At 70.2% G+C, this 112782-nt stretch carries 104 protein-coding genes, 3 tRNA genes and 1 pseudogene (2 of these 108 running past the window's edge); 48 read left to right on the forward strand and 60 right to left on the reverse strand.

Features of this window, described 5'->3' with window-relative positions:
* Both ACZ7OU_RS05970 and ACZ7OU_RS05975 read right to left on the reverse strand, forming a co-directional pair.
* A protein-coding gene (locus tag ACZ7OU_RS05970) for an ABC transporter permease (protein ID WP_470254380.1) crosses the window boundary here: on the reverse strand, nt 1–530 show its 5' portion. 415 nt of this gene lie to the left of the window's left edge; only the first 530 of its 945 coding nucleotides appear in the window; the start codon lies at nt 528–530; the stop codon falls past the left edge of the window.
* Nucleotides 527–2017 (reverse strand): ABC transporter substrate-binding protein, encoded by a 1491-nt coding sequence (locus tag ACZ7OU_RS05975; protein ID WP_470254381.1) that lies wholly within the window; start codon nt 2015–2017, stop codon nt 527–529. The genes ACZ7OU_RS05970 and ACZ7OU_RS05975 overlap by 4 nt, the downstream gene beginning before the upstream one ends.
* A gap of 65 nt (nt 2018–2082) precedes the next feature.
* Here ACZ7OU_RS05975 and ACZ7OU_RS05980 point away from each other — a divergent pair, with 65 nt between their 5' ends.
* Nucleotides 2083–2829, forward strand: coding sequence for a FadR/GntR family transcriptional regulator (locus tag ACZ7OU_RS05980; protein ID WP_470254382.1), 747 nt, complete (start codon nt 2083–2085; stop codon nt 2827–2829).
* A gap of 10 nt (nt 2830–2839) precedes the next feature.
* Complete coding sequence (locus tag ACZ7OU_RS05985; protein ID WP_470254383.1) at nt 2840–3880, forward strand: patatin-like phospholipase family protein; 1041 nt, start codon at nt 2840–2842, stop codon at nt 3878–3880.
* Here ACZ7OU_RS05985 and ACZ7OU_RS05990 read toward each other — a convergent pair.
* From ACZ7OU_RS05990 to ACZ7OU_RS06005, 4 genes are all read right to left on the reverse strand, one after another.
* On the reverse strand, nt 3866–4462 hold the full coding sequence (locus tag ACZ7OU_RS05990; RefSeq protein ID WP_470240058.1) for a class F sortase: 597 nt from the start codon (nt 4460–4462) through the stop codon (nt 3866–3868). The genes ACZ7OU_RS05985 and ACZ7OU_RS05990 overlap by 15 nt on opposite strands.
* Nucleotides 4459–5238, reverse strand: coding sequence for a hypothetical protein (locus ACZ7OU_RS05995; protein ID WP_470254384.1), 780 nt, complete (start codon nt 5236–5238; stop codon nt 4459–4461). The genes ACZ7OU_RS05990 and ACZ7OU_RS05995 overlap by 4 nt, the downstream gene beginning before the upstream one ends.
* 61 nt (nt 5239–5299) lie before the next feature.
* Nucleotides 5300–6340, reverse strand: coding sequence for a trans-sulfuration enzyme family protein (locus ACZ7OU_RS06000; protein WP_470254385.1), 1041 nt, complete (start codon nt 6338–6340; stop codon nt 5300–5302).
* 57 nt (nt 6341–6397) lie between these two features.
* A complete protein-coding gene (locus tag ACZ7OU_RS06005; RefSeq protein WP_470254386.1) occupies nt 6398–7327 on the reverse strand; it encodes a DNA-processing protein DprA in 930 nt (309 codons plus the stop codon).
* A 384-nt stretch (nt 7328–7711) separates the two neighbouring features.
* Between ACZ7OU_RS06005 and ACZ7OU_RS06010 the strand changes: the two genes are divergently transcribed.
* Nucleotides 7712–8269 (forward strand): ComF family protein, encoded by a 558-nt coding sequence (locus tag ACZ7OU_RS06010; RefSeq protein WP_470254387.1) that lies wholly within the window; start codon nt 7712–7714, stop codon nt 8267–8269.
* A 4-nt stretch (nt 8270–8273) separates the two neighbouring features.
* On the opposite strand, the gene ACZ7OU_RS06015 is transcribed toward ACZ7OU_RS06010, so the two are convergent.
* Nucleotides 8274–8624, reverse strand: coding sequence for a hypothetical protein (locus ACZ7OU_RS06015; protein WP_470254388.1), 351 nt, complete (start codon nt 8622–8624; stop codon nt 8274–8276).
* Between the two features lie 105 nt (nt 8625–8729).
* Here ACZ7OU_RS06015 and ACZ7OU_RS06020 point away from each other — a divergent pair, with 105 nt between their 5' ends.
* Nucleotides 8730–9722 carry a hypothetical protein gene (locus tag ACZ7OU_RS06020; RefSeq protein WP_470254389.1) on the forward strand — a complete coding sequence of 331 codons (993 nt, stop codon included), beginning with the start codon at nt 8730–8732 and terminating at the stop codon, nt 9720–9722.
* Between the two features lie 81 nt (nt 9723–9803).
* Here the strand turns inward: ACZ7OU_RS06020 and ACZ7OU_RS06025 are convergent, their stop codons facing one another.
* Nucleotides 9804–13022, reverse strand: a complete 3219-nt coding sequence (locus tag ACZ7OU_RS06025) for a penicillin acylase family protein (RefSeq protein ID WP_470254390.1) — start codon at nt 13020–13022, stop codon at nt 9804–9806.
* 138 nt (nt 13023–13160) lie between these two features.
* On the opposite strand from ACZ7OU_RS06025, the gene ACZ7OU_RS06030 reads away from it, so the two are divergent.
* The 3 genes from ACZ7OU_RS06030 to ACZ7OU_RS06040 all read left to right on the forward strand — a co-directional run bounded on the left by ACZ7OU_RS06030 (nt 13161) and on the right by ACZ7OU_RS06040 (nt 15254).
* Nucleotides 13161–13535 carry an FKBP-type peptidyl-prolyl cis-trans isomerase gene (locus tag ACZ7OU_RS06030; protein WP_155548343.1) on the forward strand — a complete coding sequence of 125 codons (375 nt, stop codon included), beginning with the start codon at nt 13161–13163 and terminating at the stop codon, nt 13533–13535.
* A gap of 100 nt (nt 13536–13635) precedes the next feature.
* Entirely contained in the window at nt 13636–14391 is a 756-nt protein-coding gene (locus ACZ7OU_RS06035) for a S1 family peptidase (protein WP_470254391.1), read from the forward strand.
* A gap of 116 nt (nt 14392–14507) precedes the next feature.
* The gene (locus tag ACZ7OU_RS06040) at nt 14508–15254 is read left to right on the forward strand and encodes a trypsin-like serine protease (protein ID WP_470254392.1); all 747 of its coding nucleotides are present in this window, start codon (nt 14508–14510) and stop codon (nt 15252–15254) included.
* Between the two features lie 134 nt (nt 15255–15388).
* Here ACZ7OU_RS06040 and ACZ7OU_RS06045 read toward each other — a convergent pair.
* Nucleotides 15389–15471 (reverse strand) — tRNA-Leu (locus ACZ7OU_RS06045).
* Nucleotides 15472–15602: 131 nt separating this feature from the next.
* Here ACZ7OU_RS06045 and ACZ7OU_RS06050 point away from each other — a divergent pair.
* The 7 genes from ACZ7OU_RS06050 to pknB all read left to right on the forward strand — a co-directional run bounded on the left by ACZ7OU_RS06050 (nt 15603) and on the right by pknB (nt 25058).
* A complete protein-coding gene (locus ACZ7OU_RS06050; RefSeq protein ID WP_470240064.1) occupies nt 15603–16841 on the forward strand; it encodes a DUF3662 and FHA domain-containing protein in 1239 nt (412 codons plus the stop codon).
* 100 nt (nt 16842–16941) lie between these two features.
* Nucleotides 16942–17403: an FHA domain-containing protein FhaB/FipA gene (locus tag ACZ7OU_RS06055; RefSeq protein ID WP_003079002.1), complete on the forward strand. Its 462-nt coding sequence runs from the start codon at nt 16942–16944 to the stop codon at nt 17401–17403.
* Nucleotides 17400–18797, forward strand: coding sequence for a PP2C family protein-serine/threonine phosphatase (locus ACZ7OU_RS06060; RefSeq protein ID WP_470240065.1), 1398 nt, complete (start codon nt 17400–17402; stop codon nt 18795–18797). The genes ACZ7OU_RS06055 and ACZ7OU_RS06060 overlap by 4 nt, the downstream gene beginning before the upstream one ends.
* Entirely contained in the window at nt 18797–20284 is a 1488-nt protein-coding gene (locus tag ACZ7OU_RS06065) for an FtsW/RodA/SpoVE family cell cycle protein (RefSeq protein WP_470240066.1), read from the forward strand. The genes ACZ7OU_RS06060 and ACZ7OU_RS06065 overlap by 1 nt, the downstream gene beginning before the upstream one ends.
* Nucleotides 20281–21750, forward strand: coding sequence for a peptidoglycan D,D-transpeptidase FtsI family protein (locus ACZ7OU_RS06070; protein WP_470240067.1), 1470 nt, complete (start codon nt 20281–20283; stop codon nt 21748–21750). Before ACZ7OU_RS06065 ends, ACZ7OU_RS06070 begins: the two co-directional genes overlap by 4 nt.
* A gap of 3 nt (nt 21751–21753) precedes the next feature.
* A complete protein-coding gene (locus ACZ7OU_RS06075) occupies nt 21754–23106 on the forward strand; it encodes a serine/threonine-protein kinase (RefSeq protein ID WP_470240068.1) in 1353 nt (450 codons plus the stop codon).
* On the forward strand, nt 23103–25058 hold the full coding sequence (gene pknB / locus ACZ7OU_RS06080; protein WP_470254393.1) for a Stk1 family PASTA domain-containing Ser/Thr kinase: 1956 nt from the start codon (nt 23103–23105) through the stop codon (nt 25056–25058). Before ACZ7OU_RS06075 ends, pknB begins: the two co-directional genes overlap by 4 nt.
* 53 nt (nt 25059–25111) lie before the next feature.
* Here the strand turns inward: pknB and ACZ7OU_RS06085 are convergent, their stop codons facing one another.
* From ACZ7OU_RS06085 to ACZ7OU_RS06100, 4 genes are all read right to left on the reverse strand, one after another.
* A complete protein-coding gene (locus tag ACZ7OU_RS06085; protein ID WP_470254394.1) occupies nt 25112–25429 on the reverse strand; it encodes an effector-associated constant component EACC1 in 318 nt (105 codons plus the stop codon).
* A 100-nt stretch (nt 25430–25529) separates the two neighbouring features.
* A complete protein-coding gene (locus tag ACZ7OU_RS06090; protein ID WP_470254395.1) occupies nt 25530–26171 on the reverse strand; it encodes a hypothetical protein in 642 nt (213 codons plus the stop codon).
* On the reverse strand, nt 26159–26950 hold the full coding sequence (locus ACZ7OU_RS06095) for an ABC transporter ATP-binding protein (protein ID WP_470254396.1): 792 nt from the start codon (nt 26948–26950) through the stop codon (nt 26159–26161). The genes ACZ7OU_RS06090 and ACZ7OU_RS06095 overlap by 13 nt, the downstream gene beginning before the upstream one ends.
* Nucleotides 26947–27591, reverse strand: a complete 645-nt coding sequence (locus tag ACZ7OU_RS06100) for an aminodeoxychorismate/anthranilate synthase component II (RefSeq protein WP_470254397.1) — start codon at nt 27589–27591, stop codon at nt 26947–26949. The genes ACZ7OU_RS06095 and ACZ7OU_RS06100 overlap by 4 nt, the downstream gene beginning before the upstream one ends.
* A gap of 112 nt (nt 27592–27703) precedes the next feature.
* Here ACZ7OU_RS06100 and ACZ7OU_RS06105 point away from each other — a divergent pair, with 112 nt between their 5' ends.
* Complete coding sequence (locus ACZ7OU_RS06105) at nt 27704–29023, forward strand: FAD-dependent oxidoreductase (RefSeq protein WP_470254398.1); 1320 nt, start codon at nt 27704–27706, stop codon at nt 29021–29023.
* Here ACZ7OU_RS06105 and ACZ7OU_RS06110 read toward each other — a convergent pair.
* On the reverse strand, nt 29020–29676 hold the full coding sequence (locus ACZ7OU_RS06110) for a response regulator (RefSeq protein WP_470254399.1): 657 nt from the start codon (nt 29674–29676) through the stop codon (nt 29020–29022). The genes ACZ7OU_RS06105 and ACZ7OU_RS06110 overlap by 4 nt on opposite strands.
* A complete protein-coding gene (locus ACZ7OU_RS06115) occupies nt 29616–31439 on the reverse strand; it encodes a sensor histidine kinase (protein WP_470254400.1) in 1824 nt (607 codons plus the stop codon). The genes ACZ7OU_RS06110 and ACZ7OU_RS06115 overlap by 61 nt, the downstream gene beginning before the upstream one ends.
* Nucleotides 31440–31608: 169 nt before the next feature.
* Between ACZ7OU_RS06115 and ACZ7OU_RS06120 the strand changes: the two genes are divergently transcribed.
* The 3 genes from ACZ7OU_RS06120 to ACZ7OU_RS06130 all read left to right on the forward strand — a co-directional run bounded on the left by ACZ7OU_RS06120 (nt 31609) and on the right by ACZ7OU_RS06130 (nt 33546).
* Nucleotides 31609–32322: an ABC transporter ATP-binding protein gene (locus ACZ7OU_RS06120; protein WP_470254401.1), complete on the forward strand. Its 714-nt coding sequence runs from the start codon at nt 31609–31611 to the stop codon at nt 32320–32322.
* Complete coding sequence (locus ACZ7OU_RS06125; RefSeq protein ID WP_470254402.1) at nt 32319–33053, forward strand: ABC transporter permease; 735 nt, start codon at nt 32319–32321, stop codon at nt 33051–33053. The genes ACZ7OU_RS06120 and ACZ7OU_RS06125 overlap by 4 nt, the downstream gene beginning before the upstream one ends.
* Before the next feature lie 100 nt (nt 33054–33153).
* The gene (locus tag ACZ7OU_RS06130; RefSeq protein WP_470240079.1) at nt 33154–33546 is read left to right on the forward strand and encodes an SCO5389 family protein; all 393 of its coding nucleotides are present in this window, start codon (nt 33154–33156) and stop codon (nt 33544–33546) included.
* A gap of 37 nt (nt 33547–33583) precedes the next feature.
* On the opposite strand, the gene ACZ7OU_RS06135 is transcribed toward ACZ7OU_RS06130, so the two are convergent.
* The 3 genes from ACZ7OU_RS06135 to ACZ7OU_RS06145 are packed head-to-tail and all read right to left on the reverse strand — an operon-like array spanning nt 33584 to nt 35363.
* On the reverse strand, nt 33584–34078 hold the full coding sequence (locus tag ACZ7OU_RS06135) for a protein-tyrosine phosphatase family protein (protein ID WP_470254403.1): 495 nt from the start codon (nt 34076–34078) through the stop codon (nt 33584–33586).
* A 53-nt stretch (nt 34079–34131) separates the two neighbouring features.
* Entirely contained in the window at nt 34132–34287 is a 156-nt protein-coding gene (locus ACZ7OU_RS06140) for a hypothetical protein (protein ID WP_284743404.1), read from the reverse strand.
* Nucleotides 34287–35363, reverse strand: a complete 1077-nt coding sequence (locus tag ACZ7OU_RS06145) for a class E sortase (protein ID WP_470240081.1) — start codon at nt 35361–35363, stop codon at nt 34287–34289. Before ACZ7OU_RS06145 ends, ACZ7OU_RS06140 begins: the two co-directional genes overlap by 1 nt.
* Before the next feature lie 182 nt (nt 35364–35545).
* Here ACZ7OU_RS06145 and crgA point away from each other — a divergent pair, with 182 nt between their 5' ends.
* Together crgA and ACZ7OU_RS06155 are read left to right on the forward strand one after the other, a co-directional pair.
* A complete protein-coding gene (gene crgA / locus ACZ7OU_RS06150) occupies nt 35546–35812 on the forward strand; it encodes a cell division protein CrgA (protein WP_155548322.1) in 267 nt (88 codons plus the stop codon).
* Nucleotides 35813–35924: 112 nt separating this feature from the next.
* Nucleotides 35925–36302, forward strand: a complete 378-nt coding sequence (locus ACZ7OU_RS06155) for a PH domain-containing protein (RefSeq protein ID WP_470240784.1) — start codon at nt 35925–35927, stop codon at nt 36300–36302.
* On the opposite strand, the gene ACZ7OU_RS06160 is transcribed toward ACZ7OU_RS06155, so the two are convergent.
* Nucleotides 36299–37264 carry a rhomboid family intramembrane serine protease gene (locus ACZ7OU_RS06160; protein ID WP_470240082.1) on the reverse strand — a complete coding sequence of 322 codons (966 nt, stop codon included), beginning with the start codon at nt 37262–37264 and terminating at the stop codon, nt 36299–36301. The genes ACZ7OU_RS06155 and ACZ7OU_RS06160 overlap by 4 nt on opposite strands.
* Before the next feature lie 32 nt (nt 37265–37296).
* Complete coding sequence (locus ACZ7OU_RS06165; RefSeq protein ID WP_470240083.1) at nt 37297–37821, reverse strand: peptidylprolyl isomerase; 525 nt, start codon at nt 37819–37821, stop codon at nt 37297–37299.
* A gap of 89 nt (nt 37822–37910) precedes the next feature.
* Here ACZ7OU_RS06165 and ACZ7OU_RS06170 point away from each other — a divergent pair, with 89 nt between their 5' ends.
* Entirely contained in the window at nt 37911–38447 is a 537-nt protein-coding gene (locus tag ACZ7OU_RS06170) for a hypothetical protein (protein ID WP_470240084.1), read from the forward strand.
* A gap of 62 nt (nt 38448–38509) precedes the next feature.
* On the opposite strand, the gene ACZ7OU_RS06175 is transcribed toward ACZ7OU_RS06170, so the two are convergent.
* Both ACZ7OU_RS06175 and ACZ7OU_RS06180 read right to left on the reverse strand, forming a co-directional pair.
* A complete protein-coding gene (locus ACZ7OU_RS06175) occupies nt 38510–38962 on the reverse strand; it encodes a DUF6918 family protein (RefSeq protein WP_470254404.1) in 453 nt (150 codons plus the stop codon).
* 148 nt (nt 38963–39110) lie between these two features.
* Nucleotides 39111–39644: a DUF2020 domain-containing protein gene (locus ACZ7OU_RS06180; RefSeq protein WP_470254405.1), complete on the reverse strand. Its 534-nt coding sequence runs from the start codon at nt 39642–39644 to the stop codon at nt 39111–39113.
* A 103-nt stretch (nt 39645–39747) separates the two neighbouring features.
* Between ACZ7OU_RS06180 and ACZ7OU_RS06185 the strand changes: the two genes are divergently transcribed.
* The 3 genes from ACZ7OU_RS06185 to ACZ7OU_RS06195 are packed head-to-tail and all read left to right on the forward strand — an operon-like array spanning nt 39748 to nt 42238.
* Complete coding sequence (locus tag ACZ7OU_RS06185) at nt 39748–40419, forward strand: hypothetical protein (protein ID WP_470240087.1); 672 nt, start codon at nt 39748–39750, stop codon at nt 40417–40419.
* Between the two features lies 1 nt (nt 40420).
* On the forward strand, nt 40421–41059 hold the full coding sequence (locus ACZ7OU_RS06190; protein ID WP_470254406.1) for a pyridoxine/pyridoxamine 5'-phosphate oxidase: 639 nt from the start codon (nt 40421–40423) through the stop codon (nt 41057–41059).
* A 51-nt stretch (nt 41060–41110) separates the two neighbouring features.
* Nucleotides 41111–42238 (forward strand): SMP-30/gluconolactonase/LRE family protein, encoded by a 1128-nt coding sequence (locus ACZ7OU_RS06195; RefSeq protein WP_470254407.1) that lies wholly within the window; start codon nt 41111–41113, stop codon nt 42236–42238.
* A gap of 201 nt (nt 42239–42439) precedes the next feature.
* Here the strand turns inward: ACZ7OU_RS06195 and ACZ7OU_RS06200 are convergent, their stop codons facing one another.
* Complete coding sequence (locus ACZ7OU_RS06200) at nt 42440–43285, reverse strand: DNA glycosylase AlkZ-like family protein (protein WP_470254408.1); 846 nt, start codon at nt 43283–43285, stop codon at nt 42440–42442.
* Between the two features lie 61 nt (nt 43286–43346).
* Here ACZ7OU_RS06200 and ACZ7OU_RS06205 point away from each other — a divergent pair, with 61 nt between their 5' ends.
* Nucleotides 43347–44735 carry an alpha/beta fold hydrolase gene (locus ACZ7OU_RS06205; protein ID WP_470254409.1) on the forward strand — a complete coding sequence of 463 codons (1389 nt, stop codon included), beginning with the start codon at nt 43347–43349 and terminating at the stop codon, nt 44733–44735.
* On the opposite strand, the gene lipB is transcribed toward ACZ7OU_RS06205, so the two are convergent.
* From lipB to ACZ7OU_RS06220, 3 genes are all read right to left on the reverse strand, one after another.
* The gene (lipB, locus tag ACZ7OU_RS06210) at nt 44719–45354 is read right to left on the reverse strand and encodes a lipoyl(octanoyl) transferase LipB (protein ID WP_470254410.1); all 636 of its coding nucleotides are present in this window, start codon (nt 45352–45354) and stop codon (nt 44719–44721) included. The two genes, ACZ7OU_RS06205 and lipB, sit on opposite strands and share 17 nt — an antisense overlap.
* A 28-nt stretch (nt 45355–45382) precedes the next feature.
* Nucleotides 45383–45455 (reverse strand) — tRNA-Ala (locus tag ACZ7OU_RS06215).
* 26 nt (nt 45456–45481) lie between these two features.
* Nucleotides 45482–45649: a DLW-39 family protein gene (locus tag ACZ7OU_RS06220; RefSeq protein ID WP_086679331.1), complete on the reverse strand. Its 168-nt coding sequence runs from the start codon at nt 45647–45649 to the stop codon at nt 45482–45484.
* 414 nt (nt 45650–46063) lie between these two features.
* Between ACZ7OU_RS06220 and ACZ7OU_RS06225 the strand changes: the two genes are divergently transcribed.
* The 3 genes from ACZ7OU_RS06225 to ACZ7OU_RS06235 are packed head-to-tail and all read left to right on the forward strand — an operon-like array spanning nt 46064 to nt 47650.
* Nucleotides 46064–46504 (forward strand): VOC family protein, encoded by a 441-nt coding sequence (locus tag ACZ7OU_RS06225; protein ID WP_470254411.1) that lies wholly within the window; start codon nt 46064–46066, stop codon nt 46502–46504.
* Nucleotides 46505–46532: 28 nt separating this feature from the next.
* Nucleotides 46533–46979 (forward strand): nitroreductase family deazaflavin-dependent oxidoreductase, encoded by a 447-nt coding sequence (locus ACZ7OU_RS06230; RefSeq protein WP_470254412.1) that lies wholly within the window; start codon nt 46533–46535, stop codon nt 46977–46979.
* A 29-nt stretch (nt 46980–47008) separates the two neighbouring features.
* Nucleotides 47009–47650 carry an alpha/beta hydrolase gene (locus ACZ7OU_RS06235; RefSeq protein WP_470254413.1) on the forward strand — a complete coding sequence of 214 codons (642 nt, stop codon included), beginning with the start codon at nt 47009–47011 and terminating at the stop codon, nt 47648–47650.
* Between the two features lie 91 nt (nt 47651–47741).
* Here ACZ7OU_RS06235 and ACZ7OU_RS06240 read toward each other — a convergent pair.
* The 9 genes from ACZ7OU_RS06240 to dnaA all read right to left on the reverse strand — a co-directional run bounded on the left by ACZ7OU_RS06240 (nt 47742) and on the right by dnaA (nt 59761).
* A tRNA-Ile gene (locus ACZ7OU_RS06240) sits at nt 47742–47815 on the reverse strand.
* Nucleotides 47816–47864: 49 nt separating this feature from the next.
* A complete protein-coding gene (locus ACZ7OU_RS06245; RefSeq protein ID WP_470254414.1) occupies nt 47865–48545 on the reverse strand; it encodes a DUF3566 domain-containing protein in 681 nt (226 codons plus the stop codon).
* 50 nt (nt 48546–48595) lie between these two features.
* Entirely contained in the window at nt 48596–51151 is a 2556-nt protein-coding gene (gene gyrA / locus ACZ7OU_RS06250) for a DNA gyrase subunit A (RefSeq protein WP_470254415.1), read from the reverse strand.
* 51 nt (nt 51152–51202) lie between these two features.
* Nucleotides 51203–53170 carry a DNA topoisomerase (ATP-hydrolyzing) subunit B gene (gyrB, locus tag ACZ7OU_RS06255; protein ID WP_470240126.1) on the reverse strand — a complete coding sequence of 656 codons (1968 nt, stop codon included), beginning with the start codon at nt 53168–53170 and terminating at the stop codon, nt 51203–51205.
* Between the two features lie 197 nt (nt 53171–53367).
* On the reverse strand, nt 53368–53976 hold the full coding sequence (locus ACZ7OU_RS06260; protein ID WP_470240786.1) for a DciA family protein: 609 nt from the start codon (nt 53974–53976) through the stop codon (nt 53368–53370).
* 106 nt (nt 53977–54082) lie between these two features.
* The gene (gene recF / locus ACZ7OU_RS06265; protein ID WP_470254416.1) at nt 54083–55237 is read right to left on the reverse strand and encodes a DNA replication/repair protein RecF; all 1155 of its coding nucleotides are present in this window, start codon (nt 55235–55237) and stop codon (nt 54083–54085) included.
* A 10-nt stretch (nt 55238–55247) separates the two neighbouring features.
* Nucleotides 55248–56138, reverse strand: coding sequence for a phosphogluconate dehydrogenase (NAD(+)-dependent, decarboxylating) (gene gnd, locus ACZ7OU_RS06270; protein ID WP_470240128.1), 891 nt, complete (start codon nt 56136–56138; stop codon nt 55248–55250).
* Between the two features lie 33 nt (nt 56139–56171).
* Nucleotides 56172–57305, reverse strand: coding sequence for a DNA polymerase III subunit beta (gene dnaN / locus ACZ7OU_RS06275; protein WP_155548303.1), 1134 nt, complete (start codon nt 57303–57305; stop codon nt 56172–56174).
* Between the two features lie 845 nt (nt 57306–58150).
* Nucleotides 58151–59761, reverse strand: coding sequence for a chromosomal replication initiator protein DnaA (gene dnaA / locus ACZ7OU_RS06280; RefSeq protein ID WP_470240129.1), 1611 nt, complete (start codon nt 59759–59761; stop codon nt 58151–58153).
* A gap of 572 nt (nt 59762–60333) precedes the next feature.
* On the opposite strand from dnaA, the gene rpmH reads away from it, so the two are divergent.
* The 9 genes from rpmH (at nt 60334) to ACZ7OU_RS06325 (ending at nt 66305) form a co-directional block, all read left to right on the forward strand.
* Complete coding sequence (gene rpmH, locus ACZ7OU_RS06285; RefSeq protein ID WP_003082934.1) at nt 60334–60477, forward strand: 50S ribosomal protein L34; 144 nt, start codon at nt 60334–60336, stop codon at nt 60475–60477.
* Nucleotides 60478–60498: 21 nt separating this feature from the next.
* Nucleotides 60499–60930, forward strand: coding sequence for a ribonuclease P protein component (rnpA, locus tag ACZ7OU_RS06290; protein WP_470240130.1), 432 nt, complete (start codon nt 60499–60501; stop codon nt 60928–60930).
* A 5-nt stretch (nt 60931–60935) separates the two neighbouring features.
* A complete protein-coding gene (gene yidD, locus ACZ7OU_RS06295) occupies nt 60936–61259 on the forward strand; it encodes a membrane protein insertion efficiency factor YidD (protein WP_470240131.1) in 324 nt (107 codons plus the stop codon).
* A gap of 5 nt (nt 61260–61264) precedes the next feature.
* A complete protein-coding gene (yidC, locus tag ACZ7OU_RS06300; RefSeq protein WP_470254417.1) occupies nt 61265–62392 on the forward strand; it encodes a membrane protein insertase YidC in 1128 nt (375 codons plus the stop codon).
* A gap of 30 nt (nt 62393–62422) precedes the next feature.
* Complete coding sequence (locus ACZ7OU_RS06305) at nt 62423–62986, forward strand: Jag family protein (protein ID WP_470240133.1); 564 nt, start codon at nt 62423–62425, stop codon at nt 62984–62986.
* Nucleotides 62987–63047: 61 nt separating this feature from the next.
* Nucleotides 63048–63374 (forward strand): DUF6886 family protein, encoded by a 327-nt coding sequence (locus ACZ7OU_RS06310; protein ID WP_470254418.1) that lies wholly within the window; start codon nt 63048–63050, stop codon nt 63372–63374.
* A 245-nt stretch (nt 63375–63619) separates the two neighbouring features.
* Nucleotides 63620–64303 (forward strand): 16S rRNA (guanine(527)-N(7))-methyltransferase RsmG, encoded by a 684-nt coding sequence (rsmG, locus tag ACZ7OU_RS06315; protein ID WP_470240135.1) that lies wholly within the window; start codon nt 63620–63622, stop codon nt 64301–64303.
* Between the two features lie 77 nt (nt 64304–64380).
* On the forward strand, nt 64381–65304 hold the full coding sequence (locus ACZ7OU_RS06320) for a ParA family protein (RefSeq protein WP_470240136.1): 924 nt from the start codon (nt 64381–64383) through the stop codon (nt 65302–65304).
* Nucleotides 65301–66305 carry a ParB/RepB/Spo0J family partition protein gene (locus ACZ7OU_RS06325; protein WP_470240137.1) on the forward strand — a complete coding sequence of 335 codons (1005 nt, stop codon included), beginning with the start codon at nt 65301–65303 and terminating at the stop codon, nt 66303–66305. The genes ACZ7OU_RS06320 and ACZ7OU_RS06325 overlap by 4 nt, the downstream gene beginning before the upstream one ends.
* A 133-nt stretch (nt 66306–66438) precedes the next feature.
* On the opposite strand, the gene ACZ7OU_RS06330 is transcribed toward ACZ7OU_RS06325, so the two are convergent.
* On the reverse strand, nt 66439–67383 hold the full coding sequence (locus ACZ7OU_RS06330; RefSeq protein ID WP_470254419.1) for a D-alanine--D-alanine ligase family protein: 945 nt from the start codon (nt 67381–67383) through the stop codon (nt 66439–66441).
* 26 nt (nt 67384–67409) lie between these two features.
* A complete protein-coding gene (locus ACZ7OU_RS06335) occupies nt 67410–68729 on the reverse strand; it encodes an aminotransferase-like domain-containing protein (RefSeq protein WP_470254420.1) in 1320 nt (439 codons plus the stop codon).
* A gap of 214 nt (nt 68730–68943) precedes the next feature.
* On the opposite strand from ACZ7OU_RS06335, the gene ACZ7OU_RS06340 reads away from it, so the two are divergent.
* Nucleotides 68944–69588 (forward strand): GNAT family N-acetyltransferase, encoded by a 645-nt coding sequence (locus ACZ7OU_RS06340; RefSeq protein WP_470240140.1) that lies wholly within the window; start codon nt 68944–68946, stop codon nt 69586–69588.
* 232 nt (nt 69589–69820) lie between these two features.
* On the opposite strand, the gene ACZ7OU_RS06345 is transcribed toward ACZ7OU_RS06340, so the two are convergent.
* The 10 genes from ACZ7OU_RS06345 to ACZ7OU_RS06390 form a co-directional block, all read right to left on the reverse strand.
* Nucleotides 69821–70969, reverse strand: coding sequence for an N-acetylmuramoyl-L-alanine amidase (locus tag ACZ7OU_RS06345; protein ID WP_470240141.1), 1149 nt, complete (start codon nt 70967–70969; stop codon nt 69821–69823).
* A gap of 269 nt (nt 70970–71238) precedes the next feature.
* On the reverse strand, nt 71239–71562 hold the full coding sequence (gene trxA / locus ACZ7OU_RS06350; protein WP_020642536.1) for a thioredoxin: 324 nt from the start codon (nt 71560–71562) through the stop codon (nt 71239–71241).
* 34 nt (nt 71563–71596) lie between these two features.
* Nucleotides 71597–72589 carry a thioredoxin-disulfide reductase gene (gene trxB / locus ACZ7OU_RS06355; protein ID WP_470254421.1) on the reverse strand — a complete coding sequence of 331 codons (993 nt, stop codon included), beginning with the start codon at nt 72587–72589 and terminating at the stop codon, nt 71597–71599.
* 79 nt (nt 72590–72668) lie between these two features.
* A complete protein-coding gene (locus ACZ7OU_RS06360) occupies nt 72669–73460 on the reverse strand; it encodes a hypothetical protein (RefSeq protein WP_470240143.1) in 792 nt (263 codons plus the stop codon).
* Nucleotides 73457–74080, reverse strand: coding sequence for an RNA polymerase sigma factor SigM (gene sigM, locus ACZ7OU_RS06365; RefSeq protein ID WP_155548287.1), 624 nt, complete (start codon nt 74078–74080; stop codon nt 73457–73459). Before sigM ends, ACZ7OU_RS06360 begins: the two co-directional genes overlap by 4 nt.
* A 31-nt stretch (nt 74081–74111) precedes the next feature.
* Nucleotides 74112–75701, reverse strand: a complete 1590-nt coding sequence (locus ACZ7OU_RS06370; protein ID WP_470240144.1) for a protein kinase family protein — start codon at nt 75699–75701, stop codon at nt 74112–74114.
* Nucleotides 75702–75780: 79 nt separating this feature from the next.
* Nucleotides 75781–77502 (reverse strand): murein biosynthesis integral membrane protein MurJ, encoded by a 1722-nt coding sequence (gene murJ / locus ACZ7OU_RS06375; protein ID WP_470240787.1) that lies wholly within the window; start codon nt 77500–77502, stop codon nt 75781–75783.
* 485 nt (nt 77503–77987) lie between these two features.
* The gene (locus ACZ7OU_RS06380; RefSeq protein ID WP_470254422.1) at nt 77988–78161 is read right to left on the reverse strand and encodes a hypothetical protein; all 174 of its coding nucleotides are present in this window, start codon (nt 78159–78161) and stop codon (nt 77988–77990) included.
* Nucleotides 78162–78817: 656 nt separating this feature from the next.
* The gene (locus ACZ7OU_RS06385; protein ID WP_470254423.1) at nt 78818–80974 is read right to left on the reverse strand and encodes a DUF6049 family protein; all 2157 of its coding nucleotides are present in this window, start codon (nt 80972–80974) and stop codon (nt 78818–78820) included.
* Nucleotides 80971–81525 (reverse strand): NUDIX hydrolase, encoded by a 555-nt coding sequence (locus ACZ7OU_RS06390; RefSeq protein WP_284743449.1) that lies wholly within the window; start codon nt 81523–81525, stop codon nt 80971–80973. The genes ACZ7OU_RS06385 and ACZ7OU_RS06390 overlap by 4 nt, the downstream gene beginning before the upstream one ends.
* 99 nt (nt 81526–81624) lie before the next feature.
* Between ACZ7OU_RS06390 and ACZ7OU_RS06395 the strand changes: the two genes are divergently transcribed.
* The 3 genes from ACZ7OU_RS06395 to ACZ7OU_RS06405 all read left to right on the forward strand — a co-directional run bounded on the left by ACZ7OU_RS06395 (nt 81625) and on the right by ACZ7OU_RS06405 (nt 85371).
* Nucleotides 81625–83067 carry a CCA tRNA nucleotidyltransferase gene (locus ACZ7OU_RS06395; protein WP_470240146.1) on the forward strand — a complete coding sequence of 481 codons (1443 nt, stop codon included), beginning with the start codon at nt 81625–81627 and terminating at the stop codon, nt 83065–83067.
* A gap of 102 nt (nt 83068–83169) precedes the next feature.
* Nucleotides 83170–84507, forward strand: a complete 1338-nt coding sequence (locus ACZ7OU_RS06400) for a sensor histidine kinase (protein ID WP_470240147.1) — start codon at nt 83170–83172, stop codon at nt 84505–84507.
* 12 nt (nt 84508–84519) lie between these two features.
* Nucleotides 84520–85371, forward strand: coding sequence for a class I SAM-dependent methyltransferase (locus tag ACZ7OU_RS06405; protein ID WP_470240148.1), 852 nt, complete (start codon nt 84520–84522; stop codon nt 85369–85371).
* Here the strand turns inward: ACZ7OU_RS06405 and ACZ7OU_RS06410 are convergent, their stop codons facing one another.
* From ACZ7OU_RS06410 to ACZ7OU_RS06455, 10 genes and pseudogenes are all read right to left on the reverse strand, one after another.
* Nucleotides 85372–87279 (reverse strand): TNT domain-containing protein, encoded by a 1908-nt coding sequence (locus ACZ7OU_RS06410; RefSeq protein WP_470240149.1) that lies wholly within the window; start codon nt 87277–87279, stop codon nt 85372–85374. It abuts the gene before it with no gap.
* 34 nt (nt 87280–87313) lie between these two features.
* Nucleotides 87314–90145, reverse strand: coding sequence for an ADP-ribosylglycohydrolase family protein (locus tag ACZ7OU_RS06415; RefSeq protein ID WP_470254424.1), 2832 nt, complete (start codon nt 90143–90145; stop codon nt 87314–87316).
* A gap of 16 nt (nt 90146–90161) precedes the next feature.
* Nucleotides 90162–92405: an ADP-ribosylglycohydrolase family protein gene (locus tag ACZ7OU_RS06420; protein WP_470240151.1), complete on the reverse strand. Its 2244-nt coding sequence runs from the start codon at nt 92403–92405 to the stop codon at nt 90162–90164.
* On the reverse strand, nt 92406–93821 hold the full coding sequence (locus ACZ7OU_RS06425) for a TNT domain-containing protein (protein ID WP_470254425.1): 1416 nt from the start codon (nt 93819–93821) through the stop codon (nt 92406–92408).
* Nucleotides 93818–94252: a hypothetical protein gene (locus ACZ7OU_RS06430; RefSeq protein ID WP_470240153.1), complete on the reverse strand. Its 435-nt coding sequence runs from the start codon at nt 94250–94252 to the stop codon at nt 93818–93820. Before ACZ7OU_RS06430 ends, ACZ7OU_RS06425 begins: the two co-directional genes overlap by 4 nt.
* The gene (locus tag ACZ7OU_RS06435) at nt 94252–98769 is read right to left on the reverse strand and encodes a toxin glutamine deamidase domain-containing protein (protein ID WP_470255888.1); all 4518 of its coding nucleotides are present in this window, start codon (nt 98767–98769) and stop codon (nt 94252–94254) included. Before ACZ7OU_RS06435 ends, ACZ7OU_RS06430 begins: the two co-directional genes overlap by 1 nt.
* A gap of 2499 nt (nt 98770–101268) precedes the next feature.
* Nucleotides 101269–101700: pseudogene (locus ACZ7OU_RS06440) on the reverse strand (WXG100 family type VII secretion target); the annotation flags it as partial.
* A gap of 9 nt (nt 101701–101709) precedes the next feature.
* Complete coding sequence (locus tag ACZ7OU_RS06445) at nt 101710–102033, reverse strand: WXG100 family type VII secretion target (protein ID WP_470254426.1); 324 nt, start codon at nt 102031–102033, stop codon at nt 101710–101712.
* Complete coding sequence (locus tag ACZ7OU_RS06450) at nt 102033–102569, reverse strand: YbaB/EbfC family nucleoid-associated protein (protein WP_470254427.1); 537 nt, start codon at nt 102567–102569, stop codon at nt 102033–102035. The genes ACZ7OU_RS06445 and ACZ7OU_RS06450 overlap by 1 nt, the downstream gene beginning before the upstream one ends.
* 142 nt (nt 102570–102711) lie before the next feature.
* Nucleotides 102712–104004, reverse strand: a complete 1293-nt coding sequence (locus ACZ7OU_RS06455; RefSeq protein ID WP_470240156.1) for an MFS transporter — start codon at nt 104002–104004, stop codon at nt 102712–102714.
* 203 nt (nt 104005–104207) lie between these two features.
* Here ACZ7OU_RS06455 and ACZ7OU_RS06460 point away from each other — a divergent pair, with 203 nt between their 5' ends.
* Nucleotides 104208–104789: a YqgE/AlgH family protein gene (locus tag ACZ7OU_RS06460; RefSeq protein ID WP_470240157.1), complete on the forward strand. Its 582-nt coding sequence runs from the start codon at nt 104208–104210 to the stop codon at nt 104787–104789.
* On the opposite strand, the gene ACZ7OU_RS06465 is transcribed toward ACZ7OU_RS06460, so the two are convergent.
* Nucleotides 104786–105205 (reverse strand): SdpI family protein, encoded by a 420-nt coding sequence (locus ACZ7OU_RS06465; protein WP_470240158.1) that lies wholly within the window; start codon nt 105203–105205, stop codon nt 104786–104788. The genes ACZ7OU_RS06460 and ACZ7OU_RS06465 overlap by 4 nt on opposite strands.
* Before the next feature lie 66 nt (nt 105206–105271).
* Here ACZ7OU_RS06465 and ACZ7OU_RS06470 point away from each other — a divergent pair, with 66 nt between their 5' ends.
* From ACZ7OU_RS06470 to ACZ7OU_RS06480, 3 genes are all read left to right on the forward strand, one after another.
* Nucleotides 105272–106432 carry an esterase-like activity of phytase family protein gene (locus ACZ7OU_RS06470; protein ID WP_470254428.1) on the forward strand — a complete coding sequence of 387 codons (1161 nt, stop codon included), beginning with the start codon at nt 105272–105274 and terminating at the stop codon, nt 106430–106432.
* A 154-nt stretch (nt 106433–106586) separates the two neighbouring features.
* Nucleotides 106587–109442, forward strand: a complete 2856-nt coding sequence (leuS, locus tag ACZ7OU_RS06475; RefSeq protein ID WP_470254429.1) for a leucine--tRNA ligase — start codon at nt 106587–106589, stop codon at nt 109440–109442.
* Between the two features lie 90 nt (nt 109443–109532).
* Nucleotides 109533–110270: an SDR family oxidoreductase gene (locus tag ACZ7OU_RS06480; protein ID WP_470254430.1), complete on the forward strand. Its 738-nt coding sequence runs from the start codon at nt 109533–109535 to the stop codon at nt 110268–110270.
* A 5-nt stretch (nt 110271–110275) separates the two neighbouring features.
* Here ACZ7OU_RS06480 and ACZ7OU_RS06485 read toward each other — a convergent pair whose 3' ends face one another.
* A complete protein-coding gene (locus ACZ7OU_RS06485) occupies nt 110276–111013 on the reverse strand; it encodes a TetR/AcrR family transcriptional regulator (RefSeq protein WP_470240162.1) in 738 nt (245 codons plus the stop codon).
* A 72-nt stretch (nt 111014–111085) separates the two neighbouring features.
* Nucleotides 111086–111406 (reverse strand): hypothetical protein, encoded by a 321-nt coding sequence (locus ACZ7OU_RS06490; RefSeq protein ID WP_470254431.1) that lies wholly within the window; start codon nt 111404–111406, stop codon nt 111086–111088.
* Nucleotides 111407–111690: 284 nt separating this feature from the next.
* Here ACZ7OU_RS06490 and ACZ7OU_RS06495 point away from each other — a divergent pair, with 284 nt between their 5' ends.
* The 3 genes in view from ACZ7OU_RS06495 to ACZ7OU_RS06505 are tightly spaced (at most 27 nt apart) and all read left to right on the forward strand, a layout consistent with a single transcriptional unit that may run on beyond the window.
* Nucleotides 111691–112212: a YbaB/EbfC family nucleoid-associated protein gene (locus ACZ7OU_RS06495; RefSeq protein WP_470254432.1), complete on the forward strand. Its 522-nt coding sequence runs from the start codon at nt 111691–111693 to the stop codon at nt 112210–112212.
* 27 nt (nt 112213–112239) lie between these two features.
* Nucleotides 112240–112563 carry a hypothetical protein gene (locus ACZ7OU_RS06500; protein WP_470254433.1) on the forward strand — a complete coding sequence of 108 codons (324 nt, stop codon included), beginning with the start codon at nt 112240–112242 and terminating at the stop codon, nt 112561–112563.
* Nucleotides 112556–112782, forward strand: partial view of a WXG100 family type VII secretion target gene (locus ACZ7OU_RS06505; RefSeq protein ID WP_470254434.1) — the 5' end (the start) only. It continues 757 nt past the right edge of the window; the window shows 227 of its 984 coding nt (coding positions 1–227); it begins with the start codon at nt 112556–112558; the stop codon falls past the right edge of the window. The genes ACZ7OU_RS06500 and ACZ7OU_RS06505 overlap by 8 nt, the downstream gene beginning before the upstream one ends.

Here is a 112782-nt window from a genome sequence, read left to right on the forward strand (position 1 = left end):
AACTCGCCAGCGTTTTGGTTGGGCGGAGTCCACCCGCCCGACGGCAGCCAGCGCAGCTGGACCGCGAAGATCTGCACCAGGATGATCCCGGCGAGGAACGCGGGGATCGCGACCCCGATCTGCGACAGCCCGGAAACGCCCGCGCCGGAAGCTTTCCGGTGCTTCACCGCGGCGAACGTGCCCGCGGGGATCGCGATCACCAGCGCCACCAGCATCCCGGCGCCGACCAGCCAGAGCGTGACGCCGAGGCGGTCGAGCAGCTGCGGGCCGATCGCGTCGCGGGTGACGTACGAGCGGCCGAAGTCGCCGTGCAGCACGCCGCCGATCCAGTCGAAGTACTGCGTCACCAGCGGCCGGTCGATGCCGAACTCGGCGCGGGTCTTGGCCAGCAGCTCCGGCGTCGCGTTGACGCCGAGCGCGACCTGCGCGGGGTCGCCCGGCAGCACGGCCATGAACAGGAACACCACGATCGACGCGACCAGCAAGCTGACCACGAAGATCGCCACCCGGCGCAGCACCCTGGCCGTCATCGCGGCGCCAGCCCGGTGAGGTCGAACGACTCGCTGACCTGGTTCTGCACGAACCCGCCGACCTTGGCCTTCGCGACGATGACGTTGGGGAAGAGGAACAGCCAGTCGGCGGCGGCATCGGTGTTCAGCTGCCGCGCCACCTGCTTCATGTCCGCGACCTGCTGCTCCGGCGTCCCGCTGTCGGCTTCCGCGAGCAACTGCTGGACGCGCTTGCTGTCGTAACCCCAGTAGTACTTCGGCTTCCCGAACGTCGTGATGTCCCGGGCCTCGACGTGCTGGATGATCGACAGGTCGTAGTCGTGGTCGGTGAACACCTGCTTCAGCCACACCGCCGGGAAGTCGAGCGGCTCGATCGTCGTCCGCACGCCGACGTCGGCCAGCTGCGACTGCACGACCTGCGCGGCCGACACCGCGTACGGCAGGTTCGGGATCCGCAGCCGCAGGTTCAGGTTCGTCGCGCCCGCCTCGGTCAACAGCGCCTTCGCCTTCGCGGGATCGAACGGGTAGACGTTCGCCAGGTCCTCGTACCACGGGTCGGTCGGCGGGACCATGCTGCCGATCAGCGTGCCGCGGCCCGCCCACGCCGTGTCCAGCAACGCCTTCCGGTCGATCGCGTACGTCAGCGCCTGGCGCACGCGGACGTCGTTCAACGGCGCCCGCGCGTTGTTCATGGCCAGCGTGACCTCGCTGTTCGACGTGCCCTGGACGACCTGGAACCGGTCGTCGGCCTGGAACTGCGGGATCGAGTCCGGCGCGGTGATCGCAGAGATGACATCGATGCCGTTGCTGTACAGGGCGTTGTTCAACGCGGTCGGATCCTTGATGTACTTGAGGACGACCGTCTTGTACGCCGGTTCGCGGCCCCAGTACCCGGGGTTCGCCTTCAGCACGACGGAGTCGCCGCGCTTCCGGGCCGCCACGACGTATGGCCCGGTGCCGATCGGCTTGTTCGCCAGATCGGCGACGCCCGTCGGGCTGAACATCGCGCCGAGCCGGCTGGTGAGGCTGAACAGCCAGCCGTTCGACGGCTTCGACAGCACGACCCGCGCGTGGTCCGGCGCGACGACGTCGACGTGGTCGACGACGTCCATCGTGGACTTGATCGAGATCGTCCAGGCGGTCTTCACGCGCAGCAGTGAGAACTTGACGTCCTCGGCGGTGAACGGCGCGCCGTTGCTGAACTTGACGCCTTGCTGCAGCTGGAAGTCGTAGGTCTTCCGGTCCGGGCTGATCGTCCACGACTTCGCGAGCAGCGGCACGACCTTGCCCTGCGAGTCGAGCTTCACCAGGCCTTCGTAGACGTTGTAGAGGAGCGCCTGCGGGATCGCGGCGCCGTCGGTCTTGGTGAAGTCGAAGTTCGCCGGCTCGGCCGTGAAGCCGACGGAAAGGGTGTCCGGACCAGCGGAAACGCTGGCCGACGAGCCGGCCGAGCAGCCGGACACCACGAGCAGCAGCGCCGCTGCCAGCACGTGAAGTCGAGCTTTCATTCGGCCTCCAGGTCAGTACACTGGTCTGACCAGTAGCCTGCACGCGACGGACGTCGAGGTCAAGGATGCGGTTCGAACCGGTGGCTCCGGTCCGCGCGTACGAGCGGGTCGTCGAGCAGATCGAGCAGGCCGTGGTGAGCGGTGCGCTCAAGCCGGGGGAACGGCTGCCGAGCGAACGCGAGCTGATGACGCAGTTCGGGGTCGGCCGCTCGACGATCCGGGAAGCCCTGCGGGTTCTCCAGGCCGCGGAAATGATCCGGTCCCGGCCCGGCGACCCGCGGGGGCCGGAGGTGCTGGCCGCGTCGCCCGCCGCGTTGCACCGGTCCATGCACCGGCTCGCGCGCGCCGACCACGTCGGGCTCGCCGAGCTGCTGCAGTTCCGGATGATCCTCGACGGCTCGGCCCACCTGCTCGCCGCCGAGCTGCGCACCGACGACGACCTGACCGGCCTCGACACGGCGTTGGAAGCGATGCGCGAAGGCGTCTCGCTCGGCTATGCGGAGTTCAGCCGCGCCGACGTCGCGTTCCACGAGGTCATCGCGCGCATCTCGCGCAATCCCCTGCTGGTGGTCAGCGAAGAAGTCGTGCGCGGGGTCGTGCTGGAGCTGATCGAGGACAAGCTGGAGCACGCCAGCAACCGGACGTCGCTGATGCGCGCGTGGCTCTCGCACCACGCCGAAGTGCTGGACGCGATCCGCTCGGCCGACGGTGCCGGCGCGGCACAGCTGGCCAAGCAGGCGTTGTACGACAACTACGCCGAATACGTGCCCGCCGGGCAACGGCCGCTGCTCGCGCCATTGCTGCGGTCCTAGACTCGGCTGAATGGCCGGTACGAAACGAGACGGGGTCGGGCTCGCGCTGTCCGGCGGCGGTTATCGCGCGATGCTCTTCCACGCCGGCGCGCTCTGGCGGCTCAACGAGCTCGGCTGGCTGCCGAAGCTGACCACCGTCTCCAGCGTCTCCGGCGGTTCGATCGCGGCCGGCGTCCTGGCGCACGCGTGGCACAAGCTGTACTTCGGCGACGACGGCATCGCGGAGAACTTCGGCAAGGAAGTCGTGCAGCCACTGCGGAAGCTGGCCCGCACCAACCTCGACGTCCCGGTGACGCTGAAGGCCATGGTGATGCCGTGGCGCAGTGCCGGCGAGGAACTGGCCCGCCGCTACGCGAAGCACCTCTTCGGCGACTGCCGCCTCGCGGACCTCGACCCGGCCGGGCCGAACTTCGTCTTCACCGCGACCAGCCTGCAGGACGGCTCGCTGTGGTGGTTCTTCCGGCAGCCCGGCCCGCACGGGCAGGTGCCGCTGGCGACCGCCGTGGCCGCGTCGTCGGCTTTCCCGCCGCTGCTTTCCCCGGTCGTGATCCCGGACCCGCACCAGCCGGACCGCAAGATCGTGCTCAGCGACGCGGGTGTATACGACAACCTCGGCCTCGACCCGATCGAGAACCAGCGCGCGACCGTCCTGGTCAGCGACGCCGGGAAGAAGATGAAGCACGAGGAGCGGCCGAAGCACAACTGGCCGATGCAGCTGTTCCGCGTGCTGACCGTGATGGACAACCAGGTCCGCGAGCTGCGCACCGGCTCGCTGCTGAAGTCCTACGAGGACAAGGTCTACGCCGGAACCTATTGGGCGACCTACAGCAACATCGAGCACTTCGAGCTGCCCGACGCCCTGCCCGCGCCGATCGAGCGGACGCGCGCGCTGGCCGAGACGAAGACCCGGCTGACCAGGATGTCCGAGAAGACGCAGGACAACCTGATCAACTGGGGCTACGCCGTCTGCGACGCCGGCATGCGGCGGTGGGTGTGCCCGGGCTCGACGTCGAAGCCGGAGTTCCCGTACCCCGGTTCAGGCGTCGGCTAGGTTCGCGTAGACGACGATGTTGTCCTGGTAGCTGTGCTCGGCGTGGTCGAAGGCGCCACCACAGGTGATCAGGCGCAGCTCGGGCTTGTCGCTGTTGCCGTACACGGCGTCCTTCGGGAACGTGTCCTTCGGGACCTGCGTGACGCGGTCGACGACGAACTTCAGCTTCTTCCCGTCACTGCGGTCGATGTCGACCTCGTCACCGGGCGCGAGGTCCTTGAGCTTGTAGAAGATGCCGGGCTTCTTGTCGCCGTCGACGTGCCCGAGCACGATCGCCGGGCCGACGTCCCCGGGCACCGGCGAGAGCTTGTACCAGGCTGCCTGCATCGGCTGGTGCACCGACGGGACGGAGATCGAGCCGTCGGTCTTGACGGCGACGGCGAGCAGGCTGGACTCCGCGCCGATCTTGGGAATCTTGACCGACGTCGGCCGGAGTCCCTTGAACGGCTTGGTGACCGGAATCGACGAGGTGACCGGCGCGGCCGCGGCGACGGGCTTCGGCTCCTCGGCCGAGCCACAGCCGACCAGCGTGAACGCGAGGGCGAGTGCGGCGACAGCCGCGCTCGCCCGGCGGGCGGTCACCTGGCCGTGCCGCCGAAGCCGGTCTCGATCTTGCCCTTGGGCGTGACCTTGACCTGGGCCTTCGGAGCGGCGTTGCCGGAAGCGGTGGTGGTCGTGGCCGGCGCCGAGGTCGCCGTGGTGATCGGCGCGGTGCTCGACGGCGATGAGCTGGTCGGGGAGGCCGAGCTGCTGCTGGTCGGCGGCTGCTCTTGCTCGAACTCCACGATGCCCGAGCCTTCCTGCTTGCCGCAGGTCCAGCTGAACTTGCCCGTGGTCGTGCCGGCGGGCAGGTCGACAACGCGCACGGTGTAGTTCCACAGCAGGCCGTCCGCGCCATCCTGGTCGGGGCCGCTGGTGACATCGAGGTACTGGGTCGCCACGCTGCCGGGCGCGCCTGCCGCACAGGCGATGACCAGGATCCCCTCGCCACCGAGACCGACGAAGCCGTGCCCGGTGTTGTCCTGCTGGGGCTCGTCGTCCGCCGAGGATTCCTGGGTGTCGCCCTTGATCTCGGGCTCGGCCTCGCTCGCGGCCCGCCGCTTCTCGGTGGTCTTGACCTCGGGCTGGGTCGCCTCGCTCGGCGCGGTGCTCGAAGTGGACGAAGGCTCCGAGGAGGGGGCCTCCGAACTGCTGCTCGCCGGGCTGCTGCTCGAGGTTGTCGTCTCCGAAGTGGGTGTGGTCGTTTCCGTGGTCGACGTGGGCGTTTCGTCCTGCGCCAGCGCGGCGGGCGTGGCGGCGAAAGTGGCCAGCGCCGCCGCCGAAACGACGCCCGCGACCCGGTTCAGCGTTCTACCCACGATGACTCCCAACGGCGGTTGACCTGCGATGCCGCGACTATCGACGATTTGTCGACCGGTGTTACTCCGCTAACGCGGTGTCCAGGTCCCGCCACAGGTCGTCAGGGTCTTCGAGGCCGACGCTGAACCGGATCAACCCCGGCGGCACCCGCTCCTCGCCCGGGAGCCACGCGCGCCGCTCGACCAGGCTTTCGACGCCGCCGAGGCTCGTCGCCGGGACGATCAGCCGGGTCGACGCGCAGAACCGGTCGGCCGCCGCCGCGTCGGCCAGCTCGAAGGCGACCATCATCCCGAAGCCCGGGTACCGCACCCGCGTCACCGCGGGGTGCTCGCCGAGCCGCCCGGCCAGCAGCGCGGCGGTGCGGGACTGTTCGGCCAGCCGGACCGGCATGGTCCGCAGGCCGCGCAGGGCGAGCCACGCTTCGAGCGCACCCGGCGTGGAGCCGACGCGGGTCCGCGCGCCCTTCAGCTCGGCGGCGACGGCCGGGTCCTTGGCCACCGTGATGCCCAGCAGCAGGTCGCTGTGCCCGCCGATCAGCTTGGTCGCGCTGTGCACGACGACGTCGGCGCCCAGCTCCAGGGGCCGCTGCTGCAACGGCGTCGCGAAGGTGTTGTCGACGACGACCCGGCCGCGCGCGGCGGCGGCGATCGTCTCGATGTCCATGACGTCGAGGGTCGGGTTGGTCGGCGACTCGAGCCAGACCAGGTCGGACGTCGCGGCTTCGGCGACCCACGCCGCGGTGTCGGTCGGCTCGAGCTCGGTGACGGCGAGCTTCCCGAGCTTCTGCGCGTGGGCGAGCACCCCGCGCGTCACGGCGTAGCTGAACGTCGGCACGGCGACCCGCGACCCGACCGGCAGCAGGTCCAGCACCGCGGACAGGGTCGCGACGCCGGACGCGAACGCCGTCGCGTGCCCGCCTTCGAGCGCCCCGATGGTCTCCTCGAGCGCGTGCCAGGTCGGCGTCCCGTCGCCCCGCGCGTACACGAAGTCGCCACCGGCCCGGTACGTGCTGGTGGCGACGAGCGGGGTGTTCAGCGGTTCGCCGGGGCCGTGCGGCCGGCCGGCGGCGATGGCCTTGGTGCGGGGCGTCCAGTCGTCCATGCGATCACGGTAACCGCAGGTCAATCCCCGGTCACTGTGACGAAGATGGCTGGCCGATCAGTCGAACAGGCCTTGGGTGCGGGGCTCAATGATGAGCTTGCGCATGCCGTCCGACAATTCCTCGCGATTCGCGATGCGGCGGCCGCCCGCCGTCAGCAGAGCCCGGTTTCCGGGTGGGTCCTCATCAGGGAAGCCGAGAACCCAGAGTTGTTTACCCGTCTGCAGAGCCGTCTCTCCCGCACGCAGCGTGCCGCCACTCGCTCCAGCTTCGACCACGACGACCGCGTCTCCCAACCCCACGATCACCTGGTTACGTGTCATCGCAGCACCCGCCGTCCAACGCTGTCGCGGGGGGAACTGCGAGATCACCAGCAACCGGCTGAGTGCTCCATCCGGCAAGGTGCGGTAGGCCTGTTTGAGCCGAAAATCGGAGATACCTTCGGCAAGCACGGCAACAGTGGTCCCCCCTGCCTCGAGAGCACTCAGATGCGCCTCGGTATCAACACCTTTTGCATAGCCCGAGACTACGACCACTCCGAGACCCGCTGCAGCGTGGCCGCAGGCCTGTGCCGCCCGCAACCCGCTGGAACTGGCGTTCCGAGAGCCGCAGACACCGACCGATGTCTGCTGGAGCAACTCGATCGGACCTCGATGGAAGAGGGCCAACGGCGCACCCGGCGCCCGGCGCAATCGGTCGGGGTACCTGGGATCGTCACAGAGGACTACACCGACGCCCTGTTCGCGAAGTTGGATCCCTGCCTCACTCGCTGAGTGGTGCTCATCGGCCGGCAGTTCATCGACAAGCTGCTGGAGTCCACGCCGCCCTGACTGCAGCAGGATCTTCGCCGCCCGCCTCGGTCCACCTGCCGCCCGCGGCGCCAGGAGCGCGAGCACGAGATCACGATCCGTAGTCGTTCTCTCAACCGTCATGACTCGACTGCTCTCGATCGGCGGACCGGCGGACGTCATTCCACCAAACCGACACATTAGAACATATGTTCGATTATCGCAGGTCGTGCGATACCGGTCAAGCCGGCTACCGACACGCCGACTCGGATTGCACACACAACGCGAAACCTACGCAACACTGAGTAGCCCAAAGGAGGCTGTTCGGCGTTGACAAACCTAGCCAAAGCCTTCAAGCCCGACCGTCGAGGTGACCGCCTCGACGATTGGACCTGGGAGCACGTGGGACAGGAGAGACTCCTGTTGCTGCGAGGCTCCGACGAGACAGCTCACCACGTGTGTTCGGGGTTTCCCGGCGCAGTGAGTGTCGATCTCTACCCGAAGCACCGGCCACGCTGGACACATCGATTACGGTTCCGGACGAACGTCGACGCCGCCCAATTCCTTTCGCTTCTGCAGCGAGTCTTGGTCCTGCCGGTACCGGATGAGCTGGACGCCGCCATCGCGCTGGACCTCTACAGCCGTCCGTGCTCAACAGAGGTCAATGGGTTCGCCTACACGTCGGTGGGCGAACTCATCCGCATGATCAAGTACGAAAACCGCAACCCCGACAAGGTTGTTTCGGCTGGCCAGGCCTTGTCTGGCTTACTCACGGAAGTCGTAATCACGCACCCGTGGTTTCGGTCCAGCGACCTCATCCTGCCGGTCCCCGGACACGACCGGACGCGGCTGACGGCGAGCGTTCGTATCGGCGCAACGATCGCGCAGAGCTCAGGAAAGGAACGAAGCTCGGTCATCAGCCGCCGCGAGTTCCGACGGCCGGCCAAGGACATGAGCCGCAGTGAACGATCGCAGCTCATGGACGAGTACTCGATCGACCAAGATCTCACCGGCCGTACGGTCCTCGTGGTCGACGACGTCTACCACACCGGAAGCACGATGAGTGGCGTCGCACGGGCAGCACGACGTGCCGGCGCCTCCACGGTTCTGGGCTTGGCCGGAGCCCGCAACCTGCGCTTGTGACTGCTCAGAAGCCGACGTACTCGGCCGTGATCAACGCTGAACCCTCAGGCGGGACCGCCTGCACGAGCTGACGCAAAGCGGACCGTACATCCGCAAGACTCTTGCTATCCGGCAGCGATCGAGCCTCGGCGATGTGGATCAGTTGACCGATCAACGTCGGATGTGACCGCAGGAAGTCCTGGCCGTCCGCCGCGATCCGCAGATGCTCAGCGGCCTGCATCAAATTGCCGGCAGCTTCTTCGGCGACCGCCCCGTCCAGAACTGCGGATTCAACGACCTCCCGGGCTACCAGTAAGGCGACACCCGGTAGGCGGTCGGCCGGGGTGAGCTGCTCGGTCAGCAGACGTACATCCACCTGGAACACCCTCTCGACCGCTGAGCACTGGATCAAGGACCTTCTGACGTTTAAACTACCGCCAACCGTAGTTTAAACGCTGCAGGCTCGCTCGAGGAGCCGATCATGACTCCTTCTCGAATAGGTCGCCCGCCTAGTGGCGGACCGCCGACTCGCTTCACCGAGAACGAAACTTTCACCGGCGAGCCCCGCTGGCTGGTTCACGAGAACGACCAAGCCGGCGAGGTTGCCGCTGCCTTCGCACAGCAGCAACTGATCGCGAACATCCGCAGGCACCGCGGCCTCGGCATGTCCGCGGCGGACGCCGCCGAACAACTCGGACGGGCCAGAAACGATCGCACCGTTCTGAACGTGTGGTCGGGACGCAGTGCGATAAGCCTGCAGATGCTGCTCGCACTCGCGCTGGCGTTCGACGTCGCACCACTCGCCCATTGCGATCAAGCGGACATGACGACGCTGCTGCCCGATGCCCATCGAAGCTGGTTGGGCTCTTGGCGTCCAGGTAGTGGTTGTCCCAGGTTCCAGAACCCGGCCGGACCTGGTGGTGAACCCGCCTGGCGGCGCGCGGCACAGCAAATGGCCGGCTGGATCTTCGAAGAGGCCGAGGCCGGGTCGCTCCACCTCGCCACAGATGCGGTGGCGACACACGCGGCTTCGGCTGCCCTACTGGTTGCGGGCCTGCCTGTGGAGTTGGCCTCGCTCATCCCAGGGCCGCACGGAGCCGCGCACCTGCACTACGAGGCGGCATCTGAAATCGATGTCCGAGTAGCCCTGCTGCACGAGAGTGATGAGCCCTCCCGACCTCGGCTGCTCCGCACTATCAGACAGCTGTGGGACTTCCGGCGCGCAGCAGTCCACCGAGCAATCGTCATCTTGGTCGCGGCGCCAAGGGAGGCGAGACGGCTCGAGACCCTGCTACCCGGGTATCTCGACGCAGCGGACGGCGAGCCCGTTCGAGTACCCCCTGCGACCCTTCAGGCGGCCGGGATTCCGGACTCGGATGCCGCGCTCAATGAATTCGAGATGATCCAGGTGGCCGAGGAAACGGCGTTGAACAGCTACGTCGTGAAGGTCTACCAACTCACCAAGTCCTTCTGACTCAGCTCGTAGCGGCGACGTCACTGTGACGAAGACGGCCGGCTCGCCCCCGCGTCCGGGGGCGAGCCGGCCTGGCTCTTCCTAGTGGGCGTAGACCTCGAACTCGTAGAGCGAGTACCCGTACTTCGTGGCGCGCTGGACGCCCTGCAGCTTCACGAACCTCGCCTGCGTCGGGGTGAAGGTCAGGTTGTCCTGCCCGCCGTCGCCGTTGGTGACGACCGCCGCATCCGTCCAGGTCACCGCGTCCGACGAGGTCTGGATCTTGTAGCTCTTGCCGTACGCGGACTCCCAGCTCAGCAGCACCCGCGAGACCGGCTGCACCGAACCGAGGTCGATGGTGATCGCCTGGTCGTCGCTCCAGTCGCTGGCCCAGCGGGTCGAGGCGTTGCCGTCGATCGCGTTCGACGCCGGCGAGTTGTAGAAGCCGGTCTCGGCGCTCGTGGCGCTGACCGTCTTCCCCGGCGCGAGGTTCGCGATGTTGTCCCCGCGGTGGGCGGTGTACTCGACGACCTGCTGGAACGTCGGGCGGTTCTGCCAGCTGATCTTGTCCTGCGTGATGCCGCCGAGCGGGTTGTGCACGATCGTGTCGGCGCACCACTGGTCACCGGCGGAGCAGCTCGCGTCACCGGGGTAGACGGTGTTCGCGGCCTGGCCGGCGGCGGTGGTCAGCGAGTCGACGAGCGCCTGGCGGCACGTGGTGACGTTGCCGCCGCCGCAGAACGTCTGGCCGAGCGGACCGGCCACCGGCTGGCCGAGCACCTGCCGGATGTCCTTGCTGACGTAACCCCACCAGCCGAACTGGAACGACGAGCCCTTGTGCGGCTGGCCGGTGTGCTGGCCGTTGCCGTTCTGGAAGCCGGACGGGCTTTCGTTGATGCCCAGCACGCCCGTCATCGCGTTGTAGGCGTTGTCGCCCATGCCCGGCTTGAACTCCGCCGAGACCAGGAGCGGCCACCACGCGTCGAAGATCCGGATCGCGTCGGCGTCGGCGTACGCCTTGCTGCCCGCCGACGTCTCCGTGCGCTTGTGGCCGTTGGCCATCCACGTCTTCAGCTTCGCCTCGGCGTCGGCCGCCGCACCGGTGGTCGGCGTCTTGTCGAGCACCTGCAGCAGCAGCGGCAGGACGCGCTCGGCGCGCAGGTCGGCCAGCGCGGCGTCCTCCATCGCCTGGGTCAGGTTGACCCGGGTGATCTTGGTGCCGGTGAGGATCAATGTCTTGACGCGCGTGTCGAGCAGGTCGACGCGGTGCACGGCGGACTTGTCCGCGCCCGCCGCCGCGTAGCCGTTGGACTGCGCGTTGTTCCAGCTGACGTAGTAGTCCTGGTTGACCGACTGCGGGTGCTGCGACGCCGGGGTGTAGGTCGCGACGTTGCCGGCCGGGTTCCAGCCGGTCCAGTCGTGTCCCTGGTCGCCCCACACCGGCATGTTCGGGTCCACATTGGACTGACGGGCCGGGTTGGCGCCGGAGTTGAAGTACGCGATGTCCTTCGAGTCGGCGTAGAACCAGTTGAACGTGAAGTTGATGTCGGCCGCGGCCTTCTGGAAGTCGGCCGCGGACTTGACGAAGCCCGGGTCGTTCAGCTCCTGGAAGCCGATCAGCGAGTCGGCCTCGTGGAAGAGCGAGGACCGCAGCTGCGCGTACGCCACCGGCTTGCCGCCGACCGTCGCCCGGCTGAGCACCGGACCGTACTTCGTGCGGTAGCTGCGCAGCGTGTACGAGCCGGCCGCGGTGCCGTCGGCCACCGTCGGGCTCCAGGAGTTCTTGACCTCCACGGTGTCCATCGGCAGGCACTGGCCCTTGTACGTGTAGTAGTTCGAGTCCTTCGTCGGCGCCTTGCCGCTCGGGTCGCACAGGTTCAGCGCGTAGGTGTCGATGATGTCCTGCGCCGACGTCGTCGCGCTCCACGAGTAGTCCTGGCCGCGGCCGAGGAGCACGTACATGCTCAGCCCGGCGAAGGCCGCGCCGCGGGCGCTGATGCCCGGGCCCTGCAGTTCCTGCAGCATGAGCAGCTGCGGCGCGAAGTACCCGGTCTGCGGGCCGAAGACGGCGACCGGGTGGCCGCTGGCGGTCTTCGAGCCGGACACGACCAGCGCGTTCGACATACCGTGCTTGTCGGTCAGCATGTCGCCCGGCAGCACGCCGTTGTCGAACATCCCGCGGGCGGGCTCCTGCGCGGCGGGGGCCGGGACGTCCACAGTGGACGGCGTCGCGGAGGCCGCCGAGCCGGTCTTGTCGAACACCAGCTGCTGCGGCGTCACGGAGTTCTTGTCCGGCAGCGCCTGCCCGACCGCGTTGGCCGGCGTCTTGCCGTACGGGAAGTTCTGGCCGTCGTGCAGGGTCTTGACGGCCTCGGGGTCGTCCTCGGACCGCAGGCTCTGCCAGACCTTCTCGCCCTGCACGGCACCGTACTGCTCCTGCAGCGCCAGCTTCGCGACGGCGTTCTGCACCTCGCCGCCACCGCCGGCGCCGAACTCCGCGCCGACGAGCGAAGCGAGCGCGACCAGGTCGGTCAGCTTGAACGGGTCGATGGTGCCGTTGTTGGTGATCGCGTCGACGTGCCCGGTGAGCACGTACTCGCCCGGGAAGTAGCGGCCGCTGTGGGAGTCGGTGATGTACTTGTTGATCCCGTCGACGTAGGCCTGCGCGTCGGCGAGACCCTGCGCGCCACGCGGGCCGCTCGCGGCGACGTTGTCGATCTGCTGCTGCAGCTCGGCTTCGGTGTACGGCGCGTTCGCGAAGAAGCTCTGCTCCAGCTCCCGGTTGGCCTCCGCGCCGCCGGCGAACGACGTCACCTGGCCGCGGGCGGCGTGGCGCAGGACGTCCATCAGCCACAGCCGGTCCTGCCCGGCCGCGTACCCGGCGCCGAACTCGGTGCCGGCGCGCGTGGTGCCGGTGATGTGCGGGACGCCGAGTGCCTTGTCGCGCACGATCGTCACGTCCGAGCGCGGCTGGGTCGTGCTGGCGACCTGGTCGGCCGCGACGCCGAACGACGAGTCGTTGAAGTACTGGTTGATCGTCGAGGTGGTCAGCGCCTGGTAGCCGCCGGCGAGCGAGGAGTACTTGCCGATCTGGTCGGCCGCGTGCGCCGGCCGGGTGCCGAGCACCTTGTGCGCCAGGATGTCCGCGAGGGTGCCGTTGCCGTTTTCACCGGGCGGCAGGATGTCGCTGCACTGCCCGCCGCAGTAGTCGTTGGGCGCCGCGGCCGCCTCGGCGGCCGGTGCGGAGACAGCGACCTGGGTCAGCCCGGCGACCAAGCCCGCCAGTGCTGTCAAGGTCAAGGTGCGGATGCCACGTCGCATCGGGGCTCCCTCGCTCAAGGAGAGTGACGAAGCGCACGCTACCCATCAGTAGGACAATTGTGAAGACTTTTCGCGTTCTTCAGTCGTTGGGTGTAGTCCATTCGGCACAGCCTCGCGCGCGTGGGTACGGTGAGTGCCATGACCTTGGAAAAGCCCCAGATCGACCGCCCCGAGGGCAACCCTCCGGCCGACCTCGAGATCACCGACATCACGGTCGGTGACGGCGCGGAGGCCACGCCCGGCAAGGCCGTCACAGTGCACTACGTCGGCGTCTCGCACTCGACCGGCGAGGAGTTCGACGCTTCCTGGAACCGCGGCGAGCCGCTGCGCTTCGGCCTCGGCGCCGGCCAGGTCATCTCCGGCTGGGACCAGGGCGTCGCGGGCATGAAGATCGGCGGGCGCCGCAAGCTCGTCATCCCGCCGCACCTGGGCTACGGCGACCGCGGCGCGGGCGGCGTCATCAAGCCCGGCGAGACCCTGATCTTCGTCGTCGACCTGGTCGGCGTGAACTGACTTTCCGGCGGTGGCGGGGATTCCCGCCACCGCCGCCCGGGTTTCGCTACCCTCGCCCCCATCGCCGGCCCGCAGCCGGCCCGCACAGGGGGTCAGTGAAATGCGCACTCGCGCACTGCTTTCCGCGACACTGTTCGCGCTCGCCGCGGCCGTGGTCACCGCGGCACCGGCTTCGGCCGTGGCCAACGGCTCCGACGTCCCGCAGGGGACGTTCAAGTTCGCCGCGAAGCTGACCATGACCGACATCCCGAAGCCCGACGGCACCAAGTACAACAGCGCCTGCTCGGGTTCCCTGATCGCCGGCAAGTGGATCATCACGGCAGGCCACTGCTTCCACGACGCGGCCCGCAACCCGGTGTCCGGCCCGGTGCCGTACCCGACGTCCGTGCTGCTGGGCACGACCACTGTGGACAAGCCGGGCGTGACTCGCAACGTCGTGACGGTGTACCAGTCGCCGAGCAACGACATCGCGATCGCAGAGCTCGACAAGGCGGTCTACGGCATCGAGCCGCTGTCGATCAACCACCGCGCGCCGTCGATCGACCAGAAGGTCACGCTCGCCGGCTGGGGCAGCCTCACGTCGGTCGACCCGACGCCGGGCACGAAGCTCCAGCAGGGCATCGTGAAGGTCGCGACGGTCGACCCGCAGTACGTCGGCGTGAAGGGCTTCGCCCCGACGTCGACGACGAGCGCGTGCACGTACGACTCGGGCGCGCCGTACTTCGTCCCGTCGGGCAAGAACGGCGGCCGCCTGGTGTCCATCGAGAGCGACGGCCCGGACTGCCCCCACGACCAGGCGGAGACGACGGCCCGCGTGGACGTCGTCGCGGACTGGATCGCTTCGCACCTCGGCTGACCTCCGTTCGGGCGTCACCCGGCTGCGCTGTCGGGTGACGCCCGGCCAGGGAATTCCCCGGGCCCGGCCGCGGCCCTAACGTCGAACGTCGACCACCGACTCGACGAAGGGGAAGAATGCGCCTGCGCGCCCTGCTCGCCGCTGCTGTCTTGACCACCACCATCGCCACCGCCCCGGCCGCTTCGGCCGCCCCGGGGGTCGCCCACGGCTCCGACGTACCGGCGGGGCAGTCCGGGTTCGTCGCGAAGCTCGCGATGACGAAGATCCCGCGCCCGGACGGCTCGACCTACAGCAGCTACTGCACGGGCGCCCTGATCGCCCCGGCCTGGATCCTGACGACCGGCCACTGCTTCCACGACGCGAACCGCAACCGCGTCTCCGGCAAGACCCCGTACCCCACGACGGCGACGCTGGGGCTGGTCGACGAAGCCACCGAATCCGGGGTCGCCCGCAAGGTGACCGCGGTGGTCCAGGCCAAAGAGAGCGACGTGGCCCTGATCGAGCTCGACACCCCGGTGACCACGGTCCAGCCGCTGAAGGTGAACCGCACGGTGCCGAAGGTCGGCCAGCAGCTGACCCTGGCGGGCTGGGGCAGCCTGACGGGCACGGACCCCAAGCCGGCGACCCGCATGCAGCAGGGCACGGTCGCGGTGGCGAAGGTGGAGCCGACCACCCTGGGCGTCCGCGGCGCGGCCCCGGAGATCACGACGAGCGCCTGCACGTACGACTCGGGCGCCCCCTACTTCACCGGAACCGAACTCGTGGCGGTGGAGGCGACCGGCCCCGGCTGCCCCCACGCGGGCATCGAGACGACGAGCCGGGCGGACATCCTGGCGGCGTGGATCACCAAAACGACGGCTTGATACACCTCGAAGTGCGCCGTGAGCGAACACCACGCAGAGCCAAACGGGTGATATTCCCCACCTGAGCGGAAGAACTTCGTCCGCCCCGCACACACGAAAAAGGGCCCCGGCAACCAGCCGGGGCCCTTTCGGTGTGGGCGAGGAGGGAGTTGAACCCTCACGTCCTTTCGGACACACGGACCTGAACCGTGCGCGTCTGCCATTCCGCCACTCGCCCGAGTGCTTCTCTTCGACAGCGAGGAGAAGACTAGCAGGTCGTTTGAACGGGTTTCACCGGGGGCCGTGTCGAGGCGGGCTCACCCGGATAGGATCGATAGCGGAAGCACACGTGTGAGGAGGTTTTCCCCGGTGAGCCGCGTCGAGCGTTTTGACAGACGCCTCGAGAACCTGGTGGGGAACACTTTCGCGCGCATGTTCGGTGGCAACGTCGTCACGCAGGAAGTGGCGATCGCCCTGGAACGGGAGAGTGAGGAGAACGTTCGTGAGCTGGCAGGCGGTCGGCAGCTCGCCCCCAATCACTACATCGTGTCCCTGGGGGCAGCTGACCACGAGCGCATGGCCGGTGACGAGCAACGGGTCACCCAGGTCCTCGCCAAGGCGGTGGCGGAACACCTCGCCGCCGAAGGCCTGGACACCTATGGTGACGTCGTCGTATCACTCGAGCGCAACGAGGCGCTGCATACTGGACAGTTCAAGACCCGTTCGTCCGTCGATCCCGACGCCCGCCCCTCAGGCGCCGGTTCACCGCGGTCGGCACGACCCAGCAACGCAGGAGACCCAGCAATGAGCCAGCCCCCCGGCTACGGCCAATACGACCAGGGTGACCCGTACGGCCAGCAGGGCCAATACGGCTACGGACAGCAGGGTGGCCAGCAGCCCGGGTACGACCAGGGTTATGGCCAGCAGCAGCAGGGCGGCTACGACCAGTACGGCCAGCCGCAGCAGGGTGGCGCTTACGACCAGGGTTACGCCCAGCAGCAGGGCGGTTACGACCAGGGTGGTTACGCCCAGCCGCAGCAGGGTGGCTACGAACAAGGCGGCTACGCCCAGCCCCAGGGCGGTGGCTACGACCAGGGTGGTTACGCCCAGCCCCAGCAGGGTGGCTACGACCAGGGCGGCTACCAGCAGGGTGGCTACGACCAGTACGCCGGCCAGCAGCAGCCCGGGTACGACCAGTACGGCGGCCAGCAGCAGGGCGGCTACGACCAGTACGGCCAGCAGCAGGCGTACGGCCAGCCCGCCGCCGACCCGTACGGCCAGCAGCAGGGTGGCTACGCCCCGCCCGCGGCCGGCCGGCAGCTCGCGGCGAGCCTGCAGCTGGACGACGGCTCGAACCGGACGTACTCGCTGAAGCAGGGCGGGAACGTCGTCGGCCGCGGCCAGGACGCGGACTTCCGCCTCCCGGACACCGGCGTCTCGCGCCGGCACCTGGAGATCACCTGGGACGGCCAGAGCGCGACGCTCGCCGACATCGGCTCGACCAACGGAACGACCGTGAACGGCACTCCGGTCCAGACCTGGCAGCTCGCGGACGGCGACGTCATCCGGGTGGGGCACTCCTCGCTCGTGTTCCGTACGCAGGGCTGACTGGGGGCACGGAATACTGTTCCCGCAGAATTGACGTGCGGGGGGACCGCGGCGTACCCGCGCCGCGGCTGCACGGACGAGTCGGGAGCGGACACACCAAGTGCCAGAGCTGGTCGTACAACTCACCAGGGTGGGCTTCCTCGTGCTGCTCTGGCTCTTCGTGTTCGCCGCGCTCAGAGTCGTCCGCTCGGACCTCTATGCGGCGTCGGGAATGCGCGTCCAGGTACCGACCTTCGGACGCAAAAAAGAGAAGAAGCCGCGTAACAGCAAGTCGCCCCAGCAGCTGCTGGTGACCCATGGCGCGCTGGCCGGCACCCGCATCGCGCTCGACGGGCGGCCGATCCTCATCGGCCGTGCCGACGACTCCACATTGGTGCTCGACGACGACTACGCGTCGACCCGGCACGCACGGATCGCCCAGCGCGGTGAGGACTGGTACGTGGAAGATCTGGGCTCGACCAACGGGACTTATCTGGACCGGGCTAAGGTCACTGCACCCCTCCGGGTCCCGCTCGGAGTCCCCATCCGGATCGGCAAGACGGTGATCGAGCTTCGCCCATGACTCTCGTCCTCCGCTATGCAGCCCGCAGCGACCGGGGCCTGGTGCGTTCGAGCAACCAGGACTCCGTGTACGCCGGCCCTCGCCTGCTCGCGCTCGCCGACGGTATGGGTGGCCACGCGGCAGGTGAGGTGGCCAGCAAGGTCGTCATCGCCTCGCTCGCGCCGCTCGACGACGACGAACCCCGCGACGACCTGCTCGCCCAGCTGCGAGAGGCGGTGGCGAACGGCAACGCCGCCATCGCCGAGCTCGTCTCGCAGGACCCGGACCTGGACGGCATGGGCACCACGCTCACAGCCGTGCTGTTCGCCGGCACCCGGCTGGGGCTCGTGCACGTCGGCGACTCGCGCGCGTACCTCCTCCGAGGCGGCCAGTTCGCGCAGATCACGCGCGACGACAGCTTCGTCAACGAACTGCTCGAACAAGGCCGGATCACGCCCGAAGAGGCGGCGGTGCACCCCCAGCGGTCACTGCTGCTGAAGGCGCTCACCGGGCACGAGGTCGAGCCGAGCCTGACCGTCCGCGAGGCCCGGTCCGGCGACCGGTACCTGATCTGCTCGGACGGCCTGTCCGGCATGGTCAGCGACGAGACGCTGACCGAGGCCGTGCAGATCCCGGACCCGCAGCAGTGCGCGGACCGGATGATCGAGCTGGCGCTCAAGGGCGGCGGCACCGACAACGTCACGGTGATCATCGCCGACGTCGTCGACGTCGACTTCGGCGAGGACGCGCCCATCGTGGGCGGCGCCGCCGGGGACGGCAGCGACGAGCTGCACCAGGGCGACTCGCCCGCGGCCAGGGCCAGGGCGCTGACCCAGCCCGCGCCGCAGCCGCGGCCCGAGCTGCCGCAGCCGAGCGTGGACCCGAAGGCCAGGCGCCGGAAGCGGTTCCGCTGGCTCGCCGGCGCGCTGGTCGTGCTGATCGTCCTCGCCGCGGCCGCCATCGCCACCCGGTACTTCGTGCTGAGTCAGTACTATGTCGGCGAAGGTGCGGACCAGGAGGTCGTGATCTACCGCGGCGTCCCCGGCAGCATCCTCGGCATCGACCTGCACACCTACGAGCAGGGCTCGTGCCCGCCCAACCAGGTGTGCACGGACAAGCTGCGCGTCAACCAGCTCCAGGAAGACGCGCGGCTGGCGGTGCAGAACGGCGTCAAGAAGGACAGCCTGGACGACGCGCGGAAGTACATCGACGACTTCCTGCAGCTGCACAAGCGCCTGAACAACTGCGCGCCGGCGGGCGGCCAGCCGTCCCCGACGCCGACCCCCACGGTCACGCCGACGTCCACCCCGTCGGCTCCGGCCGGCTCCACTGCTCCGTCGTCGGCGAACCAGCCAGCGGGGAGGGACTGCTCGACGCCGAGTTCGACGGCACCGACGACGGGAGGCGGTAACTGATGAGCCAGCCCGCCGCGCGCACCGCCGAGCCGCTCGCCGCGCAGTTCCAGACGAACCCGCCGCGCGACGTCCCGACCCGCCGCAACACCGAGCTGGTGCTGCTGGGGTTCGCCGCGTTCATCGTCACCGTCGCACTGGTGCTGGTGGAGGCGAACCAGGAGCAGCAGCTCACCTGGTCGATCGTCTGGCTCGGCCTCGCCTACCTCGCCATCTTCGCCGCGGCGCACCTCGCCGTCCGCAAGTGGGCGCCGTACGCGGACCCGGTGATCCTCCCCTGCGTCGCGCTGCTGAACGGCATCGGCCTGGTGATGATCCACCGGATCGACCTGGCGCTGGCGGAGCGGGCCGCGCAGAACAGCAAGGACTACTCCCCCGCCGTCACCTCGCAGGTGCTGTTCACGGTCATCTCGCTGGCGTTCTTCGTCGCGGTGCTGGTCTTCGTGAGCGACCACCGCACGCTGACCCGCTACGGCTACACCGCGGGCCTGGTCGGGATCGTCGCGCTGGCGCTGCCCGCGCTGCTGCCGTCGAGCCTGTCCGAGGTCAACGGCGCCAAGGTGTGGCTGAAGCTGCCGGGGTTCTCAATCCAGCCGGGCGAGTTCGCGAAGATCCTGCTGATGATCTTCTTCGCCTCGTTCCTGGTGTCGAAGCGCGACCTGTTCATGGTGGCGGGCAAGAAGTTCCTCGGCGTCGAGCTGCCGCGCGCCCGTGACCTGGGCCCGATCCTCATCGCCGCGGTCGCCTGCATCGGCATCCTGGTGTTCGAGAAGGACCTCGGCACGTCGCTGCTGTTCTTCAGCGTCATCCTGATGATGCTGTACGTCGCGACCGAGCGGGTCATCTGGGTCGTCCTCGGCCTCAGCTTCTTCGTCGGCGGCTGCCTGATCGCGTACAACCTCTTCACCCACGTCCAGCAGCGCGTCGCCAACTGGCTGGACCCGCTGGCCACCTACGACAAGCTCGGCGGCGGCTACCAGATCGCGCAGGGCCTGTTCGGGCTCGGCACCGGCGGGATCGGCGGCACCGGGCTCGGTGCCGGCCGGCCGGACATGGTCCCGGAGGCGAACACCGACTTCATCACGGCGGCGATCGGCGAGGAGCTCGGCTTCATCGGCCTGGCCGCCGTCCTGATGCTGTACTTGATGCTCGCCATGCGCGGCATGCGGAGCGCGCTCGCGGTGCGGGACACGTTCGGCAAGCTGCTCGGCGGCGGGCTGGCGTTCACCATGGTCATGCAGATCTTCGTCGTCGTCGGCGGGGTCACGAAACTCATCCCGGAGACCGGTATCACCGCTCCCTTCCTGTCGAAGGGTGGTTCGTCGCTGCTGGCGAACTACATCCTCGTCGCGCTGCTGCTCCGCGTTTCCGACGCGGCCCGGCGGCCCGCGGCCCGCCCGAAGCCGCAGCAGCAGCCGCAGGCGCCGATCGCCGAGGCCCACACGGTGCTCGTGCAGCGCCCGCCGGCGGACGGGGGTGCCCAGGCATGAACACCCCGCTGCGCAAGGTGGGCATGACGATGCTCGTCATGGTCGTCCTGCTGCTGGCCAACGCCACCTACATCCAGGTGGTCAAGGCCGACGACTACCGCACCGACTCGCGCAACGCGCGGGTCCTCTACGACGAGTTCGCGCGCCGCCGCGGCCAGATCGTCTCGCAGGCGAACGGCGAAGTGCTGGCGAAGGTCGACCCGTCGAACGACAAGTACAAGTACACCCGGTCCTACGTCGACGGCCCGATGTACGCCCCGGTCACCGGCTACTACTCGATCAACTACGGCTCCGGCGGGCTCGAGCGCTCCGAGGACGACGTCCTCAACGGCTCGGACCCGCGGCTGTTCGTGCGCCGGCTGTCGGACATGGTCACCGGCCGCGACCCCAGCGGCGGCAACGTCCGGCTGACCATCGACCCCGCCGTGCAGAAGGCCGCGTACGACCTGATGACGCAGCGGGGCTACACCGGCGCCGTCGTGGCGATGGAGCCCAAGACCGGCCGGATCCTGGCGATGGTGTCGACGCCGTCGTACGACCCGAACAAGCTGGCGTCGCACACGTCGAAGGCGCAGACCGACGCCTGGAACTCGTACGTCAAGGACGACAAGAACCCGATGCTGAACCGGGCGATCTCGGAGACCTACCCGCCGGGGTCGACGTTCAAGCTGGTCACCGCGGCGGCGGCGCTCGAGGACGGCAAGGGGCCGGACACCCCGGTCAACCCGGCGCCGAACACGAAGCTGCCCGGCACGAGCGTCACGCTGGAGAACTACGCCGGTGAAGGCTGCCCGGGGACCACGTTCAAGGACGCGCTGGCGCACTCCTGCAACGTGCCGTTCGCGGAGTTCGCGGGCCAGCTCGGCGCGGACAAGATGAAGAAGACCGCGGCGAATTTCGGCATCGGGCAGACCGACCTGACCGTGCCGATGAAGGTCGCGCCGTCCACGGTCGGCCCGCTCGACTCCCAGGGCGCGCTCTACCAGAGCGGCATCGGCCAGCGCGACGTCCGGATCACCCCGCTGCAGGACTGCCTGCTCGCGGCCACCGTGGCCAACGGCGGGATGGCGATGAAGCCGCAGCTGGTCCAGTCGGTACTCGCGCCGGACCTCTCGACCATCGAGGACTACAGTCCCACCGAGCTCACCGGCACGGCGGCACTCTCGTCGTCGAACGCCGCGATCCTCAAGGACATGATGATCGCTTCCGAGGGCTTCACCGCGGGCGCCGGCAAGCGCCCGGACATCCAGATCGCGTCGAAGACCGGCACCGCCGAGCACGGCACGGACTCCAAGAACACCGCGCCGCACGCCTGGTACACCGCCTTCGCCCCGGCCAACGACCCGCAGATCGCCGTCGCCGTGATCGTCGAAGACGGCGGCAACCGCGGTCTCGCGGCCACCGGCGGCAAGGTCGCGTCGGAGATCGGCCGCGCGGCGATCAACGCGAAACTCGGGGGTGGATAGCGCATGCTGTCCTCCGGTCACCTGCTGGCCGAGCGGTACAAGCTGACGAGCCGGATCGCCGTCGGTGGGATGGGCGAGGTCTGGCAGGCCAGCGACACCCGGCTCGACCGGACCGTCGCGGTCAAGATCCTGAAGGCCGAGCTCTCCGGTGACGCCGAGTTCCTCCACCGCTTCCGCACCGAAGCGCGGATGACCGCGTCCCTGAACCACCCCGGCATCGCCGCGGTGCACGACTACGGCGAGACCATCTTCGACGGCGACCTGTCGATCGCGTACCTCGTCATGGAGCTCGTCGACGGCGACCCGCTGGCCGGGTTGCTGGCCAAGCACGGGCGGCTGTCGGCGGAGTTCACGCTCGACATGCTCGAGCAGGCGGGCAACGCGTTGCAGGCCGCGCACGAGCAGGGTCTGGTCCACCGCGACGTCAAGCCGGGCAACATCCTGGTGACGCCCGCCGGCCAGGTGAAGATCACCGACTTCGGCGTGGCGAAGGCGGCCGACGCGGCGCCGGTCACCCGGTCCGGCATGGTCATGGGCACGGCGCACTACATCGCGCCGGAGCAGGCGCTCGGGCACCCGGCCGAGCCGGCGTCCGACGTCTACTCGCTGGCGGTGTGCGGCTACGAATGCCTCGCCGGGCACCGGCCGTTCCTGTCGGAAAACGCCGTGACGGTCGCGATGATGCACATCCGCGACATCGCGCCGCCGCTGCCGCCGGACGTCCCGCCCGCCGCGCGCGCGGTGATCGAGGCGACGCTGGTCAAGGACCCGCGGCAGCGCTACAACAACGGCGGCGAGTTCGCGGCCGCCGTCGCCGCGGTCCGCGCCGGGTTGCCGCTGCCGACGCCGTCCGGGCTGGTCAACGCGACCTACTCGACCGGGCAGCACCCGGCGTCGACGGGTCAGCACCCGGTCCAGACCGGCCAGCACCCGATCCAGCAGCAGCCGCCGGTCCCGCAGCAGATTCCTCCGCAGCAGCAGCACATGCCGGTCGGCCCGCCGTCGCCGGCGGTGAACCCGATGGTCGCCATCGGCCCGCCGTCCCGGCCCGTCATGCGTCCGGCCATGATGCCGGCGCCCCGGAAGAAGCCCCAGTGGGGCTGGTGGGCGCTCCTCGCGGCCATCCTGCTCGTTGTCCTGGTGGCGGGCATCGTGCTGGTGGCGAAGATGATCGGCAGCTCGGGCTCGCCACCGCACAACGGCCAGACGAGCCAGGTGGTCCCAGGCAGACAGCCGCCCGCGGAGGAGGCGCCCGCTTCGAGCGCCTACCCGGCGGACGCTCCCGCAACGACCGACGATGGCCGGCAAGGCATCATGACCGCACCCTGGACGGAATGGAACGGCACCCAGAGATGAGCACACCCAGACTGCTCTCCAACCGGTACGAGCTGGGCGAAACGCTCGGCTACGGAGGCATGTCCGAGGTCCATCACGGCCACGACGTGCGCCTGGGCCGGGAAGTCGCTATCAAGATCCTCCGTGCCGATCTCGCCAGGGACCCGCAGTTCCTGGAGCGCTTCCGCCGTGAAGCGCAGAACGCCGCCGCGCTGAACCACCCGGCGATCGTCGCGGTCTACGACACCGGCGAGGCGAACGCCGAGTTCGGCCCGCTGCCGTACATCGTCATGGAGTACGTCGAAGGCCGGACGCTGCGGGACATCGTCAAGACCGAAGGCCCGATGTCGCAGAAGCGGGCCATGGAGGTCATGGCCGACGTCTGCGCGGCGCTGGACTTCTCCCACCGCCACGGCATCGTGCACCGCGACGTCAAGCCGGCCAACGTGATGATCACGAAGAACGGCGCGGTCAAGGTCATGGACTTCGGCATCGCGCGCGCGATGCACGACGGCCAGTCCGCGATGACCCAGACCGCCGCGGTGATCGGCACGGCGCAGTACCTGTCGCCGGAGCAGGCTCGCGGTGAGTCCGTCGACGCCCGTTCCGACGTCTACGCCGCCGGCTGCGTGCTGTACGAGCTGATCACCGGCGAGCCGCCGTTCACCGGGGACTCCCCGGTCGCGGTCGCCTACCAGCACGTCCGTGAAGACCCGAGCCCGCCGTCGTCGGTCAACCCGGCGGTGGCGCCCGAGCTGGACGCGGTCGTGCTGAAGGCACTGGCCAAGGGCCCGGCGAACCGCTACCAGTCGGCGGCGGAGATGCGCTCGGACCTGGTGCGCACGCTCTCGGGCCAGCGCCCGGCGGCGCCGATGGTGATGTCCGAGGACGAGCGCACCCAGGTGATGAACTCCGACCGGCGCCAGCCGCAGCGCTACGAGGAGTACGACGCCCCCGACGATGACGACCCGAAGGCCAAGCGCCGTCGCCGCACGATCCTCGCCGCGCTGGCCGCGGTGTTCGTCCTGGGCGCGGTGCTGCTGATCATGTGGCTGGCGGGGTCCTTCAAGGGCGGTGGCGACGAGCCGACCACGGTGGCGATCCCGGACGTCAAGGGACAGTCGGAGGTGGCGGCCAAGAACACCTTGCGTGAGAAGGGCCTGAACAACTTCGCGCCGAACAAGATGGTGCCCTGCGGGATTCCGGACGCGAACGGCAACGTGCCCTGCACCACCGACCAGATCAACCAGGTCATCGACATCGCCCCCGGCGTGGGCACGCCGGTCGCCACGGCGGCGCAGATCACGCTGACGATCGGCCAGAAGCCGGGCACGACGAAGGTGCCCGACCTCAAGGGACTCTCCCGTGACGACGCCGAAGCGAAGCTCAAGGAAGTCGGCCTGACCCTGAACCCGTCGGTGCAGGACGTCAACGTCGACGACCCGAACGACGTGGGGAAGGTCGTCAACCAGACCCCCCAGGCGGACAGCGATGCCCAGCAGGGCTCGAGCGTGTCCATCTCCCTCGGCAAGGGCAAGCAGCAGAAGCAGGTCCCGAACTTCACCGGCAAGTCCTTCAGCGAGGCCAACTCGGCCCTCACCGGCATGGGCTTCACCGTGAAGCGGGTGGACCAGCAGTCCGACCAGCCGAAGGACCAGGTCATCCAGCAGACGCCGAACGGCGGTTCGGTGCCCGTCGGCACGCAGATCACGCTGACCGTTTCCACGGGTCAGCCGGACAACAAGATCGAGATGCCGAGCCTGATCGGCATGACGGTCGACGACGCTCAGCAGAAGCTGGAGAGCATGGGCTGGACCCAGCAGCTCCGGCAGCAGGCCGACCGGACCAGCAACAAGCCCGAGGGCACGATCACCAAGCAGAGCGTCTCGCCGGGTACGCAGATCGACAAGGACAAGGACGTGACGGTCGGGGTGTCGGAGTCGTTGTTCCCGACATCGACTCCCGGTCAGTAACGGACTCCACGAAGAAGGCCCGCACGGTTCGCCGTGCGGGCCTTCTTTTTCGTTCAGGCTTTGTCGAGAAATCCTTGGACGGCACCGAGAACCTGTTCGGCGTCACTCGACGGACCGCAGTCGAGCTCGAGTTCCTCGGCCGCGCCGGAGCGTTTGATTTTCAGCGAGACGCGGCCCTCGCGGTAGCGCCGCAGCCAGGCAAAAAGTGACCGGCAGAAGACGCCGGCGGAGTTGCTCGTCACGCCGACCACGACGGCGTCGAAGAGCTGGACGCGGCCACGGAGCTCGTCCTCGCCGCGCAACCAGGCGGCGAGGTCCCGGAGCTCGCCGTCGGAGTTCGGCCCGGTGATCGCGACGATCCCAGCCGTCACCCGTTCTCCCTTCGCCCAGAACCGGAGAGGACCCGAACCTTAGTCGGCCCCGAGCACCCGCCGGAACCCCGGCACGGAAATTGAATATTGCAAATTGCACTCAGGAACGGCGGTGCACGAGCCGCGCCACGACGAAGAAGCTCGCGGCCAGCACCACCACCGAGGTCACCCCCGCCAGCACGAGCGGGCCGCCGACCGGTTCCTCGTCGGTCAGGGCGTGCAGCAGCGGGTGGACCAGCGGAATCTTCGCCAGCAACACGACGATCAGCGTGATCACGGCGGCGAGCACGGTCCAGCCGACCCGCTGCACGAGCAGCCGCGAGCACGGCAGCGCGATCGCGATGCCCAGCAGCGCGCACGCGAGGTGCGCGAGCAGCCCGATAGCCAGCGCCGCCGGCTGGACCTTGAACGACTTGAGCGCCGACCACGCCTCGGTGATCACGGTGAGGACCACCGAGCAGGCCAGCACGGTGAAGACCGCGCCGGTGATCATCCGCCGCCACTGCCGCGCGTGGCTCAAGGTGACCAGCCGCTGCACCGGGTCCTCGATGTCGAGCAGCGCGATCGTCAGCCAGCACGAGACGACGAGCAGCCCGCCGGCGCTCACGCCGAACAGCGGCAACGGCGGCGAATGCGGGTCGGCGTAAAGGATCACGCACAGCGCGAGGTAGGCCAGCAGCGCCGGCAGGTACCGCTGCGAATGGGCGAGCAAGGCCAGGTAGTAGCGGGTCATGGCGAGCACGGCGCCACCTCCCGCACCGACCAGCCGTCCTCCAACGCGCGCAGTAGCACGGCGTCCACCGACGCGACCTCGACCGTGAGCACGATCTGAGCGCCCTCGACGACCGCGTGGTGCACGCCGGGTTCGCCGGCCCACTCGGTGCCGTTGCCGCGCAACACGATCCGCGTCGTCGGCTCGGCGCTTTCCGCCGTGAGCCTGCCTTCGTTCATGAGGTGGACGACGTCGGCGTGGTCGTGCACCACCTGCGGCCGGTGGTCGGTGAACACGACGCTCGCGCCGCGCGCCCGCGTCTCGGCGACGACCTCGCCGAGGATGGCGTGCGTCCCGACGTCGAGCCCGGACCACGGCTCGTCGAGGATCAGCAGGTCCGGCCGGACCATGACGGCCTGCGCGAGCCCGACCTTCTGCGCGTTGCCTTTCGAGAGCGTGCGCAGCGGCGCCGCCGGGCCGCCGACCAGCGCGAGCCGTTCGAGCAGCGGGTCGATCACCGAGAGGTCGGCGAGCCCGTGGATGCGCGCCATGTGCCGCAGGTACGCCCGCGCGCCCATGCGCTGGCCGGCCGGGAAGCGGTCCGGCAGGTAGCCGATCCGCGGGCTCCCCGACACCACGCCGGTGGTCGGGTGCGAGACGCCGGCCATGATCCGCAGCAGCGTCGACTTGCCGGAGCCGTTGCTGCCGAGGACGCCGACGACGTGCCCGGGCTCGACGCTCAGGTCGACGTCGTGGAGGACGAAGTCACCGCGCCCGTACCGCTTGCCGACCCCCTCGAGCCGGATCACGCAACAGCGGCCTTCTGGAGCGCCTTGGTCGCCCGCTCGAGCTCGTTCACGCGGGCCGGGTCGACGGGGTGACCGGCCGCGGCCATCCAGGTGGCCAGCATCCGGTGGCCGCCTTCGGTCAGCACCGACTCGGGGTGGAACTGGACGCCTTCCAGCGGCAGCTCGCGGTGGCGCATGCCCATCACGATGCCGGACTCCGTGCGGCCGGTGATCTCGAAGACGTCGGTCGGAATGGTGTCGGGCACCACGGTCAAGGAGTGGTACCGGGTCGCCGTGAACTCGTCCGGCAGGCCCGCGAGGACGCCGGTGCCGGTGTGGCGGACCTGGCTCGTCTTGCCGTGGAGCAGCTCGGGCGCGCGGTCGACGGTCGCGCCGTAGACGACGCCGAGCGCCTGGTGGCCGAGGCAGACCCCGAGCATCGGCGTGCGCGTCTCGGCGCACTTGCGGACGACGTCCATGCTCTGACCAGCGCGTTCGGGCGTTCCCGGGCCGGGCGAGACGAGCACGGCGTCGAACTCGGGGACGCGGTCGAGGTCCACGACGTCGTTGCGCCAGACCGTGCAGTCGGCGCCGAGCTGGGCCAGGTACTGGACCAGGTTGTAGACGAAGCTGTCGTAGTTGTCGACGACGAGAACGCGCATGCCGGCGAGCTTACCGGCTCCCAACCAGTGGACCGTACGGTAAATCACATTTCTAGTTAGGTGACCCTAACCTACCGTGGAGAGCGTGAGCCGATCTCTTCGCGTAGCCATCGTGGGCGCTGGACCCGCGGGCATTTACGCCGCCGACATCCTGGACAAGTCCGACGCCGACGTGACGATCGACCTCTTCGAGCGCATGCCCGCGCCCTTCGGGTTGATCCGCTACGGCGTGGCACCCGACCACCCGCGCATCAAGGGCATCGTCACGGCGCTGCACAAGGTGCTCGACAAGCCGAACATCCGCCTGCTGGGCAACATCGACTACGGCACCGACATCAAGCTCGACGAGCTGCGCGAGTTCTACGACGCGGTGATCTTCTCGACCGGCGCGTCCGCCGACCGCGAGCTCGACATCCCGGGCATCGACCTGGACGGCAGCCACGGCGCCGCGGACTTCGTCTCCTGGTACGACGGCCACCCGGACGTGCCGCGCACCTGGCCGCTGACCGCGTCTTCGGTCGCGGTCCTCGGGGTCGGCAACGTGGCGCTGGACGTCGCGCGGATCCTGGCCAAGACGGCCGACGAGCTGCTGACCACCGACATCCCGGAGAACGTCCACCAGGGCCTGAAGAGCAGCCCGATCACCGACGTGCACGTGTTCGGCCGCCGCGGCCCGGCCCAGGCGAAGTTCACGCCGCTGGAGCTGCGCGAGCTGGACCACTCGCCGAACGTCGAGGTCATCGTGGCCCCGGAGGACATCGAGTTCGACGACGGCAGCATCGCGGCGCTACGCGCGTCGAAGCAGATCGACATGGTCGTGAAGACGCTGCAGGAGTGGGCGATCCGCGAGCCGGGCACCCGGCAGCGGCGGCTGCACCTGCACTTCTTCCACTCCCCCTCGGAAGTTCTCGGCGAGGACGGCCGGGTCGTCGGCCTGCGGACCGAGCGCACCGAGCTGACCGGCGACGGGAACGTGCGCGGCACGGGCGAGTTCCACGACTGGGACGTCCAGGCGGTGTACCGCGCGGTGGGCTACCTGTCGTCGCACCTGCCGGAGCTCCCGTTCGACCACGTCGCCGGCGTGGTGCCGAACCAGGCCGGCCGCGTCCTCGACCTGGACGAGAACCAGCTCCCCGGCGTGTACGTGACGGGCTGGATCAAGCGCGGCCCGGTGGGCCTCATCGGCCACACGAAGGGCGACGCGGCGGAGACGATCGCGAGCCTGCTGTCGGACGCGGACACCCTCTCCGCCCCGAAGTTCGCGTCCCCGGACGCGATCCTCGACTTCCTGGCGGCGCGCGGAATCCCGTTCACGACATGGGAAGGCTGGGGCAAGCTCGACGCGCACGAGAAGTCGCTGGGCCTGGCCGCGGGCCGCGAGCGGATCAAGGTCGTGGAGCGCGAAGAGATGACGCGGGTTTCGCGCGGCTAACCGGCACCGAGATACGCCAGAACGGCGAGCACACGGCGGTTGCTGTCATCCGAAGCCGAGATGCCGAGCTTCTGGAAGATGTTCGCCGTGTGCTTGCCGACCGCGCCTTCGCTGAAGTGCAGCCGGGCGGCGATCGCCGCGTTCGAGCAGCCCTCCGCCATCAGGCCGAGTACCTCGCGCTCCCGGGGCGTCAACGCCGCCAGCGGGTCGGATGCGTTGCCCGCCACGAGTTTCGCGATCACCTCGGGGTCCATCACCGTGCCGCCGGCCGCGACCCGGCGGACCGCGTCGATGAACTGGTCGGCGTTGAACACCCGGTCCTTCAGCAGGTAGCCGATCGCGCCCGTGCCGTCGGCCAGCAGCTCGCGCGCGTACAGCTGCTCGACGTGCTGGGACAGCACCAAGATCGGCAGCCCCGGGAACTCCCGGCGGGCGGCCAGCGAGACCTGCAGGCCCTCGTCCGTGTTCGTCGGCGGCATCCGGACGTCCACAATGGACACTTCAGGGCGGTGCTCGCGCAAGGCCGCCGCCAGTTCCGGGCCGCTGCCGACCGCCGCGACGACGTCGAAGCCGTGCGCTGCCAAGAGATGCGTCAGGCCGTCTCGGAGGAGGTACTGGTCTTCGGCGACGACGGTTCGGGGTCGAGCTGGCACGGGATCTCCACGGTCGCCCTCGTCGGCCCGCCGATCGGGCTGGTCAGGGTCAACCTACCGTCGAAGCCACCGAGCCGGCGCTCGATCCCGCGCAGTCCCGAACCGAGCGCCGGGTTCGCTCCCCCCTTGCCGTCGTCGGTGACCACGATCGTCAGCTGGTCGTCGGCGAACCCGACGTCGATCGTCACCCGTCCCGCGCCGTGCTTCGCCGCGTTGCCCAGCAGCTCCGACACCGCGAAGTACGTGCACGCCTCCACCGGCTCCTCGATGCGCCCCGGCAGCGAGCCCGTGACCTGCGCCTTCAGCGGGCTGTCCAAGGCCAGCGCGCGCACGGCGTCCAGCAGCCCGCGCTCGGACAGCACCGGCGGGTGGATGCCGCGGATCAGCACCCGCAGCTCGGTGAGCGCCTCCGACGACGCCGCGCGCAGCTCGGCCGCGAGCCGCTTCGCCGCCGCCGGATCGGTGTCCACCAGCGCCTCGACCGCGCCGAGCTTCATCCCCATCGCGACCAGCCGCGACTGGATGCCGTCGTGCAGGTCGCGTTCGATCCGCCGCAGCTCCGCCGCCTGCGTGACCGTGACGTCCGTGCGCGTCTGCTTCAGCCGTTCGACGCGCTGGGCGAGCCGTGTCGCGTCCGTCGGCCCCAGCCAGATCCGCGCGAAGCGGGCCTGCTGCCGGGCCAGCCACGTCGCCGGCGCCACCCCGGCGACGATCATCGCGAGCGCCACCGGCGTCTGCGCGGCGGCACCGAGGTGCGTCGAGACCTCGGGGAACGGCCACCACGTCACCGGGGACGAGACGAACGGCCGCCACACCCACAGCGTGAAGAGCCCGACGGCGCCGCGGCCGACCAGCGCGACCGAGGGCAGCACGAAGAGCAGCGACACGAGCGGGATCAGCGCCCCGCCCGCCATGTCGCGCCAGGTGGCCCGATCGCGCACGACCCACCGCGTCCGCGCGTGCTGGACCGGCCAGAACGGCTCGTCGTAGAGCTGCTTGCCGACCTGGAAGAGGCCGTCCGCGCGCGGCACCGGCAGCCCCGGCGGCGGTAAGTACGGCCGGGCGATCCGCACGCCGGTCCAGTTGCCGGACTCGCGGCGCAGCGTGTCGGTGATCGAGCGGGTCCAGAGGATCAGCGGCGCCGCTACCGGCATCGCGACGGCGATCACGACCAGCTGCCACACCGAGAACACGAGCACGACCACGGACAGCGCGAGGATGCCCATCTGGTGGCCCAGCGACTCGAGCCTGCGGTGCAGCCAGCGCCCCTGGCCGGGGACCGGGGCCGGTCGCGGGCCGAGCCACCAGCGCGTCCACCGGCCGTAGCCGCGCAGCACGACCGGCCCGCCGAGCAGCACCACGACCGGCAGCACCAGCGTGACCAGCGGGTTCAGCAGCTGCCAGACGAACTCGCGACCGGCGGCCGGGTCCTCCATGGCCCACGTGAAGCGGCGGTTCCAGCGGATCCAGAACGCCCGCTTGTAGAGCGTGTTGCCGTCGCGGTACCAGCCGTCGCGTTCCCGCACCGGCTCCGGCGGCTCGGGCCGGTAAGGCGATTCGACCTCGACGTCGCACCAGCGCGCGGCCAGCGTCCGGGCGGTCGCCGAGCGGTGCCGGGCCCACTCGATGGCGGGGCCGAGGAAGAAGACCAGCCCGACACACAGCAACGCGAAGGCGATCGCTTCGACCAGCACGTCGAACCAGCTGACCAGCGCCAGCCCGGCCAGCGCGCAGGCCCGCCCGAGAGCACGCAGGTACGTCATCCGGCACCTCCTTCCCCCGGGATCTTCGCCGGACGACCCGTGCGCGCGCACTGCCCGAAGCCCCACGACCAGGGTGGGCCCAGCCCCACCCCCGCTTCAGCAAAACCCTACTTGAGCTGGGGATTCAGCGTCATTCTGCGCGGCGTCGAACCTTCGTAACTTGGTCCCCATGCCCCTCATCGAAGTCACCGACCTCCGCAAGAGCTACGGCTCCCGGGTCGCGGTCGACGGCGTTTCCTTCACCGTCGAGCGCGGCGAAATCTTCGGCATCCTCGGCACGAACGGCGCCGGGAAGACCACCACGGTCGAATGTCTGCAGGGTCTCCGCCAGGCCGACGGCGGCCGGATTTCCGTCCTCGGCCTCGACCCGACGACCGACCGCGCCGCGCTGACCCGCCGCGTCGGCGTCCAGCTGCAGGAGAGCCGGCTGCCGGCGAAGCTGCGGGTGCGGGAGGCGCTGGAGCTGTTCGCGTCCTTCTACCCGGACCCGGCCGACATCGACGTCCTGCTCGACCGGCTCGACCTGCGCGACCACTCGCGCAGCTACTTCGGGAAGCTCTCCGGCGGCCAGAAGCAACGCGTGTCGATCGCCTTGGCGCTGGTGGGCAACCCCGAACTGGCCATCCTCGACGAGCTGACCACCGGGCTCGACCCGCACGCCCGCCGCGAGACGTGGCGGCTGGTCGAAGGCGTGCGCGCCACCGGCGTCACCGTCCTGCTGGTCACCCACTTCATGGACGAGGCCGAGCGGCTCTGCGACCGCGTCGCGATCTTCGACGCCGGACGCGTGGTCGCCACCGGCACCCCGACCGAGCTCCGCGCCGCGGCCGGAGCCTCCACTTTGGACGACGCGTTCGTCTCGCTCACGAGGAGCACCCTGTGAACACCTTCGCCAAGATCACCGCCACCGAAGCGAAACTCTTCCTCCGCACGCCGTTCATGGCCATCGCGGGCATCCTGCTGCCGGCCGCGGTACTGCTAGCGGTCGGCGCCATCCCGGGCATGACGGAACCCAGCCCGGCCGCCGGCGGCGCCCGGTTCATCGACGCCTGGGTGCCGTCGGTGATCGTCATCAGCCTCGCGATGCTGGCGCTGCAGTCGATCCCGGGCGCCGTCGCGACCTACCGCGAGCAGGGCGTGCTGCGGCGGCTGTCCACGACGCCGGTGCACCCGGCGAACCTGCTGGGCGCGCAGCTGCTGATCCACGTCGTGGTCGCGCTGGCGGGCATCGGCCTGACGCTGGGCGTGGCCAACGCGGCCTACGACGTCCCGATGCCGAAGCACCCGCTGCTGTTCCTGCTGACACTGTTGCTCGGCACGGTCTCGATGTTCTCGTTCGGCCTGCTGGCGGCGGCGGTCGCCCGAACGGCCAAGTCCGCCGGCGCGTTCGCGATGGTCGCGTTCCTGCCGACGATGTTCTTCGGTGGCGTGTACCTGCCGCGGCCGCTGCTGCCGGAGGTCCTGCGACGGATCGGCGACTACGTCCCGCCGGGGACGCAGCCGCTGCAGGACGCCTGGGTCGGCACCGGCGTGCAGCCGCTTCAGCTGGTCGTGCTGGGTGCTTTCGCGGTGGTCGGCACGGCGTTGGCCGCTCGCCTGTTCCGCTGGGAGTGACCGGCCCTTCCGCCATAATGGTGATGATCATCGTTTTCTCTTGTGGCGGAGCGACGCGGCCGGTAGCCAGGAGAGTGGCCCTGCTCAAACTGGAGGTTCGATGTCCCTGGACGTGTCACCCGCGCTGCTGGAGAAGGCCGAGCGCGGGGAGGTCACCGACGCCGAGTTCGTCACCTGCGTCAAGGAATCCCTGCCCTACGCCTGGGAGGTCATCACGGGCGTCATCGCCGACGCCGACGGCGCGGCGGACGGTTTCGCCGACAACGAGACGCCGCCACCGAGCGAAGCGGCTCGCGGCCAGCTGCTGCGGGCACTGGCCTCGGACGCGATCCGCGGCGGCCTCGAGCGCCACTTCGGCGTCAAGCTGGCCTTCCAGAACTGCCACCGGGTCGCCGTGTTCAAGAACTCCGAGCTCGACGGCGACCGGTACCGCGCGTTCGTCTCGCCGCGCGGCCAGCTGCTCAACCAGAGCCCGGAGCTGCGGGACTGCTAGCCGGCCCTCCGGCGCACCCCCGGTGCGCCGGAGGCCCTCAGTACCCGAGCCCGACCAGCAGGCGCGCGGTCGGCAGCCCGCTCTCGAGGTACTGCACGAACAGCTCGTTGTGGAGCGCCCACGGCGACCGCCGCCGCCGGATCAGCGCGATCGCCTCCGGCACGCCGAGCCCCAGCCCGACAAGCGTCTGCGCGACGACCAGGCCCGACCGGTTGAGCCCGGCGTGGCAGCGCACGAGCGTCGGCCGCCCCGCGCGGACCGCTTCGGTGGCGAGCACCGCGAACCGCTCGACCTCGGCGATCTGCGCCTCGCTCAACGGCCCGTCCGGCATCTCGGCGAAGTGGTGCTCGACGCCGGGCGGCGGGCCGTGCCCGTCACGCTGGTAGAGGCTGAGCACGAGGTCGAACTCGCGCCCGACGACGACCGGCTCCTCGCCCGCGCGGACGTGCCCGCCCATCCACAGGTACGGCCGGATCTCGTTCCACGAGTCTTCCGGCGGCGAGTTGTCGCGGTCCTTCTGACGTGTCTTCACGGCGGCCCCTCTCCCGAGAGGGGAAACGGACCGCGCGCCCGGCGGGTTCCGGCTCAGTTGACCGCGACCTCGTTGAACCACAGGCGCGGCTCCAGCCACGGGAACACCACGAACATCAGCAGCGCCACGACGCCGAGGGCCAGGACCACCGCGATCGTCAGCTTGACCGCGAACGGGCCGGGGAACTTCCGCCAGAGCCACCCGTACATCAGGCCTCCCCGATCTTCGAGAGCAGGTCGCCGTAGTCCTTGACCTGGTTCTTCGGCACCTGCTGGGTGAGCACCGACGTGATGATGAGCCGCTGCTGGGCGGAGAACTGCGGGTGGCACGTGGTGAGCGTGAGCAGCGCGGCCTGCTGGGCCTTCGGCAGCGTGTCGGCGCCCTTGTACGGGACCGGGTTCACCGCGGTGCCCTGGCTGGGCAGCACGACCTTGCGGCCAAACGTCTCGTCGTACGCGCCGCCGTCTTCGGCGTTCGGGTCGCGGAGGGTCGAGACGCCCTTGCACTTCGGGTCGGCACCCTTGCCGCCGGCCCAGTTCTCGATCTCGTCGTCGTAGGGCAGGACCTTGTAGATGTAGAAGTCGGTCGAAGTCTCGATCACGATCTGGTCACAAGAGGAGAGGTTGTCCAGGTCGTTGAACGGGGCGCCCTTGCCGACGCGGTGGCCGGCGACGGCGAAGTTGCCGGGCTCGCCAGGCAGCGACGTGCCCTTGTAGTGGCCGGGCCCGACCTCCAGGGAGGCGTCGTCGGTGCCCTCCTGGATCGTGAAGTTGTAGTCGACGCCGAACTCCGGGATGTGGATCCGGGCGAACGCCTTGCCGTCGATCAGCTCGGGGTGCAGCGTGCGGTCGTGCGCCCAGTCGCCGTCGAGCTGGTCGCTCGCCTCGGACTGCTTGCCCGCCGAGAACAGGTCGGTCACGTACAGCTCGTAGACCATGAACAGCAGCACGACCAGGCCCAGCGTGATGAGGATTTCGCCGGCCGTCCGGATCGCGACGCCACCCTTGCCCAGCGGCGCGGGCGGCGGCTTCTCCGCGGTCGCGGTGCCCCCCTTGCCGACCGGCGCGAACACGACCGTCTCCTCGGCCGAACCCGGCGGCGGAGTGGGGCTGGTGTAGCGGCGGCGGGCCGGCGGGGGCCCCTGCTGAGGGCGCCGGGGCGGCTGTCCCTGGGGCTGGCGGGGCGGCACCTGGCCGCGCGGGGGCGTGGCGGGACGGCGCTGGGGTACCGGACGTTGCCCGGGGTGTCTGCGCCGGTCGTCATCCGGTTCTTCGCGCGTAGTCACGCAAGCTCCTCTCAAGCCGCGTCCGACACTTGGTGACCCCGACGTCACGGTACGGGAAATCCGACCACTCCCGGCCGCTGCTTTCCTGCGGTCGTTTACGTTAACGTGTGCACGTGGCGCTGGTTGCGCACCCCGAGCGGGTCATCGCCACCGACCAGCCCGAACAGCACCGCGAGGAACAGATGCCCAAGTCCAAGGTCCGCAAGAAGACGGCTTACACCCCGCCTGCCGACCGGCGCACGCCGGTGAAGGTGCGGGCAGCCGGTCCCACCGGTCTCGCCTGGAAGATCCCGATGTTCGGGCTGATGCTCGTGGGCCTGATCTGGCTGCTGGTGAACTACATCGCCGGGGACAAGATCTCCTGGATGGCCGACCTGGGCAACTGGAACTTCGCCGGCGGGTTCGCGCTGATGATCGCGGGTCTCCTCATGACTATGCGCTGGCGCTGATTATTACTCCGAATGGCGGCTTGACGCCGAATTACACCGGTGTGACTCATCCCCAGTGTGGATAACCCCTGTGGATAACTACCCCACCTCGTGGGCGCCGCGGCAGGCCCTTGTGGTATCGGCATGGGCGGTCACCGCGCTGCTGCTCGTCGGCGTGGTGGCCGACGCGCTGACCGGCGACCGCGGCGGCCTGGTGCTGTTCGCCGTCGCCACGGTGGCCGCCGGCGCGTTCGCCGCCCATTCGACGCTCGTCCGGCCCCGGCTGGCCGCCGACACCGAGGGCCTGGTCGCCCGGACCCTCGGCGGCACGCACCGGCTGCCCTGGGCGCAGACTCGCACGCGGCTGCGCACCACCCGCCGGCTGGGCCGCGACGGCGTCACGCTCGAGATCGAGCACGACGACCAGCTCTACGTCTTCGGGTGGCTCGACCTGGGCGAAGACCCTCGCGACGTCATGGACGTGCTCAGCACGCTCCGGGCGCGGAGCTAGCCGCCGCAGGTGTAGTACAGGCCCTGGCGGTACTGGACGAACTGGCAGGTCTCCGGCGGGAACTGCGAGCCCTTGTAGATCATCAGGCCGATGAGCGCGACGGCGATGATCCCGATGCCGATCGCCTGGTAGCGCGCCTGGTTGACCTGCGGCGCGTAGAGCAGCGCGACGGTGAGCAGGGCCCCGGTCACGAGCCCGCCGATGTGCCCGTAGATCGAGATGCCCGGGATGCCGAACGTGATGAAGGCGTTCAGCGCGAGCGTGATGATCAGGCCGGTGGGGTTCAGGCGCAGCTTCAGCACGGTGACCGCGTAGGCGCCCATCAGGCCGAACAGCGCCCCGGACGCGCCGGCCGTCCCGGGGAACTCGCCGGGGTTGCCGAACAGCAGCACAGCCGCCGACGCGCCGAGCATCGAGACGAAGTAGAGCGCGAGGTAGCGGCTACGGCCGCAGACCTGCTCCAGCGACCGGCCCATCATCCACAGCGAGAACATGTTGACCGCGATGTGGATGGGTCCGTAGTGCAGGAACCCGTTGGTCAGGACGCGCCACCACTCGCTGTGGCCGAGGGTCGCGTCGCCGTAGAGGCTGGCGTGCTGGAAGACCGATGCCAGTTCGTTGTCGTTCAGGCTGCCCGACTGGACGACCGTGATCAGGAAGACCAGGACGTTCACCGCGAGGATGGCCTGGGTGACGAGCACCGACTGGGACAGCCGCGCACCGAAGACGGTGCGCTGGCCGAACCCGGCTTCCTGGTAGCCCCGGTGCTGACGGCGTTGCTGCTGGCTGCCGCTGTGCACGCAGTCGGTGCACTGGAAGCCGACGGGGGCTTCGCGCAGGCAATCCGGGCACGCCGGACGCCCGCACCGGGAGCAGCTCAGCCCGGTCGGGCGGTTCGGGTGCCACCAGCACCCGGGGAGGGCGGCTTGTGGTTCGGCGGCGGGGTTCGGCGGTTGGCTCACGATGAGAACCAACCTACCGAAACCTGACCGGCTCAGCCCTCGTGGTCGATCGTGACCTTCTCGATGACGACGTCGGACAGCGGACGGTCCGCCGGCCCGGTCGAGGTGCGGCCGATCGCGTCGACGACGTTGCGCGACTCCTGGTCGGCCACCTCACCGAAGATCGTGTGCCGGAAGTTCAGGTGGGTGGTCGGCGCGACGGTGATGAAGAACTGCGAGCCGTTCGTGCCGGGCCCGGCGTTCGCCATGGCCAGCAGGTACGGCTTGCTGAACTGCAGCTCCGGGTGGAACTCGTCGCCGAACTTGTAGCCGGGGCCGCCGCGGCCGGTGCCGGTCGGGTCGCCGCCCTGCAGCATGAAGCCGTCGATGACCCGGTGGAAGATCGAACCGTCGTAGAAGGGGCCGGAGTTCGTGCCCGCCGCGTTCGGCTGGGTGTACTCCTTGGTGCCTTCCGCCAGCCCGACGAAGTTCGCGACCGTCTTCGGCGCGTGGTCGGGGAGCAGGTTCAGGTTGATGTCACCCTGGTTGGTGTGCAGCGTAGCTTTCACGAGTCTCATCGTGCCATCAGCAGCGGGCGGCGGCGAAAAGGGGCACGATAGGTTACGGGTAACAGAGCAGTGTCAAAACGAATGATGAGGTGAAGTCCATGTCCCGGGCGACAGCCCAGGCCGCCGAGACCGCCGACAAACTCGTCTCCGAGGGCGTCAAGCACGGCCGGCGCGCGCAGAAGCAGCTCGCGAAGAAGACCGAGCTCACCCGCAAGGAGCTCAAGAAGAGCTCGAAGGCCGCTCGCCAGGAAGCCCTCGCCCGGCTTTCCGAGCTGCGCAAGCCGGGTCGCAAGGCGAAGAAGGCCGCCATCAAGGCCGCGAAGGCGGCCGGTGAGTCGAAGCGCCGCGGCAAGAAGGACTTCAAGTCCGCGAAGAAGGACTTCGCCGCTGCCTTGGTCGAGGCGAAGGCCGCAGCCAAGGGGACGCGCAGCCGTCGTCGCTGGCCGTGGCTGCTCGGCCTGGTCGTGGTCGGCGCCGGTGCCGCCTACGTCCTCCGCTCGAAGCAGGAGCCCCCGGTCGCGCCCGCGCCGCCGAAGGCCACCCCGCCCGCGCCGAAGCCCGCCGAAGCGGCGAAGCCGAGCCCGCAGGCGAACGGCAAGGCGCCGTCCCCGGCGCCCGCCGAGAAGAAGAACTGAGCGCGACGCGAAGAGGCCCCCGGCGTGCACCGGGGGCCTCTTCAGTCGTGCCTTGAGCCGGATCAGGCGTTGGCGGCGTGCTTGTCGACCAGCGCGCCGAGGCGGGGCAGCGCCTCTTCGACGTTCTTCTTGCCGTTCGGGCGCAGCTTGCCGTAGACCTTCTTGATGCTGTCACGGCTGCTGCGCTCCGCGCGCGAGTCGGTGACGCTCAGCAGCGCGTCGGAAGCCTCGTCCGAGCGGCTGGACAGGTAGGCACCGAAGTCGTTGCCGCCCTGGGCCCGGTAGTCGCCGTAGAACGGCTCGAGCGCGCCCACGAAGTCCGGCAGCAGCGTGTCGACGGCCGAGGGGATGATGCCCGGCTTGATCTTCTTGACCGCGGCGAAGCCGGTCTTGACGACGGCACCCGAGACGCCGCCCTTGTCGGAGACCTCGGCGTCGACGAGGGTCTCGAAGTCGGTCACGACGGCCGGGCGACGGCCGGAGTCGAGCAGGATTTCCTTGAGGGTGTCAGCCACGATCTAGTCCTTTGTCGTTGCAGATTTTGTGCCCGTCCCCCGGGGGTGGGGATCCCCCGATGGCTGCGGTGCGCGAGTCCACGAAGCCTGCGCGTGACGCACAGGGTAATACAAGATCAACATCACTCACCCGTGTGGAGCCCGCTACCTAGAGCTTCAGGGCAGCGATAGCCTTCTTGACCACTGTGCGTGCTTTGACGCTCTGCTTTTGGTTAGTGGTCGCGATGACCGCCGCGGTCCCCTTCGCGACCGCGTAGACGGCCCCGTCGTCGGTCGACTCGTACCCGCCCTTCCAGCCGGTCGGGTCGCTCGCCGGGTTCGACGAGTCGACCGGCGCCACCTTGTTGACCAGCGCCGTCGCCGTCTTCGCGTCCCCGACGTACACCCGGACGGTGAGCTGGATCTTCCCGTCCGGGCGGTAGAAGAAGCACGCCGGATGCGGCTTGTCCGCCGACACCCGCACCTTCGAGACGTGCTGCCCGTTCGAGTCGGCCACGAACTCACTGGCGAGGTACGGGCAGTCCTCGGTCGCGGCCGGCTGGGGATCCGGCGGCAGCTCCGAACCCGCGGCGGCGCCGGTGGACGCCGACGGCGGGCTGGGGGTCGCGGTACCGGACACGAGGGAGGGGCCGCAGCCGGCCAGCAGCACCACGGCGGGCGCGAGAAGTACGAGTCGTCGCATAGCGCGCACAGTCAACCATGAAGCGTGTGTGAAAACCGCTGGCTGAACTCGACGTGACCGCCGGTCGTGCGACGATGGCGTCCTCAGTGAGGGAGGTCCCGGCTTGCTTACCCCCGAGCAGTACCTCGGCGTGGTGGCCGAGCGCATCCAGCGCTCCGGCGGCAACCTCGGCTCCGTGCCGATCGGCCCGGCGACGGCGGTGGCCGGCCTGTTCGCCGAGTCGGTGATGCTCTCGATGATGAACTACTGCGTCATCGCCGCGCCCGTGCCCGAGGTCAGCGCGGCCGCGCTGTACGACTTCACCGGCCGCGCCACGCAGTACGCGCGCGCGAACCTGGTCGGCACCATGGGCTGGACCGCGGCGTCGGTCGTCATCGCCGGGCTCGTCGGCCGGCAGGTGTACCCGGACGCCGCGCAGGCCGCGTCGGCGAAGACGAGCAACCAGTTCGGCGGCGAGACGCGGATGGTCGCCGTGGACCTCACGGCCGGGCAGACGTACGCGTTCACCGGCGGGAAGATGTGGGGCGCCGCGATGCACGGCGCGATCCGGGCCAAGCTGACGTTCTGCTTCCCGCCGCCCGCCGAGGCTTACCAGCAGGTGCAGTGGCAGCAGGCACAGCAACAGCCGCCGCAGCCGCAGGTTCCGCCGCCGCCCGGCTGGCAGCAGCAGCCGCCCATGGCCGCGCCGCCGGTGCCGCCCCCGCCGTACGCCGGGCAGGCCGGCCCGCAGCCGCCCGTCTACCCGCCGCCGGGACAGCCGCCGTACGGTTACTGACATGGTGCGGTTGCGCGGCTGGCCCTCGTTCCCCGAAGAACTTCCCGTGTTCACGCCGGAAACAGCGGCTGCCGACCCGCAGACGCTCTTCGTCGAGTGGCTGACCGAAGCCGGTGAGCACGTGCTGGCACCGCACGCCGTCACACTGTCCACAGTGGATTCCGACGGCGCGCCGGACGCGCGGGTGGTGATCCTCAAGGACGTCGGCCCGGCCGGCTGGGCGGTCGCCACCAGCTCGGAAAGCCCGAAGGGGCTGCAGCTGCGAAAGGATCCCCGTGCGGCGCTGACGTTTTTCTGGCCCGGGCGAGGCCGTCAGGTCCGGCTGCGCGGCCCGGTGTCCCCCGCGGCGCCCGAGGTGTCCGCGGCGGACTTCCTGGCCCGGCCGCCCGCCTCGCGCGTCGAGGCGTTCATCGGGCACCAGTCCCAGGTGCTGCACGACCCGGCGGACCTCGACGCGGCAGCCGCGGACGCGGAGCGCTGGGTCTCGGAAAACCCGGACACGGCCCCGGAAACGTGGACGCGGTACCTCGTCGACCCGGACGAGGTCGAGTTCTGGCAGGCGAGCCACGACCGCAGGCACGTGCGGCTGCGGTACCGGAAGTCCGACGGCGGCTGGGTCCGCGAGCGTCTCTGGCCTTGACGGGCCCGGCGCGACGCAGTAGGCAGGAAATCCGACAAAACGGAGGCCCGCATGCGCCGAACCGTCGTCCTCACCGTCACCGCCGTGCTGTCCGCGGGATTGTTGTCCGGCGCTTCGGCCGGTGAAACCTCGCCGTCGCGGCACCCCGCTGTCTTCGAGACGGTGTTCGCGTCCCCGCTCGGGATCGAAGGCCTGACCACCGACGGCCGCGGCAACCTCTACGCGCCGGCCCGCGGCGCCGACCCCTGCCCGGTCTACCGCGTCGCGGCGGCCGGCGGTCCAGCCGCGGTCGTCGGCACGATCCCGGCGCCGTGCAACCCCGCCGGGCTCACGTTCGACCGCCGCGGCCGCCTGTACGTCGCGAACGGCGAGACCGTGGTGTCGTTCGTGCCGGACGCGGCGAACCCACCGGCGGCGACGGTGTTCACGAGCGGCGTCCCGGGCGCGAACGGCCTCGCGTTCGACCGGTCGGGCGCACTCTGGATCTCCGACGGCGGGACCGGCCAGGGCCGGGTCTGGCGAGCGGGCGCGGACGGCGTCGCGCTCGAACAGTTCCGCGTGCAGCCCATGGTCAGCGACGTCATCACCGGCGGGATCGGCCGGGACGTGCGCGGCCTGCCGCCCGGCACGGTCACCATCACGCCGAACGGAAGGACCGCGGCGGACACCGCGGGCTCGCAGCACATCGTCGCCAACGGCCTGGCGTTCACCGCGGACGGCACGCTGCTGGTGGCGGACACGGCACGCGGCGCGCTCTGGCGCGTGCCGATGGACCGCACCGGCCACCCGCGCGCGTCGACCGGCTGCGACATCGCGTTCCCGGCGGACACGCTCTGCCTGGACGACCTCGAGGTGCAGCACCCGTACCTCGAAGGGGCCGACGGGATCGTCCTCGACCGCGCGGGCAACGTCTGGACGGCGGCGAACGAGCGCAACGCGATCGTGCTGGCCCGCCGCGACGGCCGCGTCGTCGAGTACTTCCGCAACCCGGCCGACGCGACGTCGAAGCTGCGCAACGCCGGTCCGCTGGAGTTCCCGACCAGTCCGGTGCTGCTCCCGGACGGCCGCCTGTGCGTCACGAACTCCGACGGCAACCGCCGTGACAACGCGCCGAACACGGCAGGTGAAGCGAACCCCACGGGTCCGGTGCGGGGGAAGATCTCCTGCGTCAAGCCCTGAGCGCGGCCAGGCGCGGCGCCCGGGACTTCGGCGAGTCGAGGCTGAAGCTGCGGACGTCGCCGAGGTCGTCGCGGACGAACTCCTCGGTCGCGGCGACCGCGTCGCGCAGTGCGTCGTCTTCTTCGCCGAAGAACCGGTAGACGATCTTCCCGGCGTCGACGTCGAACTCCCACAGCCCGGCGATCCGGCCGCGGTCGACGATCAGGTGGCACGGCGGATCCGCTTCGGCGCCGAGCGTCGCCTTCCCGCCGGGAGCGGGCCGTTGCGCGTCGGCCGGATCGAGCAGGCGCGGCAGGTCGCGGTGCAGCAGGTGGATGCCGTCGATCCCGGCGACGAGCGCGTAAGACGGCTGGCCGTCGCCGCCACGGTCCGTCCGGAGAACCAGCGGAAGTGCTTGAGCGACGCCGGCGCGGCCCAGGCGAAGTACCGCCGGGCCAGCTCGGCGTCCACATCGGACGGTGCGGGGCGGGGCTCCCACCGGACGTAGCCGTACCGCTGCTGGTCGAGCCGCCCGTTGACCGGCACCCGCCGGATGTCGCCGCGCGCCTGGAGCAGGCCGAGCGCGAGCGGCAAGGTCGTGCTGACGCCACGCTTCTTGCCTGCGTCGCCGAGGCTGCGGACGGCGTCACCCGCCGCGGCCCGCAGCTTCGCCGGGTCGATCGGCTCGGTTCCGAGGACGCCGAGGACGACTTCGCAGAGCTTGTCGATCTCGATGCGCGTCACACCGAGGTGCTTCTCCGCGGCCGCGAGCTCCCCTTCGGGCGCACCCGCGCCGACGGCCAGTCCGAGCGCGAAATCGGCCTCGGGCAGGACGTACGTGCAGCCCCGCGCCGACGGGAGTTCGTGGACGGCGAGCCGGGCGACGTCGGCGTCCACCGCCTCGCGACGCAGGCCGGCGCGGGCGAAGAGGCCGAGGTAGGGCGCGGAACCGCCGACCGAACGGGCCCAGCCGGTCCGTTCGAGGACTTCGGCCGCCGACGCGCCGCGGAGGGTGCCGCCGAGGCCCTGCCGGTGGGCCCACCAGGCTCGCAGCCGCGCTGTCGTCATGCGGGCAAGTATGGCCGTTCGGGGGTATGCGGCGCCCGGGTGAGTGTGGCGATGATGGATCATGCGTTCGAAACTGCTGACCGCCGGGCTGGTCCTGGCGCTGACTGCCGCACTCGGGGGTGTGGCCGCGGCCGACGCGCGTCCTGGGGGACGACCGAAGCTGACGGACCCGCATCCGTGCCCGGGACAACCGGGCTTCACCTGCTCGACGCTGACCGTGCCGTTCGACCACACCGGCCGCCATCCGGGCACGCTCGCCCTGCCGGTCGCGACCGCGGACAACGTGACCGCGCCGAAGGGCGTGCTGCTGTTCCTGACCGGCGGGCCCGGGCAGGGCGGCGTCGGCACCATCACGCGGATCGCCACGCAACGGCTGCCGGAGGTGGCCAAGGACTACCGGTTCGTCATGCTCGACCAGCGCGGAACCGGCGCCGGCGCGCTGAACTGCCCGGGACTGCAGGCGCAGATGGGCAGCTCGGACATCGCGACGCCGACCCGCGACGCGGTCACCGAGTGCGCGCGCATCCTCGGCGACACGGCCCCGCTGTACTCGACCGACCAGACCGTCGAGGACTTCGACCAGCTCCGGCAGGCACTGGGCGTGCCGAAGATGGTGGTCGACGGCGTCTCGTACGGCTCGTTCACGGCGGCGCGGTACGCGATCGCGCACCCGGGCAACGTCGGCAAGGTCGTGCTGGACTCGGTGCTGCCGCACCACGCGACGGCGTCGGCATCCCTCTACCTGACCGGCCTGACCGCCGAGGCCCGCGTCCTGCGCGCGGCGTGCGTGGTGGCCCCGGCCTGCGGCTACGACCCGGCGGACGACCTCGCGGCAGTGGTGCGACAGCGCGGCACGGCCGACGGCGTGAAGATCTTCGACCTGATCGTCACGTACGAGTTCGTCGACCCGACGTACCGCAACCCATCCGCGGGCGACGTCATCGGAGCGCTGCACGCGGCTCGCGCGGGATCGCCGGCGCAGCTGGACCAGCTGCTGGAGGCGTACAAGTCGGGCGGCGACGACCCCGCGTCGTTCAGCTCGGGCCTGCACGCGGCGACGCTGTGCGCGGACCAGCGCTTCCCGTGGGGAACGTCGTCGACGCCGGTCGGTTTGCGCCAGCCGTTGCTGTCGTTGACCGCGCGCGCTCTGCCGGCCTCCGCGACTTGGCCGTACACGACGGAAGTGGCTACGCAGCAAGGTTTCATCCAAGGCTGCCTGCCGTGGCCGGTGGAGCGCGTCGGCTCGAACCCGGCGTCTCGGCTGCCGAACGTCCCGGTGCTGCTGCTGAACGGCGACCGAGACCTGTCGACGCCGTTGGAGTGGGCGAAGGAGGAAGCGGCACAGGCACCGCGGGGCAAGCTGGTGATCGTGCCGGGCGAGTCGCACTCGATCCAGAACCGCGAGCGCGGGCACGCGGGCCGGGACGCGGTGATCAGCTTCCTGAAGTAAGGCTTTCGAAGACGGCGTCGCGCACTTCGGCGTCGGTCGGTGTCCCTCGTCCCTGCTCGGCGGCGAGCTCGGCGAGGGACACCATGGTGACGTCGGCGAGGCCGCAGACGGTGAAGTGGTGGAAGGCGGCCATGTCCGGGTCGACGTTGAGCGCGAAGCCGTGGCTCGTGACGCCGCCGCGGATCCGCATCCCGATCGAGGCGACCTTGCGGTGGTCGGGCGTCCAGACGCCGGCGAGGCTGGAGTGCCCCGTTGGCGTTTCCCTTCTGACGGCGGGAAAGCCGAGCCTCGTCAGCGCGTCGACGAGCCCGGTTTCGAGCCACCGCACGATGTCGACGGGCCCGCGCGCCTTGACGTCGACGACGAGGTAGCCGACGAGCTGCCCGGGCCCGTGATAGGTGGCGAACCCACCGCGATCGACTTGGACGGCGGGAAGGTCGACCGGCAGGTCTTCGGGCTTGGTGCGCGCCCCGTAGGTGACGATCGGCGGGTGGCTGAGGAGGAAGAGCCGATCCTCGGCGAGGCCCTGCTGCCGTTCTTCGACCCAGATCCGCATGTCGGCGAGGGCTTGGTGGTAGTCGACCTCACCGAGGTCGACGCGTTTCATCGGCCATGCCACCAGGCCAGGCTACGCCGGGATTTCGGGGTGGAGCTGAGGGGAATCGAACCCCTGACCCCCGCCTTGCAAAGGCGGTGCTCTACCAATTGAGCTACAGCCCCGGGTGCGGGCTGACGCCCGCCGAAACTCAGTTGTGGGACGCACCCGCCGGCTTGGCCGGAGTGGTGCCGTTGTTCGAGGGGACCGGCGCGGTCGCCTCACGCCAGAGGTCGGCTTCCGCCTTGGCTGCCTTGTTGCGCTTCACGACGAACAGGACGCCGCCCGCGATGACCGCGAGTGCCAGCAGCTTCTTCACCGAAGCCCCCTTCTCAGCTTGCTTCCCTTACCCCGCGATGTTACTGCACCGGCGCCGGCCGCCGTCGGGGGCGGTGGTTCCACGTGGAACCTTGATCGCGCGGGTAACGCACGTCACACGTGGAGGGAAATACGGGGGCGGGGTGTCTCGTTGTACCTACTGGTCGGTGTGCCCACCGTGTCCCCCGGGCCTCAACCACTGCCTTCGCGGAGTTCCGTCCGGCTGGAGCCGCGAAGCGCCTCATCGCCGAGAGGCGACCGTGGCGCGCATCGACCGTGACCGCTCAGCCCTGCCGGTACATTCTCTTCCCGGCAGGGCTGACCTGTTTTTGTGGTTACGTGTCGAGAACGTGGCGCCGGCTCCGTCCCTGGAGCACGAGCGGCCACGAGGGCCGCGCGACCAGGGGAGCAAATCGTGGCAATCCAGCGGATGGACAACATCGGCCTCGTCGTCGAGGACATGGCGGCGGTCATCGAGTTCTTCCTCGACCTCGGCCTGGAGCTCGAAGGAAAGGCGACGGTCGAGGGACCGGACGTGGACCGCCTGGTCGCCCTCGAAGGCGTCCACTGTGATTTGGCGGTCGTGCGGACCCCGGACGGCCACTGCAGGCTCGAACTGATGAAGTTCCACAGCCCGGCGTCCCCCACCCCCGCGGCGCGGAACGCACCGGTCAACGCGTTCGGCTTCCGCCGCATCATGTTCGCCGTCGACGACACGGAGGAGGTCCTCTCCCGCCTGCGCACCCACGGAGCCGAGATCATGGGCGACCGCGTGACGTACGGCGACAGCCACCAGCTGGTCTACGTCCGCGGCCCCGAGGGCATCATCATCGCGCTGGCCGAGAAGATCGCCTGAACCCCATTACTGAGGAGAGGACGCCACGATGGCTGTCGCCGATGACCTCGACCGCGCCACCGATTCGCAGTGGGACTGGGTCGCCGAACAAACCCGCACGTACTTGAACTCGGGCGGCACGGAAGGCCACGAGTCGAACGGCGTGTACACGCTGATCTTGGCCACGACCGGCCGCAAGACCGGAGTCCCGCGCCGCACGTGCCTGATCTACGGAACCTCCGGCGAGGACTTCGTGGTCGTGGCATCTAAAGCCGGCGCCGACGAACACCCGGCGTGGTTCAAGAACCTCGAGGCGAACCCGAGCGTGGGAGTCCAGGTGGGAACCCGCCGTTTGACAGCCCAGGCCCGGGTGGCCACAGCAGCCGAGCGCGGTCCGCTGTGGACGAAGATGGCCGAGATCTTCCCGCTGTACGACGAATACGCGGAGAAGACGGAACGGGAGATCCCGATCGTCCTGCTGACGCCGTCGGAATGACCCCATCGGCGGGACGTCTCGTCACCGAGATGCTCGACTACGACGGTGGCCGGCAGGTCACAGCGTACGTTCCGGCGGATCCACCCCAGGCCGTCGTGTTCGCCGGCGACGGTCCGTCGATCGCCTCGTGGGGGCGCGTTCTCGAGGAGGCCGGTTCGCTGCCCACGATGATCGTCGCCGCACACCGCCTCGACGACGAGACAAAGCGAATCCACGAGTACTCACCGGGCGAAAGCACGGCCGACTTCGTTTTCGACCCGGAACGGTTCGCCGCACACGAGAAGTTCTTCGTAGAAGACGTACCTCGATGGGCACGAACGCGGTTCGGCATCGCGGTACCCGTCGAGCGAACCGCGGTGTTCGGCGTCTCGGCCGGCGCAGAGCTCGCACTCGCCATCGGACTTCGCCATCCCGAGAGCTACGGCGCCATCTTGTGCGCATCACCGGGCGGCGGGTACCAACCGCCGGCAGTGCTACCGAAGCCGCTCCCGCGCACGTATCTCGTCGGCGGCACGAGCGAGCCGTGGTTCCTCGCCAACGCGACCCGCTGGGCCGACGCGCTGCGCAACGCCGGCGCGGAAGTCGTCATGAAGGAACGAATCGGCTCTCACGGCGGTGCGTTCTGGCAAGCGGAGTTCCCGCTGATGGTGGCCTGGGCGTTCGCTCCTTGACGCGTCGCCGGCTCGTCCTGGTGAAGACCGATAGTCCAGCAGACAGCAGAAAGCCCGACTCACCAAAGTGGTGAATCGGGCTTGTTCTGCGTGGGCCTACCAGGACTTGAACCTGGGACCTCTTCGTTATCAGCGAAGCGCTCTAACCGCCTGAGCTATAGGCCCTTGAACGAGGAGAACTTTACAGGACCCCCGAGGGGGCCCTGCAACCGGGTTACTCCCGTTCCGACAGGGTGACTTCGAGGCCGCCCGCGAGGTCGGCTGACACGTTGTAGATGAACGCGCTGACCGTGGCCAGGGCTGAGACCAGGACGATGTTGATCGCGCCGAGGATGGCTGCGATGCCGAACACCCGGCCCGCGCTGATCAGGGGTTCCGAGGAGGCGTTGGCGCCTTCGCCGCCCACCAGGGACGAGTACGTTCCGTTCAGCTTGTCCCAGACGCCCATGCCGTCGAGGACCGTGTACAGGACGCCCACCGCCACCAGCCAGACGAAGAACATCGCGACGCCCAGTACCAGGGACAGCTTCAGGACCGACCACGGGTCGAAGCGCTTGACCTGCAGCGATGCCCGGCGCGGGCCGCGGCCCGGGCGCCGTAGCGCGCTGGGCCGGGCTCGCTGGGACGACGCCGCCGGGACGGCCGCCGCGGATGGCTCGGCGCTGGGTGGGGCGTCGCCGAAGAGGCGGGGGGCCGCGCTGCCGGTCACCACTGTGCGTTGCTCAGCGGAGACCGGCTGCGTCTCGTCGGTCGCCGGCTCGGGTTTGAAGAGCGCCTCGTCCGTGGCCAGCTTCACCGTTGCCTCGGAGTCGCCGTCCTTGCCGACCCGCTGCCAGGGCGGGCTCGCCGGAGTCCCGTTCGAACCCGCTGCCTCGGGATTCTCGGTTGGTGTCACGAAGAGTCAGTCCTTACCCGTGCCGTGGGGCCGTCGTCGGAGAGCAACCATCACTGCTCCGGCGTGGCCGTCGTTTCCTCACCCGCGTCAGGTGCTTCCGGAGCCGGGGCATCCTCGGGGGTGTCACCATTGGCGACGTCCGAGGGCTCGTCCGCGTTGCGTGCGACGGCGAGAAGAGTGGTGCCTTCGCCGAGATTCATCAGCCGGACCCCCTTCGTCTGCCGCCCTGCCTTGCGCACGTCGACCGCCGGCGTGCGGATCACGCCGCCGCTCGAGGTGATCGCGTAGAGCTCGTCCTCGGCGTCGACGATGAGTGCACCCACCAGCCTGCCACGTTTCCGGTCGTGCTGAATGGTGAGCACGCCCTTGCCGCCGCGGCCCTGGACCGGGTAGTCCTCGATCGGGGTGCGCTTGGAGTAGCCGCCGTCGGTCGCGACCAGCAGGAACTTGTCCTCCTTGACCACGCTGATGCCGAGCAGCTCGTCACCGTCGTTGAACCGCATGCCGAGCACGCCGGACGTCGGGCGGCCCATCGGCCGCAGCGCCTCGTCGGTCGCGTGGAAGCGGATCGACTGGCCTTCGGCCGACACCAGGAGCAGGTCGTCCTCGGCCGAGGCCAGCACCGCGCCGACCAGCTCGTCGCCCTCGCGCAGGTTGATGGCGATGAGGCCGCCGGAGCGGTTCGAGTCGAAGTCGGTGAGCTTGGTCTTCTTGACCAGGCCGCGCTTGGTGGCGAGCACCAGGTACGGCGCGACCTCGTAGTTCTTGATCTGGATGACCTGGGCGATCTGCTCGTCCGGCTGGAACGCCATGAGGTTCGCCACGTGCTGGCCGCGCGCGTTGCGGTTGGCCTCGGGCAGCTCGTACGCCTTGGTCCGGTAGACACGGCCCTTGTTCGTGAAGAACAGCATCCAGTCGTGCGTCGAGCAGACGAAGAAGTGCTGGACGATGTCGTCCTGCTTCAGCGTCGCGCCCTGCACGCCCTTGCCGCCGCGCTTCTGCGAGCGGTACAGGTCGGTTTTCGTTCGCTTGGCGTACCCCGTGCGGGTGATGGTGACGACGACGTCCTCGACGGCGATGAGCTCTTCGTCGGTGACGTCGCCACTGAAGCCGATGATCTTCGTGCGGCGGTCGTCGCCGTACTTCTCGACGATCGCCATCAGCTCGTCGCGGATGATCGCGCGCTGGCGCTCCGGCTTCTCGAGGATGTCCTTGAGGTCGGCGATCTCCAGCTCGATCTCGGCCAGCTGGTCGATGATCCGCTGACGCTCCAGGGCGGCGAGGCGCCGCAGCTGCATGTCGAGGATCGCGGTCGCCTGGATCTCGTCGACGTCCAGCAGCTCCATCAGGGCCGGCCGCGCTTCGTCGGCGGACGGCGACCGCCGGATCAGCGCGATGACCTCGTCGAGCGCGTCGAGCGCCTTGACGTACCCACGCAGGATGTGGGCCCGCTCCTCGGCCTTCTTCAGGCGGAAGCGGGTCCGCCGGACGATGACCTCGACCTGGTGCTTCACGTAGTGCCGGATGATCTGGTCGATCCGCAGCGTGCGGGGCACGCCGTCGACCAGGGCCAGCATGTTGACGCCGAAGTTCTGCTGCAGCTGGGTGTGCTTGAACAGGTTGTTCAGCACGACCTTCGCGACGGCGTCCCGCTTGATCGTGACGACGATCCGCATGCCGGAGCGGCTGTTGGACTCGTCGGCGATGTCGGAGATGCCGGTGAGCTTGCCGTCGCGGACCAGGTTCGCGATGTTCTCGACCAGGTTGTCCGGGTTGACCTGGTACGGCAGCTCGGACACGACCAGGATCGTGCGGCCCTTCGCGTCCTCTTCGACCTCGACGACCGCGCGCATCCGGATCGAGCCGCGGCCGGTGCGGTAGGCGTCCTCGATGCCGGACGTGCCGAGGATCATCGCCTTGGTCGGGAAGTCCGGGCCCTTGATCCGCACCAGCAGCGCGGCCAGCAGCTCGTCGTCGTCCGCTTCGGGGTTCTCGAGCGCCCAGACGACGCCGTCGGAAACCTCGCGCAGGTTGTGCGGCGGGATGTTGGTCGCCATCCCGACCGCGATCCCGGAACCGCCGTTGACCAGCAGGTTCGGGAACCGCGACGGCAGGACGTCGGGCTCCTGCGTGCGGCCGTCGTAGTTGTCGCGGAAGTCGACGGTGTCTTCTTCGATGTCGGCCAGCATCTGCATGGCCAGCGGCGCGAGCCGGGACTCCGTGTACCGCATGGCGGCCGCGGGGTCGTTGCCCGACGAGCCGAAGTTGCCCTGTCCGTCGATCAGCGGGTAGCGCAGCGACCACGGCTGGGCGAGCCGCACGAGCGCGTCGTAGATCGCCGAGTCGCCGTGCGGGTGGTAGTTGCCCATGACGTCGCCGACGACGCGGGAGCACTTGTTGTACCCGCGGTCCGGCCGGAAGCCGGAGTCGAACATCGAGTACAGGATGCGGCGGGCGACCGGCTTGAGGCCGTCACGCACGTCCGGCAGCGCACGCGACACGATGACGCTCATCGCGTAGTCGATGTACGAGCGCTGCATCTCCTGCTGGATGTCGACCGGTTCGATCCGGTCGCTTTCCGGAGCCGGCGGCAGGGTTTCCGTCATGAGTCCTTCTCGAGTGCGGGTGGTCCTGGGCGGGACGGGATCGGGGGACGCCTACACGTCCAGGAAGCGCACGTCCTTGGCGTTGCGCGTGATGAACGAGCGGCGGGCCTCGACGTCCTCGCCCATCAGGACCGAGAAAAGGTCGTCGGCCTGGGCGGCGTCGTCCATCGTGACCCGGCCCAGCAGGCGGTTGGCCGGGTCCATCGTGGTCTCCCACAGCTCTTCGGCGTTCATCTCGCCGAGACCCTTGTAGCGCTGGATCGCGTCGTCCTTCGGCAGCCGCTTGCCGGCCTCGACGCCCGCGCGGATGACGGCGTCGCGCTCGTTGTCGGAGTACACGTACTCCGGCTCCGCCCGCGGCCACTTGATCTTGTACAGCGGCGGCCGCGACAGGAAGACGTGGCCGTGCTCGATCAGCGGCTTCATGAACCGGAACAGCAGGGTGAGCAGCAGCGTGGTGATGTGCTGGCCGTCGACGTCGGCGTCGGCCATCAGCACGATCTTGTGGTAGCGCAGCTTCTCGAGGTCGAACTCGTCGTGGATGCCGGTGCCCAGCGCGGTGATCAGCGACTGGACCTCGGTGTTCTTCAGGACGCGGTCGATGCGCGCCTTCTCGACGTTGATGATCTTGCCGCGGATCGGCAGGATCGCCTGGTACATCGAGTCCCGGCCCTCCTTGGCCGAGCCGCCGGCCGAGTCGCCCTCGACGATGTAGAGCTCGCACTCCTCCGGCTTGGTGGAGCGGCAGTCCTTCAGCTTGCCGGGCAGGCCGCCGATGTCGAGCGCGCCCTTGCGGCGGACGAGGTCACGCGCCTTGCGCGCGGCCATCCGGGCCTGCGCCGAGGAGATCGACTTGTTGATGATCGTCTTCGCCTCGGTGGGGTTGCGCTCGAACCAGTCGGCCAGCCATTCGTTCGTCTGCTGCTGCACGAACGTCTTCGCCTCGCTGTTGCCCAGCTTGGTCTTGGTCTGGCCCTCGAACTGCGGCTCGCCCAGCTTGATCGAGACGATCGCGGCGAGACCCTCGCGCACGTCGTCACCGGTCAGGTTGGCGTCCTTCTCCTTGAGCAGCTTCTTGTCGCGCGCGTACGCGTTGACGACGCGGGTCAGCGCGGCGCGGAAGCCCTCTTCGTGGGTGCCGCCCTCGTGCGTGTTGATCGTGTTGGCGAACGTGTAGACCGACGGCGTGAAGCCGGTGTTCCACTGCATCGCGACCTCGACCTCGAGGCCGGGCCCCTTGGCGTCGAAGGAGATCACGCTGGAGTGGATCGGGTCCTTGCTGCCGTTGATGTGCTTGACGAAGTCTTCGAGCCCGCCCGGGTAGCAGTAGACCTTTTCCTTGACCCGGGCGACCTTGCCCTCGGCGTCTTCCTCGGTCTCCTCGTCGGCGACGCGCTCGTCGCGCAGGGACAGCGTCAGCCCCTTGTTGAGGAACGCCATCTCCTGGAGGCGGCGCGAGATCGTCTCGAAGTTGTACGTCGTGGTCTCGAAGATGCCGCCGTCGGCCCAGAACGTCATCGTCGTCCCGGTCTCGGTCGCCGGGCCGAGGTCTTCGAGGGGCCCGGGGATCTGGTCGGTGTACAGCTGCCGCCAGCTGCGGCCGCCGTACTTGACCTCGGCGAGCAGCCTCGTCGAGAGCGCGTTCACCACGGAGATGCCGACGCCGTGCAGGCCGCCGGACACCGCGTAGGAGTCGCTGTCGAACTTGCCGCCCGCGTGCAGCTGGGTGAGCACGACCTCGATGGTCGGCTTGTTCTCCTTGGGGTGCATGTCGACGGGGATGCCGCGGCCGTCGTCGACGACCCGCACCCCGCCGTCGGCGAGGAGGGTAACCTCGACCTTGGTGGCGTGCCCGGCCATGGCTTCGTCGACGGAGTTGTCGACGACCTCCTGGACGAGGTGGTGCAGCCCGCGTTCACCGGTGGAACCGATGTACATGCCGGGGCGCTTGCGGACCGCTTCGAGGCCTTCGAGCACCGTGATCGACGACGCGTTGTACTCGCTCTTGTTCTCGGTCACCGGCGTTGTTTCTCCTCGTCTCGCCCGAGCGGACACTCGCTCCCTTCCAGTGTACTTGGCCGCGTCCGCTGGCATGCGGCAAGGACACCCCTGAGCGCGTCGCAGACGGACGAAATCGATGTGAGCCGAGTCTTGACGTAGCTCGGGAGGTCTGGATGCGTTCTCGGGGCATTCAACCGAGCAACACGCAACCCGGGTCAGCCGTACGTGTCACGCGGGCCGCGGCCGGGCACGTGACGGGGTCCTTTCCGCCAGCTCGGGGCGGTCGGACCCTGGATCCGCATGCGCTTGACGACGCCGTTCCCGACCCCCGCCGCGATCTTGGCCAGCAGCTTTCCCTGCAGCAACCGGAGCTGGGTGGCCCACGCGGTCGAGCTGGCGCGGACCGTGAGCTCGCCGTCCTTGAGCACGACCGGCTGGGCGTGTTCGGCGACGTCCTCGCCGACCAGCCGCTCCCACTGGGCGAAGACGCGGGCGCTCGTGACGCTCTCGCTCCAGCCGCGGTCGGCGACCATCCGGGAGACGAGCCGGCCGAGCGGCTGCGGGTCGCGCGGGTCCGCGCCCGGCCCCGACCAGCGACGACGCCGCGGGTTCTGGCCCCCGCCGCCGACAGTGCGCCGCCGGTAGCCAGGCGACGTGCCGCGTTCCTTGGCCTTCGCCTTCGCCGCTTCGAGCGCGGCGTGGGCGAGGTCCCGACCCGTCGCGGGAGCCTCGTTCGGCCCAGCGGTGTCGTTACGCTCAGTATCAGCAGGTGGCTTGGAGCTGCCGCGGGGCGATTTGTGCCACCCATCTGGCCGCAAAGTCACGGGCAGCGATAACTCATTCACCGTGTTATCCACACTGTCCACAGGTTTGTCCCCAGATCGGGTGCGATTCGTGTCGCCCGTCACATCGGGTGTTCGGTCGGGCCGCTCAGCCACGCGTGATCTCACCATCCGCCACCACGAACCGGGACCCGGCGAGCTCCCCGGGCACATCTTCGTCGACCGCCGCGGTCACCAGCACCTGTTCGGCGCTCGCGGCCACCTCGGCCAGCCGGGCCCGGCGCTTGCGGTCCAGCTCGGCGAACACGTCGTCGAGCAGCAGCACCGGCTCACCCGCCTCCGCGCGCAGCAGCTCGTAGCTGCCGAGCCGGAGGGCGAGCGCGAACGACCACGACTCGCCGTGACTCGCGTAGCCCTTGGCCGGCGCCTGGCCCAGGATCAGCTCCAGCTCGTCCCGGTGCGGGCCGACCAGGCTGATCCCGCGCTCGAGCTCGGCCTTCCGGGCCTCACCGAGCGCCTTGAGTAAGACGTCCTTCAGGACCTCGGGTTGCGCCCGCTCACCATCCGGTACGCCGTACGTCTCCGGCAGTGCTTCGCCCAGCGACGACTTGTACGAAATCTTCGCCGGCCGCGAGTCCGGAGCGACGCCCATGTACGCCGAAGCCGCGTGCGGCCCGAGGTCCGCGACGAGGTTCAGGCGCGCGGCCAGCAGCTCCGCGCCGGCCACCGCGAGGTGGTCGTCCCAGACTTCCAGCGTCGAGAGCGCGTACGGGTCTTCGCGACCCGTACGCCGTTTCCCGGCTGTCTTGAGGAGGGCGTTGCGCTGCTTCAGCACCTTCTCGTAGTCGGCCCGGACCCCCGCGTACCGCGGCGCGCGTAGCACCAGGAGCTCGTCGAGGAACCGGCGTCGCTCGCCCGGGTCACCCCGGACCAGCGAGAGGTCCTCCGGCGAGAACAGCACCGTGCGCAGGATCCCGAGCACGTCGCGCGGCCGGCCGACCGCGCCGCGGTTGACCCGGGCGCGGTTCGCGCGGCCCGCGGTGATCTCGAGCTCGACCGTCAGCTCGCGGTCCTCGTTGACCACCGCGACCCGCACCAGCGCGCGCTCGCAGCCGTGCCGGATCAGCGGCGCGTCCGTCGCGACGCGGTGCGAGCCCAGCGTCGCGACGTACCCGATCGCTTCGAGCAGGTTGGTCTTGCCGCGACCGTTCTGGCCGACCAGCACGGTCGGCCCCGGTTCGAGCGCGAGATCGGCTTGCGGCCAGGAGCGGAAGTCGGTGACCTGCAGGTGACGCAGATACACCAGGAACTCCTTACCCGCCGACCTTCTTCACGGCGTGCCCGCCGAACTGGTTGCGCAACGCGGCGACCGCGCGCATCGCGGCCGAGTGTTCCTGACGCGAGGCGAAGCGCGCGAAGAGCGCGGCCGAGATGACCGGCGCCGGCACCGCGTTGTTGATCGCTTCTTCCAGCGTCCACCGGCCTTCGCCGGAATCTTCGACGTAGCCCTCGAGGTCGTCGAGCTCCGGGTCCTCGTCGAGCGCGCGCACGAGCAGGTCGAGCAGCCAGGACCGGACGACCGTGCCGCGCTGCCAGCCCTTGATGACCGCGGGCACGTCGTTGACGACCTTCGCCGCTTCGAGCAGCTCGAAGCCTTCCGCGAAAGCCTGCATCATGCCGTACTCGATGCCGTTGTGGATCATCTTCGCGTAGTGACCCGCGCCGACGTCGCCCGCGTGCGAGAAGCCTTCCTCACGCGGACCTTCCGGGCGCAGCGCGTCGAAGATCGGCATCGCCCGCTCGACGTCGGCGGCCGAGCCGCCGACCATCAGGCCGTAGCCGTTTTCCTTGCCCCACACACCACCGGACACACCGCAGTCGGCGTAGCCGATCTTCTTCGACGCCAGCAGGTCGGCGTTGATCTTGTCGTCGGTGTACTTCGAGTTGCCGCCGTCGATGACCATGTCACCTTCGGCGAGCAGGTTGCCCAGCTCGGTGATGGTCTGCCGGGTCGGGTCGCCGGCCGGGACCATGATCCACACGATCCGCGGAGCGTCCAGTTTGGACACCAGGTCCTCGAGCGACGTGGTGTCGCTGACGTCCGGGTTGCGGTCGTAGCCGACCACCTCGTGACCGGCCGCACGCAGCCGCTCACGCATGTTGAAGCCCATCTTGCCCAGGCCGATCAGACCGAGCTGAACCATCGGATCCCCTTACGTGCTCAGGAAAAGTGCGGGTCAGCCCGGGAGGCGGACCGGCATCAGGAGGTAGAGGTAGCCGGGGACGACGTTGCCCTCGGGGTCGGCGGGCTTGATCAGCGCGGGCCGGTTCGGCGTGGTGAACGTCAGCTCCGCCCGGTCGCTGTGGAGCGCGCCGAGGCCGTCGACGAGGTAACCCGGGTTGAACGCGATCGTCACCGGCTCACCTTCGTACTCGACCTGGAGCTCTTCTTCGGCGCTTCCCTCGTCGTCGCCGCCCGCGGACAACCGCAGCGTGTTGTCCCCGAACTCCAGTCGTACCTGAGTCCCCCGCTCCGCCACCAGCGAAACGCGCTTGATGCTCTCGGTGAGAGCGGACACGTCGATGACCGCGCGTGAGGTGTGCGACGCGGGCAGCAACTGGCGGTACGGCGGGAACTCCGCGTCGAGCAGGCGGGTCGTCGTGTAGCGCCCGGAACCGGACAGGCCGAGGAGGCCTTCGCCGCTGGCGAGCGCGAGGCGGATCGTGGCGCCGCTCGCGCCGAGCGTCTTGGCGGCTTCGGCGAGGGTGCGCGCCGGGACGAGCACCGCGGCGTCGGCCAGGCCCTCGGCCGGCTGCCAGGTGAACTCGCGCATGGCGAGCCGGAAGCGGTCGGTCGCGACGAGGGTCAGCGAGCTGCCGGAGATCTCGAGCCGCATGCCGGTGAGCATCGGCAGCGTGTCGTCCTTGCCCGAGGCGACGACGACCTGGGTGACGGCCTGGCCGAACGCGTCGCCGGCGAGCTCGCCCGCGAAGGCGGGCTGGGACGGCAGCTGCGGGTAGTCCTCGACCGGCATGGTCGGCAGGGAGAACCGCGCGGTGCCGCACGTGATGGTGGCGCGCGCGCCGTCGACGGAGATCTCGACCGGCTGCGCGGGCAGCGCCTTGGTGATGTCGGCGAGCAGGCGCCCGGAGACCAGCAGCCGGCCGCCGTCGGCGATCGTCGCCGGGACGCCGACCGTCGCGGAAACCTCGTAGTCGAAGCCGGAGACCGTCAGGGCGTCGGTGTCGCCGTCGGAACCGGCGTCGAGGAGCACACCGCCCAGCACCGGCACGGGAGGCCGGGAGGGGAGGCTTCTCGCCACCCACGCGACGGCGTCGGCGAGCCCGTCACGCTCGACGCGGATCTTCATGCGCCCATCCTTTCGACGACCGAGCCCCTGTCGGCTCGGGCCAGGCCTCGCTCTGGCAGGGCAGTGACCGGCTGCCCCCTCCGGCCGGTCCGCCCTCCGCTCGAGCGGCCGGAGCACGGACCAGGTGCAGGCGTCCACGTTAGGCCGTCGCGGGGGCCGCCGTCACTTCGGCCTCCTCTTGACTTTGTCGACTTGACGACAGGATCTCGCGGTTGTCCCCAACTTCGTCGATCGCCTGTTTTTATCTTTTCTCTCTTAGAAGAGATCTTAAAAGGCAGTAGCAGTAGTAAGCGTTGTGGATTGTGTGGATTGAGGTCGTTCGCGCAGGTGGGAGCACTCGCGGGCATGTGGAGAACCGTGGTGGTGGATCTGTGGGCAACTCGGGCCGTCCGTGGATGGTTTCGGGCGACCCCCGATCCGTCCACAGATCGGGCCGGTTGTCCCCACGGTTGTCCCCAGGTGTGTGGGGATCTGTACCCAGGGTCTGGGGGTGCCGGGCACGGTCCGGTTCGCTCTTCCGAGTGAGCGGGCCGTCCTGTGCACACAATGTGGGCAACCTGTGGAATCAGCGTGGACAAGGGTGTGGATTCCCTGTGGATCACCTGTGGGCGGGGTGTGGACGGATTCCGTGTTGTCGCTGATCAGGGATCTGTTGACACTGTGGGCAAACTGCCCACACCATGGGGAAACTTCCTTGTGTACAAACAATTTTGGCGAGTTTGCGAAGCGCGCGTACGCGGCTTCGCTGCTTCGCGGGCGTAGGCGTGCTTCAGACAGTCCAAAGACGACAAAGGGGCGTCCACAGTGCGTGGACGCCCCGAAGTCGTTGCGGGATAAGGGATGTGCTACTGGCGGGCGCGCTGCTTGATGCGCGACGTCAGCTCCTGCACCTGGTCGTAGATCCGCCGGCGCTCGGCCATCTCCTTGCGGATCTTCTTGTCCGCGTGCATGACGGTCGTGTGGTCGCGGCCGCCGAACGTCTGCCCGATCTTCGGCAGCGACATGTCGGTCAGCTCGCGGCAGAGGTACATCGCGATCTGGCGGGCCGTGGCGAGCGCTTTCGTCTTGCCGGGGCCGCACAGGTCGTCGAGCGTGACGTCGAAGAACTCGGAGATGACGCCCATGATGGTCGGCGCCGTGATCTCCGGGGCGTGGGAATCGGGGATCAGGTCCCGCAGCACGATCTCGGCCAGCCCGGCGTCCACCGGTTGCTGGTTCAGCGACGCGAACGCGGTGACGCGGATGAGCGCGCCTTCGAGCTCGCGGATGTTCGCTTCGACGCGCGAGGCGATGAACTCCAGGACGTCGCCCGGCACCGCCAGCCTGTCCTGCGCCGCCTTCTTGCGGAGGATCGCGATGCGCGTCTCGAGCTCGGGCGGCTGGATGTCGGTGATCAGGCCCCACTCGAACCGCGTCCGCAGCCGGTCCTCCAGCGTCTCGAGGCGCTTGGGCGGGCGGTCGGAGCTGACGACGATCTGCTTGTTCGCGTTGTGGAGGGTGTTGAAGGTGTGGAAGAACTCTTCCTGCGTACCTTCTTTGCCTTCCAGGAACTGGATGTCGTCGACGAGCAGGATGTCGATGTCGCGGTAGCGCCGCTGGAACGCGACCTTGCGGTCGTCTCGCAGCGAGTTGATGAAGTCGTTCGTGAACTCTTCGGTCGAGACGTACCGGACGCGCATGCCGGGGAAGAGGCGTTGCGCGTAGTGGCCGACCGCGTGCAGCAGGTGCGTCTTGCCGAGCCCGGACTCACCCCAGATGAAGAGCGGGTTGTACGCGCGGGCCGGCGCTTCGGCGACGGCGACCGCGGCCGCGTGCGCGAAGCGGTTGGACGCACCGATGACGAACGTGTCGAACGTGTACTTCTCGTTCAGCTTCGTCTTCGACGTCTGCGGCTGCGCCGGCGCGGTGTAGGGCTGGCCGGCGATCGGCTGGCCGGAGAACGTCGGCCAGATCTCGTGGACGGCGGCGAGCGCTTCGCCCTCTTCGTCGACCTCTTCGTCAGTGTCGTCACCGTCGTCGAGCTTCGGCCCGACGGAGTGGTGCGGGGACAGCGGCGGCGTCGGCTCGGGACGCGGCGGCGGCAGCATCGGCCCGGGACCCGGCCGTGGGACGGGCGCCGGCTCCGGGACCGCACCGTTTTCCACCCGGCTGGGTGACGGCACGTAGTGAGGAGCGGCGATCGGGGCGACGGCTTCGGTGCTGTCGACCTTCACCGCGAGCGAAATGGCGCGGCCGAGCCGCCGGGAAAGCGCTTCGGTGATCGCGCCGCGGAGACCGCGTTCGATCGCTTCCTTCGCGAAGTCGCTGGGAGCCGCCAGGAGCGCGGTGCCGTCGAGCAGGCCGATCGGGCGGGTCACGCGCATCCACGCGCGCTGCTGGGGGGACAGGGTCCCGTCGGACAGTTCGCGTACCACCTGTTCCCAGATGACGCCCAGATTGTGCTGGTGCTCCGACACCTGTTCGGCTCCCCTCCCCTCGTCGGCGTGGACGGCCGACGCCCCTGGTCACGCGGTCCGGCGCCCCTCGCGGACCGGCGTGTGCCTCGGCACAACGAATATCCACATAGTTGTCCACAGCTGTGCACTAATGTACGGCGACCCGCGGCGACGCCACCTGCGGGCTCGTCGTACGCCGGTGGGCACTCCACCACCCGGATACTCGTGCACCTCGACCGGTGACCCGAGAGAGGCACGCTAACAAGCCCCGCCCGCTGCCACAAGGCATCCTGGGTCGCAAGCATTTCACGGTGTACGGCGTGTTGCCATTCGGTGCCCCGGCGTCGACGATCTCGGCTTCTGAGCCTGATCGCGGACCGTGGCCGAGGGGGTGCTTACCGGCCGCCCGACGGGGGTGCGTACCCTCGTAAGGTCTCCCGTATGCGACGGGTGCTATTCGCGTGCCCACGTTGTCGTCGCTCGTCGTGACGAGGCCACACGTTGGTAGGAGACACCAGAGACTGCCGTGCGCCCGCACGACACGCCAGGCGGAGGGAATTTCCTCCCGTCCGACGCGACACACAGGAGAAGCAGTGAGCAAGGGTAAGCGCACCTTCCAGCCGAACAACCGCCGCCGCGCGAAGACCCACGGGTTCCGCCTGCGCATGCGGACCCGCGCCGGCCGGGCCATCCTCGCGGGCCGCCGTCGCAAGGGCCGCGCCGCGCTGTCCGCCTGATCCGGCTCGTCGGGGCGCGCCGTGCTGCCGGCTGCCGCACGTTTGCGGCGGAGTGAGGATTTCCGCGTGGTTCTCCGTCGCGGCTCCAGGGCAGGCAGGCGCCGCCTCGTCGTCCACGCGCTGACCACGGACCCGTCCGGGGCCGCCGACGTCTCGTCGGCGGCCAGGGCGGGTTTTGTGGTGAGCAAGGCCGTCGGCAACTCGGTGGTCCGCCACCGCGTCACCCGCCGGTTGCGTCACCTCGTTTCGGCCCGGCTCGGAACCCTGCCCGCCGGCAGTGCGTTGGTCGTACGGGCATTGCCGCCGTCCGCGAGCGCGTCCAGCGCCGAACTCGCAGCCGATCTCGACGCCGCATTGCATCGACTAGGCCTGTCGTCGCGCCGTCCGGCCGGGGATGCCCCGCGCCCGACGCGTCCCGCGGACGCGGCCCCCGACCACGGATCAGCGGTGTGACCGGCATGCGAGCCACCCCCGAGCACGACCACGAAGAAGACGTCGAGACCGCGCCTCCGCGCCCCGGTCCCGTCGCGTGGGTCCTGTTGCTCCCCATCAAGCTCTACCGCAAGGCGATCTCGCCCTTCCTCCCGCCGGCATGCCGGTTCTACCCGAGCTGCAGCGCGTACGCAGTCGAAGCCCTGACCCGGCACGGTGCCGCCGGCGGCTCCTACCTCGCGCTGCGCCGGCTGCTGCGCTGCGGCCCGTGGACGCCACCCGGCCGCGACCCGGTCCCCGAGAAGTTCTCGTGGCGCTACCGCAGACCTGAAACACCGATCGAGGAGTAGCAGCAGTGCTCGATTTCATCTACTACCCCGTGTCCTTCATCCTCTGGTGTTGGCACAAGGTCTTCGGGTTCGTCTTCGGTGAAGCGACGGCGATCTCCTGGATCCTCGGCATCATCTTCCTGACGTTCACGGTCCGCGGCATCATGTTCAAGCCGTTCGTGAACCAGGTCCGGTCGATGAAGAAGATGCAGGACTTCGCGCCGGAGATGAAGAAGGTCCAGAAGAAGTACGCGAACGACCGGCAGCGCCAGGCGCAGGAGATGCAGAAGCTCCAGCGCGAACACGGCGTGAACCCGCTCGGCAGCTGCCTGCCGATGCTGCTGCAGATCCCGGTGTTCATCGGCCTGAACCACGTCCTCCGCGCGTTCACCATGCCGCCGCCCGGAGGCGGCCCGAAGACCGAGAACTACTTCTTCTCCCAGGCCGACGTCCACTCGTACGTCAGCGCGAAGCTCTTCGGCGTCAACCTCGGCGAGGCCGTCTACAACGGTGTCGGCGTCGTCAGCGGCGGTGCCGCGAACGTCGGCTTCCAGTGGGGCGTCCTCCCGGTCGCGCTGCCCCTGATGATCGTCGCCTCCATCGCCACGCACCTCACCGCGCGGCACTCGGTGGCCCGCCAGAACGCCGCGTCGGCCACCTCGCAGACCGCGATCATGAACAAGCTGACGATGTACGTGTTCCCGCTCGGTGTGCTCGTCTTCGGTGCGCTGTTCCCGCTCGGCCTCCTCTTCTACTGGCTGGCGAACAACGGCTGGACCCTGATGCAGCAGCGCCTCGTCTACACGAAGATCGACAAGGAAGAGGCGGCCCGCAAGGCGGAGGCCGCGGAGAAGCGCGCGTCGCTCGGCCCGAAGCCGGGGCAGAAGCCGGCCGCGCCGAAGGTCGGTCAGAAGCCGGTCCAGCAGCGGAAGAACCAGCCCGCGCAGGGCGGCTCGCAGAAGAAGGTCACGAAGGCGGGCTCGGCCCACGGCTTCGCCCAGACCTCGGCGCCCTCGGCCTCGGCCGAGCCGGCGAAGGCGGCGGACGTGACCCCGGCGGAGACGAACGGCCAGAACGGCTCGAAGGACAACGGCACTGGGGTGCCGGGCCTTCTCAAAGACTCGACCAGGAAGTCGGGCCGGAAGCGCCGCTGAGGCGCGACCGGTTCGGAGAGGAGACGAATGATGTCGGAGACGATCGACACGATCGAAGCCGATCAGGACGACGTGACCCCGGAGCCGGCCGCTTCCGCGGACGCGGTGGACGAGCAGAAGGCGGGCGGTGACGACGTCCTCGTCCAGGAGGGCGACATCGCCGGCGACTACCTCGAGCGACTGCTGGACCTGCTCGACTACGACGGCGACATCGACCTGGACGTCGAAGCCGGCCGGGCGATCGTGAGCATCGACGGCGGCGAGGACCTCGAGAAGCTCGTCGGTCCCCGCGGCACGGTGCTCGAGGCGCTGCAGGAGCTGACCCGCCTCGCGGTCCAGCAGGAGACCGGATCCCGCAGCCGGCTGATGCTGGACATCGCGGGCTGGCGCGCGGACCGTCGCGAGGAGCTGCGCGAGCTCGGCCGCTCCACGGCGGAGTCGGTCCTCCAGAGCGGCGAGCGGGTGCGGCTGCAGCCGATGAGCCCGTTCGAGCGCAAGGTGGTCCACGACGCGGTGGCGACGGTCGCGGGCGTCACGAGCGAGAGCGAGGGCGAGGACCCGAAGCGCCGCGTGGTGATCTTCCCGGAGTCCTGAGTCCAGGTTTTCCGAAGCGGCCCCACTTGACCAAGTCAGGTGGGGCCGCTTCTTTGTGTGCATGCGTCCGTTGCCCGATGAGGTCCTCCACTTCTCGGAGGATCCGACGATCACGCGCTTCGCTCCTCACGTCGCGGCGACGGCCCAGCAACCGGAGGCGTACGTCTGGGCGGTCGACGCCACGCGGGCGCCGGATTACTGGTTCCCGCGGCAGTGCCCTCGCGCGCTGGCTTGGGTCATGCCGGCGACGTCCACGGCGGCCCGGTCGTGTCTCGGCGTCGATTGGGTGTACGCGATCGAGTACGGCTGGCTCGCGGCTCTGCAGTCGGTGCGGTTGTACGCGCCGCGGTTCGCGGCGTCGTCGTTCCGATCGTTCGGCGAGCTTTAGCGGGATCCGGCCGCGGAACGCTCAGCCGCGGCCGAGCGAATTACACGCTTGATGTTTCACGTGGAACGGGTCGCCCGCTGAGACGATCCTCGGGGTCGTCGTTTCACGTGGAACCATCCACCGAAGGGCGGCCGGCCGAGTGGAGTTGTCCACATCTGCGGTCTGTCGGCTCGTTTTCGACTCGACATCAGGGACAATCGAACGAGCGCGTTTCACGTGAAACGCGCGGACGAGGAGTAGACGGAGTGAGCTTGGAGCAGGCCGCGGTGGCGGTGCGCGCCGCGGCGGAGCGAGTGTTCGGTGAGCGCGTGGACCAAGCCGCTGGGTACGTCGAACTCCTGGAGCGCCACGGTGTGGAGCGCGGGTTGATCGGGCCGCGGGAGGTCGAGCGGCTGTGGGAGCGGCACGTCCTCAACTCGGCCGTCATCGGTGAGCAGATGCCCGAGGGTGCCCGCGTCGTCGATGTCGGGTCGGGTGCCGGGCTTCCGGGAGTACCGCTCGCGATCGCGCGGCCGGACCTCGATATCGTCTTGCTTGAACCGATGGCTCGCCGGGTGGACTGGCTGGCCGAGGTGGCCGAGAAGCTGGAACTCCCGATCACCATCGTCCGTGGACGCGCGGAGGAGCGGTCTGTGCGCGAGCAGCACGGTGGCGCCGACATCGTCACCGCTCGCGCGGTCGCCCCGCTCGCCCGGCTCGCGGACTGGTGTCTGCCGCTCGTCCGGTCCGATGGCTTCCTGGTCGCCCTCAAGGGCGCCAGCGCGGCGGAGGAGATCGAACGGGACGGCGCCGCCATCCGCAAGGCCGGCGGGGCCGCCCCACTGATTGTCGAATGCGGTGCCGCAGTACTAGAGGTCCCCAGCACGGTCGTGAAGATCCGTCGCCTCCCGACGGCAGCCAAGCCGAAGGCACGGAGCAAGAAGCGTTAACGGGCCGCGGTGTTCCACGTGAAACGACGCGACTCGACCACCGACCAGACGTCTATATGGAGGAGGTGTCGAGACCGGTGAATCCCCCGCCGTCCGACTCCACGGAGACCAGCCACGACGTGGGCTGGACGCCGATCGCCGAAGAAGCCGCCCGCGCCGCGCGTCTGCTGCACCCGGAGCGGACACTCCCCCGGCCCGGCCACCGTCGCGTGCTGACTGTCGCCAACCAGAAGGGTGGCGTCGGCAAGACCACGAGCACGGTCAACCTCGCCGCCGCGCTCGCCGTCCACGGGCTCAAGACACTCGTGGTCGACCTCGACCCACAGGGCAACGCGAGCACCGCGCTCGACGTCGACCACCGGTCCGGGACGCCGTCCATCTACGAAGTGCTGATCGGTGAGGTGACGCTCGCGGAGGCGGCGCAGCCCACCGAGCAGTCCCCCAACCTCTTCTGCGTCCCCGCGACGATCGACCTCGCCGGCGCCGAGATCGAGCTCGTCTCGATGGCGTCCCGCGAGTCCCGGCTCAAGGAGGCCATCTCCTCGGAGATCCTCAACGAGATCGGCGTCGACTACGTCTTCATCGACTGCCCGCCGTCGCTCGGCCTGCTGACGGTCAACGCGATGGTCGCCGCGCAGGAGGTGCTCATCCCGATCCAGTGCGAGTACTACGCGCTCGAAGGGCTCGGGCAGCTGCTGAGCAACATCGAGCTCGTGCAGCAGCACCTCAACCGCGAGCTCCGCGTCTCGACGATCCTCCTCACCATGTACGACGGCCGGACCAAGCTGGCCGACCAGGTGACGAACGAGGTGCGGAACCACTTCGGCGACACGGTCCTCAAGACGGTCATCCCCCGCAGCGTGAAGGTCTCCGAGGCGCCCGGGTACGGCCAGACCGTGCTCGCTTACGATCCTGGTTCGCGCGGTGCGATGAGCTACGTCGACGCGGCGAAGGAGATCGCCGAGCGCGGCGCACAGATGGAGAAGGGTAGTTCGACATGACGGAGCGCAGAGGAGGGCTGGGGCGCGGCCTCGCCGCCCTCATCCCGACGGGGCCGGCGACCGGCAGCGGCCCGCTGCCGGCACCCGCTGACGGCGCTGCGGCGGACAAGAAGGCGGCCGAAGACAAGGGCTGGTTCGCGGCCAACGGGCAGGCGAAGCAGCACAGCGGTGAAGTCGCCGGTGCGGTCTACCGCGAGATCCCGGTCGGTGCGATCAAGCCCAACCCGAAGCAGCCGCGGCTGTCCTTCGACGAAGAGGCGCTCGCCGAACTCGAGCACTCGATCCGCGAGTTCGGGCTCATGCAGCCCATCGTCGTCCGCGAGCTCGGGAACGACGAGTACGAGCTCGTCATGGGCGAGCGGCGGCTGCGCGCGTCGCAGCAGGCGGAGCTCGAAGCGATCCCGGCGATCGTCCGGCAGACCGCCGACGAGTCGATGCTGCGCGACGCGCTCCTTGAGAACATCCACCGCGTCCAGCTGAACCCGCTCGAAGAGGCGGCGGCGTACCAGCAGCTGCTCGACGAGTTCGCCGTCACGCACGAGGAGCTGGCGAGCCGCATCGGCCGCAGCCGGCCGGTCATCACCAACACGATCCGGCTCCTCAAGCTCCCCCTGCCGGTGCAGCGCCGGGTGGCCGCGGGCGTCCTGTCCGCCGGCCACGCCCGCGCGTTGCTCTCGCTGGAGGACGCCGACAGTCAGGAAGAGCTCGCCGCGCGCATCATCGCGGAAGGCATGTCGGTGCGGGCGACCGAGGAAGCCGTCACGCTCAAGAAGAGCGAGAAGCCGGCCAAGCCGAAGCCCGCGGCGCGCAAGCCGATCCAGGCGCCGGGGTTGCAGGAGCTCGCGAACCGCCTCTCGGACCGGTTCGACACCCGGGTGAAGGTCGACCTCGGCCGTCGCAAGGGCCGGATCACGCTCGAGTTCGGCTCGGTCGACGACCTCGAACGCATCGTCGCGATCATCGACGCGAATGGGGCGAATCAGACACCGGAAACCGATTAGGGATCACCCCAGGGTGTTTCGTCACGGTGATGATTGCTCCACGCGGTCGCGACGTTCACATCCAGTGATGATCAGTCGCGACACGAAAAAGGCCGCCACGGAGGTTCCGAGGCGGCCTTTCGCGTGAGACGAGTCAGCGAGAAATCGCGCGACCGATCAGTTCGGCGAACACCGCGCCGAGCGACTTGCCCGCCGCTTCGATCGCCATCGGGACCGTCGACGTCTCGGTGAGACCCGGCGACGGGTTCACTTCGAGGAAGTGGACCGTGCCGTCCGCCGTGACGACCGCGTCGGTGCGGGAGATGTCCCGCAGCCCGAGCACGCGGTGCGCGGCGACGGCGAGCTCGGCCACCGCCTTGGCCGCGGCGTCGTCGAGCCGGGCCGGGGTGAAGAAGTCGGTGAGGCCGGCGGTGTAGCGGGCCGTGTAGTCGTACACGCCGCTCTCCGGGACGATCTCGACCGCGGGGAGGGCCTCGGGGCCGTCCTCGCCCTCGATGACCGTCACGGCCACCTCGACGCCGTCCACGAACCGCTCGGCGAGCACCGTGTCGCCGTACGCGAAGCAGCCGACCATCGCCGCCGGCAGTTCGGCCGCCTCGCGAACCACCTGGGTGCCGAGCGCCGAGCCGCCCTGGTCGGGCTTGAGGATCAGCGGCAGGCCGAGCTGCTCGACCATCGCGTCGAGCACCGCCTGGGCGCCGAGCTCGCGGAACGTGCTGTGCGGCAGCACCACCCAGCCCGGCGTCACGAACCCGGCGTTCTCGATGAGAGCCTTCGCCGTCGGCTTGTCCCACGCGCGGCGGCAGCCCTGGGAGCCCGTGCCGACGAACGGCACCTCCAGCATCTCCAGCACCGTCTGCACCGAGCCGTTCTCGCCCTCACCGCCGTGCAGGGCGACGACCACCGCGTCCGGCCGCTGGGTGCGCAAGCGCTCCAGCAGCCCCGCGTCGGTGTCCCACTCCTCGATGCCGAGGCCTTCGGACTTCAGCGCCGCGGAGAGCCGTCGCCCGGACCTCAGCGAGACGTCGCGTTCGTGCGAAAGCCCGCCGGCGAGCACGGCAACGGTACGGTCGACCACCGTGGAAACTCCTTAAATAAGAAGAACTAGACCGTGTCCGGGGACGGGTTCTGCGGCCCCTGGATCTGGCGCGCGCTCACGTTACCGAAGGTGCGGGCCAGGTCCATTTCAGACTCCAGCACGGCGGCCAGCCGCCGCACGCCCTCACGGATCCGCTCCGGCGTCGGGTAGCAGTAGGACAGCCGCATCTGGCGGCTGCCGAACCCGTCGGCGTAGAAGCCGGTTCCGGACGCGTACGCCACCCGCGCGGTCACCGCGCGCGGCAGCATTGCCTTCGTGTCGACGCCTTCCGGCACCGTCACCCAGACGTAGAACCCGCCGTCGGGCTTGTTCCACGAGCACCCTGCGGGCAGGTACTGCTCCATCGCGGACAGCATCGCGTCGCGGCGGTCGCGGTAGTTCTCGCGGAACTTCTTGATCTGGCCCTTCCAGTCGTGCGTGGCCAGGTAGCGCGAGACGATCATCTGGTTGAACGTCGGCGGGCAGAGCGTCGCCGACTCCGCGGCCAGCACGAGCTTCTCGCGCACGGCGTGCGGCGCGAGCACCCAGCCGACGCGCAGGCCGGAGGCGAACGTCTTCGAGAACGAACCGAGGTACACGACGTTGTCGGGGTCGTTCGAGCGCAGTGCCGGGTACGTCTGGCCGTCGAAGCCGAGCAACCCATACGGGTTGTCTTCGACGACCAGGACACCGTGGTCGCGGCAGATCTCCAGGATCTCCGCGCGGCGCTCGACGGCCAGCGTGACGCCGGCGGGGTTGTGGAAGTTCGGGATCGTGTACAGGAACTTGACCCGGCGGCCGGCCTTCTCCGTCTGGGCGAGCGCCTCGCGCAGGAGCTCCGGCACCAGGCCCTTGTCGTCCATCGCCACGTGCACGACCTGCGCCTGGTACGCGGCGAACGAGCCCAGCGCGCCGACGTACGAAGGGCCTTCGGCGATGACGACGTCACCCGGGTCGCAGAAGAGCCGCGTGACCATGTCCAGGCCCATCTGGGAGCCGACGGTCACCACGACGTCGTCCGGGTGGGCCTTGATGCCCTCCAGGGCCATGATTTCGCAGATCTGCTCGCGCAGCACCGGGACGCCGTGCGCCGAGCCGTACTGCAGGGCGACGAGCCCGTCTTCGGCGATGATCTCCGCCACCTGCGCCGACAGCGTGTCGAGCGGGAGCGCGGCCAGGTTCGGCATGCCGCCGGCCAACGAGACGACCTCGGGCCGGCTGGCCACCGCGAACAGTGCCCGGATCTCGGAGGCGGTCATCCCGGCGGTGCGCGCGGCGTACCGCTCGAGGTGCGGGTCGAGGTTCTGGCGGCCGCTGTGCGGCTTGCTGGGGCGGTTCTCGGTCATCGACGATTCACCCGGGGCTCGATGGACAGGACTGCTTGTTCTGGGGCACGGCAGATCCAGTCGAGTGTAACCGGGCACCCATCCGGTACCCCTGGCCTTTCGGTGCTCGTCACATCCGCCTATCCTCGACGAGGGCTCCCGTGTCGTGCCGTGGTCAATCGCGGCTCGACGACCGGGCAGCCGGTCGGGAGCAGCAGGTCAGGGGAGGTCGCGAGTGTCACGTCGCGTCGTGGGCGTCACACTGGACAACCTGGAGCACCTGCCGAAGAGCTGCCGCCAGTGCGTTTACTGGGAGCTGGCCCCGCACCTGAAGAACCAGGCCGAGGAGTTCGGCGCCACCGAGGTCGAGAAGGAAGCCTGGGTCTCGAGCGTGCTGCTCGAGTGGGGTTCCTGCGGCCGCATCGTCTACAGCGACACGTTGCCGGTCGGGTTCGTGCTGTACGCCCCGCCGAACGCCGTCCCGCGGTCGCTGGCCTTCCCGACGTCCCCGCCGAGCGCGGACGCGGTCCTGCTGACGGCGTTCCAGGTGCTCCCGGAGTTCCGCGGCGGCGGCCTCGGCCGGATGCTCGTCCAGGCGGTCGCCAAGGACCTGACGAAACGCGGCGTCCGCGCGATCGAGGCGTTCGGTGACGCGCGTCCCGAGGAGTCGGACCCCGACGGCGGGCACAGCTGCGTGCTGCCGTCGGCGTTCCTGCAGAGCGTCGGCTTCAAGACCGTCCGTCCGCACCAGAAGTGGCCGCGCCTGCGCCTGGAGCTGCGCTCGGCGATCACCTGGAAGGAAGACGTCGAGGCGGCGCTGGAGCGGCTGCTCGGCCAGGTGACGATCACCACCGCCGAGCCGAGTCTCGGCCGCGCCTGAGCCGCATCTCCGCACGAGACCGCAAACGTTTGCGCCGTCGTTCCGACACGTCCGCACGACGGATTCCGTCGCGTGTGGACGGCTGTGGAAGAAGTGCCGAGTTATCCACAGAGCGCTGATAGGAGCGGTGGACAAGCTGTGGAGAACTGCCCCGAAACCTGGGGACGCACAGGCTGCGTCCCCAGGGGTGGTGGGGCAGGTGAAGGTGAGCCGCTAGGGGTTGTGGTCGGCCCTATTCGGCTTTGGCCAGCTCGTGCGCCAGGACGTCGGCGAACGTGAACGTTCCCGTCGGCTGGTCGCCTTCGCCGAGCAGATACAGGCGCTTGACGGCGATCAGGATGCCCTCGGCGACGATGTCGCGGAACGCCGGGTCGCCGAGCTTGCGGGCGTCGTCCGGGTTCGTCAGGTAGCCGATCTCGACCCGGACCGCCGGGCAGCGGGTGCGGGTGAAGATGTCCCACGACTTGTAGTGCGTGCGGTTGTCCTGCAGGCCGGTGCGGGCCGCGACCTCACGCTGGATGAAGCCGGCCAGCAGCTCGCCCACCGTCGACGTCGTGCCGTTGCCGTTGCCGAAGTGGAAGCTCGCGACACCCTGCGCGCGCGGCGACGGGTTCTTGTCGCTGTGCAGCGAGAGGAACAGGTCCGCGCCCGCGTCGTTGGCGAACTTGGCCCGCTCCAGCTCGGTCGGGCTGTGGTTCGGGCCGCGGGAGATCAGCGCCTCCATGCCCGTGGCCTTCATCCGGCCCTCCAGGCGACGCGCGAGGTCCCACGCGATGTCGGCCTCACGCAGGCCGCCGGCGACCACACCGAGGTCGTCGCCGCCGTGGCCGGGGTCGATCACGATGCGCTTGCCGCGCAGGCGCGGACCGGCCTGGCGCACCTGCTCCTGCTCGCGCAGGAACACGGGGCGGCCGCCCCGGGCCCGCGGCGAGGACAGGCGGTGCAGCTCACGGATGGTCGCGGGGCCGCACATGCCGTCCGGCGTCAGGCGCATGTCGCGCTGGAACGTCTTGAGCGCGCGCTCGGTCGCCGGGCCGAAGTAGCCGTCCGGGCGGCCGGCGTCGAAGCCGAGCTCCGTGAGCCGCTCCTGCAGCGTGAAGACGTCGTCGCCGTGCACCGGCGACGCGATCATGTAGGACAGCGGGCGGCTGCCCAGGTGGTAGCTGGCGCCCTTGAGCGCCTGGAAGGTCGCCGGACCCACGATGCCGTCGGTCATCAGCCCACGGCGCTGCTGGAAGGCACGGACGGCGTGCTCGACGGCGACGTCGAACGTGTCGTAGTCGTCGGTACCGGTGACCGGCGGGAGCAGGTCCATCCCGGCCAGGATGGACCTGATCTCGGCGACGTCCGGACCGGCGTCACCGCGGCGGAGTACCCGCATGCACTCCTCGCTCTTTCCTAAGGCACCCAGGGGCTCGGTGCGTGGCAAGAAAACCTTCGCTGGGACGGGCCCAGGTCCTCTATTGTGCCTTGCCAACTCTCGGTGACAGCGCAGGCCCGGTAGGTGCGTCAAGAGCCCGATCGTGGCGCACCCCCGGTGGCCCTCGTCACGCTCGATTCACCCACACGGGCGGGATTACCCCGAACGACGACGGACCCGGGTCCGCGAGAGGGTTCTCGCAGGCCCCGGGTCCGCCGGGCTTGTTCGGTTCAGAGGACGTCGGCGAGATCCGACAGCAGCGCGGCCTTCGGCTTGGCGCCCACGATCTGCTTCACCGGCTTGCCGCCCTGGAACAGGATCAGCGTCGGGATGGACATCACCTGGTAGTCACGCGGCGTGTTCGGGTTCTCGTCGATGTCGATCTTGGCGATGGTCAGCTTCTCGCCGTTCTCGGCCGCGATCTCCTCGAGCACCGGGGCGACCATCTTGCACGGCCCGCACCAGGTGGCCCAGAAGTCGACCAGAACCGGCTTCTCGCTGGTCAGGACCTCGTCGACGAACGTCGCGTCGGTCACCTTCACGGTGTTGGACATGGTTTCTCCTTCAGGTTGGTCGAAAGCCGGAAAGTCAGTTGGTGCTCGCGCCGTAGCCGCCGCCGACCAGCTCGGGCGCTTCGTGGGCGTCCGGGTCGCCGTGCTCCGCCAGCCAGCGTTCCGCGTCGATGGCGGCGCTGCACCCGGAACCCGAGGCGGTGATCGCCTGCCGGTAGGTGCGGTCCACCAGGTCACCGGCCGCGAAGACGCCGTCGAGGCTCGTGTACGACGTCCGGCCCTGGGTGACGACGTAGCCGTCCTCGTCCAGCTCGACCTGCCCGCGCACCAGCTCGCTGCGGGGATCGTGCCCGATCGCGACGAAGAAGCCCGACACGTCCAGCGTCGACTCCGAACCGTCCTTCGTGTCCTTCAGCTGCAGACCCTCGACCTTGCCGTCGCCGACCACGCCGGTGATCTGCGTGTTCAGCTTCCACTTGATCTTCTCGTTCGCGCGGGCGCGCTCGAGCATGATCTTGGACGCGCGGAACTCGTCGCGCCGGTGGACGACCGTGACGGACTTCGCGAACTTCGTCAGGAAGCTCGCCTCCTCCATCGCCGAGTCGCCACCGCCGGCGACCACGATGTCGTGGTCGCGGAAGAAGAAGCCGTCACAGGTCGCACACGCCGAGACACCGCGCCCGAGCAGCTCCTGCTCGCCGGGCACGTTCAAGTACCGCGCCGCGGCACCCATCGCGAGGATGACCGCGCGGGCGGCGTAGCGCTTGCCGTTCGCGGTGACGTACTTGACGTCCCCGCTCAGCTCCAGCGACTCGACGTCCTCCGCGCGCAGCTCCGCACCGAAACGCTCGGCCTGCTTGCGCATTTCCTCCATCAGGTCCGGACCCATGATGCCGTCGCGGAACCCGGGGAAGTTCTCGACCTCGGTCGTCGTCATCAACGCGCCGCCGAACTGCGTGCCCTCGAACACCAGCGGTTCCAGCTGGGCCCGTGCCGCATAAACGGCAGCGGTGTATCCGGCAGGACCCGACCCGACGATGATCAGGTTCCTGATTTCCTCGGCAGCCACCCGTGACCTCCGCTCGTAGTGACCCGTGTACCAGGCTCAACACGATCGTAGGTGGCCATGTTCCCAGCCGTGACAGCCGCTACTTCTCCCCGACGACCTTGTCGAACAGGACGGCCGGATTCCCCGGTCCGCAGTCCGCGCCGAAGGCCACGAGCCGGAACTGGGCGAGCTTGCCGGTGGTCAGGATGATCATGACGCCGGACTTGCCGCCGACGTTGACCGGGCGGATGCCCTCCGGCCGGACCTTCGGGTCGAGACCGGCGGCCGCGATGCACGCGTCCAGCTTGTCCTCGGTCCGCAACGGGCCGAAGTCGCGGACGCCGACGGCCTTGCCGATCAGCGCCTGCGCGCCGCTGCCGTCGCTGCCGACCGTCGGTCCGGACGGCGGCGGGGCCGCGACGTTCGGGGTGCCGGTCGGCTGGGACGTGCCCGGGATCGCGATCGTCACGGCGACGACCGCCGCCGCGGCCGCGGTCAGGATGCCGGCGGCCCAGCCGAGCCGCTTGTTCCGGCGCCGCCGGGCCGCCGCGAGGTCCACCACCTGGGCGTCCCCGGACCCGGCCGCCCGCGGTGCCTGCGTGGCTCCGCGGGAAGGAAAGGCGGCGGCTGCTTCGGCGGCCAGCGCCGCGTCGAGCCGGGCCGCGAACTCGGCCGGCATCGGCGGGGCCGGTGCGTCGGCGAGCGAAGCCAGATCGGACTGCGTCGCGTCGAGGGCGTCCAGGATCGCGCGGGCTTCGGGGTCGGCGTCGACCAGCGGCCACAGCTCCGCCGCCTGAGCGTCGTCCAGGACACCGGCGTGGAGATCGGCGAGCACGTCGACAGACCAGGGCGGACCGACGGTCCCCCCGATCCCCCGGCTTTCGTCCGTCATCGTCCCTCCCCGCTACCCGGCTGACGCCCGGCCCGTTTGCTTTCGTGAGTTGGGACGTTCGCAATCGCATCGGGGTTCCGCAGGTGTCCGAGAACCTTCGCGAGTTTTCCGCGGCCCCGGGCACACCGGCTCTTCACGGTGCCTTCGGCGATACCCAGCATCTTCGCCGTCTCGGCGACGGAGTAACCCTCGACGTCGACGAGCAGGATCGGGGCGCGCTGGTCCTCGGGCAGCTGGTCCAGCGCCTCGCGGACGAGCAGGCTCGTCTCCCGTTCGGCCATCGAGTCACGCGGGGTGGCGGGCTCGTTGAAGCCGGTTTCGGGCAGCGGCACGGTCGGGCGCGCCTGCCGGCGGCGGATCCGGTCGAGGCAGGCGTTCACCACGATCCGGTGCAGCCAGGTCGTGACCTGCGACTCCGCGCGGAACTTGCCGGCGGCGCGGAAGGCTGAGATGAACGCGTCCTGCAACGCGTCGGCGGCCTCTTCCGGGTCGCGGACCGTGCGCAGGGCCACCGCCCACATGCGGTCGCGATGTCGCTGGACGAGTTCGCTGAACGCATGAGGGTCCCCCGCGGCGTGAGCCGCTATCAGATCCGCATCCGTGGGAGCTGCAGCTGTCACCCGCAAGAGCCTACTGACCCGGTCGGGCGCGTCACCCCGCAGGCAGGAAGCTCAGGTCGGCGATTTCGGTCTGGAACTTCCCGTCTTCGCCACCCAATGAGGTGATCCAGACGATGAAGTACTCGCCCTGCGTCGGCTGGGCCAGCGGGATCGTCGTGTCGCCGTCCTTGAGGTCGCCGTTGCCGACGACCTTCGTGTCGGCGAAGTCCGGGTTCTTCTCGGTCGCCGAGCGGATCTCGACCTTGGTGCCCGCGGTGCCGCCCACGACCTGCACCTGGCTGAGGTTGATCGGGTCCTTGAAGGTGACGACCAGCCCGACACCCGGCTTGATGGCCGGGAACTGCTGCTTGTACTGCTCGGTGCGCCACTGCGTCTCGGCCTTGCCGTCGGTCGCGTACTTCGCCCGCGCGGTGTTGTCGCCCTTGCCCTCGGGGTTGTAGACCGCGACGGCCTGCGGCTTCACCGCGGCACCCACGGCGGGCGACGGCGGCGGGGCCGGCTGGCTCGACGCGGGCGGCTGCCCGGCGGGCTGGCTCGACGCCGGCGGCGCGGCGACGTTGATCGTCGGCCCGCTCGCCTTGGAGTCGCCCTGGAAGACGTTGATCAGCATCAGCCCGCCCCAGGCGAGGATGACGACGGTCGCGACCACCAGCACGGTGACGCCGAGCGCGAGCTTGCGCCGCCGCGCGACGTCCTTGACCGGCTTCTTCGTCGTCCAGACCGTGCCTTCACCCTCGGCGGCCTCGCCGCCGACGGCCTTGATCAGCTGGGTGCGCTCCTCTTCCTCGGCCACCTGGTCGAGCATCCGGAGGATGGCCGCGCTGGTGCGGATGCCGCCGTTGCCGCCGTCCTCGATCGTGCGCACGGCCAGCGACGACAGGTCGGCGGGCACGGTGGGGATGAGCTGCCGCGGCGGGACGATCCGCCCCTGCGGCGTGGTCGGGGCCGGCTGGATCGCGGGCGGGCCGCCGGGCAGCGCCCAGCGGCCGGTCAGCAACAGGTAGAGAACCGCGCCGAGCGCCTTGACGTCGTCGCGCAGCGTCGCCTCCGGCAGCGGGCCGGGGAACGCGAGCTTCAGCGCGCCGTTCGGCGTCAGCCGCAGCCGCTGGGGGTGGTCGAGCCCGAGCACGAGCCCGTTCTGGTGGGCCTGTTCGACGGCTTCGGCCAGCGCCTGCACCATCCGCGCGGCCGCGGCGGGCGCCACCGGCCGCTGCGCGACGAGGTCGACCAGGTCGCTGCCCTTGGTCCACTCCGCGACGACGACGCCGAGCAGGCCTTCGCTGGAGGTGATGCCGCTGCCGAGGGCGAGCACGTCGAGCACGCGCGCGACGCCGCCGTGGCCGAACTTGGACGCGTGGGTCGCGCGTTCGAGGGTGCGCCGCGCGAGCCGCGCGGCTTCCGGGTCGGCCGGGTCGCCGACCAGCAGGGTCAGCGCGACGTCCCGCTTCAGCTGCCCGTCACGGGCACGCCAAAGGTGCGCGTCACCCCGCTCGTCCACGCCGAACTGCGCGAGGAGGCGGTAGCGGCCGTCGCCGACCACGCGCCCGGGGGCCAGCGATCCGACCTGGGCCTTGCCCACGTGGTTCGCACCCCCCGCCTGTTCGCTCCGCCTCGTGTCCACCCGCACTCTCCCGTTAGCTCCCCGCACCAAGGTTACCCAGAATACGACGCGGGAGTCGTCGCCATCCGTACCGGAATCGTTACCCCCGCTTGATCAACCGGGTGAACCTCGAAGTCGCCGGTTTCAGCTCCTCGACCTTCAACGCCATGAGCACGCCGAACGAGACGACGATCCCCACGATGCCCTGCAGGAACAGCTTGACCCATGCCCCCAAGGTCGGCCCGAACGAGTCCGGCACGACCTGCCCGGCCACCCAGGCCGCACCCACGCCGAGCCCGCTGGCGACGACCGTGAACAGGATCACGCCGATCACCCGCTTGCTCCGCAGGTTACCCAGTGTCACCCAAAGCCACACCTGGCCGAGGATCGCCCCGACGACGAACGTCAGCGCGTTGACCATCATGACGCCGAGCACGACGTTGTCCGGCGTCAGCAGCACCGGGCACAGGTACAGCAGCGGCACCTTGACCAGCGTCATCACGATCATGATCAGCGTCGGTGTCCGGGCGTCCTTCATCGCGTAGAAGACGCGCATCTGCAGCATGACCAGCGCGTACGGCAGCAGGGCGAACGCCGAGATCGCGAGCGCCTCGCCGAGCCGCTCGGCGGTCTCGACCGTGCCCTTGCCGAACGTGAACAGCGCGATGCCGATCGAGCCGCCGACCACGGTCATCACCGCGGAGATCGGGACGAGCATCACCGTCGACATCCGGGACGCGTACGACAGGTCGCCGATCAGCTTCTTGTGGTCGCCGTCGGCGGCCGCGCGGCTCATCCGCGGCATGATCGCCGTCAGCAGCGACACGCCGATGACGCCGTACGGCAGCTGGAAGAGCAGCCAGGCGTTGCTGTACGCGGTCACACCACCGGGTGAACCGCTGGTCAGCACGCGCGTGTTGATCGTGTACCCGACCTGGCTCACCGCGACGTAGCCGAGGATCCACAGCGCGAGGCCGCCGAACTCCTTCATCTGCTTGTCGATGCCCCAGCGCCACTTGAACCGGAAGCCCGACCGAAGCAGCGGCGGCACCAGCAGGAACGCCTGGGCGATGATGCCGCCGGTGACGCCGATGCCGAGCGTCAGCACCTTCGGGTCGGTGATCGACGGGTTGACGGTGTCGATGTCCCCCGGCATGACCCAGACGACCAGGATCGTGAAGATGACGACCAGGTTGTTGATCACCGGTGCCCACGCCGTCGGCCCGAAGATCTGCTTGGCGTTGAGCACCGCCGAGAGCAGCGCGAACACGCCGTAGAAGAAGATCTCCGGCAGCAGCAGGTAGGCGAACGCCGTGGTCAGCGACGAGCTGGCCTTGCCGGAGCCGTCGACGTAGAGGCTGGTGAACGCCGGTGCCGCGAGCACCGCGACCACCGTGCCGACCAGCAGCAGTGAGAACGCCACGGTGATCAGCCGCTGGGTGTAGGCGGCGCCGCCGTCGGGCTCGTCCTGGGAGCGGACCAGCAGCGGCACGACGACGCTGGCGAGGACGCCACCCATCAGCAGCTCGAAGATGATGTTCGGCATCGTGTTGGCGACGTTGAACGAGTCGTTCGCGATGCCCTGGCCGATCGCGGCGACCAGCAGCAGCTTCCACAGGAAGCCGGTGATCCGGCTGATCAGCGACGCGATCGCCATCCGGCCGGACGCCTTCGCCAGCGACGGCGCCTTGGCCGGCGCTTCGACCTCTTCGCCCGGCCTGGGCTTGACCAGCGGCCCCTTGAGCGCCGGCATGACCTGGGTGGCCAGCGCGTCGTACGGGCGCATGACGTCCGGGTCGGCGACCGGCCAGCGCGAGTTCATCGGGACGCCGGCGGTGCGAGGGATGAACCGCGTGGCCTCCGGGTCGGCCGGGCGCTGGGCCTCCTCCTGCCACGGCCGGACCGGCGTCGGCCGCCGGGACCCGCGCCCGCGCGGCGGCACCGGGATGCCGGGCGGCGGTGTCCCGGGAGCCGGGTTGCCCTGGGCCGGGGTCGACGGCGGGGCCGGCTGCGGCAGGCGTCCCTGGGCCGACGGCTGTCCCGGCGGACCAGGGGGCGGCGGCACGGGAGGCACAGGGGGCACGGGCTGGACGCGGGTGGGCGCGGGGCCACCGGCGGCACGGGGCGGCTGCCCGCCACGCGGCGGAGGGCCCGGCGGAGGTTGCGGAGGAGGCGGGCCTGGCGGGACCCGCCGGGCAGGGCGCTGCGGCTCGCGGGGCGGGGCCTCGTCGTGGACGGGCCAGGCGTCGTGCGGGGGGACGTCGTCGCGGACCGGCTGGCCGTCGCGAGGTGGGCGCTGGTCGCGGATCAGCCCGTCGTCGCGGACGGGCCGGCCGTCGCGCGGGGGTAGGTCGTCGCGGACGGGGCGTCCCTCGCGCACGGGTGCGTCGTCGCGGATGGGGCGGCCGTCCCGTGGAGGTAGGTCGTCGCGGACTGGCCGCCCATCGCGCGGGGGCCCGTCGTCGCGGACTGGACGGCCATCACGCGGAGGGCCGTCGTCGCGGACCGGGCGTCCTTCGCGGACGGGTACGTCGTCTCGGATCGGGCGTCCGTCGCGCACCGGTGCGTCGTCTCGGATCGGGCGTCCCTCGCGCACCGGACCGTCGTCGCGGACGGGGCGTCCTTCGCGGACGGGTCCGTCTATCGGCCGTCCGTCGCGGGGCGGTGCGTCGTCGCGGGCCGGGCGGCGAGGGCCGCCATCCTCACGGGCCGGGCGCCGGGGTGGTGCGTCGTCGCGCGCGGGACGCCTCGGTGGTGCGTCGTCGCGGGACGGGCGCCGCGGGCCGCCGTCTTCGCGGGGCGGGCGCTGGTCACGGACCGTCGCGTCGTCGGGGGGCGGCATCTGGCGCGTGTGCCCGTTGCGGGGCGGCTGGCGGCGGCCGCGCTCCGGGGGAGGCGGCTGCTGGGGTGGCGGCTGGCGGCGGACCGGCTGACCCGCGCGCGGGGGCCCGTCACCCCGTTGCGGGGGCGGAGCGCCTTCGCGCCGAGGACGACTCGCACGCTCGGGTGGTAAGCCCGGCTCTCTCTCCAACGCGTGCCCAATCCTCGGTGCTCGGTCCGGTGCCCGCGGCCCGGTGCCGCGTACGTGCGGACCAAGGGTAATCGGGAACCGTCCGGAACACTCGAAGGCCGAGGGATCAGTCCACCAAGTCGCGACCCGCGCGGGCGTCCTTCACCCGCCGGTAGATGCGCCGGGAGGCCAGCAGAAGTAGGGCCACACCTGCGGCGACGGTCGCGATGATGGTGATCGCGCCGTACTCCGTCGACGTCAGCTCGAAGCGCGCGGATGACCCGAGCGGGGTACCGGTGGGCGTGCTCAACGACACATCGACGCTGAACCGGCCGGCCCGCAGCGCCTCCACGGGGAGGAAGTACTGCCGGCCGCCGCCGGCGGGGAACGACACTTCCCTGCGGTCGTCCGTGCGGAGGCCGGTGTTGTTGTTGAGCGAGAACCGCGCGTTGATGCCGACCGGCAGGTCGTTCACCACGTACACCGGCAGCGGGGAGTTGCCGGACGCCAGCGCGATGGTCTGCTGCGGCTGCCGGACGCTCACCCGGTCGCTGATGGCCCCGATCTCGGCCTGCGCGTTCGCGGTCGCCGCGTCGGCGGGCAGGCCCCGCCAGCCGGTGGAGGAACCGCGCAGCTCGGCCAGCCGGACCGGCGCGACGACGTCCTCCGGCTTCACCCGCTTGGTCGGGTCCAGCTGCATCGCGGACGCCACCCCGGTGGCCTGGTCGTCGAGCTTCGACAGCGTCGCGACGAGGGCCGGGTCGATGGCCGCGGCGGGGTCCTGGCCGCCGTCGCCGACCGCGCCGGAGGACGCCGGGCCCGCCGACAGCAGCGACGGGAGCGACTGCGCCGTGACCACCCCGGCGTTGAGGAAGTCGCCGACCTGCTGCAGGTACGCCGTGAGCTCGGCGGCCGGGGCGTCCCACCGCCGCGGCGGGGCGACCAGCAGGTGGTCCGGGCGCTCCTGCCCGGCCGGCAGGCCGAGACCGGCCCGGAAGGCGAGTGCGCCGAGCCCGTTCTGGCTGGAGATCGCCCGCTCGGTGTTCACCGCGACGGTGACCGAGTCGGGCACGCTCGGCACGCCGCTCATGGCCGCCGAGATCAGGGAGTCGGTCGGCTGGGCCGTCACCGTGCTGCCCTGGACGGTGACGCCGCCGCCCCCGCCGGCGGGCGCCAGCTTCGCCGCGTCCGTGAGCACCGTCTTGACGCCGGCCTGGGTCAGGGCGGTGAGCACCGACTCGTTGAGCGTGCCGTCCGGCCAGAGCACGCCGGTCTGCGGCGTGACGCCGGCCAGCTGCTGGATCGTGGCGGCCGCGGTGGCCGCCTGGGCGACCAGTGCGGGATCGCCGGGACGGATCCGCGAGACGGTGTTGAGGTCGGCGTCGGCGAAGGGCAGCGCCACCGCGCACCGGCTGGTCATCAGCGAGCGCAGGGAGGCCAGCCACGTCTTCGCGGTCTGGGCGCCCTTGCCCTCGATGTTCCCGGTCTCGGTGTGCACCTGGTAGCCGCGGCTCATCTGCTCGACCGTCGTCAGCAGGTCCGGGTCGAGCGCGAAACACATCGACTTCGCGAGGCTCGCGTCGCTCTGCACGGCCGTGGACGCGGCGGTGACCAGCGCGTTCAGCCGGCCGTCGGGGCCGATCTCGTCGGCCAGCTTGTCGTCGCGCAGCACCAGCGGCTGGCCGTACGGCGCCGTGTAGACCTGCGGGACGCTGCTGGTCAGCGGCCAGAGCAGGGTCATGCTCGGCGCGCCGGCCGACGAGTGCCCGGCCGACTTGCCCGGCCCGGCCAGCACCGGCATCAGCATGCTGACCGCGCCCAGCCGGGCGGGCCCGCCGAACTCCGGCGTGCCGTTCACGTTCACCAGCAGCGGGTAGACGCCGGGGCGGCCCAACTGCGTGGCCTTCGACCCGGTCAGGCTCACCGTGATGTTCAGCGGGGCGCTCTGCCCGGGCTCCAGCGCGTCCGCGAGCGGGGTGAACTCGGTCAGCGGGGAGTCCTTGATGACGGCGCCCGACAGCACGTCGTCGATCCCGCGCGTCGTCGTCTGCCGGTCGCCGACCTGCAGGCGCACCTGCGGCCGGTTGATCTTCCGGTCGCCGGTGTTGGTCACCGTGCCGGCGACGGTCAGTGACGTCGTCGAGCTCGTGACCACGCGCGGGTTGAGCTGGGTCAGGTCGACGCGCAGGCGCGCGCCTTCCTCCGCCTGGGCCACCGTGGCTCCCATGAGGGCGGGGACGGCCAGGAAGAGGATGGAAAGGAAGGCTGCGGCGAACCGCTTCACTCGGGGGCTCCCTCAGGGGCGTGCTCGTCTCGTCCGTGGACGTCCGGGCGCGCGAAAAGTTCCTTGAGCATCTGGCTGGCCTTCCGGACGAGCTTGCGCTCGTCGGAGTAGGCGAGTTTGGTCTCCAGCTCGGCCAGCGGGACCCAGGCCACCTCGGTGACCTCGACGTCTTCGTCGGAAAGCTCGCCGCCGAGCGCTTCGAGCAGGAAGTGGTGGACGGTCTTGTGGATCCGCCGCTTCTCGGCCACGAACCAGTAGTCGATGGTGCCCAGCGGCCGGAGCACGCGCGCGGAGATGCCGGTTTCCTCCTTGACCTCGCGCACGGCCGTCTGTTCCACCGTCTCACCGTCCTCGATGTGGCCCTTGGGCAGCGACCACAGCAGTCTGCCGTGCCGGTCGAGCCGGCCGATCAGCACCGCCTGTTCGCGCTCGGCGTCCACCACGAGGCCACCGGCCGACGTCTCGTCGACCGTGGTCAGGCGCCTGCCGCGCTGACGCCTCCGCCGCCTCCGCGGCTTCGAGGCGCCGGGGCGGCCGGCTGATCCAGACATGCTGCGATGCTAGAGCAAACGGTTGCCCCGGTAGGCTGGCTCTCCGTGTCCTGTCCGGTGGTGCCTGTAGTAATCGCACCCGAACCCAGTGGGATTTTCGTGAACGACGTGGTCGCCAAGGAGAATGCGGTGGTGGAGCTGATGCGGCTCTCCCCCCTGGCGGACGAGCTGGCCGAGAGGTTCGCCCGGGCCGGGCACCGCCTGTACCTCGTCGGCGGGAGCGTGCGCGACGCACTGCTCGGCCGGCGCTCCGGTGATCTCGACTTCACCACCGACGCTCGGCCCGATCGGGTGCTGAAGATCGTCAGCGACTGGGGTGACGCGGTCTGGGACGTCGGCATCGCGTTCGGCACGGTCGGCGTGACCAAGAAGGGCATGCAGCTCGAGATCACGACGTTCCGCGCCGACAGCTACGACCGCGTCGGCCGCAACCCCGAGGTCACCTTCGGCGACAGCATCGAGGGCGACCTGCTCCGGCGCGACTTCACGGTCAACGCGATGGCCGTCGAGCTGGCGACGAAGACCTTCATCGACCCGCACGACGGCTTGAGCGCGCTGCGGGAGCAGGTCCTCGACACGCCGGCGACGCCGCAGGAGTCGTTCGCCGACGACCCGCTGCGGATGCTGCGGGCCGCCCGCTTCGCCGCGCAGCTCGGCTTCACCGCCGCGCCGCGCGTGGTCGACGCGATGACGTCGATGGCGGGCGAGATCGACCGGATCACGGCCGAGCGCGTCCAGGCCGAGCTGTCGAAGCTGCTGCTGGCCGACGACCCGCAGCCGGGGCTGGAGCTGCTGGTGGACACCGGCCTCGGCGACCGCGTGCTGCCCGAGGTGCCCGGGATGCGGCTGGCGATCGACGAGCACCACCAGCACAAGGACGTCTACCAGCACTCGCTGACCGTGCTGGCCCAGGCGATCGACCTGGAGAAGTCGCACGAACCGACGTCGGAGCCGGACCTGATCCTGCGGCTGGCGGCGCTGCTGCACGACATCGGGAAGCCGGCGACGCGTGAGTTCCAGGCGGGCGGCGGTGTGAGCTTCCACCACCACGAGGTGGTCGGGGCGCGGATGGCCCGCAAACGTTTGCGGGCGCTGAAGTTCTCCAAGGAGATCATCGACGACGTCTCCCAGCTCGTGTTCCTCCACCTGCGGTTCCACGGCTACGGCAAGGGCGAGTGGACGGACTCGGCGGTCCGCCGGTACGTCACCGACGCCGGCCCGCTGCTGACCCGGCTGCACAAGCTCGTCCGCGCCGACTGCACCACGCGCAACCGCCGGAAGGCGGCGGCGCTGCAGGCGACCTACGACGACCTCGAGGCCCGCATCGCCACGCTCAAGGCCAAGGAGGACCTCGACCGCGTGCGGCCGGACCTCAACGGCGAGCAGATCATGGAGCTGCTCGGGCTCAAGCCGGGGCCGGACGTCGGCAAGGCGTGGAAGTTCCTCAAGGAGCTGCGCCTGGACCGCGGGCCGCTGGAGCACGACGACGCCGTCGCGGAACTGAAGAAGTGGGCCGCGGAGCAGGAAATCGGAAACTTCTGACCAACTTGCTGTGAATTTCGTGGAAGGCTGGACCTGGCCGTCGCGGATCGGTGATACTCCCTAACCTCGGTTCACCGACGTGACCAGGGGGTTGTCCGCGCGATGTCCACCGAAGCGCCCGGCTCGCCGAAGCCGGCGACCGGGGGCAGCTTCTTCGTGGCGCTGCTGCGGCAGGGCGCGCCCGCGATCGCGACGGCCACCAGCGAGCTCACCGACGAGATCGGCGACCCGACCCCGATCCACGCGCTGAAGCGGATCTCGAAGATGGCCGGGCCGATCGACCCGAGCCGGCGCGACGGCCTGCTGCTGCGCGCCACGCGGTACGTCGTGCTCATCCCGCTGGCCTTCCGGCTGCTCGCCGTGCCGGGGCAGTTCGGCGTCTTCGTCATCCGGAACGGCTCGGCCGGGCTCCTGCCGGTCGGGGTGTTCACCCTGCTCTCGGTCGTGGTGAACCTGGTCGGCTTCCGCTGGATGTTCCGCTCGGCGCCGTACCGCGGCCGGGACGCGGGGAAGCTGCTGGCGGTCGACCTGGTCTTCACCGTGCTTTCGCCGCTGGTCCTCGCGCTGACCGTGCCCACCGCGGTGTACTTCGACGCGCTGGCGGTCAGCAGCGTCCACCTCCTCGGCGAGGCCGGGCTGCTGACGCTCGCGCTCGGCGTCCCCAGTGGGCTCGTGTTCGGCCTCGTGAGCTTCCCGCTGCGGATGCTCGCGAACCGGCTCAACACCGGCCAGTTCCACGTCGGTGCCGCCTTCTCGACGTTCTCGGCGCTGCTCGCCGAGCTGTTCCTGGCCGCCGCCGCGCTGGTCCTGACCGGGCTCGGCACCCGGCTGGCGCTGGCCTACGGCACCCGCAACGGCCGGCTCGCCGAGCGCGCCCAGCAGCACCGGATGCTGCACGACACCGTGCTGCAGACCCTCGAAGCGATGGCGCTCTCCGGGAAGTCGAACGCCGAAGAGCGGCTGGTCGAGATCCAGCGGCTCGCCCGGGCGCAGGCGATGCAGATCCGGCACACGATCGAGACGGCCGCGTCCGAGCAGGCCGAGGCCGGCGCCCGGCCGCTGGGCGAAAAGCTCGCCGCGCTCGCCGCCGAGATGGCGCGCGACGGGCTGCGCGCCCAGCTCGTGGTGGCCGAGCTCGACGACGACACGCTGTCGGAGGTCCGGCAGATCGCCATCCGCGACGCCGTGCGCGAGGCCATGCGGAACACGATGAAGCACTCCGGCACCGATCGGGTGGTCGTGCGGGTCGAGGAGCGCGAGGGCGGCATCGCCGTCATCACCCGCGACCACGGCGCCGGCTTCAGCGCGGCCGACCACCCGGCTGGGTTCGGCATCAGCGAGTCGATCACCGCGCGGCTGGCGGAGGTCGGCGGGACGTCGCTGGTCGAGTCGGGACTCGCCGGGGGCGGCACTCGGGTGACGTTGTGGGTGCCGTTCTGATATCCCCACACCATGACCTCGATCGAGCTGCTCGCCGACGCCCTCGCCGCCTACCGCTCCGGTGACCGCGACCAGGCCGCCGACCTCGCCGCCCGGGCCGGCCGCGCCGGGTCCTCGCTGGCCGGCGAACTGCACACCTACCTCGCCGGGGACGGCTCGGCCTCGGTGTACGACCAGCCGAGCGCCTTCACGGCGTTCATCCGCGGCGGCGGCAACGTCGGGCTGTACCGGGCCCTGAGCGCCGCGCTGGCCGCGCGCTACGACGAAGCGAAGCCGGAATCCCTGCTCGACCTGGGGTGCGGTGACGGCCTGGCCGTCGTGCCCGCGCTGGCACAAGCCACGCACGTACCCAGCCGGATCGACCTGGTCGAACCGTCGGCCGCGCTGCTCGAAGGCGTCCACGAACGGGTGCCGTCGGCCCAGTGCTGGCAGTCGACCGCCCAGGAGTTCCTGGCCCGCGACGACCTCGGCTGGGACTTCGTCCAGTCGACGTTCGCACTGCAGTCGATCGAGCCCGAACAGCGCGCGGAGGTGCTTCGCGCGCTTCAGCTGCGCTCGGGGACGCTGGTGCTCGCCGAGTTCGACGTCCCGGAGTACGCCGAAGGCTCGCCGGAGCACCTTCGCTCCCTCGTCGAGCGGTACGAGCAGGGAGTTGCCGAGTACGGCGAAGACGCGTCGCTGGTCGCGCAGGGCTTCCTGCTGCCGGTGCTGCTCGGGATCGTCGACGGGCACGAGCGGACGAACTGGGAGCACCCGGCCGCGACCTGGGCCGAGCAGCTCGAGACGGCGGGCTTCACCGAGGTCGGCGTCGAACCGCTCGCCGACTACTGGTGGTCGCCCGCCGTCCTCATCACGGCGTCTTGATCAGACCCGGCTGAGCGCGCCCGACTCGAGGTGCTGGGCGAGCGCCCGCGGCAGCAGGTAGGCGACCGCGCCGCCCGGCATCCCGCTCCACGGCGCCGTCACGCCGGTCAGCACCCGCATCGAGCGCTGCACTCGGTAGAGCCGCCGCTCGCGTTCGCGTTCGAACGCCAGCGACGTCTCGACGAACCGCGAGCCGTCCGCGTGCACCAGGTTGCCGGTCTCGGGGCCGAACCGGACGACCGTCGTGCCCGGCGGGAGCGCGATCAGGCGCTTGCCGCGGTAGAAGTTCAACGGCGGTTCGCCGCGCATCGGCAGGATCGGCCAGTCGGCGGGCAGGTCGGACTCCTCCGCCTGCCGCGGCGGCAGCATCAGCAGCACGCCGAGGAGGAACCGGGCGGCGTCACCGAGCGAGCCGAACGCCACCGGCTCGTCGGACGGCGGCCGCGAGACCTCCCAGCCGTTCTCGGCTCGCCGCAGCGTCCAGACGCCCTCGGCCGGGATCTCGTTGGCGCCGATCCGGTAGGCCGCGGCCGGCACGCCGTGTTCGGCGAGCCGCTGCTGGAGCAGCTCCAGCGTCTCCGCGCCCCGCAGGTCCCGCACGTCTTCACCGCGCGCGACACGCACGAGCGCGCGTTCGTCCGGCAGGTCGGCGGCCGTCTGCGGCGGCCGCGGCTGGCCGAGGATCTCCGCCTCCGCCGTCGCGCGGACGAGGTCGCCGACGAACGGCGGGCGGAACCCCGCCGCGCGCGCCTGCTCGACCAGCTCCGGCTCCGGCGGCACCCCGTACTTGCGCAGGTAGTGCGGCACGGCGGCGGGCCAGATCCAGGTGCCGTCGGTGTGGAACGCGTTCGGCACGTCCGGCTTCGCGCCCGGCGCGCCGAAGATGTCCGGCAGCGGTGCGGGCCGGTGCAGCGCGACCGGCGCCCGGAACAGGTAGTCGAGCACGCCGCGGACCTGGTCCGGCGGCACCGGCGGCCGGTTGACCACCGGACGCTCGCCTTCGGCGTGCGAGTCGGCGGCCCTGGCGAGCCGGAACGTGACGTCCAGCGGCAGGCCGGCCTTCGCCGTCAGCCACGCCGGCACGTGTTTCGGCGTCCGCGGGAAGGTCGCCAGCTCCAGCTCGTAGGCGGCGGTCGACGGGCGGCCGCCCTCGTTGGGCGGCACCCGCCAGTCCGGCTCGCGGTCGGCGTCGAAGTCGAAGTCGAACGACGACGCCGAGTCGAGCGTGAAGGTGCCCTGGAACCAGGTGCCCACCTCGGGCTGGAACATCGCGGCCCGCAGCCGGGCGAAGAGCCCGCCGAGGCGGGGTACCGCGGGCAGCGAGACCGACACCGGGCCGTCCTCGTCGCCGACCGCGCGGACCTCGATCTCGGAGTAGTCGCCGACCTGCCGGAACTGCGCGCCGACGCGGGTCCAGCCGCCGGGCACCGTGTGCAGCAGCGTCCGCCCGATGGCGCGCAGCAGCGCGTTCTGGTCGCCGGTGCCCGGCTGCGGCCTCGCCTCCGGCGTCTCGGTGAAGTCCAGCCGCGTCTGCCACAGCGCCGTGACCTGCTTCGCCGGCACCGTGACCGAGAAGTCGGTCAGGCCCAGCTGTGCCGCACGGGTGGCGTCGTCCTTGACCCAGCGCAGCGTCAGCTCCGGCCGCGCGCCCGGCGCGACCTCGAAGACTTCTCCGTCGTACTCGCCGAAGGTGCGCAGCGTGAACGTCGCCGGCACCTCGCTCGCCGGCACGACCCGCGCCGGCCGGTCTTCGAACTCCTTGTCGAAGCCCTCCGGCGCCTCTTCGTCCGGCAGCACGGACAGCAGCACGGTGCCGTCCGTCGTCGAACGTTGCGCGCGGAACGTCCCCTCGCCCCACGCCGCGTACAGGCCGTCCGGGCGTTCGGCCACCTCAACCCGGTAACGCACGATTGTCCTCCCCGTCCCCAGTGACCACAGAAACCTAGTCGACCGGGTACCGAGCGAACCACCGGTCGTCACCCGGCGCATCCGGGCCGAACTCGGTGACCGCGTCGTCCGCCAGGCCGACGATGACATCGCGGAGCTCCAGCTGCTCCAGCCAGCTCTGCCGCAGGGCCTCTTCGCCGTACATCGCACCGACGAGATTGCCGCAGACCGAGCCGGTCGAGTCGCTGTCCCCGCTGTGGTTGACCGCCGCGAGCAACGCCGTGTCGGCGTCGGCGGTGGTCAATGCGACGTACACGGACATCGACAACGCCGTCTCGCCGACGTTGCCCTGCCCGAGCGTCTCCAGCTTCTCCGGCGTCGGCGGTCCTTGCTCCGCCAGCGCCAGAGCCGCGTCGAGCGCCGCGCTCTGCTCTTCGTGACCCGGGTGCCGCACGAGCTCGGCCCGCGCGGCCGCGAGGGCGTCGAGCAGCGGTTTCCCGTGCAGCAGGCCGTGGACGAGCACCGCGAAGCAGCCCGAGGACAAATACCCGCTCGGGTGACCGTGGGTCAGCGCCGCGCTCTCGGCACCGAGCCGGAACACCTCGGCGAGGTCGTCCGACCACACCGCGACCGGCGCCGCGCGCATCACGCCGCCACAGCCCTTCGAGTTGTTCACCGGGTGGTCCATGGTGCCCCGGACACCCGAGCGGCCGTACGCCTCCAGCTCGCCGAAGCAGGTCAGCCCCGGCGCACGGCGGCTGAACAGCTCCTGGTGCGTGACCAGCCAGCCATCCGGCGCCTCGACGGCCGACTGCGGCCCGCGCGCGCGGTCCCACGCGACGCCCTGCGTGTGCAGCCAGCGCTGGTAGCCCATCTGCAGCGAGTGCACGACGTCCGCGGAGCCGGTCCGCCGCTGCTGGGCGTGCGCCCGGATCAGCGCTTCGAGCGTGAAGAGCGTCATCTGCGTGTCGTCGGTGATCCGGCCGACGCCGCCGTACGCGGGGATGAAGTCGGTGATGCCGTCCGGTCCGGCGATCTCGCGGATCCGGTCGATCGAGTCGAACTCGGTCTTCGCGCCCAGCGCGTCGCCGATCGCCCCGGCCAGCAGGCTTCCCCGCAGTCGTGAGCGCAAGTCCGGTCCCTTCGGTTCCGTGGTGAAGCGGCCGCTCGGATAACGGCGTTCCCAGCCTGCGTGTTCCGCGGTCTCCGTCTGGAGGCCGTTGCGGTTGAAGTACCAGAAGACGTCGCTGGCGACGTCGTCGAGCAGGCCGAGTTCGGGCGGTTTGGTGGCCCAGGACAGTCCGGGCACGCCGACCCGGGCGCCGACCAGCGCCCCGGCGATGGCGCCCGCGACCGGGCCGGACCGTGCGGCGAGCGTGATCGCCGCTTCCGGGTCGTGTCCGCGCTTGGCCGCGGCGAACAACGCCCGGCCGAGCACCGACCGGACGCTGCGGCCGTCGCCGATGCTCTCCAGCTGCGTGACGTCGTCGGCGTCGCGGTCTTCGCGCAACGCCAGCGTCTCCTCGGCGAGTTCGCCGCCGATCTCCCGCAGACGAAGGTGGACCGGCAGCGCGAACGTGTCGCGGGTGAGCAGGGCCTGGAAGAGGTCGACCAGCAGGTCGACGCCTTCGGCGACGTCGGGGTCGCCGCCGGTCAGCGCGTGGGCGACGTCCTTCGCGTACTGCTCGCCGTCGACGCCGTCGATGGCGACCGCTCCCGCCGGCGTCGCGGCCAGCGCCGTGGCCAGCAACGTCGAGAGGTCGTCGGGGGCGGGACCCGCGCGCCGCGTCGCGACCGCGAGCCAGCCGACCGGGTCCGGAAACGGCAGGTTCGCCGGCACCTCGCCGGTCGGCACCGGCGGCAGGCCGCGCAGCACGATGTCGGTGTGGAACAGCAGGTGGCGCGTCAGCCCGCCCAGCGTGCCGGCCTCCCCGCTTCCCAGCGCGTCGCCGATCGCGAAGCCGACGTACGCGCCGACGATCCGGTGCCACGCGAAGCGCGCGGCCAGCGTGCCGAAGGCGGAGAACTTCCCGAACGTCCAGGGCACCGGCCGCGGGCGGGCGTCTTCGTCCACGTGCGCGATCAGGCCGTTCGCACCCAGGTCGGCGGGCCATTCCGGGTCCTGGCCGGCCCGCCGCCGGACGCCGTTGCGGTACTGCCAGGCGAACCCGCGCAGGTACCGGACGCAGTCGTCGGGCGAGAGCTCGAAGTGGTGGTCACGGGCGTGGTCGACGGCGTACCGCAGGTGCCGTTCCAGCAGGTCGGGCGGCTCGACGCCGAACTCCGCGACCAGCGCGGGCAACGCCTCGGCGACCTCGGGCGCGGCTTCCGGCGCGGGCTCGTCGAGCTGCGGCCGCCGCTCGCCGGGGCCGGCGTCACCCAGCTCGGCGGCGGTCAGGCTGCGCACGAGCCCGGTGCCGGGATCGAGGGTCAGCCCGCTCGACGGCCGGTCGGCGAGCAGGTCGCGGACCACGACCCGCCGGCGCAGCGGGTACCGCCCCGGCACCTTCGCCGACGAGCTGTACGCGATGACTTCCTGCCCGCTGCCGGGGACCTGGCGGACCAGCGGCTCACCGTCCGCCAGGGGTACGAGTACCTCGCAGTCGAGCAGCGCGGACACGAACTCCGCGCGGCTGATCCAGTTCGCGCCCAGGTAGTTCAGCAGCTTCTGGGCGTCGGTTTCCGGCGGCGGGAAGCCGAGCCAGACCGGACCGGGGCGGTACTGCTCGTTGGCGCGGCGCGGGCCCGTCGGCTCCCCGTACAGCGTGTACTGCGCCCAGCTCCGGATGGCGCGCACCGGGATGCCGAGGCCCGGAAACGCCTTCTCGTCGAACTCCGGATCGACGTCGGGCCGCCACTCGACGAAGCCCTCGTCGCTTTCAGTCATGCTCCCCATCCTCGAGCTAACGCCGCGGGTACCGCTCGATCCACTCGTCGCCGAGCGCGCTCAGCGCCGAGTGCCGGTCGAAGTGCCAGTAGGCGTCCGAAGCGACGTTCTCGACCAGGTAGCGCAGCTCCAGCTGGTCGACCCACTTCTGCGGCAGCCCGGGGATACCGGTGCGCGCGCCGAGCAGGGCGCCGGCGATCGCGCCGGTGAGCGCGCTCCGGCCGGAGTGGTTGACGGCCCGCAGCAGCGCCTGCTCCGGGTAGTTCTCGAAGCCGGACAACGCGGCGAAGGCGCGTCCGAGGACCGAGAGCGTCGACTTGCCGTCGCCGATCAGCTCGGGCATCCGCAGGTCGGGCAGCCCGTGCTCGCCGAAGAACGGCACCGACTCGGCGACCATGTCCTTGATGTCCGTCCACTCCGGACCCTGCTGGTACTGGTTGTCCGGGTTGAGCACCTCGCGGCTGAGGTTCCAGATCGGGAAGCTGAACGCCTCCTTGGTCAGCGCGTGCTCGAACAGCCAGGTCAGGTAGGTCGCGGCGGCCAGGTCGGGCTCGGTCGGGTGGGTGACGCCGGCCAGGTCGCGCACCGCCTGGCGCGCACCGCCGCTCAACCCGCTCCCGGGACCGGCCATGGTCAGCGCGGCCGGCAGCGCCGGGATCAGCGCGGCCGGGCCGGTCATCGGCGGCGCGCCCCCGGCTTCGGTCGCGAGCTGGTGGTACGAGTTCAGCTCGGCGTCGTCGGCGTCGCGGCGGGCGTGCAGGTCCGCGACCTGCACGAGCCAGCCGTCCGCGTCCTCCAGCGGCGCGCCCTGCGTGCGCAGCCAGCGCTGCAGCGCACCGCGGACGACGCCGGGGAAGAGCTGCTCGGCCTCGCGCGACTCCGGCTGCTCGCGGTGCGGGCTGCGGATCACGGCCTCGGTGTAGAACAGCAGCCGCTGCGTCAGCGAGCCGATCCGGCCCGCCTGGTCGAACGCCGGGATCAGGTCGGTGACGCCCTCGATGCCGAACTTCGCGTGGATGTCGTGCAGCGGCATCCGGTCGACGGCCGCGCCGAGCGCCTCGCCGAGCGCGAAGCCGACGTAAGCGCCCGTGACGCGCTGCCAGCCGTAGCGGAAGCCGTCGAGGTCCCGCTCGAAGTACTTGCCGAAGGTGTCGAGCCGCGGCGTCGCGCGGCCGGCGTTGTCGTACGTCGGCGCCAGGCCGTTCGCGCGCAGGTCGTTGGGCTTGGCACGCGGCGGCTCCGGCATCTGCAGCCGCTTCAGCCACGACTCGCCGAGCACGGTCTTCGCGCACTCCTCGGCGGTCAGCTCGTACCCGCGGCGCCGGGCCTTCTCGGCCGCGGCGAGCGGCGGCCCGACCGGATCCGGCAGGCCCATCCGCGACGCCGTGTCGGCGGCGACGCGGATCAGGTCCTCCTCGGCCTCCGGACAGCGGCCGTGGACGTCGATGCGCGGCTCGTGCCGCGGGAAGCGCTGGACGATCCCGGCGAGCTCGCCGCTGGAGACGTCCTCGATGGTCGTCGGGCCGCCGTTGATCACCAGGTTCGGCGGGTGCTCGAACTCGGCCAGCGTCGCGACGTCGACCTTCCACCAGCCGTGCTCGCGCGAGGGCAGGTTCCGGGTCGAGCTGAACACCTTGAGCTCGTTGCGCTCCTCGGCGAAGTAGAACCGGTCGGTCTTGCCGGTCTCCAGGTCGAGCGGGATGAAGACCTCGCACCGGATCAGGCCGATGAGCAGCAGCTCCCGCGTCAGCCAGCCGACGCTGGCGAACGACAGCAGCGTCTCCATGGTGTTCTCGGGCTTCGGGTAGCCGCGGCGGATCGGGCCCGCCTTGTACTCGGGGTTCTCGCGCTCTTCGCCGGTCTGGTTGCCCTCGGCGTCGACCTTCACCCAGCCCGCGACGGCCTGCAGCGGCACGCCCAGCTCACCGAGCCCGGCCTTCACGTACTCGGGGTCGACGACCTCGCGCCAGTTCTCCTGGCCGGGGAACGCCACCGGCACCGACAGCCCGCCGGGGTGCGGGTGCGCCTGCCGCAGCTCGCCGTCCGGCTCGCGGACGACGACCGACGGCGGCGGGAAGATCTCCTTCTCCGGCCGTCCCTCGTCGAGGAACGCGATGGTGTTGTAGGGCACCGACCAGCCCTCGGGGATGCGCAGCACCTTCTCGGTGTCCACCCGGAGCCCGGCGGGACCGGAGACGTCCGGGCCGTGCACCGCACGCAGCCACTGGCCGACCTTGGCAATCGCTTCCGCCGCTTCCACCTACTCGATCCTCTCCAGGCTTCCGTCGGACTCGTGCTCGGCGATCGTCTTCGGCAGCACGAAGGCCACCGCACCACCCGGCAGGTTCGCCCACGGAACCGTGATGCCGGTGATCACGTGCAGAGGGCGTCTCAGCCGGTAGCTCCGCCGTTGCCGCTCACGTTCCAGCGGCAGCGACGTCGTGGCGAACCGTACCTCGCCGTGGTGAACGAGATTGCCGGGTTCCTCGCCGAAGCGCAGAACGACCGTACCCGCCACCAGCCGGGTGATGCGCTTGTTGCGGAGCAGGGTGAGGGGAGGCTCACCCGGAGCCGGGTGGACCGGCCAGTCGTCGAGCTCCTTGGCGGTTTCCAAGGGCGTTTCGTGCCCGGCCGTCATCCGGGCGGGGTGCAGCAGCAACGCCCCGAGCAGCTGCTGCGCGGCGTCTTCGAGCCGTTCGAAGTACTTCGGCTCGCGGGGTTCCCCGCCGGCGTAGGCGGCGACTTCCCAGCCCTCGGGAGTGAAGTTGAGGCACCACGTGCCGTCGGCCCGGTCGCCGACGCGGTACGCCTCCGGCCAGACGCCGTGCTCACCGAGCCGCTGGACCAGGACGATCAGCAGCTCTTCGTCGCCGAGCTTCGGGTCCGGCGTGGTTTCGAGCTCGGCGGCGACGTCACCGCTCGTCGTCTTCACGTCGGCGCGGCCCGGCTTCGGCCGCGGCTCGCCCAGCAGGTCGGCCTCGGCGGTCCGGCGGACCAGCGGCTCGACGTACGGCGGCTGGAAGTGGTGCCGGCGGATGTGCGCGACCAGGTCCGGCTCGGGCGGCACGCCCTTCTCCGCCAGCAGGTCGGCGACCGCGGACGACCAGATCCAGGCGCCGTCGGTGTGGAAGCGCTCCTCGCCGTCTTCGTGGACGACGGCCTCCCGCTCGAGGTACTGCAGCACGAGCGGCGCCTCGGTGTCGGTCAGCGGCGGGCGCTCGACGTCGAGGTCGCCGATCTCGGCGTGCCGGAACACCACGCCGAGCGGCAGCTGCGCGCGCAGCCGCCACCAGTCGGGGATGTGCTCGTCGGCCCGCGGGAACGCGACGAGCTCCTCCGGGTAGGCGGCCGAGGGCGGCGCGTCCGTCCACACCGGATCGTCGTCGAGGGCGAAGTCGAAGTCGAAGGTGCCGTCCGGGGTGAGCGTGAACCGCGCCTGCAGCCAGGTGCCGCGGTCCTCGGCGTACATCCCCTTGCGCAGCTCGGTGAACAGCTCGGCGACGGCGTCGGACGTCGTCGCGTTGTGGCCCTGGAGTTCGGTGTGCGCCCCGACCTGCCGGAAGTCGATCGCGGCCGGCCCGGCGGCGTCGGTCCGGAGCTCGCGGACGAGCTTTCCCAGCTGCACCAAGAGGGTGCGCTGCTCTTCGGGCGAAAGTCGTTGTTCCACGTGAATCATCGCGCCAATGTCGAGGTGAAGGTGAAGGTCGGGGCCTCGCCGGCGTCGCGGCGAGCGAACTCGTCCTCCCACATCTTGAAGGTGCGCCGGTACAGCGAGTCGATCAGCGCGCGCTCTTCCTTGGTGATCTTGCGGTGCTCCTCTTCCGCGGCGGCCCAGATCGCGTCGATGGTCTGGTAGAGCGCGAAGATCGGCCCGTCACCGCGGAGGTAGTGGTGCCGCTCCTCCTCGGTCCGGCGCACGAACCGGTCGCGGTCGAGGCTCCGGATGTCCGGTCCGTGGTCGAAGAGCACGTCGGTGACGTGCTCGTTGTCTTCGTCGAACCGGCCGGTCTTCCAGTTCAGGATGCGACCGGTGAGCCCGCCGTCGGGCGTGCTGTCGACCACGTAGGGGTGGTCGTAGTGCTCGAAGTAGGCCGGCGTCTGAACCATCAGAGACTCCCCTGCAGCGCGTTCCAGAACAGCTCTCGTTCGCGCTTGATCAGCCCGTCGATCAGGGCTCGTTCGTCGGCGGTGTAGGTCCGGCCCTCGGCCTTCGCGAGCGCCTTGAGGTCACGGCGGACCTCGTACAGCGAGTGCTCGTACGCCGAGACGTCGTCCAGCGCCTTCAGGTGCAGGCGCAGCTCGGCGACGTGCCCGTCGATGCGCACGCTCATCTGCAGGTCGCGGTAGCCGGCCGGAGCGGGGTTCGCGAACCGGTCGTCGAAGTCGACGATCTCCAGGTCCGGGTGCTCCGCGATCCGCGCCAACGCGGCGTAGGCGTCCTGCACGCGTTCGAACTGGATCATCGCGCCCGCGAGGTCGACCAGCCGCGACGCGTCGCCGTCGTAGTTGGTGTTGATCTTGTCCATCGCCCGGCCCTCGGACTTCGGTCCGGGCCGGAACCCCGCGTGGCCGCCGGTCTCCTCCGCCAGCGGCGGCAGGATCTCCTTCAGCTTCGCGTCGGCTCGCGCCGCTTCCGCGTAGCGCTCGGCGAGGTACTCCCGCGTGTACGCCTCGTCCCCGGCCTTGCCCAAGTCGAATTCGGCCTGCCGGCGGTGCTGCTGGGGGTGCCCCTCCGCCTGGTCGGTCACCTCGTGGGACGTCTCGGCCTGGTCCGGGGTGAGCGGGGTCGGCTCCGCGTCCGGGCCCACCGGCTCCGCGTCCGGATCCGGGTGGTGCGCCTCGTGCACGGCGTCGGCCAGGATCGGGATGGCCTCGTCGTGCACCAGCAGGCTCGCGATCGTCTCCGGCTTGCGCAGCAGCGAACGCGTCAGGAACTCGTTGGCCGGGTCGTGGAGCAGGTCCACCAGCTCCGGGTGCTCGGCCAGCCGCGTCCGGACGAACTCGCCGACCGGTCCGAGGTTCTGCGGGTTCCCCTCGTGGTCCTTGACGACGAGGTCGGTGGTCGCGCCGTCGAGCGCTTCGGCGATCCGCGGCTGGGCGAGCAGCTCGTCGAGCCGGGACTGCGGGGCGCTGCCGTAGCCGCCGTGGTCCGTCGTCTCGGCGTGCTCGGGCTGGATGTGCACCTCGTCCGGCGTCCCGACGTGCATCAGCTTGATGCCCTGCGGCGGCTGCGGCAGGTGCATGAGGTCGCCGGACTGCGGGTCGATGAACGCGACGCCGTCGCGGGTGTGCACGACCATCGCGACGTGCCCGTACTCGACGCCGTTCGGGCCCTCGTACTTCACCGCGACCACGGCGTGGTGGTCCACCGGCAGGTCCCGCATCTCGCGGATGACGTCGTCGTAACTGCCGCGCTCGGAGAACGTCTCGCCGAAACGGCCCTCGAGGTGCTCGAGCGTGCCGCGGGTGCCCATCTCGTGGAAGAGGATCGGCTCGGCCGTCGTGTCCCCGCCGCGTAGCCGGTCCATATAGGCCTCGGGCGCGCGGGTGCAGTTGGACATGTACCCGTTCTCCAGCGCGCCCGGCTGGTGGAAGCCCGGGTTGACCTCGCGCAGGTGCGGGTGCCGGTCCTGGACGTAGGCCGCGCGCTCGGACGGCGTCGCGGCGCCGGCGTGGATGGCCGGCTCGGACGGCGGGTTCGTCGCGCGCGCCAGGTGCCCGTAGTCGGGCTGGGGCTCTGGCGTCGGCGGAGGTTCGTGCGTGTCGAGGACGTCGCTGACCTTGGGGTGCTCCGGCGGCGTCGCGACGTGCTCGGGCTCCGCCTCGCCGAAGCCGCCGAGGCGTTCCATGAGCGCGGCCTGCTTGCGCCGTTCGAACTCGGCCGCGTTGTGGTCGTTCTCGGCGCGACGCTCGGCCATCTTCTGCCGCGCGGCCTCGGGATCGAGGTAGCGCGGGTGGCCGGGGCCGATCTCCTCGGCCTCGATGACCCACTTGCGGCGGCCCTCGGGCGTGATCTCCAGCCGCCGCTCGTGCACCAGCAGCTGCGTTCCGGGCGGCGAGAGCGACTCGCGCTCGGACGGGTTCTCGGCGAGCTTCGAGATGTCGCGGAGGTTGTCCGACCGGACGTGCAGCTCGACGTCGTCGCCGAACTTGCTGGTCGAGAACTCGCTGGTCTTGATGGACGCGCTGGAGAACGACGGCTCGACGACCACGTCACCGGGGTGGTACGGCCCGGCGACGAGTTCGGCCAGCCGCGGGTCACCGCTGACGTCGAAGGCGCGGATGGTCTCGCCGGACGTGCGCGGGACCTGGTTGAGGCCGTCGGTGATGGCGCGGGCGTTCGCCTGCGCGAGGTCGAAACCGGGGTGGCCGGGGCCGCGGCGCAGGGCCTCGTTGACGTCGTAGGCGTACTCGCCACGGGTGTAGCCGTGGACCGCGACGGCGCCTTCGTCGGTCAGCGGCATCCCGGCGGCGTCCCGGCGGGCGAGCGCGCGGTCGTGGACGTCCTGGTAGATGCGCTCGTCGCCGACCGCGCGGCGGATGCTCTCGTGGTCGGCCGGGGTCCCGCGGTGGTCGTCGTCGAAGAGGTAGCCCTCGTCGTGCGGCGGCCGTTCGGTCGTGGGGTTGAGCCGGTCGGTGATCGTCGGCGTCTCGTGGTGGCCGAGCGGCAGCTCGCGGATCGACGTGGCGTCGTGCGGCAGCTCGGCCAGCCGCCCGGTGACGGGATCGGCGAACAGAACTCCGTGCTCGGTGTGCACGGCGGCGACGAGTTGTTCGGTACCGGCATGCTCGAAGGCGACGGCGGTCCGCGCGCCGACGGGCCGTTCCCCGAGATCGCGCGCGACGTCGTCGAAGCTGCCACGGTCGCGCCACGGCCCGTCGAGGCTCTCTCCGCGGGCCGGCCCGGCGACGACGTCCTCACCGTTCATCCGCCGGTCGAAGGCGGTCATCGACTCGGCGGCGTTGGTCCGGAAGCCGTGCTCGCCCGGGCTGTAGTGGTTGCGGGTGTTGACGGCGGCGAGTTCGGGAACGGCGTCGCGGACGAGCCGAGCGTGCTGCTGCGGAGTCTCGACGGACCCGGCGTGAAGCACGGGCGGCCCACCCGGCGTTAGCGGCTCGGCAAGCCGCGACCAACCACCATCGGGCGCATGCGTAGCGGGCGGCCGACGTTCGGCAGGCGGCGGCGCGGGTTCGTCGCCCCCGAGCAGCTTGAACAGATCACCGGACGGCTTGAGGTGCGGGTACTCGGCGTAGAACTGAGCGTCCTTCTCGGCGGCTTCGCGCTCAAAGCGTTCTTCATCGGCGCGTTCGGCGGCCCGCCGCTCATCGATCGCATCCCGGGTATCACCGCGATACCGCGGATCCCCCGGCGCGACCTCTTCGGCGTGCACGATCCACTGAGGCTGGTCCCGGGCACCGGGGCGGTTCTCGAAATCGGGGTGCTGAGGGTGCCCCGGCCCCATCTCGACCCCGGTGATCTCGAACTGCGACCCGGCCTTGAAGAGCACCTCACGCTCACGCCCGATGCTGGCCATGGACTCGACGTCCCGCCCGGTCCGCGACTCGATCCGCATCTCGACCTCACCGGCAAAGGTGCTGCGCGGATGCTCCGCATCGACCTTCGACGAGCTGAGGAAGGAAGGCTCCGTGATGTGCGCGCCCTCGTGGAAGCGTCCGAGGAAGGCCTGAAGCCGCGAGGGATCGCCGTGGAAGTCAACGCGCCTGGAGACGGTGCCAACGTGCGGCGGCAGCTCGTTGAGCCCGGAGACGAGCGCCCCGGCCTGAGGGGCGAGGCCCAGGAGTTCGGGGCCGCCGAGGCGAAGAGCCCGATTGAGCGGCCCGACCATCTCGTGCCGCGTGTAGGCGTGCACGGCGAAGGCACCGTCGTCGGACATGCCGGGGTGGAACTGGTCCCGCCGGGCGAGCGCTTCGCGGTGGACCTGTTCGTGCCGCCACTCGCCGGTCTCGGGGCTCTGGCGCCCGGAGTCCATGAAGGTGTCCTCGATCCGCCGGGTGCCGGTGGAGTCTTGGGCACGGAAGCCGGGATCGTCGAGGTAGGGCTCGTCGGGGAGCTCGTACCGCTCTTCGGGCTCGCGCTCGCCCGCGTGCTCCTCGGTCAGCGGCGGCTCGTGTTCGGCCGAGTGCTGCTCAGTTGGTGGCGGCTCGCCGGAGTGCTCCTGCTGAGCCGCATGCTGCCCGGCGTCTTCGGCGTGCGGCGTGCCCGCTCGCTCGTGGCCCGGACGATCCAGTTCGGTGGCATGCTCCGCGCCAGGTCGCTGTGCCGGCGCGTGCTCTGCCGACCGTTCGGCACCGGACGCATCCCGCTCGGCGCCAGTCGATTCGTGGCCAGCAGGCTGTCCATCCCTGGGCTGCTCGACGGGCCGCTCCCCGGCGGGCGCCGCTTGCTCGGTCGGCTGGTTCTCGGTGAGCGCTGCTTGCTCGGTCGGCCGCTCGCCTGTCGGCGCTGCCTGTTCGACCGGCTGCTTCGCGGCGGGTGCCGCTTGCTCGGCAGCCCGTTCGTCCGTCGGCGTTCGCTGCTCCGCCTGGCGGCCTTGCTCGACGGTCGGTTCCTGCCCGGCCGCGGGCAGCCGCTCGTGAACCGGGGCGTGCTCGGCTGCGGGCACGTTCGGCTCCACCGGCCTCGCGGCAGGCCGCGAAGGCTGGTCGAAAGGCCCCTGCGGCCCACGGGGCAACCGCTCCTGCGGCGGCCCGAACCGCGGCGGCGGAACCTGCGGCGGCCCCACCGGACGCGCTGGACCCAGCCGCGGATCGTGCGGCGGCATCGGCGGCCGTCCACTCGGCGGTGGCGGCATAGGCGGCCGTCCGCCAGGCCCCGGCCCCTGCGGCCCGCGCGGCTGGTTCGGGTATCCCGCAGGACGCTGCCCACCAGGCACCCCCGCATGCGGCGGCCCAGCCGGAGGCCGCGGCGGCATCCGCCGCGGATCGTTCGAAGGCATCCCACCCTGCGGCGGCTGCCCTCGGTGAGCCTGCCCACCGAGCGGCGGTTGCCCACTGTGCGGCGGCTGCGTCCCGCGCGGCGGCTGCCCGGTGTGCGGGGGTTGCGTCCCGTGCGGAGGTTGCCCTCCGTGCGCAGGCTGCGCGCCGTGCGGAGGTTGTCCACTGCGTGGCGGCTGCCCACCGTCTGACGGCTGCGCACCGCGAGTCGGCTGCCCACCGTGTGATGGCTGCCCACCGTGTGGAAGCTGCCCGCCGAACGGCGCCCGACCTCCCGGCGGCCGTTGGCCTCCGTGAAGCGGTTGCCCACTGTGCGTCGGCTGCCCGCCATGTGGCTGCCCACCTTGCGTTTGTCCGCCGTGCGGTTGCTGGCCGGGCTGCGATTGCCCACCCTGCGACTGCCCGCCGTGTAGCGGGCCGCTCTGCAGTTGCCCACCTTGGGACTGGACGCCGCGCGGTTGTTGGTTGGCCTGCGGCCCACCCTGTGGCTGGCCGCCGTTCGGTGATTGCCCGCCGTGCGATTGCTGGCCGGCCTGCCCGCCGTGCGGTGACTGGCTGCTCTGCGGTTGTCCGCCGTGTGGCTGGGCGCCTTGGGGCGGTCGCCCACCCGGCGGCGCCGACGGGTACCCATGCATCGGCTGGCCGCCCGGTGGCATCCGGCGCGGGTCCTGCGGTGGCATCCGACGGGGCTGCTCGTGCGTCGGCTGGCCGCCGCGTGGAGGCATCGGGGACTGCTGGGCCGGGCCACCCGCACGTCCTGGTGCACCTCCGCCGCTCGGCATTCCGCCTGGTGGAGGTGGTGCGAATCCGGCCTGGGGCGGGCCCTGCTGGGGCGATGGTCCGTTCTGGAACGGTGCCGTTCCCCCATCAGCCGCGAATGGCTGGTTCGTGCCGCCGGTGAAGCCGGCCGCTCCGACGTTGTCCTGAGGACGTCCGGCGGGCTGGCGGCCTGGTTCCGGGCTTGCCGCCGGTGGGGCCATGCCGTAGCCGCCGTTCGACGGTGCGCTTGGCGTCGCGCCGTGTGATGAGATTGCACCCGTCGAAGGTGCCGGCGGGCTTGGTGATGGGGCCGGGGCTGGGGGCTGTTGCTGGGGCGCCGGACTCTCGGACGCCGCCCTGGCTTCGGGCTGCTGCGGACGTTCTGCCTGCTGGACGTGGTCGGCACTCGGACGCGGCCCATCGGATTGCTGGGGCTCATCCGTCGTGTGCCTCGGCTCGACGGTCTGGCGTTCCGGCTCCTGAGCCGGCGCACTGTCCGCGCGTTGTTCAGGTTCGCGACGGGACTCCGGCTCGGACGCCGCCTCGCCCCGCGGCTCTTCAGTGCGCGACTCCGGTTCGGACGACGGCTCCCGCCGCGCCTCCTCAGCGTGCGACTCGGGCTCTCGCGACGGTTCTTCACCGCGTGATTCAGGACCCGACGAGGGTTCTTCACCCCGCGACGGCGGTTCTTCGCCCCGCGACTCAGACCGCGACGACGGTTCCTCACCCCGCGACTCCGGCCCCCGAGAAGGCTCCTCCCCTCGCGACTCAGACTCCCCCCGCGACTCAGGCTCCGAAGACGACCCCGGCTCCCCATCCGAACCAGCCCCCGACCGAGACTCCCCCGAATCCCCAGCCCCACCCGCATCCCGCGGAATGTTCGCCTCATGAACCGAGTGCATCTGCTCCTTGGCGCCCCCAACAGCACCACCCACAGCCCCACTGGAAGCCCCAGTCAGCAGCTGCTCCGGCGTCAAAGACCCCAAATCCCCAGTAACCGCCGCCTGCCCAACGGTCTGCGCAACCCCCTCGACAGCCCCCCGAGCCCCAGCCCGCATAGCCGCGTCCGCGACCTGACCACCAGCAGAATGCGAAAGCCCCTCAGTAGACCCCCGCCCGATCGACCCCGAGGCAGCCCCCACCACACCGCCGACAGCACCGGAGATCGCCGCATCCGATGTCTTCGACCAGTCCCAGCTCTGGCGATCCCCCTTCGCCATCTGCAGGCCCTGGATGCCCGCGTCCATCCCCAGGTTGATGGCCTCGTTCTTGAGGATCTCCATGCCGATCTTCTTGAGACCCTGCTTGAGCAGCTTCTCCAGCAGCTCCTTCGCGACCTGCTTGAACCCCTGCTGCGCCAGCTTCTCGAGCAGCTGCCGGAACAGCATCTGCACGGTCATCCGCGTCGCGACCTGGGCCGGTGCGATGCCCGCCGTCGAACCGCCGAACGTCACCGCCGCCGCTGCGATCATCGCCGCGATCTGGGCCGCCAGGACGATCAGCGAGATGATGATCATGTACTTCGTGTACTCGACGTCCAGTGCCGTCTGGTCGCACGAATCCCCGAGGGCCTTCGTCGCGTCGGTCAGCTGCTTGAAGTACGCCTCGTCGCCCTCGACGAACTTCTTCCACTGCTCCACGAACGCGTCGGCGCCGTCGCCCGTCCAGTTGTCGCGGATGCCGGATGCCGCCTGGTTACCGGCCTCCGAAGCCGGGGCGATCGCCGCGGACGCCGTGTGCCACGCATCCCTCAACGCGCGCAGCTTGGTCTCGTCGCCCTCGGGCCAGCTCTCCCCGACGACGATCGGCAGCAGCCACTTGACCGCGTCGGGCATCTCCATACCCACGGGTCATTGCCCCTTGCCGAGCTGCGAAGTCACGTCTTCGTCGGCGCCCGACAGCGCCTTCATCGACTTGGCGACGTTCTGCTGCATCCCGCGCAACCCCTGCACGAGGTTGCCGAAACCTTCGACGGCGCCCTGCGAACCCGGCATGTAATCCTTGGCGAACTCCTTGCCGGAGTCGTCGTCGCCCCAGCACGCGCCCTGCGCGTCGAGGGCGCCCTGCAACGCCTTCAGCGCGCTGTCCAGGCCGTCCGCCGCCTTGGTCAGGCCGTTCGACGCGCTCAGGACGGCGTCGGGTTCCGCGGTGAACCCGGAGCCCCCTGCGGGCATCAGTCGCCCCTCGTCATCCAGGACGACGGTGGCTCCTCGTCCTCGTCACGCGGCGGGCGGACGCGCTTCGGAGTCGGCTTGGGTGCGGGCATCGGGGGCGGCACGGCCTCGTTGCGCAGGATCGGGCCGCCTTCTTCGTACGAGTTCTGCGGCGCTTCCTCGGGCGTCTCGTCGAACGAAGGGATCTGCGGCACCAGCCCGGCCAGCGACGGCGCTCCTTCGACGAGGTCCGCGAGGTCCGGCAAGCCCTCCGTGATCGGCGCCATGAGGTCCGCGATCTTCTGCTTGACCTGCAGCGATCCCTGACGCACCACCGTCTGGACGGTGTTCGCGAGCTGCGCGGGCGTCGTGCGTTCGAACGCGTTCGGCGCGAACTCGAGCTTCGCGAGGCTGCCGCCGGCGTCGATGGTGGCGCGGACCAGTCCGTCGGACGAGCTCACCTGAGCGGTCGTTTCCGCGGCTGCGGCCTGGGCGTCACGCAGCTGCGTGGTCTGCCGCTCGAAGTTCTCCAGGAGGGTGTCCATCTGGTCCTTCATCGCGGCATTGCGTGCTTCGAGCCGTGCACGGTCGTCGCCCGCGGTGGTCACAGGTGCCCCCGGTGTCCCTCGAACCTACTAATGACTTGCCGTCACCCTAATGCCAATGGAGCAGTCACCGTGACCGGTTCGTGGTTTTCCCTCACCGGACCGTTCGGCGCCGCGCCACGGCGTACCCGGCGCCGCCGACCAGGTAGCAGACGGTCGCCGCGATGAGCAGGCCCGGCGAACGGCCGTCGTCCGGCACGACCAGCGCACCCAGGGAAACCGCCGCCACCTGCGTGATGTTGAAGAGCGTGTCGTAGAGCGCGAACACCCGGCCGCGGGCTTCGTCGGCGACGTCGAGCTGGATCGACGAGTCGACGCAGAGCTTCAGCACCTGCCCGGCCCCGGTGATGACGAACGAGGCGAGCAGCGCCAGCGGCAGCACCATCGGCAGGCCCAGCGCGGACTGCGCGATCGCGGCGAGCAGCAGCGCACCGAGAACCGCGCGCAGCCGGCCGAACTTGCGGATCAGCCGCGCCGTCAGCAGGCCGGCGATCAGCAGGCCGGCGCCGGCGAGCGCGGCCATCTGCCCGAGCCCGGGCAGGCCGGCGCGGAAGAGGCCGTGGTCGGTGAAGTAGTTCCGCATCATCAGCACGGTGACCAGCAGCGACACCCCGAACGACGCCCGGTGCGCGAACAACGCGATGAACCCGGCCGTGACGCTCGGCGCGCGCCAGGCGTGCCTCGCGCCGTCGGCCAGCCCGCGCGCGACGGCCAGCACGGGGTTCGGCGGCTCGTCGACCACCGACGGCCCGAGCACGCCGCGGGCGAAGCCGCGCGCGATGAACGCCGAGACCAGCGTGCCGAGGACGGCGAACACCGTGGTTTCGGCCGAGCCGACGTCGTTGCTGCCGAACAGCGCCCGCAACCCGATCGCGCAGCCGCCGCCGATGACGGCGATCACCGAGCCGAGCGTCGTGGCGAAGGCGTTCGCCGTCACGACGCTCTCTTTTTCCACGACGTGCGGCAGCGACGCCGAAAGCCCGGAGCCGATGAAGCGTGAGATCCCTTCCGCGGCCAGTGCCAGCGAAAACAGGCCGAGCCCGCCGAACCCGAAGCCGACCGCGGCGGACGCCAAGACGATCGCCAAGCCACGCAGGAGGTTCGCGAAGATCAGGACTTTCCGGCGGTCCCAGCGATCGAGCAGGGCGCCGGCAAAGGGCCCGACGACGGAGTACGGGAGCAGCAACGCCGCGAACCCGCCGGCGATGGCCAGCGGATCGGCGGCACGCTCAGGGTTGAACAGCACGGCTCCGGCGAGACCCGCGCGGAAGACGCCGTCACCCCAGCTGGCGGCGAAGCGCGTGAAGAGGAGACGTCGGAAGTCGGGATCTTTGAGCAGCTCCCGGGGGCCTCGCCGGGTGGTAGCCGCTCCGGTGCTGATCGTCACGGAGCAAGAGTAGAGGGTGGCCGGCGCACTCAGCCTCGCCTCTCGGCGGCTATGCGCAGTGTGGCTCCTGCCGGACGGTATTCCACAAAGGCGGTTCTTCAGTGAGCCCGGGGGACACGGAGTGCGCCGACCACTGTTTCAAACGAGGCTGCTGAGGCGATTGTTCCCGAGCCGAAGTAATTCGCCGGGCCAGAGGTGAGATCATGGGTCGCGTGCCAGCGGACGCCGAGGTTGAGCCGGGAACGCTCCTGGTCGCCGCCCCCACGATGGTCGACCCCAACTTCCGGCGGACCGTCGTGTTCGTCATCGATCACCGCGACGAAGGCACGCTCGGCGTGGTCCTGAACCGGCCGAGCGACGTCGCGGTGCACGACGTACTGCCCAACTGGGGCGGCCACGTCGCCGAGCCGCAGGCGGTGTTCGTCGGCGGGCCGGTCGAGAAGAAAACCGCGCTGTGCCTGGCCGCCTTGCGCACCGGTGAGACGGCGGCGAGCGTGCCGGGCGTCATCGCGGTCCGTGGCCCGGTCGCGCTCGTCGACCTGGACACCGATCCCGAAGCGCTGGTGCCGAAGGTCCGCGGCGTGCGCGTCTTCGCCGGGTACGCGGGCTGGGACTCCGGTCAGCTGGCCGGTGAGATCGAGCGCGACGACTGGGTCATCGTCCCCGCGCTGCCGAGCGACATCCTCGCGTCACCGAGCGGCGACCTGTGGAGCCAGGTGCTGCGCCGCCAGGGCGTCCCGATCGCGCTGCTGGCCACCCATCCGGGCGACCTCCAGCGGAATTAGGCTTCGTCCTTCTTGAAGACCCCGCAGCCGCCGGAGCCGCACGCGCAGCCGGTGCAGCCCGCGGGCGCCGCCGGAGCCGGCACGGGCACGGTCAGCGCGGCCCGGTTGCCGAGCACCCCGCCGCCCATGACCAGCAGGAGCATGGCGAGCACGCCGGCGAGCGCGGCGGAGATCAGGCCACCGGTCGTCGGCATCGCGAGCCCGGCCAGCCCGGTGAGCACGGAGATCGCGCCACCGGCCATGGTCGGCAGCCCCGCGATGCGGTTGGCCAGCTTGAACGCTTCTTCGCTGCGCAGCGCGGCTTGCGTGCGCACCCCGGTGCCGCCCTCGCGCGTCAAGCGCTCGCGGAACCCGAGGAACCCACCAAAGCCGACGAGCAGACCCAGCACGACCGGAACCAGCGCGATAGCGAACACGAGGTCAAGGATAAGCGTGACGTCCTGGCAACCTGGCGGATACCCTGATCGACTGTGCTACAGGCCATGTCACCGCGCGTACTGCCCACTGTGTTGACCGCTGCCCTGATCGGGGGACTCGTCGCCGCGACACCGGCGAGCGCTACCGAAAGTCACCAGCGGCCCGTCCGTCTGCTCGGCGAGCAGATCGTCCCCAACTCCCTGCTCTTCCAAGGCACGGTGGTCGGCGGCCTCTCCAGCATCGACTACGACCCCCGGACCGGCGGATACGCCCTGATCTGCGACGACCGGTCCGCGATCAACCCCGCCCGCTTCTACACGGCGACCTTCCCGGTGTCGGCGAACGGCGTCGGCCCGGTGACCTTCACCAGCACGAAGCCACTGCTGCGCCCGGACGGCACGCCGTACCCGCCGCTCGCGCAGAACGACCCGTCGAAGCCGCAGAACGAGCAGACGATCGACCCCGAAGAGCTGCGCGTCGACCCGTGGACCGGCGACTACTACTGGTCGCAGGAGGGCGAGCGCACCGCGACGACGTTGATCGACCCGTCGATCCGCGAGGCGCGCCGCGACGGAAGATACGTCCGTGACCTGCCGATCCCGGCGAACGAGAAGATGACGCCGACCGCGGGCCCGCGGCAGAACCTCGTGCTCGAGGGCCTCACCTTCACCGGTTTCGGCTCGCTGATCGCCAGCGACGTCGAAGGCCCGCTCCTGCAGGACGGCCCGGAGTCGACCCGCACGACCGGCGGCGTCTCCCGGATCACCCTGCAGTCGCGCTTCGGCCCGGTCCTGGCGCAGTACGCGTACCCGCAGGAGCCGATTTTCGCGTCACCGGTCCCCGCTGGCGCGTTCGCGACGACCGGCGTCTCCTCGATGCTGGCCGTCGACCAGGCCGACCCGACGAAGTTCCTGATGATGGAACGCTCGTTCGTCACCGGCGTCGGCAACAAGGTGCGCGTCTACGAGATCGACACGAAGGGCGCGACGAACGTCCTGAACGTGAAGTCCCTGGCCGACGCGAAGCACGTCAAACCGGTCAAGAAGCGGATCCTCTTCGACGCCGCCGACCTCGGGCTGTCCACTGTGGACAACCTGGAGGGCATGACGTGGGGTCCGAAGCTGCCGAACGGCGAGCGCAGCTTGATCATCGTCAGCGACAACAACTTCTCGGCCACTCAGGTCACCCAGTTCGCCGCACTGGCAGTCCCCTCGGAACGGCTTTGACCAGCAAGTTACGATGAACGTGTGAACACGGCTCGGCTGCTCCTTAGCCTGCCGCGCTGACCGGGCCCGGCCCGGCCGGCGCGGCGACCCCTCATGCCCTGGTGGCTGAGGGGTCGAGTTGTTTCTGGAGTGGCGAAACCGAAGGATGACGGCGATGACTGAGGCGACCGGGACCGACGTCCCCGCGCACCGCTACACGGCCGCGCTGGCCGGCCAGATCGAGCAGCGCTGGCAGGACCACTGGGCCGACCAGGGGACCTTCCACGCGCCGAACCCGGTCGGGCCGCTCGCGGTCGAGGGGCAGCCGGTCCCCAGCGACAAGCTGTTCGTCCAGGACATGTTCCCGTACCCGTCGGGCTCCGGCCTGCACGTCGGGCACCCGCTGGGCTTCATCAGCACCGACGTCTTCGCCCGGTACCACCGGATGATCGGGCGCAACGTGCTGCACACGATGGGCTTCGACGCGTTCGGCCTGCCGGCCGAGCAGTACGCGGTCCAGACCGGGCAGCACCCGCGCAAGACGACCGAGGAGAACATCCGGACCTACCTGCGCCAGATCCGGCGCCTGGGCCTGGGCCACGACGAACGCCGTCGCATCTCCACGATCGACCCCGAGTACTACCGCTGGACGCAGTGGATCTTCCTGCGGATCTTCAACTCCTGGTACGACACCGAGGCGGGCAAGGCCCGGCCGATCGCCGAGCTGGAGGCCGCGTTCACCGACGGTTCGCGCCCCACGCCGGACGGCCGTGACTGGGCGTCGCTGAGCGCCGCCGAGCGCAAGACGATCATCGACGACCACCGGCTGGTCTACATCTCCGAGGCGCCGGTCAACTGGTGCCCGGGCCTGGGCACGGTGCTGTCGAACGAAGAGGTCACCGCCGACGGCCGCAGCGAGCGCGGCAACTTCCCCGTCTTCCGCCGCAACCTGCGCCAGTGGATGATGCGGATCACCGCGTACGCCGACCGCCTGGTCGACGACCTGGACCTGCTGGACTGGCCCGAGAAGGTCAAGTCCATGCAGCGGAACTGGATCGGCCGCTCGCACGGCGCCCGCGTCACCTTCAAGGCGGGCGAAGACGCGATCGAGGTCTTTACGACCCGTCCGGACACCCTGTTCGGCGCGACGTACATGGTGCTGGCGCCGGAACACCCGCTGGTCGACAAGCTGACGTCGGCCGAGTGGCCGTCCGACGTGGACGAGCGCTGGACCGGTGGCGCCGCGACGCCCGCCGAGGCCATCAAGGAGTACCGCGTCGCCGCCTCCCGCAAGTCCGAGCTGGACCGGCAGGAGAACAAGGAGAAGACCGGCGTCTTCACCGGCGCGTACGCGACGAACCCGGTCAACGACAAGCAGATCCCGATCTTCGTCGCCGACTACGTGCTGATGGGCTACGGCACCGGCGCGATCATGGCCGTCCCCGGCCAGGACGTCCGCGACTGGGAGTTCGCCGAGAAGTTCGGGCTGGACATCATCCGGACCGTGCAGCCCTCGGAAGGCTTCGACGGCAAGGCGTTCACCGGTGACGGCCCGGCGATCAACTCTCGGCAAGAAAATGGACTCAGCCTGGATGGCATGGACGTCGCCGAGGCCAAGAAGACGATCATCGACTGGCTGGCCGAAAAGGGCGCTGGCGTCGGCACCGTGCAGTTCAAGCTGCGCGACTGGCTGTTCTCGCGCCAGCGCTACTGGGGCGAGCCGTTCCCGGTGGTCTACGACGAGGACGGCGAAGTCCACGCCGTGCCCGAGTCGATGCTGCCGATCGAGCTGCCCGAGGTCGCCGACTACTCGCCGGTGACGTTCGACCCCGAGGACCGCGACTCGATGCCGTCGTCCCCGCTGGCCCGCGCGACCGACTGGGTCGAGGTCGAGCTGGACCTGGGTGACGGCCCGAAGACCTACCGCCGTGACATCAACACGATGCCGAACTGGGCGGGTTCGTGCTGGTACCAGCTGCGCTACCTGGACCCGACGAACGCGGAGACGTTCTGCGCGCCGGAAAACGAGGCGTACTGGATGGGCCCGCGGCCCGGCGAGTACGGCGCGGACGACACCGGCGGCGTCGACCTGTACGTCGGCGGCGTCGAGCACGCGGTGCTGCACCTGCTGTACTCGCGGTTCTGGCACAAGGTGCTGTTCGACCTGGGCCACGTGACGTCCAAGGAGCCGTACCGGAAGCTGTTCAACCAGGGCTACATCGAGGCGTACGCGTACACGGACGCCCGCGGCGTCTACGTCCCGGCCGAGCAGGTCGAGGAGCGCGGCGGGAAGTACTTCTTCAACGACGAAGAGGTCACCCAGGAGTACGGCAAGATGGGCAAGAGCCTGAAGAACGTCGTCACGCCGGACGAGATGGCCGAGAACTACGGCGCCGACACGTTCCGGTTCTACGAGATGTCGATGGGCCCGCTGGCCATGTCGCGCCCGTGGGCGACCAAGGACGTCGTGGGCGCCCACCGGTTCCTGCAGCGGCTGTGGCGCCTGGTCGTCGACGAGACGACCGGCGAGCTGCGAGTGTCCACTGAGGACGCTTCGGAGGCGGACCGCAAGGTGCTGCACCGGACCATCTCGGGCGTCCGCGAGGACTACGCGGAGATGCGGTTCAACACGGCCGGCGCGAAGCTGATCGAGCTGAACAACCACGTCACCAAGGTGTACGGCGCGGGCGCGTCGACGCCGCGTGAGCTGGCCGAGCCGCTGGTGCTGATGCTGGCGCCGCTGGCCCCGCACCTGGCGGAGGAGCTGTGGCACCGGCTGGGCCACGCGGATTCCCTGGTGCAGGGCCCGTTCCCGGTGGTGGACGAGAAGTACCTGGTCGAGGACTCGGTCGAGTACCCGATCCAGGTCAACGGCAAGGTCCGCTCCCGCGTCACGGTGCCGGCGGACGCCGCGCCGGACGCGGTCCAGGCGGCGGCGCTGGCGGACGAGAAGGTGGCGGCACTGGTCGGCGGGGGCACTCCGCGCAAGGTGATCGTGGTGCCGGGCAAGCTGGTCAACATCGTCCTGTAGCGCGCTGTCGGAAAGCCGCCGGTACTGCTTGCGTGTTCTCGATTTGATTGAACGGTCAAGGAAAACCGTTCGATCGAAGGAGAACCGGGGATGACCCTCGACGGCAAGGTGGCGCTGGTGACGGGCGGCAGCCGTGGCATCGGCGCGGCCACGGCACTGCGGCTCGCCGAGGACGGCGCCGACGTCGCGCTGACGTACGTGAACAACGCCGCGCGGGCGGCCGAGGTGGTCGAGCAGATCAAGAACCTCGGCCGTCGCGCGCTGGCGATCCAGGCGGACTCGGCGGACGCTTCCGCGGTGTCGGCGGCGGTTTCGGCGACGGTCGCCGAGTTCGGCCGGCTGGACGTGCTGGTCAACAACGCGGGTGTCGGTTTCGTCGGCGCTTTCGGCGAGACCGCGCTCGAGGACGTCGACCGCGTGCTGGCGGTGAACGTCCGCGGCGTGTTCGCGGCGACGCAGGCCGCGGCCGGCGTGCTGGGTGACGGCGGCCGCGTGATCACGATCGGCAGCTGCGTCACGGACCGCGTGCCCGGCCCAGGCATGGCGCTGTACGCGACGAGCAAGGCGGCGATGGTCGGCCTGACCAAGGCACTGGCGCGGGAGCTCGGCCCGCGCGGCATCACGGTCAACCTGGTCCACCCGGGCCCGACGGACACGGACATGAACCCGGCCGACGGCCCGTACGCGGCCGACCAGCGGGCTCTGACGGCGTTCGACCGCTACGGGACCCCGTCCGAGGTGGCCGCCGCGGTGTCCTACCTGGCTTCGCCGGCGTCCGCGTACATCACGGCGGCGACGCTGTCGGTGGACGGCGGCCACGCGGCCTAGCCGTCCTAGCCGGAGTAGAGCCCGATCTCCCGGGCGAGGTCGATGAGCATCGCCTCGAACAGGACGTCCGGCTTCGACATGGGGATCGGGTAGTTCCCGAAGACCTCGAGCGTGACGTGCCCGTAGAGCCGGGCCCAGAACTGGATCATCAGGTACGTCACGCCGAGGTCGATCTTCTCCACCGGCACCTGCCGATCGGACTCGGCAAGCACGCTGACCAGCGATTCCTGGAACGTCTGGAGGTCGTCCCGCAGCTCGTCGGGCACCCCGCTGGCGGACGGCAGCACGATGTCGGTCCGCGCGAGCACCCGCCCGGCGGCGGCCAGGAAGATGCGCCCGAAGGGCTCGTCGACCCGGCTCAGCGCGGACCCGGCGGCGGACCCGACGCCACCGGTCGGCGACGCGAAGACCAGCGTGAATTCCTTCGTGTGGGTGAGCGCCCACCGCCGGAAGCCCTTGCAGATGGCGAACAGCCGCATGATCCCGTCGTCCGGCAGCTCGGCGATGTCCTCCGCGAGCTCGTCGGCCAGATCGGCGCAGACGTCCAGCCGCAGGTTCTCGACGAGGTCATCCCGCGACTCGTAGTACCGGTACAGCGCGGGCGCGGTGATCCCCAGCTCCCGCGCGATGGCGCGCAGGGTGACCGCTTCGGGCCCCTGCTCGACGAGCAGCTTCCGAGCGGTCCGCCGGATGTCCTGTTCGGTAGCCGCACGCGCGCGACCCCTCCGCGTGGGGTGGCTCATCCGAACAGTCTAGGTGCTTACTACGACAAGTCTTGCATTAACGCGATCTCCGCCGTAACGAAAAGGTGCAGCTCAGGCCCGCGCCTTGAGATTGGTCAGCACGGTGTCGGCCACGCCGCGCCCGAGTTCGCACGCGTCCTTACCCGAATCGCTGCCCAAAACGAGAGAGATCGAATAGGCCAGTTCGTCCGAGACCCCGACGACGATCACGCAGCTGCGTTGGCCACTGGCCCCCACGTCGACGTAGCCGACAGCCGGATAGCCCTGGATCGGCGCCAGGTCGTCGACCCAGCGGCTGGCCTTCGGCTTTTCGACCTTGTAGGTGAGGCTGAGCCCCTGCCCGGTCTTCGTCTCGTAGGCGATCAGGATCCCGGCGCAGGCCGACGCCCGCATCGCTCAGAACCTTGCCGAGCCCTCACCGCCCGACTGGACGGCCTGCGCGATCTCCGACCCGACGTGCTTCGTAGCGTCGAGCATGTCGCCGAACAACCCCACCGAACCACGCTCCCCACGCGTTCGAGCACCCCTCGTGCGTCACGGACAATACCTCACTGATTACTCAACGTGGGAAGACTTGACCAGCCCGGGTGGGGAAACCGGAAGTGCCTCAAAACTGTCGGACCGGTGTGCCACACTCGGTCGCCGTACGGTTACTGACGTGAACAGGGGAGGTTCGCGTGACGAACCCTGAGCAACTGCTGGCGGGTTTCGAGGCCAGGATCGCCGAGGCCAAGCAGCGTGGCGACCGCATGCAGGCCGAGCTGGCCACGGTCTCCGTGTCCGAGCGCAGCCAGGACGGCCAGATCGCGGTCAAGGTCAACCACCTCGGCAACCTCGTCGGCCTGGAGATCGGGCACGGCGTGCGGGAGAAGGCGAACCTCGCCGACGAGATCCTGCGGACTGTCCGGCGTGCGCAGAGCGGACTGGCGAGCGCCGTCCAGACCGGGATGCCGTCGATCGCCGGCACCGAGACCATGAACGAGCTGGTCGGCCAGCTCCACCGCGAGTACCCGGAACCGGAGCCGCAAGGGTTCGTGGACGGCGGCTACGCGGCCCCTGCCACCGATGGGGCGCGCTTCATCGTGGAAGAGGAATCGCCACCGCCGGCGAAGCCCGAGCCGAATCCCGCCCCGCCGCGCCGGGAGCCCGGGAACGGCGCCGACGACGACTACTTCAGCGACGGCGACTACCTGCGCTGACCAGGGGCAACGGGGGAGGAGAAGACGATGAACAACCCACAGCCGGACATCCGGGTCAAGCCGGAGCAGTTGCTGGACCACGCGAAGAAGCTCGAACCGTTCGTCGACCGGTTCGCGAAGACGCTGGACGCGGCCGCCCAGGTGGTCGACCCGATGGCGTTCGGCCTCATCGGCCAGGCCTGCGGCCTCGGTGCGCTGTGCGGCGTCGCCCAGACCCTGGGGAGCGACTCCATCGGCCACGCGAAGAACGTGGCCCAGGAACAGATCGACCGCGTCCGCACCTGGTCCCAGCACGTCGACTGGTACGAGCAGGACGTCAAGGCGAACTTCGAAGGAATCCGCCTTGACTGAGAACTCGTTGGTGACCGACGCGAAGAAGAAGGTCGACGAAGGGTCCTCGGCGCTCGAAGGCGCCGGGATGGCGCAGGACTTCTGGGACGCGGCGACGAAGGCGGCCGACGGCGACTGGACGGAAGGCCTGCTCAACCTCGGTTTCGGCGCCGCCGGTGTTGCGGAGTTCCTCCAGGACCCGATCGCGGGTCTGGCCAGCATGGGGCTCGGCTGGCTGAT

It is taken from the genome of Amycolatopsis sp. NPDC114505 (assembly GCF_055633615.1).

What these genes read in the sequence shown, in the direction of transcription:
- ACZ7OU_RS05975 (WP_470254381.1), bottom strand. Translation starts at nt 2,017, where the DNA reads ATGAAAGCTCGACTTCACGTGCTGGCAGCGGCGCTGCTGCTCGTGGTG.
- ACZ7OU_RS05980 (WP_470254382.1), top strand. Translation starts at nt 2,083, where the DNA reads ATGCGGTTCGAACCGGTGGCTCCGGTCCGCGCGTACGAGCGGGTCGTC.
- ACZ7OU_RS05985 (WP_470254383.1), top strand. Translation starts at nt 2,840, where the DNA reads ATGGCCGGTACGAAACGAGACGGGGTCGGGCTCGCGCTGTCCGGCGGC.
- ACZ7OU_RS06000 (WP_470254385.1), bottom strand. Translation starts at nt 6,340, where the DNA reads ATGGACGACTGGACGCCCCGCACCAAGGCCATCGCCGCCGGCCGGCCG.
- ACZ7OU_RS06005 (WP_470254386.1), bottom strand. Translation starts at nt 7,327, where the DNA reads ATGTGTCGGTTTGGTGGAATGACGTCCGCCGGTCCGCCGATCGAGAGC.
- ACZ7OU_RS06020 (WP_470254389.1), top strand. Translation starts at nt 8,730, where the DNA reads ATGACTCCTTCTCGAATAGGTCGCCCGCCTAGTGGCGGACCGCCGACT.
- ACZ7OU_RS06025 (WP_470254390.1), bottom strand. Translation starts at nt 13,022, where the DNA reads ATGCGACGTGGCATCCGCACCTTGACCTTGACAGCACTGGCGGGCTTG.
- ACZ7OU_RS06030 (WP_155548343.1), top strand. Translation starts at nt 13,161, where the DNA reads ATGACCTTGGAAAAGCCCCAGATCGACCGCCCCGAGGGCAACCCTCCG.
- ACZ7OU_RS06035 (WP_470254391.1), top strand. Translation starts at nt 13,636, where the DNA reads ATGCGCACTCGCGCACTGCTTTCCGCGACACTGTTCGCGCTCGCCGCG.
- ACZ7OU_RS06040 (WP_470254392.1), top strand. Translation starts at nt 14,508, where the DNA reads ATGCGCCTGCGCGCCCTGCTCGCCGCTGCTGTCTTGACCACCACCATC.
- ACZ7OU_RS06060 (WP_470240065.1), top strand. Translation starts at nt 17,400, where the DNA reads ATGACTCTCGTCCTCCGCTATGCAGCCCGCAGCGACCGGGGCCTGGTG.
- ACZ7OU_RS06065 (WP_470240066.1), top strand. Translation starts at nt 18,797, where the DNA reads ATGAGCCAGCCCGCCGCGCGCACCGCCGAGCCGCTCGCCGCGCAGTTC.
- ACZ7OU_RS06070 (WP_470240067.1), top strand. Translation starts at nt 20,281, where the DNA reads ATGAACACCCCGCTGCGCAAGGTGGGCATGACGATGCTCGTCATGGTC.
- ACZ7OU_RS06075 (WP_470240068.1), top strand. Translation starts at nt 21,754, where the DNA reads ATGCTGTCCTCCGGTCACCTGCTGGCCGAGCGGTACAAGCTGACGAGC.
- pknB (WP_470254393.1), top strand. Translation starts at nt 23,103, where the DNA reads ATGAGCACACCCAGACTGCTCTCCAACCGGTACGAGCTGGGCGAAACG.
- ACZ7OU_RS06100 (WP_470254397.1), bottom strand. Translation starts at nt 27,591, where the DNA reads ATGCGCGTTCTCGTCGTCGACAACTACGACAGCTTCGTCTACAACCTG.
- ACZ7OU_RS06115 (WP_470254400.1), bottom strand. Translation starts at nt 31,439, where the DNA reads ATGACGTACCTGCGTGCTCTCGGGCGGGCCTGCGCGCTGGCCGGGCTG.
- ACZ7OU_RS06120 (WP_470254401.1), top strand. Translation starts at nt 31,609, where the DNA reads ATGCCCCTCATCGAAGTCACCGACCTCCGCAAGAGCTACGGCTCCCGG.
- ACZ7OU_RS06130 (WP_470240079.1), top strand. Translation starts at nt 33,154, where the DNA reads ATGTCCCTGGACGTGTCACCCGCGCTGCTGGAGAAGGCCGAGCGCGGG.
- ACZ7OU_RS06140 (WP_284743404.1), bottom strand. Translation starts at nt 34,287, where the DNA reads ATGTACGGGTGGCTCTGGCGGAAGTTCCCCGGCCCGTTCGCGGTCAAG.
- crgA (WP_155548322.1), top strand. Translation starts at nt 35,546, where the DNA reads ATGCCCAAGTCCAAGGTCCGCAAGAAGACGGCTTACACCCCGCCTGCC.
- ACZ7OU_RS06165 (WP_470240083.1), bottom strand. Translation starts at nt 37,821, where the DNA reads ATGAGACTCGTGAAAGCTACGCTGCACACCAACCAGGGTGACATCAAC.
- ACZ7OU_RS06170 (WP_470240084.1), top strand. Translation starts at nt 37,911, where the DNA reads ATGTCCCGGGCGACAGCCCAGGCCGCCGAGACCGCCGACAAACTCGTC.
- ACZ7OU_RS06180 (WP_470254405.1), bottom strand. Translation starts at nt 39,644, where the DNA reads ATGCGACGACTCGTACTTCTCGCGCCCGCCGTGGTGCTGCTGGCCGGC.
- ACZ7OU_RS06190 (WP_470254406.1), top strand. Translation starts at nt 40,421, where the DNA reads ATGGTGCGGTTGCGCGGCTGGCCCTCGTTCCCCGAAGAACTTCCCGTG.
- ACZ7OU_RS06195 (WP_470254407.1), top strand. Translation starts at nt 41,111, where the DNA reads ATGCGCCGAACCGTCGTCCTCACCGTCACCGCCGTGCTGTCCGCGGGA.
- ACZ7OU_RS06200 (WP_470254408.1), bottom strand. Translation starts at nt 43,285, where the DNA reads ATGACGACAGCGCGGCTGCGAGCCTGGTGGGCCCACCGGCAGGGCCTC.
- ACZ7OU_RS06205 (WP_470254409.1), top strand. Translation starts at nt 43,347, where the DNA reads ATGCGTTCGAAACTGCTGACCGCCGGGCTGGTCCTGGCGCTGACTGCC.
- ACZ7OU_RS06230 (WP_470254412.1), top strand. Translation starts at nt 46,533, where the DNA reads ATGGCTGTCGCCGATGACCTCGACCGCGCCACCGATTCGCAGTGGGAC.
- ACZ7OU_RS06235 (WP_470254413.1), top strand. Translation starts at nt 47,009, where the DNA reads ATGCTCGACTACGACGGTGGCCGGCAGGTCACAGCGTACGTTCCGGCG.
- gyrA (WP_470254415.1), bottom strand. Translation starts at nt 51,151, where the DNA reads ATGACGGAAACCCTGCCGCCGGCTCCGGAAAGCGACCGGATCGAACCG.
- gnd (WP_470240128.1), bottom strand. Translation starts at nt 56,138, where the DNA reads ATGGTTCAGCTCGGTCTGATCGGCCTGGGCAAGATGGGCTTCAACATG.
- dnaN (WP_155548303.1), bottom strand. Translation starts at nt 57,305, where the DNA reads ATGAAGATCCGCGTCGAGCGTGACGGGCTCGCCGACGCCGTCGCGTGG.
- yidD (WP_470240131.1), top strand. Translation starts at nt 60,936, where the DNA reads ATGCGAGCCACCCCCGAGCACGACCACGAAGAAGACGTCGAGACCGCG.
- ACZ7OU_RS06305 (WP_470240133.1), top strand. Translation starts at nt 62,423, where the DNA reads ATGTCGGAGACGATCGACACGATCGAAGCCGATCAGGACGACGTGACC.
- ACZ7OU_RS06310 (WP_470254418.1), top strand. Translation starts at nt 63,048, where the DNA reads ATGCGTCCGTTGCCCGATGAGGTCCTCCACTTCTCGGAGGATCCGACG.
- ACZ7OU_RS06325 (WP_470240137.1), top strand. Translation starts at nt 65,301, where the DNA reads ATGACGGAGCGCAGAGGAGGGCTGGGGCGCGGCCTCGCCGCCCTCATC.
- ACZ7OU_RS06335 (WP_470254420.1), bottom strand. Translation starts at nt 68,729, where the DNA reads ATGACCGAGAACCGCCCCAGCAAGCCGCACAGCGGCCGCCAGAACCTC.
- ACZ7OU_RS06345 (WP_470240141.1), bottom strand. Translation starts at nt 70,969, where the DNA reads ATGCGGGTACTCCGCCGCGGTGACGCCGGTCCGGACGTCGCCGAGATC.
- trxA (WP_020642536.1), bottom strand. Translation starts at nt 71,562, where the DNA reads ATGTCCAACACCGTGAAGGTGACCGACGCGACGTTCGTCGACGAGGTC.
- ACZ7OU_RS06360 (WP_470240143.1), bottom strand. Translation starts at nt 73,460, where the DNA reads ATGACGGACGAAAGCCGGGGGATCGGGGGGACCGTCGGTCCGCCCTGG.
- murJ (WP_470240787.1), bottom strand. Translation starts at nt 77,502, where the DNA reads ATGAACTCGCGCTGGCCGGTCGCCGACCCGGACGTCATGCGCCCGTAC.
- ACZ7OU_RS06380 (WP_470254422.1), bottom strand. Translation starts at nt 78,161, where the DNA reads ATGGCCGTCCAGTCCGCGACGACGGGCCCCCGCGCGATGGGCGGCCAG.
- ACZ7OU_RS06390 (WP_284743449.1), bottom strand. Translation starts at nt 81,525, where the DNA reads ATGTCTGGATCAGCCGGCCGCCCCGGCGCCTCGAAGCCGCGGAGGCGG.
- ACZ7OU_RS06400 (WP_470240147.1), top strand. Translation starts at nt 83,170, where the DNA reads ATGTCCACCGAAGCGCCCGGCTCGCCGAAGCCGGCGACCGGGGGCAGC.
- ACZ7OU_RS06405 (WP_470240148.1), top strand. Translation starts at nt 84,520, where the DNA reads ATGACCTCGATCGAGCTGCTCGCCGACGCCCTCGCCGCCTACCGCTCC.
- ACZ7OU_RS06415 (WP_470254424.1), bottom strand. Translation starts at nt 90,145, where the DNA reads ATGACTGAAAGCGACGAGGGCTTCGTCGAGTGGCGGCCCGACGTCGAT.
- ACZ7OU_RS06425 (WP_470254425.1), bottom strand. Translation starts at nt 93,821, where the DNA reads ATGATTCACGTGGAACAACGACTTTCGCCCGAAGAGCAGCGCACCCTC.
- ACZ7OU_RS06430 (WP_470240153.1), bottom strand. Translation starts at nt 94,252, where the DNA reads ATGGTTCAGACGCCGGCCTACTTCGAGCACTACGACCACCCCTACGTG.
- ACZ7OU_RS06445 (WP_470254426.1), bottom strand. Translation starts at nt 102,033, where the DNA reads ATGCCCGCAGGGGGCTCCGGGTTCACCGCGGAACCCGACGCCGTCCTG.
- ACZ7OU_RS06450 (WP_470254427.1), bottom strand. Translation starts at nt 102,569, where the DNA reads ATGAAGGACCAGATGGACACCCTCCTGGAGAACTTCGAGCGGCAGACC.
- ACZ7OU_RS06460 (WP_470240157.1), top strand. Translation starts at nt 104,208, where the DNA reads ATGGGTCGCGTGCCAGCGGACGCCGAGGTTGAGCCGGGAACGCTCCTG.
- ACZ7OU_RS06470 (WP_470254428.1), top strand. Translation starts at nt 105,272, where the DNA reads ATGTCACCGCGCGTACTGCCCACTGTGTTGACCGCTGCCCTGATCGGG.
- leuS (WP_470254429.1), top strand. Translation starts at nt 106,587, where the DNA reads ATGACTGAGGCGACCGGGACCGACGTCCCCGCGCACCGCTACACGGCC.
- ACZ7OU_RS06480 (WP_470254430.1), top strand. Translation starts at nt 109,533, where the DNA reads ATGACCCTCGACGGCAAGGTGGCGCTGGTGACGGGCGGCAGCCGTGGC.
- ACZ7OU_RS06485 (WP_470240162.1), bottom strand. Translation starts at nt 111,013, where the DNA reads ATGAGCCACCCCACGCGGAGGGGTCGCGCGCGTGCGGCTACCGAACAG.
- ACZ7OU_RS06490 (WP_470254431.1), bottom strand. Translation starts at nt 111,406, where the DNA reads ATGCGGGCGTCGGCCTGCGCCGGGATCCTGATCGCCTACGAGACGAAG.
- ACZ7OU_RS06500 (WP_470254433.1), top strand. Translation starts at nt 112,240, where the DNA reads ATGAACAACCCACAGCCGGACATCCGGGTCAAGCCGGAGCAGTTGCTG.